A 112961-nucleotide genomic window follows, 5' to 3' on the forward strand; every position below is an offset into this window, starting at 1 on the left:
CTCCAGCAGAGGCGCTTGACGAGCTGCTGTCACGAATGAAAACACTGGGTGTTGCGACCACCGCTTGAGCCCGCCGGATGTTCCGGCTGGACCTGTGGTGACTGCCGCCTGCTTATCTTTCTGCAGGCGGGCCATGGGTTGCGGCCAGCACCCGGCATTCCCTGCGCCCTCCTCATTTGCGAGGGTCCTTCTCGGCAACACCTCGGGCGCGGCGCGCCGCGAGAGGGTGAGGTCATGTCCTTCATCGGGATGTCCTTCATCGGGATGTCGGTCGTCGCATCGCCATCGATCGGCCCGGGTCGTGTCCGGATCCGCGCGGGTCGAGCACGCGGCCCGCAGAATGCAGATCGCCCATGACGGCGCACGCGGGCGGCCAGGGGTGGACGGTCTGGATGGGTGCAGATAGGGTCGGACATCATCTGTCAGGGATCACCATGCTCAAGCTCTATGTCGCGCCGGGCACCTGCGCGCTCGCTTCACACATTGCACTCGCCGAGACCGGCGCCCACTACGTCGCCGAGAAGCTCAGCTTCAAGACCAACCAGCAGAACAGCCCGGACTATCTCGCGATCAATCCCAAAGGGCGCGTGCCGGCGCTGGTGACGGAGCAGGGCGTTCTGACCGAGACGCCGGCGATGCTCGCCTATATCGCGCAGCGCTTTCCGGAAGCGCGGCTTGCGCCGCTCGACGACGTCTTCGCCTTTGCCGAGGTGCAGTCGTTCAACAGCTATCTCTGCTCGACGGTCCACATCGCCCACGCGCACAAGATGAGGGGCTATCGCTGGGCCACCGAAGAGTCCTCCTTCGCCGACATGAAGAAGAAGGTGCCGGAGACGATGAGCGCCTGCTTCGCGCTGATCGAGCAGAAGATGCTGCGCGGCCCGTGGGTGATGGGCGAGCAGTACACGATCTGCGATCCCTATCTGTTCACGATCGCGCAATGGCTCGAAGGCGACGGCGTCGACATCAACGCCTTCCCGAAGGTCGCCGCCCATTTTGGCCGCATGTCCGGGCGGCCGGCCGTCAAGAAGGCGCTGGCCGAGCTGGCGGGCTGACGGCCATCCTCGAGGCCATGGCGTCGGAACAGCGTCCGCCAGCACGGCGCATCGGAGAGCGGAAAAAATAGCAGCGCGGAGCCGGAACCCAGCTCCGGCCATCGACGTTGCAGGAAGCCGTGGCGCGCCTGCGACCGATCTCCTTTTCTGGGACCCCTTGATGTTGCCGGCTGCCGTTTCAGATGACCGTTTGCGCGCGACCGGCACCGAGGGCATCCGCGAGAGACTGAAGGCGGCAACGGCCTCGGCGCACCGCGCGCTGGATGAGGGGCTCGTTCATTTCGATCTCACCACGACGGCTCATTACCGCCGGTTCCTGCAGGCCAGCGCAGCCGCTCTGCTGCCGTTGGAGGCGGCGCTCGATCAGGCCGGGGTGGATGATCTGATCGAGGACTGGCCGCAGCGCCGACGATCGCAGGCGATCGCCAGCGATCTCGCGGATTTCGGTGCCCTGCCGGTTCCGATGGACCTTCCCGCACCCTCGCTCGACCGTGCGGGCGTATTCGGCACGCTCTACGTGCTGGAAGGATCGCGGCTCGGAGCAGCCTATCTGCTGCGCATGGTCGCGGCCTCCGCCGATCCGCGGGTGAGACGCGCGACGCGCTATCTCGGTCATGGCGCGGGGCAGGGCTTGTGGCGCAGCTTCCTGTCGCAACTCGCGCAAGAGAGGACGACAGCCGATGATGAAGTCAGGATGATCGTGAGTGCGGGCGCAGCGTTCGCGATGTTTGCGAAGGCAATGGCAGCAGCATGAACGAGCCGGTCAACCTCACCAATTGCGATCGCGAGCCGATCCATGTTCCCGGGAGCGTCCAGCCGTTTGGCTTCCTGCTGGCGCTGGTGTCGGACTTCACCATCTGCATGGCTTCGGAGAACGCGCCGGACTTTCTCGGCGGCGACATCGGTTGGCTGCTGCAGCGGCCGCTCGACGCCGTGCTCTCGGAAGCCGCCGTGACGGCGATCCGTGCCCGGGTCGACTATCTCAGCGGTCCGGACGCGGTCGAGCGTGTGTTCGGCGTCGATCTTCAGGGCCGGGGCCGGCTGTTCGACCTCGCCATCCACTTTTCCGGTGCGTATCTCGTCGTCGAGGCCGAGCCGAGCCTGATCGAGCCCGGCGTCAATTCCGGCGAATTGGTCCGGCTGATGCTCGGCCGCATCCGCAAGACGACGGGGATGATGGACCTGGCGCAGGAGGCGGCGCGCCAGCTCAAGCTGCTGACCGGCTTCGACAGGGTGATGGTGTATCGGTTTCATCCCGACGGCTCGGGTGAGGTGATCGCCGAGGTCGCGGGCTCCGGCCTGGAGCCGTTCCTCGGGCTGCATTATCCGGCCTCGGACATTCCCAAGCAGGCGCGGCAGCTCTATCAGCGCAACTGGCTGCGGATCATCGCCGACATCAACGCCGCGCCGGCGCCGCTGCTGTCGACGCCTGCGCACAATGCCGGCCTGCTCGACCTGTCGATGAGCGTGCTGCGCGCGGTCTCGCCGGTCCATATCGAATATCTCCGCAACATGGGCGTCGGCGCGTCGATGTCGGTCTCGATCCTGCGCGAAGGCAAGCTCTGGGGCCTGTTCGCTTGTCATCACTATGCGCCGCATCACCTGTCGTTCGAGAAGCGCACCGCGGCCGAGCTGTTCGGCCAGATGTACTCCTGGCTGCTCGAGGCCCGCGAGCGGGAGGCCGACGTCGCCTATGAGACGCGCGCGCATCAGATCCAGGAGCGTCTGATCGAGCGTGCGGCTCTGCACGCCCACAGCAAGCGAGCGATCCTCGACTTCGTTGCCGACTATCGGCAGATGATCGAATGCGACGGCATTGCCGTGTGGTCCGATGACGAGATCACGCTCGACGGCGAGACGCCGTCCGAAGAGCACGTGCTGGACCTGATCGGCTTCATCAACCGGACCTCGCCGGGACGCATCTGCGCCAGTGCCGAGATCGCCAAGGTCTATGCCGCCGGCGAGGCGTTCCGCGATCGTGCCGCCGGATTTCTCGCCGTTCCGATCTCGCGGACGCCGCGCGACTGCCTGATCTTCTTCCGGCGCGAAGTGCTGCGCTCGGTCAACTGGGCGGGCGATCCCAACAAGACCTACGCCGAAGGCCCGCTCGGGCCGCGCCTCACGCCACGCAAGAGCTTCGAGCTTTGGCAGCAGACGGTGGCCGGCCAGTCGAAGCCATGGTCAGCGGCGGATCTGCGCATCGCCGAGAGCCTGCGCATCACCCTGCTGGAGGTGATCCTGCAACTGTCGGAGCTCGCCGCGCGCGAGCGCCGCGGCGCCCAGGAGCGGCAGGAGCTCATGATCGCCGAGCTCAATCACCGCGTTCGCAACATCCTCAGTCTCGTGCGCGGCCTGGTCGCGCAGAGCAAGGAGACCTCGACCTCGGTCGAGGACTTCGCCGCGCTGCTCGGCGGCCGCATCCAGGCTCTGGCGCGTGCCCACGACCAGATCACCAATCTCAACTGGGCGCCGGTTGCGCTGCGCGCGCTCTTGGAGTCGGAGGCGGGCGCCTATCTCGGCTCGCGGGCCGCGCGGGTGCGGATGGAAGGGCCGGACGTCGCGCTCGACCCCAAGGCGTTCGGGACGCTCGCGCTCGTCGTGCATGAGATGATGACGAACTCGGCGAAATACGGCGCGCTGGCCGACTCCACCGGGCAGGTTCAGGTGGCGTGGCGACTGGATCCCGGCGCAAGCCTCGTCATCGACTGGAAGGAGAGCGGCGGACCTCCGGTGCAGCCGCCGACGCGGCGCGGCTTCGGCACCACCATCATCGAGCGGTCGGTGCCATTCGATCTCAAGGGCGACGCCGAGATTCGCTTCGATCTGCTCGGCGTTCAGGCCCGCTTCATGATTCCCGCCAATTTCGTCCAGCTGATTCCGGCGCCGACCGGCGCGGTCCCACGTCCCGAGCAGAAGCAGGAGCCGACGCCGCGTCTCTCAGGCGCCGCGCTGATCGTCGAGGACAATTTGATCATCGCGATGGGCGCCGAAGTGATTCTGCTCGAGCTCGGTGCGCGGCAAGTCGACACGGCGGCTTCGGTCGGTCAGGCGCTGAAGGCGATCGAGCGCGCGGTGCCGGGCTTCGCGCTGCTCGACATCAACCTCGGCGCGGAGAGCAGCCTGCCGGTCGGGCACCGGCTGAAGGAGCTCGGCGTGCCCTTCATGTTCGCCACCGGCTATGGCGAGCGCGCGCCGATTCCGCCCGAGCTGTCCGACGCGCCGATCATTCAGAAGCCGTACACGCGCGAGCTGGTCGAGAAGGCGTTGACGAAGATGATGAAGTGAGCGGGGCGCGGCGTGTGGTCGATGTGCGCGTCATGTTCGCAACGGCCATGGCGAGTGTACGTCGATGACGCGGCGAGTTTGTCCGACGCCGTCGTACACGCGTGGGACCGTCGAGAGTCATTGACTTAGATCAAGTGAGGCGCCCGCGCATCAATGTCTGGACTACGCCTTGCGGTGATTGGCATTCAGGATTTCAGTCTTGGGTTTTCTCACATCCGCGTGTTGTCTCGAATGGCACAGCACGCGTATCGTCGTCGTATCAACGCGAATTCCCACTGTTGCTGCGACAAAACAGCCCAAAAATATTAAAACGCATCCAAAGGACACCGCTGTTCTAACATTGTTTCGACAAATGGAACCTCCGCAGCCTTATTCCGAACGAAGTCATCGCCGAAACGGCGCGCGGGGGCGCGTTGAATCGTCGGAGGTGTGATGACGAATCGAACGACGAGTTTGTTGCCGCGCGTTGCTGTCGCCGTGCTGGCGGGAGTGGCTGCGGCGACAATCGAGTTTACACCGGCATCGGCTGCTGACGAATGCCTTGCAAAGCCTGCGGGAACGCCGGCGGGGAAGCACTGGTTCTATCGCATCGATCGCGCGACGAAGAAGCAGTGCTGGTATCTGCGCGACGACGATCGCGAGGCGAAGGGCGCGTCGCTCGTCACGCGCAAGCTCGCCTCGCAGAAGGAACGTGCTCAGCTCTCGTCGACCGCGGCCAATGCACGTGCCGAGATCCAATCGTCGTCCAAGGACGCCGCCGATGAGGTGAAGGTCGTGTCCTCGACACCGACCGCCGCGCCGTCTGTGCCGGCGACGTCTGCGTTTCCGTCGGTTGCCGCATTTCCGGCCGCGCCAGCGCCCGTCGCGTCAGCGCCGGCGGCGCCCGACCCGGTCGGTGCGGCCGTGAACGAATCTGCTGTTGCGACGCGTTGGCCCGACCAGTCCGGCACGCGGCCGGCAGCGGCGGAGCCCGCCGCGCCCCGCGCGTCCTCCTACACGCTCGCGGCCGCCAGTGACACGAGCGCCGCGGAAGCGGCTGCTCCCGCGACGCCGGCGCTGGCCGCTGCGGATGCGTCGCCGGCCGTGACGCTCGGCATGTCCGGGGATGATGCGTCCAGGACGCGGATGTTTGCTTTCCTCGGCGCAGTCGCGATTGCGGGCTTCTCGATTAGCGTGCTGTTTGCGCGCGCCCGGGGCAGGCGGCAGCTTCGCATCGAGCCGGTGGCCGCCCGGCGCGTCACGCGTTGGCCGGCGGAGCCCGAGCTCGATCGCATGCACCTGCCGCCGGTGGACAGCTACTATCCGGCCCTGGCGGGACGCAGGGGTAAATCGTCGCAGTCCACCGCGCAGGTCTCGGTCGTGCCGCGCGACGACGTTCGCTACGACGAGCAGTACGAGGTCGAAGACCTGCTGGCGCGCTATTCCGGACAGGAGCGCCGGAATTCGTGAGCGTCAGGCGGCGGACATCTCGGAGCGGATCTCGGCGCGCAACTCGTCGATCAGCCTGAGGCCGCCCTTGGTCTCGACGTGCCAGAAGGTCCAGCCGTTACAGGCCGGCAGACCTTGCGCCACCGCGCCTATGCGGTGGATCGAACCGACCTTGTCACCCAGCATGATGGCCCCATCGGCGCGCACCAGCGCGCCGTGGCGGCGCTTGGAGTCGACGAGCTTGGTGCCGGGCGCGATCATGCCGCGCTCGATCAGCTCCGAGAAGGCGACGCGCGGCGCTTCGCGCGCCGTCATGAACGGTGCGAGCGTTGCCTCCGGCAGCGGCTCGATCGCGGCGATGCGCCGCTCTGCCGCTTTCGCATAGACCTTGTCGCGCTCGAAGCCGATGTAGCGACGGCCGAGGCGTTTTGCCACGGCCCCCGTGGTGCCGGTGCCGTTGAACGGATCGATCACCAGATCGCCGGGTTTCGAGGATGACAGCAGCACCCGCGCCAGCAGGCCTTCCGGCTTCTGCGTCGGATGGATCTTCTTGCCGTCGCCGTCCTTCAGCCGTTCCTCGCCCGTGCACAGCGGAATCAGCCAGTCCGAGCGCGCCTGGACGTCCTCGTTGGCGGCCTTCAGCACTTCGTAGTTGAACGTGTAGCCCTTCGCCTTCTCGTCCCGCGCGGCCCAGATCATCGTCTCATGCGCGTTGGTGAAGCGGCGGCCGCGGAAGTTCGGCATCGGGTTGGACTTGCGCCAGACGATGTCGTTGAGGATCCAGAAGCCGAGATCCTGCATGATCGCGCCGACGCGGAAGATGTTGTGATAGGAGCCGATCACCCAGATCGTTGCGCTCGGCTTCATCAGGCGGCGCGCGGCGAGCAGCCAGGCGCGCGTGAAGTCGTCATAGGCGGAGAACGAGGAGAACTTGTCCCAATCGTCGTCGACCGCATCGACCTGCGATTCGTCGGGACGCTTGAGCTCGCCCTTGAGCTGCAGATTGTAGGGAGGATCTGCAAACACCAGGTCGACCGATGCGCCTGGCAGTTTCGACATCTCGGCGACGCAGTCGCCGACGATGATTCGTTGCTCTTCGAGGGTCTGAAATTTAGTGCGGGGCGCCCTTGCAGACGCCCCGCGACGCGACTCTACCATGACTCAAGAACTCTGACTCAGGCGACGCTGTCGGCGACGCGGGACCTAACAACCGACTGCCCACACATTGACCCGGCAAAGTAAAAATGGACTTAACCCGGAAAATTATTCGCATCGATGCGCACGCTTTCATCACGCGCACCAGCGACGAATTCCGTTCGTCGATGCACGATGGTCTCTGCGCAAGACGCCGATTGCGATGGGTTTTTCGCGCCGGTCGCGCGCGAGCGCAGCCGATCGAGGTTCGGCGCGGGCCGGTTTTTTTGGCGGCGCTAGGCAAAATTTGCCGGCCGGGTTATTGATTAACACAGTGGAAATTTTACCTGTTTGCCGCGTTAGGCATTTCGCGCAGAGCCGCGCAAGAATCGTGAGGAAAGGCCGCCCATGCGTTACGATGATTTCCGTCGCAGCGACGACATCGACGACCGTCGCGACGAAGGCGGCGGGATGGGCGGTGGTATGGGTCTGCCGATCGGCGGCGGCGGGCTGGGCATCGGCACCATCATCGTGCTCGGCCTGATCGGCTATGCCTTCGGCATCGATCCGCGCATCCTGATCGGCGGCGCCGAGATGCTGAGCCATGGCGGCGCGCCGACCCAGCAGGCGGACCGGCGCTCGCCGGGCCGGACGGGCGCACCCAAGGACGAGATGGGCGACATGATCTCCGGCGTGCTCGGCGAGATCGACGACCGCTGGAGCGAGATCTTCCAGGCCAGCGGCCAGAATTATACCGGGCCCAAGATCGTGCTGTTTCGCAACAGCACCAATGGCGGCCGCTGCGGCATGGCGCAGTCTGCGATGGGACCGTTCTACTGTCCGCCGGACCGGCAGATCTTCCTCGACACCAACTTCTTCCGCGAGGTCGAGACGCGCTTCCGGGGCTGCTCGGGCAGCGCCTGCAAGTTCACCGCGGCCTACATCATTGCGCACGAGGCCGGGCACCACATCCAGAACCTGCTCGGCATCCTGCCGCGCGTGACGCGGATGCAGCAGCAGTCGGACAACAAGGCCGAAGCCAACGCGCTGCAGGTCAAGGTCGAGCTGCAGGCCGACTGCCTGTCCGGGGTCTGGGTCAATCGCGAGGCCAAGAAGCGCCCGGGCTTCCTCGAGGAGGGCGACATCGACGCCGCGCTGACGACGGCCTCGGCGATCGGCGACGACACCTTGCAGCGGAAGGCGACCGGACGCGTGGTGCCGGATTCGTTCACCCATGGCTCCGCCGCGCAGCGCAAGCGCTGGTTCATGATCGGCTACCAGCAGGGCACGGTGCAGGCCTGCAATACGTTCAGCGCCAGTTCGCTGTAGGGAGACGCGATGATGGCGATCGACGAGAGCAAGAGCTTCATTCCCCTCAACATCGCCGTGCTGACGGTGTCCGACACGCGTTCGCTTGCCGACGACAAGTCCGGCACCACCCTGAGTGACCGCCTGACCGCTGCCGGCCATAGGCTCGCGGCGCGCGAGATCGTCACCGACGACGTCGAGAAGATTCGCGCGGTCGTGAAGTCGTGGATTGCCGATCCCGGCGTCGACGTCGTCATCACCACCGGCGGCACCGGCTTCACCGGCCGCGACGTCACGCCGGAAGCGATCGAGCCGCTGTTCGAGAAGCGCATGGACGGCTTCTCGATTGCTTTCCACATGCTGAGCCACGCCAAGATCGGGACGTCGACGATCCAGAGCCGGGCCACGGCCGGCGTCGCCGGCGCGACCTACATCTTCTGCCTGCCGGGATCACCGGGCGCCTGCCGCGACGGCTGGGACGGCATCCTCGCCGCCCAGCTCGACTACCGTACGCGACCCTGCAACTTCGTCGAGATCATGCCGCGGCTCGACGAGCATCTGCGCCGGCCCAAGGCGCAGGGCGCGACGGCGTAGGGCCCCGGCACGACGACGCGCCGCGCGTCCATCGCACGTCTCACTTCGTTGGTACGATCTCGAAAGCGCCGCCGCCTTCGATTGCCGCGCCAATGAGGCCGCCCATCATGCTGGCGGCGAAATTCTGTCCGCGCGGTCCCACGACCATTCGATAGGTCTTGCCGGGCACGGCGGTGAAACGAATGTTCGACGAGCCCGGCGAGGACCATGTCGATACGGCGATCGTCGTGGCGCCCGGCGCAATCGGGCCGCTGTAGCTCTCGCCGCGGCCAAGGCTCGCCACCTTGGCGCCGTTGATCTCGATCGCCGCGGGCGCCGCCAGATAGAGGAAATCGGCCGTGCGCGTAATCGCGACCGTTGCGCGTCCTTTGGGCGCGGCGTGAGCCGCCGTCCCAGCCGCGACCCCCAACAAGCCTGCCAGCGCGGCAAGCGCCGCAAGCTTCGATCGCACCATCGATTCCATCACTGCTGATACCCGCCCCGTTTGGCGGGATACTACCGACGCGCGGGAACTTCGCAATCGGCATGCGCAACGTGTTGTGGGGGTGATCTCGGCCTACCGGCGGTTGCTGCAACCCGGGCGGCGCGCGCTACAGCTCGAGCCGCCATGTCTCGCCCGTCAGCGGGACGCCGAACATGGCGTGCGGCTCCTCGGCGATCTTGCGAAACCCGGCGCGGGCATAGATGTCGCGCGCGGCGGTGAGAATGCTTTGCGTCCACAGCTCGATCGTCCTGTAGTTCTTCTCGCGGGCGAAGCGGATGCATTGTTCGGTCAGGGCCCGGCCGACGCCGAGACCGCGGGCCTTCTTCTCGACCAGCAGCAGCCGCAGCTTGGCGGCCTCGTCGCTGCCCTTGACCAGGAAGATCGAGCCGACAGGCTCACCCGCAAGCTCGGCGATCCAGCAGTGCTCGCGCGCAGGGTCGTAGCTTCTGATGAACTGCGCGCCGATCTCGGCGACCAACGCCTCGAACGAGACGTCCCAGCCATATTCCTCGGCGTAGACGGCGCCGTGCCGTGAAACCACCCAGCCGATGTCACCCGGGCGATGGCTGCGCAGCAGCACCGGGGAGCGGCCCAGCTGCTGCGGCTCCAGGGCGGTCTCGATCGTCGTCATTGCACCGACCAGCCGGTCGCGCACGGATGGCGCCAGCGGCGCCAGCATGGCCGCGATCTCCTTCTGCGAGCTGCGGTCGAGCCTGGCATAGGCCTGTCGTCCCTTGGCGGTGAGCCCGAGCTGCTGCTGTCTGCGATCGGTCGGCAATGGCGTGCGGGTGATCAGGCCCTGCTCGTCGAAGCTCTGGACGATGCGGCTGAGATAGCCGGCATCGAGGCCGAGCGAGAGACCGATCTCCTTGGCGGAGATGGCGTCGTACTGCGCCAGCTCATAGAGCACACGCGCTTCGGCCAGCGAGAACGGACTGTCGAGCAGATGCTGGTCCAGCGCGCCGAGCTTCCTCGTGTAGAAGCGGTTGAACGCGCGAACGGCGGCGACCTGGCCGTCGGATGGGGCAGGAATCATGTGGCACCTCCAATACTTGCCATTGTCAATCAATTGATTGACTTTGGCAAGTATCGTCCCGATGCTAGACCATGACAATCCGGCTGCGCAGCATGGTCCGCGAGGAGCGGCCGAGCTGACGCAACAGGCGCGTCTCGGCACGCTTTCGATCGGGCTGGTAGCCGCCGACCTGCCGGTAATGATCGCGGGCGATCAGCAGGCCCTGGTCGCCGAGCGGTCCGACCAGGGCCCGAGCGACCGATCGCATCCGCTCGCGCAGACTGATCGCAGCGTAAGGAGACCTGGCGTAACGGAAAACGCCGGCGCGGGGCTGGCCGGCGGCGGCGACGCTCTGGACGAACTGCCTGGTTTCGTCGATCCAGCCGGGATCGAGCATCGCGCCAGCGGGCAGAAACATCAGCCAGGGCGCCCGCGCGTTCGCGGCCCCTGCCGCGAGCGCTGCGGCCTGGGAGCCCTCGAACTTCATGAAGTGGCAGCCGGCGACGTCCGCGACACGCTCGATCACGCTGGAATCGGGCGAGCGATCGACCAGCAGCACCTCGGTGACGACACCGGCCGCGGCGCCTGGCACCAGCGCGGACAGGGTGGCCACGGCGGTCTGCTCGACACCTTCGGTCGGGATGATCACGCTCAGCATGAACCTGGCATCGTTATCTGTCGCGCCTCCAGCATGACTGTTATCATCTTGTCATAGCCAAATCAGCCCGCTGCGCTGCGGAATTTTGCAGCACGTAGCGGGTCGCGCACGTTCGGGCAACGCCGAACGATTGCTATTTCAAGGTGCTGCGTTGCTGGAGCTCGCGCTTGGCTGGTTCAGTCGCCCGCCTGTGTCGGCGTGGTGCCGCCGGCGCTGTTCGGCCAGACCCAGTCGCGGATCGCCGGCATGTCCTCGCCATGCGCCCGGATGTAGCGGGTATGCTCGATCAGCGCATCGCGAAATTTCTGCTTCACATGGGCCGCGGACACGCTGAGGCCGGGCACGCGTTCGATCGCCTCGATGGCGAGGTGGAAACGGTCGAGCTCGTTGAGCACGACCATGTCGAACGGCGTCGTCGTGGTGCCTTCCTCGATGAAGCCGCGCACATGCATGCCGGCATGGTTGGTGCGGCTGTAGGTGAGGCGATGGATCAGATACGGATAGCCGTGATAGGCGAATATCACTGGCTTGTTGGCGGTGAACAGGCTGTCGAAGTCGCGGTCGCTGAGGCCATGCGGATGGTCCTGCTTCGGCTGCAGGGTCATGAGATCGACGACGTTGACGACGCGGATCTTCAGGTCGGGCAATTCCTTGCGCAGGAGGTCGACGGCTGCGAGCGTTTCCAGGGTCGGGACGTCTCCGGCGCAGGCCATCACCACGTCGGGCTCTTCGTCGGCGGGCTCGGTGCCGGCCCAAGACCAGATGCCGATGCCGGCGTCGCAATGCGTGGCGGCGTCCTGCATCGACAGCCATTGCGGCGCGGGCTGCTTGCCGGCGACGATGACGTTGATGCGGTCGTAGGTGCGCAGGCAATGGTCGGCGATCCACAACAGCGTGTTGGCGTCCGGTGGGAAGTAGATGCGGACGATATCCGCCTTCTTGTTGGCGACGAGGTCGACGAAGCCGGGATCCTGATGGCTGAAGCCGTTATGGTCCTGCCGCCAGACATGCGAGGTCAAGAGATAGTTCAGCGACGCGATCGGGCGCCGCCACGGCAGCTCGCGTGACACCTTCAGCCATTTGGCATGCTGGTTGAACATCGAATCGATGATGTGGATGAAGGCCTCGTAGCAGGAGAACAGGCCATGGCGGCCGGTGAGCAGATAGCCTTCGAGCCAGCCCTGGCAGAGATGCTCGCTCAGCACCTCCATGACGCGGCCGTCATGCGCCAGATGGATGTCATAGGGCTCGATGCCCTCCATCCACACGCGCTCGGTGACCTCGAACACCGCATCGAGCCGGTTCGACGCCGTTTCGTCGGGACCCATGATGCGGAAGTTTCGGGTCTTCGCATTCAGCGTGATCACGTCGCGCAGGAACTTGCCGAGCTCGCGCGTCGCTTCAGCGATGGTCTGGCCTGGTGAGGACACCTCGATCGCGAAAGCTTGATAGTCCGGCAGCTTGAGCTCGCGCTTGAGCAGACCGCCATTGGCATGCGGATTGGCGCCCATGCGTCGCTGCCCTTTCGGCGCCAGCGCCTGCAATTCCGGCCTGAGACGGCCATGGGCGTCGAACAGCGTCTCCGGCTCGTAGCTCTTCAGCCAGGCTTCGAGCAGCGCGAGATGCTCCGGCTTGCTGCGGGGGTTGGCAATCGGCACCTGATGGGCGCGCCAGAAGCCTTCGACCTTGAGGCCGTCGACCTCCTTCGGCCCGGTCCAGCCCTTCGGGCTGCGCAACACGATCATCGGCCAGCGCGGCCGTTGGATCGTTGCATCCGGCTGACGCGCATTCTGCTGGATGGAGCGGATGCTCGCGAGCGCAACATCGAGCGCGTCCGCCATCTGCCGATGCATCGCCTTCGGCTCCGCGCCTTCGACGAACAGCGGCTCGTATCCGTAACCTTCAAACAGGCATTTGATCTCGGCATCGCCCATGCGGCCGAGCACGGTGGGATTGGCGATCTTGTAGCCGTTGAGATGCAGGATCGGCAGCACCGCGCCGTCATGGGCCGGGTTCAGGAACTTGTTCGAATGCCAGGACGCGGCGAGAGGGCCGGTCTCGGCCTCGCCGTCGCCGACCACGCAAGCCACGATCAAATCGGGATTGTCGAACGCCGCACCATAGGCGTGGACCAGCGCGTAGCCGAGTTCACCGCCTTCATGGATCGAGCCCGGCGTTTCAGGCGCGGCATGGCTCGGGATGCCGCCGGGGAAGGAGAACTGCCGGAACAGTTTGCGCAGGCCATCGGCATCGCGCGTGATCTCCGGATAGATCTCGCTGTAGGTGCCTTCGAGATAGGTGTTGGCGACCATGCCCGGACCGCCATGGCCGGGGCCGCAGATGTAGATGACGCTGAGATCCTGCGCCTCGATGGCGCGGTTGAGATGGGCATAGATGAAGTTCAGGCCGGGCGTCGTCCCCCAGTGGCCGAGCAGGCGCGGCTTGATGTGCTCCGGTTTCAGCGGCTCGTGCAGCAGCGGATTGTCCAGCAGATAGATCTGCCCCACCGAGAGATAATTCGCCGCCCGCCAGTAGCGATCGAGCAGGTCAAGATCGTCGGCCGGGGTGGTCTGTTGGGGAGAAGTGATCTGCATGGGACCTCGCTTGCCTTCCGCTTCGCGCCTGCGGGATACTGTATGAGAGTAACGCCGCACCGTCCTGTTCCAGCGCACCTGCAGGATAGAACGGGAATGTGATGGCTGGCCTTGCGCCCGTGCAGAGCATGCGTGCGCTTTTGTTCTATTTTGTTCTTGTAATGTTCTGTTTGCGTGCTATGTCTTGGCCATGAGCCGAGCATCTTCACATGCCCTCAAGCGCCCGCCGGTCCCGGTGCCCTCCGAGCCGGCGGGCGCGCCTTCGTCAGGTCCTGGGAAGGACTTTCCCGAACTTGCGGTCGCCATCGAACGGGGCCGGCGCCGCGGCCGGGGTGCCCAATCCAACGCGAGCGGCCGCTACGAGGCGGAGGCCCGCGTTGTCTTCGATGATGGCTGGCAGAGCCTCGAGGAGCTGCCGCCGTTCAAGACGACGGTCGCGACCGACACCTCGCGCAAGGTCATCACCCGCAACGACTCGCCGGACATCGGTTTCGATCGCTCGATCAATCCGTATCGGGGCTGCGAGCACGGCTGTGTCTACTGCTTCGCGCGGCCGACCCATGCGTTTCTCGGGCTGTCGCCTGGTCTCGACTTCGAATCCAAGCTGTTCGTGAAGCCGGATGCGCCCGCGCTTCTGGAGAAGGAGCTCGCGGCCAGCGGCTACGATCCGCGGATGATCGCGATCGGCACCAACACCGATCCCTATCAGCCGATCGAGCGCGAGCGGAAGATCATGCGCGGCATCCTCGAGGTGCTGGAAAAGGTTGGCCATCCCGTCGGGATCGTCACGAAGTCGGCGCTGGTGATGCGTGATGCCGACATCCTGGCGCGGATGGCCAAGAAGAACCTGGCGAAGGTCGCGATCTCCGTGACCACGCTGGATCCGAAGCTGGCGCGCACGATGGAGCCGCGGGCCTCGACGCCGTCGAAGCGGCTGGAGGCGCTGCAGGCGCTGTCCAAGGCCGGCATTCCGACCACGGTGATGGTGGCGCCGGTGATCCCGGCGCTCAACGACAGCGAGATCGAGCGCATTCTCGATGCCGCCGCCCATGCCGGCGTCAAGGAAGCGGCCTATGTGCTGCTGCGGCTGCCGCTGGAGGTGCGCGACCTGTTCCGGGAATGGCTACTCGAGCATTATCCCGACCGCTACCGCCACGTCTTCACCCTGATCCGCGACATGCGCGGCGGCCGCGATTACGACTCGCAATGGGGCACGCGAATGAAGGGGACAGGCCCGATGGCCTGGATGATCGGCCGCCGCTTCGAGATCGCCTGCGAGAAGCTCGGGCTGAACAAGCGTCGGACCAAGCTGACGACCGATCATTTCGTGCGGCCGAAGGGCGGCGGCCAGCAGCTCAGCCTGTTCTGAAGCGTGCGGAGAGTAGGTGGAGAGTAAGTGATGAGCGCACAAGCGAGCGTTCCGCGGCTCACCGTCATCACACTCGGTGTGTCCGAGATGCGGCGGAGCATCGCCTTCTATACATTGCTCGGCTTCGTCCGAAAATTCCGCGCGACCGGCGAGGCCGTGGCATTCTTCGAGACCGGCGGGACGGTGCTGGCGATGTACCCGTGGGGTGCGCTCGCCGATGACGCGGGCGTGCCAGACGCACCGCGTCCACAGGCGTTCCGAGGCGTGACGCTGGCATGGAACTGCCGCTCGGAGGCTGAGGTCGATGCGGCGCTTGCGTCGGCGGTGGAGAAAGGTGCGATGCTGCTGAAACCGGCGCAACGGACCGACTATGGCGGTTACAGCGGCTATTTCTCCGATCCGGACGGTCATGTCTGGGAAGTGGTGATCGCGCCGGGGATTGATGTCGGCGAGGATGATCGAGTGCATCTGCCGGCGTAGTCCGTTGCCGACAGGGGGGGATAGCGGGGAATTGAGGCCCGTTCGGGTTGCGCTGCCGCCAGCCGTTTCGCACCATGGCGGCCATGATTCGCGATCAGTCAAAGAAGCCGGGCAGGGCGAAAGCAGCGAGCTGCGCCGTGGCGAAGAGCGCCCCTGCAAAGGCCGCGACCAAGCCTGCTGCCCCGGGGGCCGCCGGCAAGTCGGGCGCCAAGCTCGGCAAGGGCGTCATCGCGGTGGCGCCGCCGAGCTTCCGGCGTGAGCGCGCGCTGTTGAAGCAGGGCGTCTGGCCGGTCGCGGGCTGCGACGAGGCGGGACGGGGGCCGCTGGCCGGTCCGGTGGTCGCTGCGGCCGTGATTCTCGATCCTGCGCGCATCCCCAGGGGTCTCGATGATTCCAAGCGCCTGAGCGCGGAGCAGCGCGAGGCGCTGTTCGACAAGATCTGCAAGACGTCGGCGTTTGCGGTGGCCGTCGCATCGCCGGCGCGAATCGATCGCGACAACATCCTGCGTGCCTCGCTCTGGGCGCTGTCGCGCGCCGTGAGGGCGCTGCCCGAGGCGCCGAAGCACGTCTTCGTCGACGGCCGCGACCGCATCGACGTCGATTGCGGCTGCGAGGCGGTGATTGGCGGCGATGGTCTGGTGATGTCGATTGCGGCCGCCTCGATCGTCGCCAAGGTCACGCGCGACCGGCTGATGTGCGCGCTGGCGCAGGATTGCCCGGGTTACGGCTTCGAGCAGCACAAGGGCTATGCTGTGCCGGAGCATCTCGCCGCATTGGACCGGCTCGGCCCCTCGGTGCATCATCGCAGCCTGTTCGCGCCTGTCGTCGCCGCCCGGCGCAAGCATCAGCCGTGGACCGATGTGCCGGAGCCGGATCTTTTCGCGGAGGTGACTGTGGTGACATCCACCGAAATCTCGCTCGAGGTCTGATGCAGGTTGCCTCGCGGGCCCCGCGGTCTTAATAGTTTTTGTCAGCCAGCCAGCACGAAGTGTCACCCCTCGCAGCAGGGGCGGTGTTGTGCGCCCCGATCGTGCGGTATCGATTGCGGGCGTCGGACAGCGAGGCTGCTGCGGATGAGCGACGGTCCTGCCGGCCTCCTCGACGTCCTCAGCGATTCAGCCAAGCGATCCAGCCGTTCATGCGTTTCACGTCACTGGTTGTCGAACTGATCCGCGCAAGGCCGCGGCTGGTCGTCGTCATCGTGGTGCTGTGCCAGGCCCTGATGTGGCTCGGCGTGGCCATGCTGTTCTATCGCAGTCCACCCGGCCAGCTTGCCACCACCATCGCGTTCGGACGCGAGTACCAGGTCGGCACCGATCTCGGCCCGCCACTGTCGTTCTGGCTGTCGGACATCGCCTATCGCCTCGCCGGCAACCACCTGTTCGGCGTCTACGTGCTGGCCGTGCTGTGCTCGGCCCTGGGTCTGTGGGTGATGTATCTCCTGGCGGGGGCGATCGTCGGCGGCCAGCAGGCGGTGCTCGCCGTGCTGCTGACCATGACCATCACCGCGTTCGGTGCACCCACGCTGGAATTCGGTCCGGAGGTGCTGGCGCGTCCGCTCTGGGCGCTGCTGCTGCTCCATAGCTGGCGGATTCTCGGCGAGGGCCGGCGCAACGCCTGGTTTGCCTGGTCGATCGAGGCCGGCCTGCTGCTGCTGACCACCTCGGCCGCGGCGGGCCTGCTGCTGCTGATCGCCGGCTTCGTGGTCTCCACCGCGCAGGGCCGCCGGGTGCTGCGCTCGTTCGATCCGCTGTTCGCGCTGCTGGTGGTGCTGGCGCTGGCGCTGCCCTACCTCATCTTCGTGCTGCGCGCCGACAGCGTCGGGCTGCCGGCGCTGCCCGTTCTCGCCGAGCTCTCGGTGCGCGCTTGGCATTGGCTCGCCTTGGCTGGCGGGGCGCTGCTGGCGATCTCGGCCATGGTGCTGCTGGTGCTGCTCGACGCCAGCTGGATCAGCCGCAGCGAGACCGACGCCCCGATCATCTACCGCCGTTCGGTCCCGCCGCTCGCCCGCGACTTCGTCTATTGCTTCGCGATCGCACCGGCCCTGGCGGGCAGCCTGATCTCCGGCCTGTTCGGTCTGCCCACGGTGTTCGGCGGCGTCGCCGTCACCTTGACGATGGTCGGCCTCGCGCTGGTGGTCGCGTCCGGCGATCTGATCTATCTGCGCCGCCAGCGGCTGTTGCGCACGGTGTGGGCGGCTGCGGTCGCTGCGCCCGCGGTTTTCGTTGCCGGCAGCGCCGTGATTCAGCCCGTGATCGGCGAGGGCGAGGTCGCGACGTCGATGCCGGCCCGCGACATCGCCCGCTTCTTCGTCGAGAGTTTTGAGCGCCGTACCAACCAGCGGCTGCAGGCGGTCGCCGGCGATCCGCAACTCGCCAGCCTGGTCGCGCTCGGTCGCCGCCGCGCGCATCTGTTCCTCGATGCCACCCCGCAGCGGACACCCTGGGTCACGCCGGCGAAATTCGCCGAGAGCGGCGGCGTCGTGGTGTGGCGCGCCTCCGACACGGTCGGCACCCCACCGCCTGACATCGCCCAGCGCTTTCCGGGGCTGGTGCCGGAGGTGCCGCGCAGCTTCGACTGGCTGATCAACGGCCGCCAGCCGGTGCTGCGCATCGGCTGGGCCATCGTACGGCCGAGGGGGCCTTAGCGCTTTCCATGCGAGCCGTCATTGCGAGGAGCGAAAGCGACGAAGCAATCCAGGGCTGCGCGCGTGACTCTGGATTGCTTCGCTGCGCCGCTGCGCTCGCAATGACGGAAGCGAATTGGGTCCTCAGACCGCTATCACCGTCGCGATTGCGCGCAGATCCTGCCAGGACAGCCGCTTGTAGGACGGCGAGCGCAACAGATAGGCCGGATGGAAGGTCGCGATCGCGCGGATCGTCCGCTTGCCGGTGTCGTAGTCGCGCCATTTGCCGCGCACGCGCATGATGCCCTCGGTCGTACCGAGCAGCGACTGGGTCGAGGGATTGCCGAGCGTCACCAGCACATCGGGATCGACCAGCTCGATCTGGCGGCGAATGAACGGCAGGCAGATCTGCGTCTCCTGCGGCGTTGGCGTACGGTTGCCGGGCGGGCGCCAGGGAATGACATTGGCGATGTAGACCTTGCTGCGGTCGAGCCCGATCGCGCCGATCATGCGGTCGAGCAGCTTGCCGGAGCGGCCGACGAATGGCAGGCCCTCGATGTCCTCGTCGCGGCCGGGCGCCTCGCCGACCAGCATGATGCGCGCCTGCGGATTGCCGTCGGCGAACACCAGCCGCGACGCCGTCTGCTTCAGCGCGCAGCCGTCGAAAGTCTCCAGGAGCTCGCGCAGCGCCTCCAGGGTCGGCGCCGTCCGCGCCGCCTCGCGGGCCGAGGCGACGGCCGCTTCCGGCGGAGGCGGCGGTTCTCCGCGCGGCGGAATGATCGCCGGCACGGCCGGCCGGCCGGGCTGCGCCGGCGTCTGACGGGCGACGGGGGCCGCGGCGGGGAACGAAACCGCCTCGGGCTCGACCAGCCGGTTGATCGGCTCGTCGGCCAAGGCGCAATCGACCCCGGCCTCCAGATAGAAGGCGAGCAGTTGCCGGACGTCGGGGAGGGGCTCGGGGGTCATCATGATCGATCGCCGCGGCAGTGTACGCTGCCTCGGCGCATGGCGGAATGCATTTCGGTGGTTGTCCTGCCCCGAAAAATCGGAAACAAGAGTTTGGAATAACCCAAAAAGGGACGGAACGCCCTAGTGTTCCGGCGCCAGCCGTCGCTCCCCCTCCGGACCAGTCTTCAGCGAACGGTCAACGCCTTCAGGAACCCTAGTTAAGTCATTGTTGCCATTGCAGCTCCGGGTTTGACCTTTGCACGCGCCAGGGGGCGGCAGAGGTCGGGTCCCCTGCACCGGCCGGGCCTGAGATCGAGAGAGATGAGCACCGAAGAATTACCTCCGCGCGAATCCATGGAGTTCGACGTCGTCATCGTCGGCGCCGGCCCCTCGGGCCTGTCCGCCGCGATCCGGCTGAAGCAGCTCAATGCCGACCTCAACATCGTCGTGGTCGAGAAGGGCTCCGAGGTCGGCGCGCACATTCTGTCCGGTGCGGTGATCGATCCGGCGGCGCTCGACAAGCTCATCCCCGACTGGCGCTCGGACGACGATTGCCCGCTGAAGACCCAGGTCAAGGTCGACAAGTTCTTCTGGATGACCGAGAGCAGCGCGATCTCGCTGCCGGGCTTCGCGATGCCGCCGCTGATGGACAACCATCACTGCTATATCGGTTCGCTCGGCAATGTCTGCCGTTGGCTGTCGCGCAAGGCCGAGGCGCTCGGCGTCGAGATCTATCCGGGCTTCGCGGCCACCGAGGTGCTCTATGACGAGCAGGGCGCGGTGCGCGGCATCGCCACCGGCGACATGGGCATCGGCAAGGACGGCAAGCCGAAATCCTCGTTCACGCGCGGCATGGAGCTGCTCGGCAAGTACACGCTGTTCGCGGAAGGCGCGCGCGGCAGCCTGTCCAAGCAGCTGATCGCGAAATTCGCATTGGACGCCAAGAGCGAGCCGGCGAAATTCGGCATCGGCCTCAAGGAAGTCTGGCAGATCGATCCTGCCAAGCACCAGAAGGGGCTGATCCAGCATTCCTTCGGCTGGCCGCTCGACATGAAGACCGGCGGCGGCTCGTTCCTGTATCACTACGACGACAATCTCGTCGCAGTCGGTTTCGTCGTCCACCTGAACTACGACGATCCCTATCTGTCGCCGTTCGAGGAATTCCAGCGCTTCAAGACGCACCCGTCGATCCGCGGCGTGTTCGAAGGCGGCAAGCGCCTCGCCTACGGCGCACGCGCCATCACCGAAGGCGGCTATCAGTCGGTGCCGCGGCTGTCGTTCGCCGGCGGCGCGCTGATCGGCTGCGCCGCGGGCTTCGTCAACGTGCCGCGCATCAAGGGCGTGCACAACGCGATGGGCAGCGCGATGCTCGCGGCCGAGCACGTCAATGCCGCGCTCGCATCCGGCCGCGCCAATGACGAGCTGGTCAGTTACGAGAACGCCTGGCGCGGCTCGCCGGTCGGCGAGGATCTGTTCAAGGTCCGCAACGTCAAGCCGCTATGGTCGAAGTTCGGCACGGTCCTCGGCGTCGCGCTCGGCGGCTTCGACATGTGGTGCAATACGCTCGGTTTCTCGCTGTTCGGCACCCAGTCGCACGTCAAGCCCGATCGCGCCACGCTCGATCCCGCCAAGGCGCACCAGCCGAAGCCGGCGATGAAGCCGGACGGCAAGTTGACCTTCGACCGGCTGTCCTCGGTGTTCCTGTCGAACACCAATCACGAGGAAGACCAGCCGGTGCATCTGAAGGTCGCCGACATGGCGCTGCAGAAGAGCTCCGAGCACGACGTCTTTGCCGGGCCGTCCAACCGCTATTGCCCGGCGGGCGTCTACGAATGGGTCGAGGAGGGCACCAGCCCGCGCTTCGTGATCAACGCGCAGAACTGCGTCCACTGCAAGACCTGCGACGTCAAGGATCCCAACGGCAACATCACCTGGGTTCCTCCGGAAGGCGGCGGTGGGCCGAACTACGAGGCGATGTAGCCTCGCATAACGCACGATTGCGTGAGTCGGCTGCTCCCGGGAGGGCAGCCGGCCACGATACGGCCATACTGGCGCGGTTTGACGCGGGTCACCTTCGCCAAAGGGGCTCCCGGCTGACCCGAATATCCTGCAAATCCTTGCGGTTGGCCGCCAAACGCGGCATTGTCGGCGCCTTGAAGAGCTGCCGATCGGGGTCCTGTCCGTACCGATCCGTCATTTCCAACAACCAGAGCGCACCGTGATGTTGTCAATTCGCAATCGCTGGACCGCAATTGCCGTTTCTGCCTTGCTGCTCCCCGGTGCCGTCCTGGCCCAGACGCCGGATCATCCTGCGGATAACGCCGCGAAGTTTCCGACCAGCGTCGATCTGAAGTCGCTCACCACCTCGGGCAGCTATCTGGCGGCCCGCCACGCCAGCGTCGAGCGCGACGCGGCCTCGGCGGCGGCGTTCTACCGCTCGGCGCTACGCAGCGACCCGAAGAACAACGAGCTGCTCGACCGCGCCTTCATCTCCTCGGTCGCCGATGGCGACATCGACGAGGCCGTGAAGCTGGCCGAGCGCGTGCTCACGATCGACAAGGCGAACCGCATCGCGCGCCTCGTGGTTGGCGTGCAGGACATCAAGCAGAAGAAATACACAGCCGCCCAGACCAACATCAACCAGTCGGTGCGCGGGCCGATCACCGATCTCGTCGCCACCTTGCTGTCGGCGTGGGCCGCGGCCGGTGCGGGCGATTCGAAGACCGCCGTCGCCAATATCGACAAGCTGACTGGTCCCGAATGGTATCCGCTGTTCAAGGACCTCCATGCCGGCATGATCCTGGAGCTGGCCGGCAAGGAGAAGGACGCCGGCACGCGGTTCGAGCGCGCCTACAAGCTCGACGATTCGATGCTGCGCATCACCGAGGCCTATGCGCATTGGCTGTCGCGCAACAAGGATGCGGCCGCCGCGACCGCGATCTATGAAGCCTTCGACAAGAAGCTCGCGCGCCATCCGCTGGTGCAGGAGGGCCTGCGCGAGACCAAGGCCGGCAAGAAGCTGCCGTCGCTGGTCGATTCGGCGCAGGCCGGCGCCGCCGAGGCGCTGTACGGCATCGGCGCCACTTTGAGCCGCCGCGGCGGCGAGGATCTGGCGCTGGTCTATCTGCAGCTCGCGCTGCATCTGCAGCCGAATCATCCGCTGGCGCTGCTGTCGCTCGCCGATCTCTACGAGACCGTGAAGAAGCCGCAGATGGCGATCAAGGTCTATGAGCGGGTGCCGGCGAGCTCGCCGTTGAAGCGCAATGCGCAGATCCAGCTCGCCACCGATCTCGACAGCGCCGACCGCAGCGACGAGGCGATCAAGATCCTCAAGGACGTCATTGCGCAGGATCCGAAGGATCTCGAGGCGATCATGGCGCTCGGCAACATCGAGCGCGGCCGCAAGAAGTTCGCCGATTGCGCCAAGACCTATTCGCTCGGCGTCGATTCGCTGCCGGTGAACAATGAAAAGGCCAACAGCGTCTATTACTACTACCGCGGCATCTGCCTGGAGCGCTCCAAGCAGTGGCCGAAGGCTGAGGCCGACATGCGCAAGGCCCTCGAGCTGCAGCCTGACCAGCCGCATGTGCTGAACTATCTCGGCTATTCCTGGATCGACCAGGGCATCAATCTCGACGAAGGCATGAAGATGATCAAGCGTGCCGTCGAGCAGCGGCCGGACGATGGCTACATCGTCGACTCGCTCGGCTGGGCCTATTACCGCATCGGCAATTACGAGGAGGCGGTCAAGAACCTCGAGCGCGCGATCGACCTCAAGCCTGAGGATCCGACCATCAACGACCATCTCGGCGACGCCTATTGGCGCATCGGCCGCAAGCTGGAAGCCAAGTTCCAGTGGGCCCATGCCCGCGACCTGAAGCCCGAGGCCGAGGAGCTGCCGAAGATCGAGGCCAAGATCCAGAACGGCCTGACTGATGATCCGGCACCCGCTGCGGCCAGCAACGACACCAAGGATACGCCGTCCGACGCCAAGAAGGACGACGGCAAGGGCGGCTAGGTCGTCCTGATTACGATGTGAGAGCCATCACGGGCTCCTCGGCTTGCCGGGGAGCCCGGATGATTTTGATGAAGGGTGTGGCGGTTGCCGGCCACGTTCGCTTCGGCCTCGGGCCGCGGCGAGTTGGCATCTGAGCTCCACCACCGAACATGCTGGGGGCATTGCGCCGATGTTGGCGTCCACGGTCACCGGCGCGCTGCAGGAGCAGGGGCGCGCCAAGGTCAATCTGACCCTGCGGGTCGTCGGCCGCCGGGTCGACGGCTATCATGATCTCGAAAGCGTCGTCGCGTTCGCCGACTGCGCGGACCAGCTCGCGCTGGTGCCGGGGCCGGAGCTGAGGCTGACCACGACTGGACCTCTGGCAGAGGCCTGTGGCGAGACCACGGACAATCTGGTGCTGAAGGCGGCGCGTCTGCTGGCGGAGGCCGTTCCCGGGCTGAAGCTCGGCGCGTTCACGCTGGAGAAGGTGCTGCCGGTCGCCGCCGGCATCGGCGGCGGCTCGGCGGATGCCGCAGCGGCGCTGCGGTTGCTGGCGAAGCTGAACGGCCTGTCGCTGGACGACCCGCGCCTCACTGCGGTTGCCTTGAAAACCGGCGCCGACGTGCCGGTTTGCGTGCCCTCGCGCGCCTGCACCATGACCGGCGTCGGCGAGAACCTGCAGCCGCTTGCGCTTCCCGTCCTGCCCTGCGTGATGATCAATCCGCGGGTGCCGGTCGCGACCAAGGACGTGTTCCAGGCGCTCGGCCTGAAGCCTGGCGAGCTGCTGGTCGGCGTGACCGATGTCCTCACGGCGCCGTCCTGGCCGCAGGCCGGCGCGTCGGTCGGAGACTGGGTCGCTGCACTCGATCAGGTGAAGAACGATCTGGAGCCGCCCGCCCTGAAGGTGCAGTCGATCATCGGCACGGTGCTCGACGCGCTGCGCGCGAGTTCAGGCGTCCTGCTCGCTCGCATGTCCGGCTCCGGCGCGACCTGCTTTGCGATCTATGGCAACGTCGCGGATGCAAGGGCCGCCGGCGCTGCGATTGCAGCCGCGCACCCGGAGTGGTGGGTGCATGCGGGGACGCTGAGCTAGTTTGCTGGCTCGGCCCTCATTGCGAGCGAAGCATCGAGACTCTTTGCTGCGGCCCTGGATCGCGTCGTCGCTACGCTCCTCGCGATGCCGGCGCGCTGATGATTCGTAGGGTGGGCAAAGGCGCAGCCTGGCTGCAGCCCGGCACAAGGTCGTGGCGGCGCCGTGCCCACCGTCTGACCGCGGGGCACGACGCCCGATGGTGGGCACGGCGCCATTGCAGCGTGATTTGTCGCATCAGCTGGGCAGGGCGCCTTTGCCCACCCTACAGAACTTGCTTGGGTGACGGTCTCTCGGCAGACGGACGAACTAATGCGATCGCGCCAGGCAGAACGCCACCACCTGCTCCAGCGCCGCCTTCATCGGTGACGCCGGGAACAGCGCCAGCGCGTCGACGGCCATGGCGCCGTAGTGATGCGCGCGGCTGATCGTGTCCTCCAGGGCACGGTGCTTGTTCATCAGCCCGATCGCATGGTCGAGATCGTGATCGCTGATCTCGCCGCGCTCCAGCGCCTTGATCCAGAAGGCACGCTCGCTGTCGCTGCCGCGGCGGAACGCGAGCACCACCGGCAGCGTGATCTTGCCCTCGCGGAAATCGTCGCCGACATTCTTGCCGAGCTTGGCGGCCTTGCCGCCATAGTCGAGCACGTCGTCGACGAGCTGGAAGGCGATGCCGAGATTCATGCCGAAAGACCGGGATGCGGCCTGCTCGGCCTTGGGACGGTCGGCGAGCACCGGGCCGACCTCACAGGCGGCAGCGAACAGTTCCGCCGTCTTGCCGCGGATCACGGCGAGATATTCGTCCTCGGTGGTTGCGGTGTTCTTGGCGGCGGCAAGCTGCATCACCTCGCCTTCGGCAATCGTGGCTGCGGCGGCCGAGAGAATGTCGAGCGCGCGCAGCGAGCCGACCTCGACCATCATGCGGAACGCCTGGCCGAGCAGGAAGTCGCCGACCAGCACGCTGGCCTCGTTGCCCCACAGCATGCGCGCCGACAATTTGCCGCGGCGCATTTCGCTCTCGTCAACCACGTCGTCATGGAGCAGCGTCGCCGTATGCATGAACTCGACGGCCGCGGCGAGCTTGACGTGACCATCGCCGGTGTAGTCGGTGAGATGAGCCATCGCCAGCGTCAGCATCGGCCGCAGCCGCTTGCCGCCGGAGGAGATCAGGTGGTTTGCGACCTCCGGGATCATCGTGACGTCCGAGCCGGTGCGCGACAAAATCGTAGCGTTGACCCGTTCCATGTCGGCTGCGACCAGCGCGACCAGCCCATCGATGGAGGCTCCCGATGGACTCTCGAAAGGTACGATAACCGCCACTCTGGTCTCCGATTTTGCTATGCTCGAAACGACAATAGAAACTGCGGCCGCAGGCGGCAAGGGCAGACACGGAACCTTGACCCGAGCCTTCTTGCCCAACCCTTCTTGACCCAAGCCCGCATGGAGACATAACGATTGAAGGAATTGGTTCGGACCAATGATATCGTGCTGGTTTCGGCGATAGGGGCGCTGCTCGACGGCGCCGACATCCATCACCTCGTGCTCGATCAGAACATGAGCGTCATCGAAGGCTCGCTCGGCATCCTGCCGCGCAGGATCCTCGTGCATGAGGACGACTATCTCCAGGCCCGGCGACTTCTCACCGACGCCGGTCTGGCGCATGAACTGCGCCCTGATGAGTGACGCTGTCGACATTTCCGAGGATGCCGTGCTCGGCGGCCAATTGCGGCTGCGGCAGCCCACGACGGGCCATCGCGCCGGCCACGATGCAATCCTGCTGGCGGCGGCGACGGCCGCGCGTTCGGGCGATCGCGTGGTCGATCTCGGTGCCGGCGTGGGGACGGCCGGGCTGGCCTTGGCCCGGCGCGTCGGCGGTCTCAGCTTGACGCTGGTCGAGCGCGAGCCGGATCTGGCGTGCCTCGCGCGCGACAACGCACGCGCCAATGCCTTGCCGGCGGAGGTCGTGGTGCTGGACGTCGCCGCGGCCGCGGCCGCTTTCACTGCCGCAGGGCTCGGGCCCGACAGTGTCGACGTCGTGCTGATGAATCCGCCATTCCACGATGCCGCGCGCCACCGCGCCTCGCCCGACGCCGCGCGCGCGACCGCGCACATGGCAACGGCGACGACGTTGGAGATCTGGACGCATGCCGCGCGGCGGATGCTGAAATCCGGTGGCGTGCTGACCTTGATCTGGCGGGCCGATGGTTTGAGCGAGGTTGTCGCGGCGCTGGCGCGCGGCTTCGGCAGTCTCGCGATTCAACCGGTTCACGGCCAAGCGGGGCAGCCGGCGATCCGTATCCTGGTCAGGGCCGTTAAGGGAGGGCGGGCGCCGACCCAGATTCTCGCCGGAGTGGTGCTGAATGAGGCGGCAGGCGTGCCGAATGACGAGGCCGTGCGTGTGCTGTCGGGGCAGGGGGCGCTGGCTTTGAGCACCCCCTGAACGGTTGATCGTGGTCGGGCGTTATTGCGTCTGAGCTTCGGACTGGCGTTCGGTTACCGTCGTGAAACGGATCGCAGTCAATAGAGTACCGATCAGCAGCATCAACAGGTAGACCTTCATGTATTCCTCCGCCGCACTCTGCACCTTGGCTCGCCGTGCGATTGCCCAGGAGATTGCAAGGCTCGTTCCAGCCCTTTGAATGGCAGCGGCGCGATAAAAAGTGGTTAATCCGAGGTAACAGGATGGTGGACAATTTGACACAACCCAGCGATGCAGCCGGACTCTTCGATCGCCTGAAGACGCTGCTTCCGGCGCGGCTGCGCGGCGTACCGGTGGTGCCGGTCGTCCGCCTGTCCGGCGTGATCGGCGCAGTGACGCCGCTGCGGCCGGGGCTGACGCTTGCGGGCGTCGCCAAGGTGCTGGAGCGCGCCTTCTCCATGCGCAACGCCAAGGCCGTGGCGCTGGTGATCAATTCGCCCGGCGGCTCGCCGGTGCAGTCGCGCCAGATCTATCTGCGCATCCGCCAGCTCGCCGCGGAGAAGAAGCTGCCGGTGCTCGTGTTCGTCGAGGATGTCGCGGCCTCCGGCGGCTACATGATCGCCTGCGCCGGCGACGAGATCTTCTGCGATCCGTCCTCGATCCTCGGTTCGATCGGCGTGGTCGGCGGCTCGTTCGGGCTGCAGGACCTGATCAAGAAGATCGGCATCGAGCGCCGGCTGTATACCGCCGGCGAGCACAAGGCGATGCTCGATCCGTTCCTGCCGGAGAATCCCGACGACGTGGCGCGGCTGAAGAAGATCCAGCGCGAGATCCACGCGCTGTTCATCTCGCTGGTCAAGGAAAGCCGCGCGACCCGGCTGAAGGGCGCCGACGATGTGTTGTTCACCGGCGAGTACTGGGCCGGCGACAGCGCCGTCACGCTGGGGCTGGCGGACGCCATCGGCGACCTGCGCGCGGTGCTGCGCACCCGCTTCGGTGACAAGGTCGCAACGCCTGTCGTGGCGCCGGCGGCCGGCCTGTTGTCGGGTCTGCTCGGCCGCCGCGCCGCGGGCGCCGGCAGCTTGGGATTCGGCTGGACGGGGCTGGCCGAGGAGCTGATCTCGGCGGCCGAAACCCGGGCGATCTGGGCCCGTTTCGGGTTCTAGAGCTGGAGGCCGCGCCATTTCGCCCCTCGCAATCCTGATTGCGGGGGGAACCGGGATCGGCGACAATGGGAATCGGGGTGGCTCTGTTCATGAACGAGGATCGACCAATGCCGCCGTTCGTTGCTTTCGCGGGTATGCTGGGCGGGCTTGCCGTGGTTCGCTGGGCCTACAAGGCCGCTCAGAAGATCAACCGGGAGCTCGAAGAGGCGCGACTGTCGCGCGTCGCCGAGGCCGCGCAGACAGCCGAGATCAAGACTCTGCGCCGCGATCCCGTCACGGGCGCCTACCGGCCGGGCTGACGCGAGCCGCTGATCTTCGAACGACGGCACGTCGCCGCCGTTCGGAGATCCTATTGCCTTGATTCCTGATGTCCCCGCCGATACGGTCCGCGCGCTTTTCCGACGCCTGCGAAAGACCGATACCGACGATGGACTCGCTACCTCCGCACATGCGCCCCGAACGTTCGTTCCAGGGCTTCATCCTGGCCCTGCAGCGGTTCTGGGCCGAGCAGGGCTGCGTGATCCTGCAGCCCTACGACATGGAGATGGGCGCCGGCACCTTCCACCCGGCGACGACCCTGCGCGCGCTTGGGCCGAAGTCGTGGAATGCCGCCTATGTGCAGCCGTCGCGGCGGCCGAAGGACGGCCGCTACGGCGAGAATCCGAACCGGATGCAGCACTACTACCAGTTCCAGGTGATCATGAAGCCGTCGCCGCCGAACCTTCAGGAGCTGTACCTGAAGTCGCTCGGCGCCATCGGCATCGACGCCGCCGTGCACGACATCCGCTTCGTCGAGGACGACTGGGAGAGCCCGACGCTCGGCGCCTGGGGTCTCGGCTGGGAGTGCTGGTGCGACGGCATGGAGGTGTCGCAGTTCACCTATTTCCAGCAGGTCGCGGGCTTCGAATGCGCGCCGGTCGCCGGCGAGCTCACCTATGGCCTCGAGCGCCTGGCGATGTACGTGCAGGGCGTCGACCGCGTCTACGACCTCAACTTCAACGGCCGCGACGGCGACGCCAAGGTCACCTATGGCGACGTCTTCCTGCAGGCCGAGCGGGAATATTCGCGGCACAATTTCGAGCATGCCGACACCGACATGCTGTTCGAGCAGTTCAAGATGGCCGAGGGCGCCTGCCGCAAATATCTCGATGCCGGCTGGCGCGATGGCAATCGTCGGGAGCATCAGATGGCGCTGCCGGCCTACGACCAGTGCATCAAGGCCAGCCACGTGTTCAACCTGCTCGATGCGCGCGGCGTGATCTCCGTCACCGAGCGCCAGAGCTACATCCTGCGCGTCCGCGAGCTCGCCAAAGCCTGCGGCGAAGCCTGGCTGCATACGGAGGCGGGCGGGGCGGGGGCGGCGTCAGCCGGTTGAGCGCGAAGGCTGACCCTTCACCCTCCCCTGGAGGGGGAGGGTCGGCACGCGATCGAGCGAAGCGAGATGCGTGCCGGGGTGGGGTGATCTCTCGGCTGGAACACTGTTGATGATGGATAGACTGTCACCCCACCCCGATTGCTCATGCATTCGCATGAGCAATCGACCCTCCCCCTCCAGGGGAGGGTGGCCCTGGGGCCGGGAGGGGCGCCAGGACATGACCACCCTCCCCTGGAGGGGGAGGGTCGATCGCACGCGAAGCGGGCGAGCGGGGTGAGGTGAAGGTGCCAGATGGGCAAACGGCCGATCAGCGATTTCAAACGCCGAACCGCGAAACGACTGCGCGAAAACACCACGGCCGCCGAAGACATACTGTGGCGTTACCTACGTCGCCTCAACATCGAAGGGACTCACTTCAGACGACAGGTCGTCATCGGTCCCTATGTTGCGGATTTTGCCTGTCTGGCCCGTCGTCTCGTCATCGAGGTGGATGGGTCGCAGCACGGAGAAGATGCGAACAGCCAGCGCGACGAGGCCCGGACGTGCTGGCTCAACTCGGAAGGCTATCGCGTTTTGCGATTTTGGAACAACGACGTTATGACCAGGACTGAGGCGGTGCTCGAAGCCATTCACACGGAGATCGCGGTCACCTCGCCCCACCTGCCTACGGCAGGCGACCCTCCCCCTCCAGGGGAGCGTGGTTCTTCGTGCAGAGAGACTTGAGACATGCCCGACCTCCTTCTCGAACTGTTCTCCGAAGAAATCCCTGCGCGCATGCAGGCCAAGGCGGCGGAGGATCTGCGCCGCATGGTCACCGACAAGCTGGTCGCCGAGGGCCTCGTCTATGAGGGCGCCAAGGCGTTCGCGACGCCGCGGCGGCTGGCGCTGACCGTGCACGGCATCCCAGCGCGACAGGCTGATCTCAAGGAGGAGCGGAAGGGCCCGCGCGTCGGCGGCGCCGATGCGGCGATCCAGGGGTTTCTCAAGGCCACCGGACTGTCCTCGATCGAGGAGGCGACGATCCAGCGCGATCCGAAGAAGGGCGACTTCTACGTCGCCCTGATCGAGAAGCCCGGCCGCGCCACGCTCGACGTGCTCGCCGAGATGCTGCCGGTGATCATCAGAACGTTCCCCTGGCCGAAATCGATGCGCTGGGGCAAGCGCTCGGAAAGGCCCGGCGCGTTGAACTGGGTGCGGCCGCTGCATACGATCACCGCCACGTTCGGCCTTGAGACCGAGGAGCCGGACGTCATCGGCTTCGCCGTCGACGGCATCGAGGCGGGACAGACCACCTACGGCCATCGCTTCATGGCGCCCGCGCCAATCTCGGTGAGGCGTTTCGAGGACTATGAGGCCAAGCTGCTCGACGCCAAGGTCGTGCTCGATCCTGACCGCCGCAAGGACACCATCGTCACCGACGCCAAGCAGCTTGCGTTTGCGCAAGGGTTCGAGCTGGTCGAGGACCCCGTGCTGCTCGACGAAGTCGCGGGCCTGGTCGAATGGCCGGTGGTGCTGATGGGCTCGTTCGATCCGGAGTATCTGAAGGTCCCCGGCGAGGTGATCCGCGCCACCATCCGCAACAACCAGAAATGCTTCGTGGTGCGCGATCCCAAGACCGGCGGGCTGGCGCCAAAGTTCATCCTGACCGCGAACATCGAGGCGACCGACGGCGGCAAGACCATCATCGCCGGCAACGAGCGCGTCATCCGCGCCCGGCTGTCGGACGCGAAGTTCTTCTACGAGACGGACCTGAAGACGAAGCTCGAGGACCGGCTGCCGAAGTTCGAGCAGATCGTGTTCCACGAGAAGCTCGGCACCCAGGCGGCGCGCATCGCCCGCATCGAGACGCTTGCTGCCGAGATCGCGCCGCTGGTCGGCGCGGATGCGGCGAAGACCGCGCGCGCCGCGAAGCTCGCCAAGGCCGACCTGTTGACCGAAGTGGTCGGCGAGTTTCCGGAAGTGCAGGGCCTGATGGGCAAGTACTACGCGCTAGCCCAGGGCGAGGATGCGTCCGTCGCCGCCGCCTGCGAGGAGCACTACAAGCCGCAGGGGCCGGGTGATCGCGTGCCGACGGATCCGGTGAGTGTCGCCGTGGCGCTTGCCGACAAGCTCGACACGCTGGTCGGCTTTTGGGCTATCGACGAAAAGCCGACGGGCTCGAAGGACCCGTATGCGTTGCGCCGCGCGGCGTTGGGTGTGATCAGGATAATTCTGGAAAATGAAATTCGCATCAAATTGTCTGATCGGCTCCTATCGTGGATGGGACAACTGGTGAGAGACGTGTATCAAAGCCTGTATTCCAACGATGGCAGGATTCCTGGCGACGTCATTGGCCGACTTGTTGACGACTGGACTAAAGGCTCTGATCTCTCGAAGGGAGAAACGTTTTTTTCGGAATGGACTCGCAAGCTTGCGATCGAGAATCCGGGCTTTTTCCCTGTGCTACTTGATCGCTCACATGGTTTGCTCTCCTTCTTCGCCGACCGCCTCAAGGTGCAACTGCGCGAGCAGGGCGCGCGGCATGATCTCGTCGACGCGGTGTTCGCGCTCGGCGGCCAGGATGATCTCTTGATGGTCGTGCGCCGCGTCGAGGCGCTCGGCAAATTCCTCGAGACCGACGACGGCAAGAACCTGCTCGCGGGCACCAAGCGCGCCAGCAACATCCTCGCGATCGAGGAGAAGAAGGACAAGCGCAAGTTCGATGGCGCGCCGGACGCTGCACTCTACAAGCTCGACGAGGAGAAGGCGCTGGCGAAGGCGATCGGCGAGGTCGCGGCGGACGCCGGCGCTGCCGTCGCCAAGGAGGACTTTGCCGCCGCGATGCACGCGATGGCGAAGCTGCGGCCGGCGGTCGATGCCTTCTTCGACAAGGTGAAGGTCAACGACGACGACGCTGATATCCGCGAGAACCGGCTCAAGCTGTTGAACGAAATCCGCAGCGCGACGCGTACGGTGGCCGACTTCTCAAAGATCGAGGGCTGATCGCCCTATAGCAACGTAGGGTGGGCAAAGGCGCTGCCGTGCTATCCCCACGTCCCCCGATCGCAATGGCGCCGTGCCCACCGTCTCGCAGCGGAGTTGCTGCCGAATGGTGGGCACGCTGCCGCCTTCGGCGGCCGCTTTGCCCATCCTACAAGTTACGCGCCAATAAAAATTAGCCCTACCCGGCGGGGGGAACCGGGCAGGGCCTTTTACATCTGGCCGCTTGCGGGGGCGTTGGCGACCAAATGCAGCTCTATAACTATTCAACGACCTGAATGATCCGCCGCGATCGCGGTTCGACTAGGACAGTTTCGCCGTTGACCACGGTGTAGCGATAAGGTGTCGCACCGAAGCGCTGCGGAACGTCGTAATATGTAACACCGGACTCTGGCAGCACGGTGCCAACAACGACGCGATCGGGGATCACATAGTTGGGAACACGCTCGCGCACGACATATTCGCGAAACTCCGGCCGTCGCTCGACCGTGATGACTGGAGCGTCCTCCTCGACCACGACGCTGCGCCCGACGCCCGTCGTGTAGGATTGCGCCTGTGCGGCCGCCGGTATCACGAGTGCGGCCACGAGGGCAGCAAGGGTGAGATGGGTTCGCATGGGACGGGACTCCTGAGCTGTTGATCGCTGAGAGAGACCGGCGCGTGCCGGCACCTGCTTCCCAATGCCGGCAACAGGTCATCGTTCCGCGCGGGGCCACGTGGAACCGGCGGCATTTTTGCGGCAGATTCAGCGGTGGGGGAACCGGAACTCGTGCCGTGCGTCTCCTATTCCGCCACGATGGGCCAGGATAAAGTCCGGCCAAATCGAATCGCCCCAGCCTCGTCCTTCAATCATTCAGAGCTTGTCGATGACCCTGACCGTTGCCCATATCTCGCCGATCATGTCCGTGATCGCCGGCGTCCTGATCCTGATCATGCCGCGCCTGCTGAACCTGATCGTCGCGATCTTCCTCATCCTGAACGGCCTGATCGGCATGGGCCTGCTGAAGTGGCTCCACTTCTAGTCCCCAGGTTCTAGTCCCAAGGTCGGGAACCCCCGAGCTTGCGCCGCGGCGCCCAAAGTGGTGTAAGGCGCGCGATTTCTCCTCCCATTTGCGGATCGAAGCACCTCATGGCCAAAGCGGTAGCGAAGTCTAAGAAAGTTACAGCGAAATCAAAGCCTTCCAAGCCGGGCAAGGCCAAGACCGCAGCACTCGCTCCACCGCGCAAGGCGCTCAAGACGGCGTCGAAGCCCGTCGCCAAGGCCCCGGCCAAGGTCGCGCCCAGGTCGGCACCGAAAGCGCCAGTGAAAACCGCTCCGAAGAAGCCGGCCAAGACGGCTGCCAAGCCGGTCGCCAAGGCTGTGAAGGCGTCGGCTGCGAAGGCCCCGGCCAAGAGCGCGGTCACCGCGATCAAGCCGAACAAGTGGGTCTACACCTTCGGTGACGGCAAGGCCGAAGGCAAAGCCGGCCTGCGCGACCTGCTCGGCGGCAAGGGCGCCAATCTGGCCGAGATGGCCAATCTCGGCCTGCCGGTGCCTCCGGGCTTCACCATTCCGACCTCGGTCTGCACCTACTTCTACGCCAACGACAAGACCTATCCGAAAGAGCTGCAGTCGCAGGTCGACAAGGCGCTCGACTACATCGGCAAATTGACCGGCAAGAAGTTCGGCGATCCGGAGAACCCGCTGCTGGTCTCGGTGCGCTCCGGCGCCCGCGCCTCGATGCCGGGCATGATGGACACCGTGCTCAATCTCGGTCTCAACGACCAGACGGTGGAAGCGCTGGCACAGCTGTCCGGCGATCGCCGCTTCGCCTTCGACAGCTATCGCCGCTTCATCACGATGTATTCGGATGTCGTGCTCGGCTTCGAGCACCATCATTTCGAGGACATCCTCGACAGCTTCAAGGACACCCAGGGCTATCAGCTCGACACCGACCTGAGCTCCGAGGACTGGGAGATGCTGGTCGGCAAGTACAAGGACGCGGTCGCGCACGAGACCGGCAAGGACTTCCCGCAGGACCCGCACGACCAGTTGTGGGGCGCGATCGGCGCCGTCTTCTCATCCTGGATGAACACGCGCGCGGTGACCTATCGCAAGCTGCATGACATTCCGGAATCCTGGGGCACCGCCGTCAACGTCCAGGCCATGGTGTTCGGCAACATGGGCGACACCTCGGCCACCGGCGTCGCCTTCACGCGCAATCCCTCGACCGGCGAGAGCAAGCTCTACGGCGAGTTCCTGATCAACGCGCAGGGCGAGGACGTCGTCGCCGGCATCCGCACCCCGCAGGACATCACCGAGGACGCGCGTCGGGAGTCCGGCTCGGACAGGCCGTCGATGGAAGTCGCGATGCCCGACGCCTTCCACGAGCTGACCCGCATCTACACGCTGCTCGAGAAGCACTACCGTGACATGCAGGACATGGAGTTCACGGTCGAGCGCGGCAAGCTGTGGATGCTGCAGACCCGCAGCGGCAAGCGCACCGCCAAGGCGGCGCTGCGCATCGCGGTCGAGCTCGCAAATGAGGGCCTGATCTCGCAGAGTGACGCCGTGCTCCGCGTCGATCCGGCCTCGCTCGATCAGCTCCTGCATCCGACCATCGATCCCTCCGCCAAGCGCGACGTGGTCGCCACCGGCCTGCCGGCCTCGCCGGGCGCGGCATCCGGCGAGATCGTGTTCTCCTCGGACGAGGCCACCAAGCTGCAGGCCGACGGTCGCAAGGTGATCCTGGTCCGCATCGAGACCTCGCCGGAGGACATCCACGGCATGCACGCCGCCGAGGGCATCCTCACCACCCGCGGCGGCATGACCTCGCACGCCGCCGTCGTCGCGCGCGGCATGGGCAAGCCCTGCGTGTCCGGCTGCGGCACCATCCGCGTCGATTACGGCCGCGGCACGATGAGCATCGGCTCCCGCACCTTCAAGACCGGCGACGTCATCACCATCGACGGCTCCGTTGGCCAGGTGCTGGCCGGCCGCATGCCGATGATCGAGCCGGAGCTGTCCGGCGAGTTCGGCACCCTGATGGGCTGGGCGGATGCCGTGCGTGAGACCGGCGTGCGCGTCAATGCCGACACGCCGGAGGATGCGCGCACCGCGATCAAGTTCGGCGCCGAGGGCATCGGCCTGTGCCGCACCGAGCACATGTTCTTCGAGGAGACGCGCATCCGCACGGTGCGCGAGATGATTCTCTCCGAGGATGAGCAGGAGCGTCGCGCCGCGCTCGCCAAGCTGCTGCCGATGCAGCGCGCCGACTTCGTCGAGCTGTTCGAGATCATGAAGGGCCTGCCGGTCACGATCCGCCTGCTCGATCCGCCGCTGCACGAGTTCCTGCCGCACACCCAGGCCGAGGTCGAGGAAGTCGCCCGCGCGATGAACACCGATCCGCGGCGCCTGGCCGACCGCGCCCGCGAGCTGTCGGAGTTCAACCCGATGCTCGGCTTCCGCGGCTGTCGTCTCGCCATCGCCTATCCGGAGATCGCCGAGATGCAGGCGCGCGCGATCTTCGAGGCGGCGGTCGAGGCCGAGAAGCGCACCGGCGAGGCCGTCGGCCTCGAGGTCATGGTGCCGCTGATCGCCACCAAGGCGGAGTTCGACCTGGTCAAGGCGCGCATCGACGCGATGGCGCAGGCCGTGATCCGCGAGACCGGCGCCAAGCTGGAGTACCAGGTCGGCACCATGATCGAGCTGCCGCGCGCTGCGCTGATGGCCGGCCAGATCGCGGAGGCCGCCGAGTTCTTCTCGTTCGGCACCAACGACCTGACGCAGACGACCTACGGCATCAGCCGCGACGACGCCGGCAGCTTCCTCGGCGCCTACGTCGCCAAGGGCATTCTCGAGATCGATCCGTTCATCTCGATCGACCGCGAGGGCGTCGGCGAACTGGTCAAGATCGGCGTCGAGCGCGGCCGCGCCACGCGACCCAACCTCAAGGTCGGCATCTGCGGCGAGCATGGCGGCGATCCCGCCTCGGTCGCGTTCTGCCACAAGGTCGGCATGAACTACGTGTCGTGCTCGCCCTACCGCGTGCCGATCGCGCGCCTCGCCGCCGCGCAATCCGCGCTCGGCAAGGAGATCGCGAGCCAGGCCTGATCCTGCTGCGATCGATCTAATCCTGATGAAGGCCGGCACATGTTGCCGGCCTTTTTCATTGGTGAGGGTTCGTCGCGATGCGGCGCGCACGTGACGCAAGGTGCACTTCTTCTCCACCACCGCCGTCATTCCGGGGGCGCTCCGGAATGACGAGTGGAGAGAGCGAACGTCACAGGCCGATGGAACACTCCGCCTCATGATGTGCAGATGATTTTCATTCACCGCATCTGTTGACTGAATGTTCACCCGTTCTCGTCGGTGCGCTGTTTACCAAGCATCTCGATCGCTCGGCGCTCTGCAACTTCCCCGCTTGCCTGTTTCACAATTGCAACGCGGATTAACTCCTCGGCAACCTAAACCCGATACGAAGAGAGAAGATCGAATTGCACGGAAGCACTGTTGTTCGGTCGATCCAGTAAGCGTTGCGTTGAGCGTATCGATGTTAGTTCTGCGTCCCGATCCGAAGGGCGCGCGATTTGCGTCCTTCGGACTCGGTCTCTGCGTCTTCGCTCTGATGCCGACAGAGACCGGGTATCAAGACATCGCTTCTCTGCTCGCCCGCCAGCCGGGCGTCGCCGAACGCTGGCAGAAGCGTGTGTTCTCGGCTGCGGCCTCCATTCAGCTCGCCACCTATAGTTTCGGTCGTCCGATCGGAACCTCGGCGCCGCAGGCGGTGAGCATCCGCCTCGCAAGCCTCGATGGGCGCGATCTCGACATCACCGGATCGACGCCGCGCAATCCGGCGCTGCAGGTTCCGCCACGCTATCAGGCCTCCGACTTCCCCAAGGTCGATCGCACGCTGAAGGGCGATCGTCTCGTCGTGCGCCCCCCGACGCCGTCGGCGCAGCCGACCGAATCGGCCGCGCCCGTCGAGCCTGCGCCCTCCGAGCCCGCACCCACGCCATCGACGCAACCGGATTCGAATTCCTCGGTGTTCGGCGCCAAGACGACGGAAGCGCCGGCGCAGGCGCCACTCCCGCAGCGTTCTGCACTCGATCCCGAATTGCAGGAGGCGCTGAGCGCGCCGCCGCTCGTGCAGTACGACGCGGCGAAGTCCGAGATCCAGCCATCGGGCGAGCTGAAGCCTGCAGCCGACCAAATTCTGGCAGATGGCGCCGTCAGCTATGACGGCCTCAACATCAAGACGTCCAATCTCTATTTCGGCACGTCGTCGTTGGGCGTTGCCGCCGGAACCATGGAGACATGGCTGCCGGGCGAGGCGCCGCTGATCGTGATGCCGGATCCGGACCTCAAGCCGATGGCGGTGCTGTCACATCCGGCCGACGATGCCGCCAAGGCCGGCGAGAGCATCGCGCCGAAAGGCGAGGTCAACACCGACAATCAGCGCGACAGGACTCCGGCCGAACGGTTGAGCCTCACGGACGAGAAGGCGCGCTTCAAGTCCGAGAAGTGCCTTGCCGAAGCGATCTATTTCGAATCCCGCGGCGAGGCGGTGCGCGGCCAGATGGCCGTGGCGCAGGTCGTGCTGAACCGGGCGTTCTCCGGCTATTATCCGACGACGGTGTGCGGCGTCGTCTACCAGAACAAATACCGCCACTTCGCCTGCCAGTTCACCTTCGCCTGCGACAACAATCCGGATGTGATCCGCGAGCCCGAGATGTGGGATCGCGCCAAGAAGATCGCGAAGGCCATGCTGGACGGGCTGATCTGGCTGCCGGAGGTGGGCAAGTCGACCCACTATCATGCCTATTGGGTGCGGCCGTCCTGGGTCGCCGAGATGAAGCGCATGTACAAGTTCGGCGTTCACACCTTCTACCGGCCGAAGAAATGGGGCGACGGCAGCGACGCGCCGAGCTGGGGCACGCCGCAGCAGACCGCGGCCATTTCGGCCGAGCTCACCGAGGCCGCCAAGAGCGAGGCCGAGAGCAATCCGAACTGGACGCGGCGCTAATCATCTAGCGACGCGTCGCATTCCACTCGAGAAAGCGGCGATACAACTCGGTCTGGCGCGCCTGGTCCGGCGGCGTTGCGGCCGCCGGCTTTGCCGTGACAGGAATGCGCGGGGACGGTGCGGCGGCCGCGACCGGCTTCGACGGTTTAACGGTGGCCGTAGTGGCCGCCGGAATCCGTGTCGTCCCATCGAGCCATTCCTGCGCGGCCCGGAACCTGGTCCAGCCGGCGACCGGCGCGCGCGGCGCCATCTCCTGCCATTTCGGATGGAAGGGAGGCCGCTGCAGCTGCGACATGCGCGAGAACAGCGACTCGACCAGCAGCGACAGCCGGCGATCGCGGTCGCTTCCCGGCTGCCAATTATACGACGCCAGGATTGCCTCTGCTGCGATCGTTTCCACCGACTCGGAATTGGAGATCAGGTTGGGGTAGTCGTCCGCGGTGAGCTTGGATGGAAGGTAATCCTCGCGCAAGGTCTTGTCGTAGCCGACCGGGACGAGATGCAGATTGGCATCCGTGATCTGGCTGAGCCAGGGCACCGGCTTGCCGTCGACCGCAATCATCGCGTCGATCTCCCCCTTGCGCAACATTTCGAGCGCGATGCGTGGCTCGATATAGAGCAGATGCGGCTTGATCTCGAGCCGCTCGAACACGTTGATCGCGGTCACGAAGGTGCTGCCGTCCGGCAGGTCGACCGCAACGGTCTTGCCGTCGAGCTCCCGCATGGTGCGGATCGATCGCGGTGCCAGAACATGCATTTCCTCGTTGAACATCTTGGTGACGTAGACGAGCTGATTGCGGATGTTGCTCGCGAAGTCCTTGCGTTCGAGATAGGACAGCGTGTCCTTGCGCACGATTCCCACGTCGACGCCCTTGAGCATGAGGATGTCGGCCACCGCCTGAACCGAGCCGCTGCCGAGGACCGGCATGACCCGCAGGTTGATGCCGTCATTGAGGACCGAGGCGACGTCGGCGCCCATCTGGGAATAGGTGCTGCCATACGAGCCCGTCATCAGGCTCACTGTATTGGCGTTGAGCTGGCTCGCGAGGTCCCGCTTGGCCGACGCATAGCGGAAGATCGCCTTGAAGGAATCGCTGACCGCACCCGGGTCGATTCCGCTGCGCACCGGCCCGAACCGTTCCCAATGGCCATCGACGAAACGCTTCATCTGCATCTGCTCGATCGGCGCGTGGTCGCTGGCGCTGGTATTGGCGACGATCCCGGGAATCAACATGGGAATTGGCGTCCCCTTCAAGGAACGCGCCTGCCTCATGATGTTGTCGCGAGAGAAGTCGTCGCCGCAATTGCGCAGGACCGCAACCATCAGGTTGGCAAGCGCGTAGCCCACGATTCCCAAGCTGTTGTTCTTGCTGATTGCAGGCGCGTAGCGATCCATGAACGCGGACCACTCGGCGAAGCCGGGATCGCCGCCCTGCACACCGCCCTCGTACAGGATGGTGGCGGAAAGCAGTCCTTCCGCGTTCTGCAGGCCTGCAGGCTGCAGCACGGTGGCAACCGAATCCGAAACCGTGGGGATGATGTGCTCGGGTCTCCAGCCGAGCTCGGCGAGGCGGCGGATCGCGAGCACCGTGAATTTCGGGGTGCTGACGTCGACCAGGATGTTGGCTCCGGCGGTCTTCAGCTTCGCGATCTGCTGATTGATGTCGGCATCGGTGACCGCGTAAGCCGCTTCCGCGACGATCGGCAGCTTGCCGCCGAGCCCGTCCTTCAAACCCTTCAGATAGTCCTTGCCGAACTCGTCGTCTTGATAAAGCACACCGATGCGCGTGCCACCGGCATGTTGCTCGAGCAGATATTGCGCGTGAATATGAGCTTCAATCTGGTAGCTGGGTTGCGCTCCCATGGTCCAAGGATAGTCGCGAGGCTGATCCCAGATCGAGGCGCCGGAGCCGACGAACAATTGCGGTATCTTGTTCGCGTTGAGATAAGGCCGCACCGCCGCGCTGGTCGCTGTTCCAACGCTCGCAAAGATGACGTCGACCTTGTCTTCCTCCACCAGCCGTCGTGTCAGCTCCACCGTCTTCTGCGGATTATAGCCGTCGTCATAGGAGATGTAGGTGATCTTGCGGCCCCTGATCCCGCCCTCGTCATTCACCTTCTGGAAATAGGCGGAGATGACCTTGCTCACGCTGCCGTAGGCGGCCGCCGGCCCGCTGTAGGGCGTCGTATTGCCGATCCGGATCTCGCCCTCGGCAGCATGCGCCAGGCCTGGCACGGCGGCAAGCACGAGGAGCAACGCCACGGTCGGAGAACCCGGCGCGCCAAGCAGCCGAGGACCACGGGGCGCCGACGACAAGGCCGGTTGCAACAGACGATCAAACATTCCCATCATGGACCTCATCACGCAACACAACACTTTGCGGGGACGCGCGTCGCCCGCACGACACCATCGACCAGGATCCGGCGGTCCGCGCCCCGCCGCAATTCCTGCGCAGCGACCGGCGTGAGACCGCGCTGGATCACCCGGTTTCGAAGCTCGGGTCACTCGAGCCGCCGTCGAGCCTCGAGTGACCCGAGTTCGGCGGCTCTCGCGTACCAGGCGCGGGCCTTGGCCGGATCGGGCGCGACGCCAACGGCTTTCAGGTTGGACAAGATCGCGGGGTCATAGGTGCCGGCCAGCGTCAGTGATGCTTCGGCGTCCGCTTCCGCGACATGCGCCAGGATCAGGCGGGCACTCGCAACGTCGCCCGCGCCGATGAGATCGCGTCCGCGCTTCAGCATTTCGCTGATCTCGTTCTTGGTCAGCGCAGACGCGGCCGCCGGTGCAGGGCTCCTGGTCGCGATGGTCCGAGATGCTTTCGGCGGAATTGACTGCGGGGTCTCGCCTCCGCCCGGAGCCGGCTTGACGATCGGGACCGACGCCACGATCGAATCGGCCCGTCCGATCGTGTGCGCCGCGGCGTCCAGCGATGCTTGGCCGTCATCGGATTTCGATTTCCCCGCTGTCCCGAAGTTTCGGGGAGACGATGAAGCGGTCGCTTCAGACTTCGTAACTGTTTCAATGTTCGGAGCCTGCATGATGCGCACCGCAAAGAACGCGAGGCACGCAAGCGCGGCCACTGCGGCACCGAACCGGAAAACAGAATCGAATTCGAGCCGTTCGGGCGGAGGTGGAGGCATCACGACGGGATCGAGTGAAGGGATCTGCCAGGATCGGTCCGCTTCTGCTGGCGCCATTGGCATCGGCGCATCGTCAACCGCTGAAGCGGTTTGCCACCACGGCCGGGAGAGATCGGTGGCCGCATCCTCATCAGGCGCAGACGTCGCATGCGCGAGGCTGTTGGACAAAGCGGCAGGCTTTGCCGGGCGCCAACGTTCGCTCTGCGCATCACCCACGGTGATCCGCGATCCGCTACTCCGCAATAAGGAACTCATCCTCAACTACTCCTGCGGACACGCGCCATCGCGTCGCCCCGCAACACTCCCTGGACCGTTTGGCGCCTTTCTGCTCGGCGACTCGGCTTCCAAACCGGCGGCGAGACCGATGACCGAATCTATGGCCATGCCAAGCGGTGAATCGGCGATCTGGCAGCCGTGAATTCCCATTTCCTCGTCAGCAGGACGGACAAAACGCGCGCTACTACTTGAGCACCGCTAAATTTCGACCATCTCTTTTTCTTATTTGTACAGGTTCTGCGGTTCTTTTGCCGAAATCATGGCGAACCTGTCCAGCCATTTAGTTGGTGCTGGTAAATGCCGTCGGCGCCGGGGCGCACGAGATAATGCGGCGGCGTCTGGCCGAGAACGATCTGAAGCCATGGCGCAGGAGCATGTGGCGTATCCCCACAGATCGATGCGAATTAGTCGCGCGCGTAGAGGATGTGCTCGATCCGTGCGGCGATTCGCATCAGCGTCAGCCGGTGATCTGCTTCGACGAAAGGCCTCGTCCAACTCATTGGCGAGGGCCGCTCAGATCGTGCGCGTGATGACTACGAGCACCAGCGCAACGGTACGGCCGATTTGTTCGTCCAGCGCCCGCGGATCAATGGATGCACGCGGCCGACACGGCACGCACTAATTACATCGTGCCTGCTCCCAAATACCGGCGAGGCAGCAAATAACAACGAGTCGTGATATCTGTATTGGGCGACGATGGCTGCTTCGTCATGAGCACCGTCATTCCGGGACAAGGCCGCAGGCCCTGAACCCGGAATGACGGTGATCACGAATGACGGTGAAAACGCGACTGCCGAGCTCCGTCGTGACGCAGTCGGATCAGCTCTTGCTACGCGCTCAACGGCCGCGACTGCCGCGCCGTCGGCCGTGCCGCGAGCTCGTCGGCGATCTCGCGGGCAGCGGCCAGTGTGGTCATCGTCCGCTGCGCGAAGCTCGGATTCTCGGCCGGGCAATCGGCGCGGCAATGCGCGCCGCGGCTCTCGCGCCGGCTCCAGGCCGCGGTGGCGATCAGCAGCGCGGCGCTCGCCATGTTGCGCAGCCTCGGGCTGCCGGCGTCGCGCTCCATCCTGGCAATCGCGGCGATGGCCTCCGCCAGCCGCTCCTCGTCGCGAATGACGCCGAGCTGCGCCGTCATCGTCTCGCGCAGCGAGCTCGCCGCAGCGCCGGCACAGGGGCCGGCCGGATCGGCGAACGCAATGTCCTGTAGCGTGGAGGGCGCGGTGAACGTCCGGCCGGAGATATCCTCGGCGATCCGCTGGGCGAACACCAGCGCGGCGAGCAGCGCGTTGCCGGCGATGTGGTTGGCGCCGTCCGTTGCCGTCGCGGCGACTTCACCCGCCGCCCAAAGCCCCTCGATCGAGCTGCGGCCCTGCGCGTCGACCGCGATCCCGCCCATGTGGAAATGCGCCGCCGGCGCCACCGGAATCGGCTGCCGGGTGGGATCGAGCCCCGCGGCGGTACAGGCCCGGTGCAGCATCGGATAGCGTTCGGCGACGTCGTCATCGAGCACGTCGCGTGCGTCGAGAAAGGCGCCGCGTCCGGCGATGATCTCGGCCATCACGCCGCGCGCCACCGTGTCGCGCGGGGCAAGATCGACCAGCGGATGGCGCGGCAGCATGAAGCGCTGGCCGCGCCGGTTGACCAGGATGGCGCCGGCGCCGCGCAGGCTCTCGCTCACAACCGGCGCCGGATCGTGACCGGTCATCATCGCGGTCGGATGAAACTGAACGAACTCCGGATCGGCAATGACCGCGCCGGCGCGCGCAGCGATGGCGAGGCCGATGCCGGTGGCGTGCGGCGGATTGGTGGTCGTGGCGAACAGACGGCCGATGCCGCCGGTGGCCAGCACGATTGCCGGCGCCGCGATCAGCACCGGCGCGGCCGCATCGTCGTCGGTCGGCCGCAGTTGCAGGCCACGCACCGCGCCGTCTTCCGTCAGCAGCGCGTCGGCGACATGGCCCTCGATGATGCGGATCGAGGGCGTTGCGCGCACGGCTTGAGACAGCGCGGTGATGATCGCCTGTCCGGTGAAGTCTCCGCGAACGCTGAGAATCCGTCGCGCGGTGTGCGCAGCCGCACGAGACGTCGCCAGCCTGCCGCTGTGATCACGATCGAAAGCCACGCCGAGGCGGACCAGGTCCTCGATTGCAGCCGAAGCGTCGCGCGCGAGCGCCAGCGCAGCCGTCGCGTCGACCAGGCCGCCACCGGCAGCGATCATGTCGGCGGCATGGCTATCGGGGCTGTCGCCGGATGAAACCGCTGCCGCGATGTCGGCCTGCATCGTCGCGCCGAACGAGGCCTCACCCAATGCGGTCGCGGAGATCAGCGTGACCGGCTGCGGTGCGAGCTTCAGCGCGCAGAACAGTCCGGCAACTCCGGCACCAACGATCACGACGCGGCCGGATGTCTCGATCTGATCGTGGTCCATGTGATGTCCAAATTCCACATTCCGTGCGCATGTGTACCGCGGTACCTGTTAGTTCTTCTTCAGAGACTTCCTTCGCTGTTTATCGGTGTTTGGCGACAAATAGCGGCTGTTCTGAAGGTCACTCTCGCACAGGATGAATCGTCGTTTGCGACTCGCGCATCAGGACGTTTCGCGCCGGGACAAGGACGCATGAGCGAGTTCCGCCGCGGGAACTCGCTTCGGATGACACGTGCTCATGGCTGGCCGCCGCATCGAAATTTTTCATGGCTGGGTTCCGCTTTTGAGCTTGGGAGTTCAATGCAGATGCATTAATCGGAAGGGCGCGGCGGACAGCGACCGCAGCAGGGGAGGACACGGATGTCGGTACAGGCAGGCGATCTCGGCACGGCCTCCCGCAGCCAGAGCTGGCGGACGCCGGTCGTCATCATCGTGTGCGGCTGCGCGATTGCGCTGCTGAGCTTCGGTCCGCGCTCCAGCCTCGGCTTCTTCGTGCAGCCGATGAGCCGTGAATTCGCCTGGGGACGCGACGTGTTCGCGCTTGCGGTGGCGGTGCAGAACCTGTTGTGGGGGCTCGGTCAGCCGCTCGCCGGCGCGATCGCCGATCGTTTCGGCGTGATGCGCGTGATCTGTGTCGGCGCGCTGCTCTATGCCGGCGGCCTGCTGATGATGCGCTATTCCAGCTCGCCTCTGTCGCTGAACATCGGCGCCGGCGTGCTGGTCGGCTTCGGCCTGTCAGGCTGCTCGTTCAATCTCATCCTGTCGGCGTTCAGCAAGCTGCTGCCGCCGGAGCGCCGCGGCATCGCGCTCGGCGCCGGCACGGCGGCCGGCTCGCTCGGCCAGTTCCTGTTCGCTCCCTTCGGCGTCGCGCTGATCGACCAGTTCGGCTGGCAGAGCGCGCTGATGGTGTTCGCAACGCTGATGCTGTTCATCGTGCCGCTGTCGCTCGCCGTGGCGACGCCGCCGGCGGCCGAGGCCAAGCCGTCGGAGGCCGAGCAGCAGTCGTTCACGACCGCGCTGATGGAGGCGTTCGGCCACCGCTCCTACGTGCTGCTGGTGCTCGGCTTCTTCACCTGCGGCTTCCAGCTCGCCTTCATCACCGTGCACCTGCCGGCGTTCCTGGTCGATCGTGGCCTGTCGGCGCAGGTTGGCGGCTGGGTGATCGCGGCGATCGGCCTGTTCAACATCATCGGCTCGCTCAGTGTCGGCTGGCTGCAGAGCCGGCTGCCGAAGCGCTACATCCTGTCCTTCATCTATTTCACCCGTGCGCTGGCGACGCTCGCCTTCATCTCGTTCCCGGTCACGGCGGCCTCCGCGATCGCCTTCGGCGCGGTCTCCGGGCTCGCCTGGCTCTCCACGGTGCCGCCGACCTCGTCGCTGGTCGCGATCATGTTCGGCACCCGCTGGCTCGCCACGCTCTACGGCTTCGCCTTCGTCAGCCACCAGGTCGGCGGCTTCCTCGGCGTCTGGCTCGGCGGCATCGTGTTCGAGCGCTACGGTTCCTATACGCCGATCTGGTGGCTCTCGATCCTGTTCGGCGTGCTGTCGGCGCTGATCAACCTGCCGATCGTCGAGAAGCCGGTCGCGCGTGCCGTTCCCGCGACCTGAGTTGCGCGGCCGACCCGATCGGCTAAACATGGCGTGAGACAAAGAAAGCGCAGGGAGTGCCGCTGTGGGAACGTTCAAGGCGATCCGGATCGACAAGGCGGACAAGGGAACGACCGCGACGCTGACGCAGTTCGATGAAGCCGAGCTGATGGACGGCGACGTCACGGTCAAGGTCGAGTGGTCGGCGCTGAACTACAAGGACGGGCTGGCGCTGACCGGCAAGGCGCCGGTGGTCCGGCGCTTCCCGATGATCGCGGGGATCGATTTTGCCGGCACGGTCGAGCAGTCCAGCCATCCCGCCTGGAAGCCGGGCGATGCCGTGATCTGTACCGGCTGGGGCATGGGCGAGACCCATCTCGGCGCCTATGCCGAGAAGGCGCGGGTCAAGGGCGATTGGCTCGTCGGCCTGCCACAGGGCCTGTCGGCCCGGGATGCCATGGCCATCGGCACCGCCGGCTTCACGGCGATGCTGGCCGTGCTGGCCCTGGAGAAGCACGGGCTGACGCCGGCCAGCGGGGCGGTGGTGGTGACGGGCGCGGCCGGCGGCGTCGGCTCGGTGGCGACGGCGGTGCTCGCCAAGCTCGGCTACCACGTGATCGCCTCGACCGGCCGCCTGGCCGAAGCCGACTATCTCAAGTCGCTCGGTGCCGCCGAAATCATCGACCGCAACGAGCTGTCCGGGCCGGCCAAGCCGCTGGCGAAGGAGCGCTGGGCGGGCGGCATCGACAGCGTCGGCTCGCATACGCTCGCCAACCTGCTGGCGATGACCCAATATGGCGGTGCCATCGCCGCCTGTGGCCTCGCTGCCGGCATGGATTTGCCATCGTCGGTGGCGCCGTTCATTTTGCGCGGCGTATGCCTCCTCGGCATCGATTCGGTGATGTGCCCGCTGCCGGCGCGCAAGGCGGCCTGGCAGCGCCTCGCCACTGATTTGGATCGCGCAAAACTAGCTGAAATCACTCACGAAATTTCCTTGGACCAAGTGGCGTCGCTGGGGCTGCAGATTCTCGCGGGCCAGGTCCGCGGCCGTACGGTGGTAAGAATATCCTGAGGATGTTCAGACTTTTCAAACCATGCTGCTCCATTGTTGCCATGGTTGGTATGGTAAGCATGGGGTAAAGATACCGCCTTACCCGCTGCGTTGGGTTAAGTGGGAGTTTGATGCATGCTCGCGCGTATATTGCTGGGGACCGTGACTGCCGGTGCCGTGATTGCTCCTGCGGTTGCGGGTTCGATGACAGCCGACGAGGCCCGCAAATTCGTCGCCGGAAAGGTGTTCGCCTTCACCTGCGTCGACGGCACCCGTGGCGCGGGCCGCATCCTCGACGACATGGGCGCGGCGGGCGCGGTGCAGTTCTCCGGCTCTGGCCCGGTGCGTCATATCCGCCTGCCCGGCAACACCCTGCAGATTCGCGGCCAGAACGTTTGCGCTGCCATCAAGGGCATGCCGTTCGAGCCGTGCTTCAACCTCGACAAGAAGGACGACCGCAGCTTCCGCGGCTCGGTCTCCGGGCTCGGCGCCTTCGCCTATTGCGACTTCCAGCATCAGGGCGGAGCCACCATGCTGATGGCGCGCGCCGTGGCGCGGCCGCGCGCCGCGCGCGCTGCTGTTCCCGCTGCCGACGGCTTGCACACCGAAGTGGCGGCGCGGGTCGAGACCCCGCGGGTGGAGCGCAGCAAGGTAGAACCCCTGAAGGCGGATCCTGCGAAGGCCGCCAAGGCCGAAAACGCCAAGGCCGAAAACGCGAAGACCGAAATTACCAGATCCGATAACGCGAAGTCGGATGCGGCGCCGGAGCTGCGTCGCTCGACCGATTAGTTGTTAGTTCACCGATTATTGAAAAACCAGTCCCCTATTAACATAGAGCAATATTTTAAGCTGACCGCACGTTAGTGGTCATTGCGCCGTAGTCGTACGGAATCTTAAATTCATGCCTCGGTAGTGACTCGTGTGCAGTTTGCAACCAGGGGGGTGGCCCACGAGAAAGGGTCGTTATGTCGCTTTATTTCTTCCGAATCAGCCAGGGCCGCTATTCTGGCGCTGCTGATCAGCCTTATGAATTCGCCAACCGGGAAACCGCCTGGAACGAGCTGACGGCTGTCTGCTCCGACCTGATCGGTGGCATCTCGAAGTCGTTGCAGCAGGGGGCCGAGTGGCAGATGGAGCTGCTCGACGAAGCCAAGCAGCCAGTGTTCCGGATCCGCCTGATGTCCGAAGCGGTCGGCTGAGTTCCAACTGTCCGGGTGATTGCGCCGCTGGCCATCGGATTCGAGGTCCGGTGCGCCGTGGCGCCAGTCCGCTGAGGGCGTGTTCTCCGTCCGTCACACTTCTCGCGCTCAGACGGCGTTTGTGATGTTGCCGAACGCAGTTCGTGGTTTTGCTTCCACACGATCCGTCAACGGTATCGGGAGATCCGGTGCCTCGGGCGCCGGTTCAGGAGCACCGCGCCGTCCCTGAGGGCCATCATTTTACGCGCATTGTCAGTAATCTTACGGTTCCAAGCATTAACCTCCGATAAGCCTGTTTCGCGCCCAATGAGGTCGTCAGAGACGACATGCGGGTTCGGAATTTTCGGAGCCCTCTGATCCTCTGACCTCGACCGCGCAGCGCAGCGCAGACCTGGATGTTCGGGCCGTCTCTGGCGCTGGCAGAACGCGGCCGAACCACGCAGTCAGCTGGGGTCCTCCGTGTCAACAATGTCCATTCGTACGAAGATCATTTCGGTCATCGCCTTCATGCTCGTCACCATGTGCGGGCTCGGCGTGCTCGCCGTCACCAGCATGCAGTCGATCAACGTCAACACGGTCGACATCGCCACCAACTGGTTGCCAAGCGTGCGCGCGATCGGCGAGCTGCGCGCCGACATCAACCTGCTGCGCATCGCCTTGCGCGCGCATGTGATGTCGGAGACGGCCGAGGCCAAGCAGGCCGCGGAGAAGCGCGTCAACGGAATCCTTGAGACGATCAACAAGGACCGCAAGACCTACGAGCCGATGATCACCTCGGCCGAGGAACGCGCGATCTACAACAACTGGGTGCAGTCCTGGGAGAAGTACGTCGTCGCCGTCAAGCAGGTGATGGATGAATCCAACAAGAGCGTCGGAAAGATTCCGCGCGAGGCCACCGAAATGCTGGAAAAGTCGGCCGCGGCGATCGCGCGCGACGCCGACAAGTATTTCATCCAGGACATCGAGTTCAACAACAAGGGCGCCGACAACGCGACGCGGCAGGCTGCCGAGAGCTTCTCGCGCGCGATCTGGCTCGTGGTTTCGATCATTGCCGCCGCCGTCATCGCCGGCATCGCCGTCGGATTCTATCTCGTGCAGAACGTCTCGTCCGGCATCGCGTCGATCATCAAGCCGATGCAGGAGCTCGCCAAGGGCGATCTCGGCGCGGAAGTCACGCATCGCGGCGAGCCGAACGAGATCGGCGCCATGGCCGATACGCTGCAGGTGTTCAAGGAGGCGCTGATCGCCAAGAAGGAGGCCGACGAGCTCGCGGCCCACGATGCCGAGGTCAAGATCGAACGCGGCCGGCGCGTCGACAATATCACCCGCCAGTTCGAGGCGACCATCGGCGAGATCGTGCAGACGGTGTCGTCGGCCTCGACCGAGCTCGAGCATTCCGCCGGCGCGCTGTCATCCACCGCGACGCGTTCGCAGGAGATCTCGACTGCGGTTGCGGCTGCTTCGGAGGAGGCTTCGACCAACGTGCAGTCAGTCGCGTCCGCGACGGAGGAGCTATCGTCGTCGATCACCGAGATCAGCCGCCAGGTGCAGGAATCGGCCCGCATGGCCACCGAGGCCGTCGACCAGGCGCGCATGACCAACGATCGCGTGAGCGAGCTGAGCAAGGCCGCGGCGCGGATCGGCGACGTCGTCGAACTGATCAACACGATCGCCGGCCAGACCAATCTGCTGGCGCTGAATGCGACCATCGAGGCCGCTCGTGCCGGCGAGGCCGGCCGCGGCTTCGCGGTCGTCGCCTCCGAAGTGAAGGCGCTGGCCGAGCAGACCGCCAAGGCGACCGACGAGATCGGCCAGCAGGTGTCCGGCATCCAGGCGGCGACACAGGAATCGGTCGGCGCCATCCGGGCGATCTCCACGACCATCGAGCGGCTGTCGGAAATCTCGTCGGCGATCGCGGCGGCCGTGGAAGAGCAGGGTGCCGCCACGCAGGAGATTTCGCGCAACGTCCAGCAGGCATCGGAGGGCACGCAGCAGGTTTCTGTGAACGTCGTCGACGTGCAGCGCGGCGCGACGGAAACCGGAACGGCCTCCACGCACGTGCTGGCCGCGGCGCAATCGCTGGCCTCGGACAGCGACCGGCTGAAGCGTGAGGTGGCGTCGTTCCTGGAGTCGGTGCGCGCGGCCTAATCCGACATGGCGCTACGCCGCCGGCTGAGCCGGCGGCGCCTGCTGCTGCCGTCGGAACAGCACCTTCTGGTACAGCCAGCCGATCGCGACCAGCACCAGCCCGAGCCCGATGAATGACAGAGCGCGCCACACGCCGGTCAGCGCCGACATGTCGATCAGGAAGGCCTTCAGGATCGTCAGCGCGATCACGATGGCGGACGCCAGACGGGCGCGTTGCGACTGCACGATGATTCCGATCCCGAGCAGCACCACGCCGAAGGCGAGCCAGGCGATCGAATAGGTGTACTGCTCGGCCGCGCTGGTCGGCCCTGCCGTCAGATCGGGGCCGTGATAGATCCGGCGGATCTCGAGGCTGACATAGGACAGCGCCAGGATCAGTGCGCCCGCGGCCAGCGTATTGCCATAGGCCGGCGGACGGCGGCCTGCGACCGCGTAGGACAACAGCAGCATCAGCACCGCCGGGAACGCATAGGCCAGGATCAGGATGTTGAGCAGGCCGCCCTTGATCGCGACATCCGAGATCATCGGGTTTTCGAACAGCAGCAGGCCGAGCACGGTGGCGCCGCCGGCGAAGCCGGTCAGGATCACGGCGCTGATGTTGTGCACGATGCTGCCGCTGCGCTCCCGCAGCCGCTCCAGCCCGATCGCCAGCGCCAGGGCCACGCAGACGTCGAGCCCCACTTCGGCGAGCGACGGCACCGCCAGCATGTCGCCGTCATTGACGGCGTGGCGGATCTCCAGGAAGGCGAGCAGGGTCGTGAACAGGATGGCGGCGGCCTCCACCGCGCGCAGCGGCGCGTCGTCGCCATGGCGGCGCATCAGATAGCTCGCGCCCCAGAACGACGCCGCCGGCACGCCATAGCCCCACAGCAGCCAGTTGACGATCGGCGTGGTGCCGACATCGGCGCCGACGATGCGCGGATCGTAGCCGATGCGCAGCACGACGAGCCCGGCAAAGACCGCCGCCAGCGTGCGCAGGAACGGGATCGGCCGGCTCTCGAAGATCCAGGCGGTGCCGAGCGACATCAGCGCCAGCGCGATCGTCAGCCAGCCTTTCTCCAGCGCGAAGGTCAGCGCCAGCGCCAGCGCGGCCAGCGTGCCGGTCGCGAACAATGCGATCGAGGCACTGAGGCCCGGACGCTCCTCGCGCCGGGTCAGCGCCTCGGTGGCGACGGCAAACGCGGCGGCGAGCACGACGGCGACGATCGCGAACGGAATCGAGCGGTCGAGATGGGCGATGCGCGCATAGAGCGCGACAAGAAGCGCCAGCGGCGTGAACACGCCGGCCGCCGACCACACCACCGGCACGACCGCGTTGTGCGAGCGGCCCTGCGCCAGGAAGCCGGCGCCGCCGAAGCCCAGCGCGAAGATCGCCGCCGTCACCAGATGCGACGTGACCGACGCGCCGAGCGGGTTCGGCCCCATCCCGGGCAGCGCGCCGCCGGGCAGCACCAGCAGGTCCGGATTGTCGCGCAGCGCCCATTCGGCGAACACGAGGAACACGGTCGCAGCGGCGGCGGCCACCGCGCCGACGGCGCTCGGCGCGCGCCAGGCGACCGCGAGCGTCGCCGCGACCAGCACCGTGAAGCCGATCAGCGCCAGGCCGTCATGGAAGCTCGCCAGCACGACCAGCATGGCGCCGAGCAGATAAACCGCCAGGCCGACGGATGAGATCGGCTCGACCTCGTCGTTCTCGGCGGCGGGTCCGAACATGAAGCCGCAGACCACGATCAGCGCGGCCAGCGCGAAACCAACAGCGACGTGGAAGACATGCGGCGCCACCGTCTCGACGCCCGCGTCGAGTCCGGGCAAGGTCCACAGGAACGACAGCCCGATCGTGGTCATCGCGAGCCAGCGCCACAGCCGCACGCGTGCCAGCGCGAACGCGGCGGCGGTGACGATGGCAAGGTAGATGTAGAGCGCCCAGTAGTTCGGCTCGCCAGTCGACACCAGCACCGGCGTCGTGAATGCGGCGACGAGGCCGAGCCCGGCCAGCGCCGGGCCGTGCAGCAGCGCCGCCGCCAGCGTGCCCAGCGCGACGATGCCGAGCAGCACGAAGGCGATCGCGGGCGGCAGGAACTCATACAGCGCGTAGGCCGCGTAGATCGTGGCGAAGGCGACCGCCGTGCCGGCCGCGGTCAGGATCGCCGGAATGTTGGCGATCGGCAGCGCTGCGATCTGCGAGATGCTCTCCTTGCGCCGGGTCCATTCGCCGGCCGCAAGCAGCGCGGCGGCGAACAGCGCGCCGAGCGCGACGCGCACCTCGGGGCCGACGAGGCCGGCCTCGATCGAATAGCGCACCATGAAGAAGCCGCCGAGCGCCAAGGTCAGCCCGCCGATCCACACCACCCAGCGGGTGCCGATGCGCTCCTCGAAGCCGGCCGCAGGCTGCGGCACGGGTGGCGGGGACGCGAGCGGCGGCGGCTGTTCGGCCGCGTCGTCGCTCGCCATTGCCGCGGGCTGGAGAGCAGGCTCGGTCAGCTCCGGCAATGGCGGCGGCATTGGCGGGGCTTCAGCGGGCTCCTGAAGCGGGCTTAGCGGCGGCGCGACCACCGGCGCAGCCGCGATCGGGCGTGCCGCCTCGAGCTTGGCCAGCCGGGCCTGGAGCTCGGCCAGGCGATCGGAAATCCGGCGCGCGAAGGCGAGCGCCGCGAACGCGACCAGCAGCGCGATCCAATCCAGGGGCCAATCGAACATCACGCGGGGATTCCTCAATCGATGGCGCCGGTGGGCGTCAGGGGTGGAACGCGCCGGCCTGCGGGTGGACCGCTGGCGCAGCGAATCGGCCGACGGCCCGCGGCGGGTCACCCGATGGCCGTCGTTCCCTCTGTGTCAAACCGCGGAACAAAAGTTCAAGGCGCGCCGGTACGCGGCTCGGCCGCGTCGCAACTCAGTCCAGATCGATCCGGAACGGCGCGCTGTCGACCATCATGGCGCCGGGCCCGATCGCGTCCAGCGCGCGCACCATGCGCCCCTGGCGGCCCAGTGCCCTGTCGGCCAGGCTGACGATCAGCCGGTTCGGCGAGGCGATCGGCGAGGCCTGGCGGATCGCCCAGGCGATATCGAGCTCGTCGCGATTGGGGTTGAGCGCGCAGGCCGTGGCGAAGGCGCTTGCGGTGGAGCGGCTGATGCCGGCATAGCAGTGGATCACCAGCGGCGCCGCACGATCCCAGCCGCGCACGAATTCCAGCACCTGGGCGACGTGATCCTCGCTCGGCGCCATGAAGCCCGGAAGCTGCTCGGTGATGTCGTCGACCGAGACCCGCAGATGGTTTTCGGGGCGGATCGTCTCCGGCCGCTTCACCTGCTCGACATTGGCCATGATGGTCAGCACGTGGCTGGCGCCGGTCAGGCGCACGGTCTCGGGCAGGGCGGCGAGTGAGCAGACGTGGATCATGGCGAGCCTTTGGAGGCCCGATTATACGAATGGGGGCACAAGGGCAAAAGCGGGATTTGGATGTCTGCTGTCGGGCTGGCGCATATATGCGCCGACAGCCCTCAGCGCGTGTTCTTGAGCTGCCGCAGCTCCTGGCGAACCAGATGGGCCTTGCCTTCGATCTCCGCGTTCAGCCGCTCGAGATGGTCGAGGAGCCGCTCACGGTTCTGGGGGGCGATCTCGACCGGTTTCTCGGACCAGGGCCGGCGCACGAACAGGGCCACAATGGCGACGGCCAAGGCGGTCAGAAGCGGAAAGCTCAGGGCAACGAGCTGGTGCATGGTCATCGAAGACCTCCCAGGATCCACTGACCCAGCAAATGTATGAGCACTCCGGTGATAATGCAAACGACGCCCGACCCGTAGATCAAGCCCGCGGGGGTGCTGGGCGGCAGCACCCCATAGACGAACTGGGCAAGCGGCACGAACGTTCCAGCGGTGACGATGGCCGTCGCCAGCGTGTTGACCCAGTTGGCCGCCAGCTTCAGCCGTTCGTTGCGGCGCTCGTCCGGCGTCAGCGGCATCTCAGCACGACCCCAGCACCGCGTGGAAACGGGTCAGGAACTGCTTCTCGGCCTTGGCCGCGCTCCAGGGCGTCAAATAGTCCGCCACGGTGGCATCCGGCAGGCCGGGGTCGCGACCGAACAGCTTCTTCGCCTCGCTTTCCGAGAAGCCGGCCAGCCGGGTCGCCTCCAGAAAAGCGGCGCCGCGGTCGGCCGCCTTGATCTGGCGCTCGATCTCCGGAGCAATCTCGGCCGGCAGGCCGAAGCGGATGTGGATCGCCCCGAGCAGCCGCTTCTCGACGCTCTTGTAGCCGTCGCCGAGCACCGCCTTGAATGGCGAGATCATGTCGCCGATGACGTATTCCGGCGCATCGTGCAGCAGCGCGGCGAGCCGCAGCTTCGCATCGATGTTCGGTTTGCGCGCGCGCATCACCGTCTCGACCAGCAGCGTGTGCTGCGCGACCGAGAAGATGTGCGCACCGGTGGTCTGGCCATTCCAGCGCGCGACACGCGCGAGCCCGTGGGCGATGTCGGCGATCTCGACATCGAGCGGCGAGGGATCGATGAGGTTGAGCCGCCGGCCGGACAGCATGCGCTGCCAGACGCGGTCGTGCCCGCTCGGGGCCTTGTCAGTCGTCATTTGGGAGGCTTGAGGCGTGGGGTGCGGCGCTTGCCGCTGCAGGTCTCGTGGCAGAAGCAGGTGACGAGATGGTCGTTGACCATCCCGGTCGCCTGCATGAAGGCGTAGACGATCGTGGGACCGACGAACTTGAAGCCGCGCGAGGCCAGCTCCTTGGAAATCTTGATCGACAGCGGTGTCGAGGCCGGCACGCTCGCGGTGGTCTTGAACTGATTGACCTTGGGCGCCCCGTCCATGAAGTTCCACAGCAGCTTCGAGAAGCCGGGACCCTTGTCCTGGATGTCGAGCCAGGATTTCGCGCTGAGAATCGTCCCTTCGATCTTGGCGCGGTTGCGCACGATGCCGGCATCGTTCATCAGCGCGTGAATCTTCTTGTCGGTGTAACCAGCGATCTTCTCCGGCTGGAAATCGTCGAAGGCGCGGCGGAAATTGTCACGCTTGCGCAGGATCGTGATCCACGACAGCCCGGCCTGGAAGCCGTCGAGGATCAGCTTCTCGAACAGCGCGCGGTCGTCATATTCCGGCACGCCCCACTCGGTGTCGTGATAGGCGACATAGAGCGGATCGCTGCCCGGCCAGGGGCAGCGCGTCAGGCCATCGGGATGGACGACAGCAGCGCGACCCATGAGACCGGCTCAGGCGACCGTCTGCTTCGGCGCGCCCTGCAGCGCGTCGGGATCAGCGATGCGTAGAACGAGGCCGCCGGCGGTAAGCGGCGTTCCCGCCTCCAACGCCTCGGCGGCGCGGTCGATGCGCAGCAGCGCCATGCCCTTCTGCGCGGCGGCCGAGCCCATGGTGCCGACGGACTTGTCGCCGGCCAGAATCGGCGTGCCCGGCTCGGGACTCGGCCCGTCGAGCAGCACCTTCGCCGCGCGCGTGCGCGTGGTGCCGCGATGATGCATGCGGCTCACCACCTCCTGGCCGACATAGCAACCCTTGCCGACATCGACGCCGTGAAGCCGGTCCATGTTGGTCTCGTGCGGGAAGGCATCGCCATACGTGAAGTCGAGCCCGCCGCGCGGCACGCTGCAGTCGATACGATGCGCCTCATAGGCGTCGGTCTCGACGATCTCGGCCCCGAGCCGTGCGGCGATCTCCGCGAGCGCCTCCTGCGGCGCAATGACGCGCGCGCCGAGGCGCTCATGACGCGGATCGGCGAAGCTCGGCTCCGGCGTGGCGCCGATGGCGCCATCCCAGACCGCGATCACGCCGAGCTCTCCGGAGCGATTGCTGACCGCGACCTTGGCCCTGAGCTTGTAGAGGTTGAGCTTGTCGGTGAGCGCCTGCGCCAGCGCGCGCGGACAGTCGAGCAGGAAGCGCTCGCCGGCGTCGGTCGCCGGCACCTGCGCCACCAGGAAATCAACGATGATCTTGCCCTGCGGCGTCAGCAGCGCGCCGAACCGGGCATCGCCGGGCGTGAGCTTGGTGACGTCGGTGGTGAAGAGACCGTTGAGGAACTTGCGTGCATCGTCGCCGCTGACCTGGACCACGCCCCGGTCGTCGAGAAACGTCGCCTTCATCCGAAAAACCTCTTGCGACAGGCCGCACTGAAACGTAAGCCGCCCAGGCATAAACCACAAGGCTGAAACGCCGCCGCGCGGTGGCTTCATTCTAAAGATCGAGACTCGCGTGCCACCGGAGGCCAGCAAATGGGCAGGCGCGCAGCATGATCGATCTGTCTTGGGGCGGTCAGGAGAATGAAATCCTATGAGGGCTTCATGAGCGCGCGCTTCGACGTCATTCTGAAATCCGGCACCGTGGTCAATCAGGACGGCGAGGGCGTCCGCGACATCGGCATTTCAGGCGGACGTATTGTCGAGATCGGCGATCTCGGCACAGCCTCGGCCGCCGAGATCATCGACTGCAAGGGCCTGCACGTGCTGCCCGGCGTGATCGACACCCAGGTGCATTTCCGCGAGCCTGGTCTCACTCACAAGGAGGACCTCGAAACCGGCTCGCGCAGCGCCGTGATGGGCGGCGTCACCGCCGTGTTCGAGATGCCCAACACCAATCCGCTGACGGTGACCGAAGAGGCGTTCGCCGCCAAGGTCGCTGCCGGCCGCCATCGCATGCATTGCGATTTCGCCTTCTTCATCGGCGGCACCCGCGAGAATGTCGAGCAGCTTCCGGTGTTGGAGCGCGCCGAGGGCTGCGCCGGCGTAAAGGTGTTCGTCGGCTCCTCCACCGGCTCGCTGCTGGTCGAGGACGACGACAGCCTGCGCCGCATCTTCCAGGTGATCCGCCGCCGTGCCGCGTTCCACGCCGAGGACGAGTACCGCCTCAACGAGCGCAAGGACCTGCGCGTCGAGAACGATCCGCGCTCACACCCGGTGTGGCGCGACGAAGAGGCGGCGCTGCGCGCCACGCAACGTCTCGTCACCCTCGCGCACGAGACCGGCAAGCGCATCCACGTGCTGCACATCTCCACCAAGGAGGAGATCGTGTATCTGCGCGACCACAAGGACGTCGCCACCGTCGAGGCGACGCCGCATCATCTCACCTTGGCGGCGCCGGAGTGCTACGAGCGGCTCGGCACCTACGCGCAGATGAATCCGCCGGTGCGATCAGTCGATCATCGCGACGTCATCTGGTGGGGCGTCCACCAGGGCATCGTCGACATCCTCGGCTCCGACCACGCGCCGCACACCGCGGAGGAGAAGTCCAAGACCTATCCGGCCTCGCCCTCCGGCATGACCGGCGTGCAGACGCTGGTGCCGATCATGCTCGACCACGTCAACGCCGGTCGGCTGTCGCTGCAACGTTTCGTCGACCTCACCAGCGCCGGCCCCGCCCGCATCTACAACATCGCCCGCAAGGGCCGCATCGCCGCCGGCTACGACGCCGACCTCACCATCGTGGACCTGAAGCGCAGCGAGACCATCACCAACGAATGGGTCGCCTCGAAAGCCGGCTGGACGCCGTATGATGGCCTACGCGTCACCGGCTGGCCGGTCGGCACGTTCGTCCGCGGCCAGCGCGTGATGTGGCAGGGCGAGCTGCTGACGCCAGCGACCGGCGAGCCGGTACGCTTCATGGAGACGCTGCGGCCGTAACGGCGCTGCGCGTTAGTTTGCTCCGTCATTGCGAGCGCAGCGACGCAATCCAGAGTCCTTGCGCGGCCCTGGATTGCTTCGTCGCTCTGCTCCTCGCAATGACGCGGAGCGGGCATCACGCCCGGCCGTCGTTCACGCGAACAGCTTGTCGATGTCGTCCTGGGAAATCGCCACGCCGGGCCGCTTCGGGCCCTCCAGCAAGTCTGGGACGCTCGAGGGGGCAGCAAGCTCGGTGGCCAGCCGCGCCAGCTCCTCTTTTCCCCAGATGCGGACGAGCTTGTTGATGTGGTCCTCCATGAACTGCAGCGACTTGACCACCCGCGTGATCCGCTGCCCTGTGAGGTCCTGGAACGCGCACGCCTCGAACACCTTGTTCGTGCTGTCGACGATCTCGTCGCTGACCGCCGCGGCCGTCGGGTCTTTGACGCTCTGCAACTTCGCGACGCTGGCGCCGATCGCCTCCATGCTTTCGAGGATCGCGTTCCCGGCCACCTCCGTATTCTCGACGATCGCGTCGAGGGTGTCGGTCATCGTCGCGAAACTGCCCTTGCCGTCGCCTTGAAGAGCGGCGAGTTCGCGCCGCATGCTGCTAATCTGGCCGAACATCTCGACCAGGTACGTTTTCAGCAACCTCTCTTCTTCCGGCGCAATCATCAGAAATCCCCGACTTTTCCTTAACGTTTCCTTACCAATTCTTCACGCGGCAGTTGCGAACCCCGGCCTGCTCTTCTGTGAAGGCATTTCGGATTTCGCTTCGGCGGTGACCGGCTCGCGACGCGGCTATCGAGATTTCGCGTAAGCTCGAAACGGCACTGTGGTCAGGTAGGTGAAGATCAGCGACCCATTTTTGCCCGTTTTCGTTAAGGGCGCATGTTCATTCACGTCAAAGCCTTCAAATTGCTTTGTGAAGAGTTTCCGAGCGACATGGCTGCCGAGGGGGCCGTTGGGCAGTTCTCGGTCTGCTGTCGGTTTCCGCGACGCCGGGACGGCCTTTGGAGCCTGGATGTCCGAGCGGGCGTCACGACAGGAGGCAGGCGGCGGCGGCCGGCCAAGACGAATGCGAATGTCCGCTGCCAGGGACGACGCGGACGTGGGGGAGAAATTCCAGTACGCCGCCTCTTGACCCAGAGCTCTCTACTGACCGCGATCGTCGATCGACTTGCGTTTTGCCGAGCAACATTTTTGCCGGCACCCGATGGTTCCGCTCTCGGGGACGACCTGACGTCTGCAATCCCAGGAATCGCTAGGCCGCCTGTGACCCCCGATCATCGTTCGGTTCGCGGCCAGGCGCACCGCATCGGCGAGGCGCTGACGAAGCCGGATATTTCGACTATCCTGCCATCCGGACCATCAAGGCGGGGCAGGACGGGGTCCAGGAGGGGACATCGATGAGCACAGTAAGAAGCGCGCTGGCCCAGAAGAGTGGCGCCCTGATCCATGTTCGTTCCGACGACATGGTCGTCGAAGCCTTGCGCCAGATGCGCGACAACCGGGTCCGGTCGGTGCTCGTCATCGACGACGGCGCGCTGGTCGGCATCGTGACGCAGGGGGACTGCGCCATCAAAGTGCTGCTGCCCGGGCTCGACGCCAAGCAGACGCCGGTGGGTCAGGTGATGACGGGCAACCCGGTGACGGTCAAGCCGGATCACCGGCTGGACAGTTGCATGGCGATGATGGCTCAACGTGGCTTTCGCCATCTGCCGGTGCTGGACGCGGGCAAGGTCGTGGGCGTGATCTCGGTCGGAGACGTCGTCAAGAACATCATCCGGGACTTGGAGCACAACGTGGACGACCTGATGGGCTACATCATGAAGGACGGCCCCGGGGGCTGACGGACGAACGTGGTGCCGTCGCTCTCCGCCGATATCTGCTTGTGACCCATCTCGGACCTTTCCGCCCGGCCCCGCGACGTCCGCTGTCGGGGTGCACCGGAAGTTAACGACCGTGGAAGCGCAGGGGCCGCTTGTGACCCGAGGCCGACGTTGTTCGCGGTGCATGGTCAGCCCAGGAATGTGGTCAGGTCTGACGCGCTAATGCCTTCTCTCGCCCCGCGCGTCGTTGCCATTCTGATGAAGAACTAGATGGGAGATCTGCCCGGCGTCCGTCGAGAAAAACTCCAACTGGGCGTCAACGACTTTCGCGAAGAACTTGCTCTGCGACTCGGGAAATAGCCGGATTTTGCGTTGATTGGTCGCTTGCGACATCAGTTGCCCATTCTCCAGAGTGATGGTGATCGAGAACGTCGGCGTAAAGTCATAGACGCCAGTGTATGTCGCGAGAATAGCGGGATCGACCTCTACGCTCGTGCGGACGATCGGATGAAAATCCGGCCAGCCGTAGACCGAAGCGATGCTGCGCAAGATCTCGGTCGCTAGTAGCTGGCCGCCTTGCGCGTTGGTCATGATGACCGCTCCATCGCCACTATGCTGATAGGCGACGAGCACCGCTTCGAAACCCTCGTCGATACCACCGTGCGAAAAGAAGGGATTTTCCTGCGAGCCCCCGATCGGAAAACCCAAACCGTGATTGCCTTGACCGGCAACGAGCATCTGCTTGGTCATCTCAGTCGAAAGCACTCGATTTGAATCGCCCAGCAGCGAACGCTGAATCTCGATCGCGTATCGCGCGAGGTCAGTCGGCGTCGTCCAAAGTCCTGCAGCCGCCATTTCCGGATAGATGTGGGACCCGCCCTCTACAGGAGCGCCGTTTGCCTTGTAGGGCGTCGCAGCGCTGGAGCGCAGTTCCACCGGCAGCGGCTGTTCGTAGGTACTGCGGGTCATGCCGATAGGCGCAAGCACTGTGTCATGCATGAGCTTAGGGAACGGTTGATGCGAGACGTCGAGCAGCAACTGCTGCATCACCGTGTAGCCACCGCCGGAGTATTTCCAACGGCTTCCCGGAGCAGCCTCCAGGCGAACGGGGGCGGTGTTGGCTGGCTTCTCTCCATCTAGGACTTGGACGAGCGAGGGAATCGGAGCACCCGCCGAGTAGCCCGGGAATCCGTGCACCGTGAGCCCGGCAGTGTGACTGAGTAACTCACGCAGCGTAACCACGGCGCCTGGCGCAGCTGCGCTTGCGGGGATCTTCCACGAGGTCAGTGCCTGATTGACGTCCGAGTCGAGCGCCAGCTTGCCTTGCTCGATGAGATGAAGCGCAGCCATCGCCGCGACCGGCTTGCTGATGCTACCGGCCTGGAACAGGGTATCGGCCGTCACGGGGCCGCCCCCGAGTTGTGCGACGCCAAATCCCTGCGCCCATTCGACGGCGCCATTATGGATCACCGCAATGCTGACGCCCGGCACTCGATCAGCGGCCATGCGGTCCGGGAGCCTTTGACAAATGTGAGGATCGTCCTTCTCCACCACCTTCGTCCTGAGGCACGCGCAGACATCATCGATTCGACGCTGGATTTCGGGCGAGATCATCCCCTGAGCCTCAATCTTTTCTGATCGCCACAACAGTACGCCGAGACACAGTAGAGCGGTCAGCAAGCAAAACCGTATCACAATCATCGGTTGATACCTCTAGGCAGCCGACGTTAACGTAGCTCGATCCCTCAACACGAGACAAATGTCCGCTTGTGGCCCTGGCTGTGTGAAAAGGCCCATAACGGATCTGGTCGCCGGCTCGCGTGAAGGTCTGCTTCTGATGCTCAACCGGAAGCAGGTGCCCGGCAACAGGGCTCCGACGGGGCTGTATCTTGTTGTCTTCTTAGGGTTGAGAAAACCGGTTCGCGCTATTCGCCTGTGACCTTCAAGACGGTAGGGTTGGCCCCAAGGATAGTGTCTGGTGTACTTCATCGCCTTTATGATCGTGGTCGTCTTGACTGCCGTGGTGTCGCTTCGTCGATCCATGGCTCTATCACGGAACGCTCGGGGGGCTGGCCCGGCCCAGCGGCTGGCAGCGCGGCGGCGGGCGCTTTGGCCTGTATTCTGCGCGGCAATTCTTGAGTTTGGGTTGATTGGACTTAGTCATGTTCAAGACAACCAGGAGCTTGGTCCCTCCGTGACGATCGATCTCATGGCGCTTACGGCCGCTTTTATCGGCGGCTGGTTTCTTGGCGTCATCGGCGGAATGGATTGGGACTGAAGCGCCGCAAGAAACGCAAAGCAAAAGAGCCCGTCGGGCGAATCAGTCGCGCGATCTTGTTTGTAACGCCGTCGTTCGGGTTCGCCGCAACTACACGAAACGCCTGTGCCGAAACGGCAATTTTGCGCATTGTCTCAACGTGATCGCGCCCGCAGCACCTTCCGGGCGAAAGATTTCACTTTCGTTTTTCCAGAATACGTGTCTATCCTCCACCCATCCCGCCTCAACGAGAGGGGCGTACGCGCGGTCGTCACGAGACGCGAGGCGGGCAGGCGGTGGACGTGTCGGGTTGCAGCGTGGCTTTGGCTGCGCGGACGAACAATCCCGATGCGGACGTTAAGTCGCGTGGTCCTGGCCTCCCGATGCCGAGGTCAAGCCTGAGCGTGATGCGAGAGCATCGGCGCAGGCGATGGGGGCAATCAAGCCGGTCCCCAGGGAGAGCGCGAAAGAAGCGTTAAAACCATCGCGCAGGGAAGGCTGGGCTCATCCGGCTGCACCTGTGGTTCCTGCCCCGTGCACTTTTGTTCGCACGGGGGCCATGGGCGTCAGCCGACGCCCAGCCTTCCCTGCGCCCTCGATTGAATGAGGGCCGAACGTCGGTCATCGCTCGGACGCATCGCGCCGCGAGGACGATGAGGCGTGTCTCGATGCTGTTTGAGATGTGGAGACGGATCTCGGCACCGATGGGCGCTCTTCGTTTTGGCTCCGTCATTGCGCTCGCAATGACGCGGAGTTTGTCGACGTAGTTGTCGTAGCCTGAATGAGCGCAGCGATATCCGGGTTCAACGAGGCTGCGGATGAGACCCCGGATGTCGCTGCGCTCATCCGGGCTACCCGCGAGGAGCGGGAGAACCTACTGCGTTGCGCGCGACAGCGAGAACTCGCCGTTGCGGACGCGCTCCGGCAGGCCTTCGACGAAGGTTGCGACCGCGTCCTCGCCATAGGTGGTGACGAGTTCGGCCAGCGCCGCGAACAGGCTGGCCTGCGCCAGGCAGTCGCCGTCGACGCCGTCGTGGCGCGCTTCCGCCCAGGCTTCGTTGAGGTAGCTGAGCGCGGCCTGCTTCTGCTCGTGGTCGGGCAGGACGGCGGGGAGGGCGCTGAAAGTGACGGGAAAGCTCATTGAATTCAGTCTGGCGGGGCCGCGAGGCGCGTTGAATTCCGAACGCGGACGCGCCGGACCAGTGAGGTTTACCACGCAGGCGGCGGACGCCTAGGCCAGTTCTTTAGGAAAGGTTAACAAGGTTAACGCAAACGTGGATAACGCCCGCGCGCCGTCAACCATGGGCCATCAGTTGGCGTAGCGCGCCGTGAGGTCGCGCGAGATCTTCGAGCCCTCGTCGATGTAGCGGCGGATCGCCACCATCGCCGCCGGCGTGCAGGTCCGGTAGGTCTGCTGAAAGCCGTTATAGCCGCGGTTGAAGCCGGCAATCATGCGGGCGCGGCGTTCGCCCGACGGCGTCTCGGCATCGATCAGAGCCTGCATCTGGTTGCGCCATTTGGCGCCTTCATTGCTGCCGCAGATGCCGCGGAGGTAATGCAGGGTTCCGAGGATCTCGGCCAGCCGCTGCAGATCGCCATCGAACGGCGCCGCCGCATCCTGTGCGCGCGCGGGCACAATGGCGCAGGCGGCAACGAGCATGAGGACGGCCAGGAGGCGCTTGGGGATCATGGGGAACACCGACGTCATATGCCTTTGCCGGACGGCGGACGCAAGGCGCCTACACCAGGGTCCGTGCGGCGGCGATGATCTCCGGCAGTCCGTCAGTCAGCGTGAGGCCCTCGAGCGCATCGGGGAGGCGCCACTGAAAGTCGTCCAGTTCCGGGTTGAGCCGGGGCTCTCCGGCCTGCCAGCGGGCCGCAAAGGGAAGGATCACATAGTGGCCGCCGCTGCCCTGGGCCGGCAGGACCTCGCGCCATCCGGCCAGCCCGACAATTGCGATCGAGAGTGCGGTTTCCTCCATGACCTCGCGCGCGACGGCCTCGTGCAGGGTTTCGCCGAGCTCCACCCGGCCGCCGGGCAGCGTGTAGACGCCCTTGGCGGGGGAACGCGCCCGGCGCACCAGCAGGAGCTTGCCGTCGCGGAAGATGGCGGCGCTGACGGCGAGTTGGGGGTGGCGGGGCGGCGTCGGGGCGGTCATGCCAATGGCTCCAGGCGTGGTCTGCACCGTAGCGTGAAGACTGCCGGGCCGGCAGCCCGTGCTGCTCAGAAGCTTGCCATGATGGCGTCGACGGCGTCGACCTCGTCGACCGGGTCGGGGTCGACCTCGATGTCGCCATTGATGATGCCGCCGGCCTGCGTCACCAGCGGCTTGACCCACGCCGCGGCCTGCTCGGCGAGCTTGGCCTTGGTGGCGTCCTGCTTGGCAGCGCGCATCGCGCTGCCGACCGCGAGCAGGATGTCGGTCATGGTCTTCGTGAGATGATCGAACTTGTCGCGAATCGCCGGATCGGCCTGCTCATAGGCCTCGATGACGAGATCGCGGGCCTTGAAATTGGTGTGCGTGAAATGTTCTGGATAGGTCAGCGGCGACCACGCCAGAAAATCCTCGGCGCATTCCGGAATATCGGGAATCATTTCGAGCAGCATCACGGCTTCGTTGAAATGATTCAGATAGTCGGTGGCGAGCCCGGTGCGCGGATTGATGTTGGCGGCGCGCAGCATCGCGGCCCGCGCCGGGTCAATGGCGCTGCCCGCCGGTCGTTGGGTCGTGCGATCGGTAGGCACGGAATGGGTCGCCGCTGCGGTCATCCGCTGCAGTGTTGGCAACCCAAGTTAAAAGGTGCTGAACACACGACGATTTGAGTGAGATTATGTGTGGACGCTTCGTGATCACTTCACCGCCCGCGGCTCTCAGGCAGATTTTCGGCTACGAGGAACAGCCGAACTTTCCGCCGCGGCACAATATTGCTCCGACGCAGCCGATTCCCGTAGTTCTTCTGGATCAGGACATCAGGCATTTTCGGCTCATGCGCTGGGGATTCATTCCGGCCTGGGTCAAGGATCCCCGTAATTTCACGCTGCTGATCAATGCGCGTTCGGAGTCCGTACGCGAGAAGCCGGCGTTCAAGAATGCGATCCGGCGGCGCCGCGTGCTAGTGCCCGCTGATGGATATTACGAGTGGCAGGTGATCGATGGTCGCAAGCGGCCGTTCTTCATCCATCGCAGTGACGGCGCGCCGCTCGGTTTCGCGGCCCTCGCCGAGACCTGGATGGGGCCGAACGGCGAGGAGGTCGATACGGTGGCGATCGTCACCGCGGCCGCGAGCCGCGATCTCGCCACGCTGCATCATCGTGTTCCCGTGACGATCAGGCCGGATGATTTCGCGCTGTGGCTCGACTGCCGCTCCGATGATCCTGACGAGGCCATGCGGCTGCTGATCCCGCCTCGCGAGGGCGAGTTCGCGTGGTACGAGGTCTCCACGCGCGTCAATGCGGTGGCCAACGACGATGAGCAGCTGTTGCTGCCGATGACCGCGGAGATGCGCGCCGCCGAGGACGCGCAGCGCAAGCCGGCGAAGAAGGTTGCATCTCGTAAAGTTTCGCCTGCGGCTGCGGATGACGGGCAGGGGAGTTTGTTCTGAGGCGGGATATATCGACAGAGAAGATCGTCATCCCCGCGAAAGCGGGGATCCAGTACGCCGTGGCCTCTCGTGCCGAAACGGCTGCCGGTGGAAGACTGGGTCCCCCGCCTTCGCGGAGGACGACAGAGAAGCAAGACCCGCGACCGAGCGTTGGCCGCGCTCAGCCAAAGATCCTCAGCGCGGCGTGCTGCAGCAGCATGATGGTCTTGGCGTCCTGGATGCGGCCGTCGGCGATCATCGCCAGCGCGTCGTCGATCGAGAGTTCCAGCACCTCGATCTCCTCGCCCTCATGCGCGAGCCCGCCGCCGGCGCTGACGCGCATGCGAGGCTCGTATTCGGCGACGAAGAAATGGATCTTCTCGGTGACGACGCCCGGGCTCATGAACGCCTCGAACACGAACTTGACGTCGTGCAGCCGGAACCCGGTCTCCTCCTCGGCTTCGAGCCGGATGCGCTCCTCCGGCGAGGCATCGTCGAGCAGGCCGGCGGCGGCCTCGATCAGGAGATCGTCGTAGCCATTGAGGAAGGCGGGATAGCGGAACTGCTTGACCAGGATGACGCTGCGCTGCGCGAGGTTGTAGGGGAGGATCGCCGCGGCGTTGCCGCGCTCGAACACGTCGCGGCTCTGCATCTGCCACGTGCCGTCGTCGCGCCGCCACTCGAACTTCGTCGAGGTCAGCGTCCCGTAATGGTCGGAGAGCACGCGCGTCTCGTGGACGCGGATGCGGTCGGAGATGCTCATCGCTCGCCTCTATTTCATTCCGGGCGTCGGCGGGCGCCCGTCGAGCCATTTCGAGAACACGACGCTGTCCTGCACGGCATAGTCGAGCGCCTGGTAGAACGCCTGCACCGCGGTGTTGTCGCCGCGCACCATCAGCATCAGCTTGGCGACGCCGCGTGCGCGCAGCCAGTCCTCGGCCGCGGCCATGATGGCGCGGCCATGGTTGTGGCCGCGATGCTCGGGATCGACGCTGACGTAGTAGACCCAGCCGCGATGGCCGTCATGGCCGACCATGACGGAGGCTGCGATCGCGCCGCCGCTGCGGCCGACCAGGACGGTCGCATTGTCGCCGCGGCGGGCGAGCGCGATGTCGGCGGCCGGATCGTTCCACGGCCGCGTCAGGCCGCAGCGCTGCCACAGCGCGATGATGGCTGGCACGTCGGCATCGGTGATGTCGGAAACCGCGAGAGCAGGGGCACTGTCCATGGGAGCGTCGAAAGCCTAGAGCACCTTGCCGGGATTCATGATCCCGAGCGGATCGAATTGCGCCTTGATCGCGCGCATCAGCGAAATCGCGGTCGGGTCCTTCACGTCGGGCAGCTCGTCGCGCTTGAGCACGCCGATGCCGTGCTCGGCCGAGATCGAGCCGCCCATGCGCAGCACGATCTCGAACACGACAGCATTCACCTCGTGCCAGCGGGCGAGATAGTCGGCCGTGTTGGCGCCGATCGGCTGGCTGACATTGTAGTGGATATTGCCGTCGCCGAGATGACCGAACGGCACCGGCCGCGCACCGGGCATCAGCTTCACGACGGCGGCGTTGGCTTCCGCGATGAACGCCGGCACCGCCGCAACGGGCACCGAGATGTCGTGCTTGATCGAGCCGCCCTCCGGCTTCTGCGCCGCCGAGATGTCCTCGCGCAGCTTCCAGAACGCCATGCGCTGGGCGAGGCTGCCGGCGATCGCGGCGTCGTCGACGATGCCCTCCTCGAGACCCTTTTCCAGGATCGTCTCCAGCGTGGCGCGGGCATCGTCGCGCGACGACGACAATTCCATCAGCACGAACCAGGGATGGGCGCCCGACAGCGGCGCGCGGTTGCCGGCGGCGTGGCGGATCGAGAAGTCGAGCGCGATCGCGGCAATCAGCTCGAAGCTCGTCAGGTTGCCGGCGGCCTCGCGTTGCGCGATCGCCAAGAGCTTCAACGCGTCATCCGGCGACTTCAGGCCGACGAACGCGGTTTCGACCGCGCGCGGCTTCGGAAACAACTTCAGGCTCGCCGCGGTGATGATGCCGAGCGTGCCCTCGGCGCCGATGAAGAGATTGCGCAGATCGTAGCCGGTGTTGTCCTTCTTCAATTTCGACAGCGCATTGAGCACGCGCCCGTCGGCCAGCACCACCTCGACCCCCAACGCCATCTCGCGCGCCACGCCATAGGCCAGCGCGGCGGTGCCGCCGGCGTTGGTCGAGAGATTGCCGCCGATGGTGCAACTGCCCTCGGCGCCGAGCGACAGCGGAAACAGCCGGTCGACCTCGGCGGCCTTCTGCTGCGCGACCTGCAGCACGACACCGGCCTCGGCGATCATGGTGTTGGAGGCGGTGTCGACCTCGCGGATCTTGTCCATGCGCTTCAGCGACACCACCACCTCGCCATTGTGCGGCGTCTGTCCGCCGACGAGACCGGTGTTGCCGCCCTGCGGCACCAGCGCGATGCGGTGCTGACTGGCAAGCTTGCAGATTGCCGCGACCTCGGCGGTCGAGCCCGGGCGCAGCACCAGCGGCGAGCGGCCGTGGAACAGGTTGCGCTCCTCGGTGACGTAGGGGGCGACGTCGGTCTCCGCCGTCAGCGCCTGGCGCTCGCCGACGATGGCGGCGAATTGCGCGATCAAATCGGGCGGCAGCGGCGGCAGGGCAGGCTGGCTGATGTTCATGGTCAGTCGCTTCCAGTGTTATCTCGGCGCGGCGGCGCGGCGCAGCCGGTCGTTGATGGCCTCGCCCAGTCCGTCGTTCGGGATCGGCATCACCGCGATGCTGCGCGCACCCCTGGCATCGAGGCTGCGAAGATAGCCGAAAAGATGCATCGCCGCCTCCGCTGGATCGCCCAAGGGCGAGAGGTTCAGGATCGCGGCGGCTTGGTCGGCCCCGGGCAAGGTCACCGGACCGAAGGCGAGCAGCGCCTCGCCGGCCGCGACCTCGCTGGCGTCGAGGCGGACGGCGGCGCGCGGCGCATAGTGGGAGGCCAGCATGCCCGGCGCCAGCGGCTGCTCGGACGTATTGGTCTCTGCGGCGGGCCGCGCCAGCGCACGGCCGAGCACCGCCTCGATCGCCTCGCTGGGAACCCCGCCCGGGCGCAGCAAGGTCGGCTCGTCGAAGCAGCCGACGATGGTCGATTCGACACCGACCTCGACCGGCCCGCCGTCCAGGATCAGGTCGATTCGTCCCGAGAGATCTGCCGCCACATGAGCCGCGGTGGTCGGCGACACGTGGCCGGAGATGTTGGCGGAGGGCGCCACCACGGCGCCGGCGAACGCCGCGAGCAGCGCTCGCGCGATCGGATGCGAGGGAATGCGGATCGCGACCGTGTCGAGACCGGCCGTCGCGAGATCTGCGACCGTGCAGCCCGCGGCCTGCGGCACCACCAAAGTCAGCGGTCCCGGCCAGAACGCGGCGGCCAGACGCTCGGCGGTGGCATCGAAGCGGCCGATGCGCTGCGCCGCCGCGATATCGGCGACATGGGCGATCAACGGATTGAAGGCGGGCCGGCCCTTGGCCTGATAGAGGCGGGCGATGGCCGCGGCATTGGCCGCATCGGCGCCGAGGCCGTAGACGGTCTCGGTCGGGAACGCGACCAGTCCGCCGCGGGCGAACGTCGCCGCGGCTTGCGCGATTCCAGCCGCGTCGGCGGGCAGGATCCTGGTCTCGATCGCTTGCATGTCTGGGGCGGGCATCGATGGTACGGGACGGCAGTGGCTTCCGCGCTCGGCTATAGCGGGCGCGGACGTTCGAATGAAGCGCGCAAATCGCCTGTCGCATTGCGCTCGCGCCATGGCCGCCGGACAAAGCCCCACGGCCTCAAGCGGTTAACCCCTCTGCCGACGATCAGCGATTTCGATGCGATTTCCTGCCTTGTGTCCTTGCGAAGACGGAAACCCAACGCTATAAGCCGGCTTCCCAAGTCGGAGCGTGGCTCAGCCCGGTAGAGCACTGCGTTCGGGACGCAGGGGTCGCAGGTTCGAATCCTGCCGCTCCGACCATTTCTTGGCGTGACAACTCACGCTTTTCCCGATGTCACCTTGCGCCTGCTACGCTGGTCCAGCGTAGCTCGATGAAGCGAGGTGTTCCCGACATGACAGCGCGATCTCCACGCACGGCGCCGCTTGCGGGACGAACCGGAACGGCCTGGCGGCACGCCAATGTCGGCCGGTTGCTCAACAATGCGGTGCGCCGGTTCGAATCCCGGGTTCTCCAGCTGATGGCGGAGAGCGGTCACGGCGAAACGCGGATCGCTCATGTCAGCCTCACGCGAAATCTCGACGTCGAGGGCACGCGGCTGACCGAGCTCGCGCGGCGGGCCTCGATGAGCAAGCAGGCGATGGGCGAACTGGTCGATCAATGCGCCGAGCTGGGACTGGTGTCGCGCGAAGCCGATCCGAGCGACCGGCGCGCGCGCCTCGTCCGCTTCACGCCGGCCGGACTGAAATGGCTGGAGGCGTTTGGCGATGCCGTCGATGTGGCCGAAGCCGAGATGCGCAAGGAGCTCGGCAAGGCGGCGATGGACGCGATCGTGCAGGGATTGCAGGCCTACGGCGCCCGCTTCGATACGCTCAGCGACGTCAGATAGTCAGGTTGCTTGACTATTTTGCGGGGCGCGGTAGCCTTCCTCCATTGCGAGGAGAAGCGCCGTGATCGAACGTCTGAGCGCCTCGGTGCTGATCGCGGGTGGCGGGCCGTGCGGGCTGATGCTGGCCAACGAGCTTGGCCGCCGCGGCGTGTCCGCAATCCTGGTCGACGAGAAGCCGGGAACGGCCTTCAACCCGCAGGCCAACGCGACGCAGGCGCGGACGATGGAGCATTTCCGCCGGCTCGGCTTCGCCGACGAGGTCCGGCGCGCCGGCCTGCCCGCGGACTACCCGACCGACGTCGCCTATTTCACGCGCTACACGGCGCATGAGCTGGCACGTTTTCAATTGCCGTCCGCAGCACGCGCGACGGAACTGGTGAAGGGTCTGTCCGGCTCATGGAGCGCGGCCGAGCTGCCGCATCGGGTGTCGCAGAAGTTCGTCGAGGCGATCCTGCGCCGGCACGCAGCGCGGCTTGCAGGCATTCAGCTGCACTACGGGCATCGGTTGATCGGCTACGTCGCCGATGACGGCGGCATTGCCGCCGACGTCGAGCGTGTCAGCGACGGTGCGCGCTGCGAGGTCGCGGCTGATTTCCTGATCGGCGCCGACGGTCCGCGCTCCCGGGTGCGACAAACGCTCGGGATCTCCTATGGCGGAACGACGGGAATAGAGCGCGATTTCATGGGCGGCCGCATGCTCGCGGTCTATCTCCGCTCGCCGGAGTTCTACGCCAGCATCCCCCATGCGCGGGCCTGGATGTATGTCTGCTTCAATCGTGACCGTCGCGCCTTCACGGCCGCGGTGAACGGCCGCGACGAGTTTGCCTTCCACACCCAGCTGCGGCCGGGCGAGGACGAACGCGCGATCACTGCCGAGGACGCAAGGACAGCGTTCCAGCGTGCCTGCGGTGCGCCCATTCCCTGCGAGGTGCTGTCGCACCTCACCTGGACCGCGGGTCATGCGCTGGTCGCCGAGAGCATGCAGCGCGGCCGGGTCTTGCTTGGCGGTGATGCGGCGCATCTGTTCACGCCGACCGGCGGACTCGGCTACAACACCGCGATCGAGGACGCGGTCAATCTGGGCTGGAAGCTCGCGAGCGTCGTCAAGGGAACGAGCCCCGTCTCGCTGCTCGACAGCTACGAGGCCGAGCGCCGTCCGGTGGCGCTGCGCAACACCGACTACGCGCGCCGATTTGCGGATTCGCTCGGCCTGTTTGCCGCGGTGCCCGAGATCGAGGACGCGACAGCGGCCGGCGACGAGGCTCGGCGCATCGCCAGCGCCTATCTCGATCGGCATGCGCGCGCCGAGTTCAACATCCCCGGCATCACCTTCGGCGGCCGCTACGACGGCTCACCGATCATCGTCCCCGATGGCACTCGACCGCCGCCGGATGCGGCCAACGTCTACGTGCCGAGCGCTTGTCCCGGCGGCCGCGCGCCGCATGCCTGGCTGGAGCACGGTATCTCGCTGTACGACCGCTTCGGCTTCGAATGGACGCTGCTGCGTTGTGAGGGCAGCGACCTCGATGAGGATCAACTCCGTGAGGCCATGGGGCCGCTGCGTGCCGACGTCGAGATCGTCACCTTGCCGCGGGCCTTGCGTGATCTCTACGAGGCCGACCTCGCGTTGATCCGTCCCGATCAGATCGTGGCCTGGCGCGGGAGCGCTGCGCAGGCCGGCATGCTTGGCAGCGTGCTGGCTCGGGCACTCGGAGGGGATGCACGCACTCCCTGAGCTCTCGGTCGTGCGGGGCGAAATGGACCCGCGGCGGCGCGCCGCCGATCGGCTTCTACGCCCTCACGATCAGAACCTCTTGGACATCCGGCGCGTCATCGACACCAACGTCATCGGCAGGGTTGAGCTGAGGAGCACGTCGGCGCTGCGCGTTCGGCATTGGGGCGCCGTCTGCCCAAGCATTGCCCGACCTTCGTCCGGCTGCTAGCGTTCTCCCGTGAGGCACGGGCGAACGAAGCGACGATGACCGACGTGATGACCGAATCGGAAAAGGCGCAGCAGATCGTGGCTGCGCTGAGGGCGGCGGAGGCGAGCCCGCCGGAAGCGGCCCTGCAGACGTTGAACGGCCTGATGGGCCTGGTCCGCAGCCCGAGCGCGGAGCAGCCGCTCGAGGTGGAGGAGGCGCGCTCGGCGGCCTTCATGTCGATCTGTGAGGTCGGCAAGGCGCTGCATCGCGGGCAGCCGACGGAGGCGCTGTGGCCGGCGGCGCTGTCGGCCGGCGAGCGCTGGCTGGCGCTCGCCAAGTGAGCAACGACAAGTGAGCAAGGACGAGTGAGCCAGAACCAGCCCGGCGCGGGCCGCATGAGTTGGCGTGCAATGGCGCCAGGCGATCTTGCTGATGTCGATGGGATCGCGGCCCGCCTGCACCCGAACTATCCCGAGGACAGGCGTGTTTTCGCGGAGCGCCTGCGTCTCCACCCCGATGGATGCCGCGTGCTGCTCGCGGCTGGCGCCGGGATCGCCGGCTATGTGCTCAGCCATCCCTGGCAGCTCGGCCGGCCGCCGGCCTTGAACGTGCTGATCGGAAGCATTCCGTCGCCCGCATCGACCTACTACATCCACGATCTCGCCTTGCTGCCCGAGGCCCGCGGCAGCGGCTCGGCGACAGTGATCGTTGAGGAGCTGATCCGACACGCGCGTGCGCTCGGCCTGACGTCGCTGTCGCTGATCGCCGTCAACGGCTCGACGCAATTCTGGGAGAGGCAAGGATTTGCAGTCGACAAGGCAGCCGCCGCCACCGATCCGACCGGCAGCTATGGCGGCGACGCGAACCTGATGATTCTGCGGCTCGCCTGAATTGCACGCTTCTTTCGCGGCGGCGGTGCCATGCGAAGCGGCCCGACGATGGGCCGGGCCACTTGCGGTTCATGACGTGCTCTATTCCGGCATCGACATCGGCCGGCGCCACATGTCGCGCCGCCGGCTGAAGCGGTTGGCGTGCAGCATCCATCCGGTGACAGGCTTGCCGTCGCGGTGACGGCCACCGCTCTCCGCGGCCGCCCAGGCTGCGACGGCGCCGAGCAGCAGCGCGGTGGCAACCGAGAACGCCAGGATGGCGGTGCCGGCGCGCGTGCGCGAGATCGCGCTCTTGGCTTGCGCGATCACGCTGTCCACCCGCCGCTCGGCATCGGGAGCAGCGAGACCGGTCGTGCCGCTGACCATCTGCACGAGATAGCCGCGATCCTCCGGGCTGACGCCATTGTGGCTCGACGCCGTGAGCAGGATGCGTCCGGCTTCGCTGCGCGCGGGTGCGAGATCCGGGCTGGGCGCCGGCCGCGGCGCGCGGAACAGATGGTCGAGCTCATAGCTCAGGACCGACGGCTCATTGGCCGTCGCCGGCGCAGTGAGCGGATTGGTCCGTGTCGCCGTGGACGCGCCGAGCACGGCCAGGGTGGCGCCGAGCACGACCGCCAGCGCCCAGGCTGCGACGCCGTGCAGACCGTCGCGCTTTTCGATCTCTTCGCTTTCGGCAAGCCCGTGCGGCGCGCGCAGGCGGCCCGCCATGTAGCCGCCGCAGCCGAAGCTGATCAGCGCCTGCAGCACCAGATACAGTCCTGACAGGAGCCAGAGCGCCACCGAGGCGTCGCGCCATGTCGGCGCAGTGGAGCTGACACCGAGGCCGACCGACATGGCAAAGCCGATCAGGATCGAAGAGACCGCAGCGGCGGTGATGGCTCCTGCAACGACCGGCGTCCATTGCAGGGTCCAGCTATCGGCCGTCGCGCTTGCAACGGGTGACGTGACGACCGGCGCGGTTTCCATGGCCATGATGCCGTCTCAGCGCAGGCCGAAGAACGACAGAACGGCCATGATGACCACGATCAACCCCACGAGATAAATCAGTCCGTCCATGATGGTCCTCATCCGGTTCGACATTGGTCGCCGTATAAGCGACAGCGAGGCGCAATGTTCCGCGCACGGAGCGGCGGAGGAGGAGAGGACGCGCGGCTGCCGGCCTCAGATGGGAGTTGCCGCAACAGCTAACGGATCATGGTGCCATTGCGCGACGCAATAGAGCAGGGCCAGGGGGCGTGGCGGCCAGAGATGTCGCCGCCAGCCATGTTTCAATCGCAGCCAACTTCCGATCGCAGCCATGTCTCGATCGATGGCGCTGCCCGTCCACCGCGCGAGAGGCTGATGCAATGACCCGCGCTCAATAGCGTCGGTCGTAGCCGCGCTGCCGGGCATAGGCGTAGGTGGGGTTGATACCGCAGCCGGCATCGGTGCCGGAGGCCGCAGCCAGGCACTGGCGATAGGTGGAGAATTGGCAGTTGCCCGGATAGCCCCAGATCCTGCCTTGCAGGCAGTAGCGGTCCTGCGCGGCGGAGGCGGGCGAGATCGCGGCGAAGCCCGCGAGGACGGCGGTGGCAGACAGCGAAGCAAACAGCAGGCGGCGCATGCGTTTATCCTTGCGTTGAAAGGTACCGTTGCAACGCGACGGTGCGCAGGCCCGTTCCTCACGCGCAACATTAACTGTTGTGTCGGCGTCGCAGCTTCGCGTTCACCGACGAACGAAAATATCTGCATGTTGGCGCTTGCCCGAGTTGGCCTCTTGAAGATCTGAGGCAGCCCCACCGTCGCGGAGCTCGGCAACGCGCGTCATGGCGTGATGCCGGAACATTCGTCCACCGCCCCGGTTGCTTTTTTCGCCGCTAGTGATGGACCGATCCCATGTTTCGCCGATCCAGGACGTCAGACGCCGCCCATCGCGACTCCCCAAGCGTTTTCGCGAGCAGCCCGCGCGCACCTGGCACCGGCGGGATGCTGGCTCTGCTCGGGTTCGCGTTCCTGATCCACTATTTCGATCAGCGGCCCGAACAGGCCGGGCGCACGGGACGCGCGAGCAGGGTCGACGATGGACACGGCCGGTTGGCGCGTTTGCCCTCGGAGATTCCCGCGCGCAGCTGGAAGGACGTCTTGTTCCGGGTCTACGAGAACGTCACCGAGCACAGGATCGTTGCGCTCGCCGCAGGCATGACATTCTACACCCTGCTGGCGATCTTTCCGGCGCTGGCCGCGCTGGTGGCAATCTACGGCCTGTTTTCCGATCCGGCCAGGATCACCGGACATCTGGAGCAGTTGCAGGGCGTGATGCCGGGCGGCGCCATCGACATCGCGCGCGACCAGTTGACGCGCGTCTCCGCCAACGGCACTCAGGCGCTCGGCATCACTTTCCTGGTCAGCCTCGCGATCTCGCTATGGAGCGCCAATGCCGCGATGAAGTCGCTATTCGATACGCTCAACGTCGTCTATCGCGAGCCGGAGAGGCGTGGCTTCATCAAGCTGAACGCGATTTCGCTGCTGTTCACCGGAGGCGCGATCCTGTTCGCGCTGCTCGCGATCGGAGCCGTCGTCGTGCTCCCGGTGCTGCTGAACTATCTCGGCATGTCCGAGGCCGGCGACCTGGTGTTGCGGATCGGCCGCTGGCCGGTCATCTTCATCTGCGTCGCGCTCGGACTGGCTCTGATCTACCGCTACGGGCCGGACCGCGAGGAGCCGAAATGGCGCTGGATCAGCTGGGGCGGCGCGCTGGCAGCGGTGCTGTGGCTCGCAGGCTCGGCGCTGTTCTCCTGGTATGCGGCCAATTTCGGCAGCTTCAACGCGACCTATGGCTCGCTCGGCGCCGCCATCGGCTTCATGACCTGGATCTGGATCTCCGCCATCGTGATCCTGATCGGCGCCGAGCTCGATGCCGAATTGGAGCATCAGACTCTGCGTGACACCATCACCGGCACCGCGGGACGTCCGCATCCTGTCGAAGCCGTATCGCATCGATGAGCCGGCGGCCGCGCTCGACGCGGTGAAGATGGAAAACGTCTGGTCGCAGGCGCACATCTCCTGAGGAATACCTGATCGATGCAGGTTGGGTGGACGGAGCCAGTTGATCATCTATCATTTCAGGATGGCGCCGGGTGATCCGCACCGCCGTCCGCCCGCTCGCTCCTGTGCGACCATATCGAGGGCGCCAACCAGCATCTCCGTCACCACGACGTCAGCCTGGTCGTCGACGCGGGCGATATCTGCTGCACGTTCCAGGTCCGCTCCCGCGGCGGCGATCCGCTGATCGGCGCCTACAGCGATCCCGACCTGACGCGCCCAAGGGCCAACGAGATGGGCTGCGGCAATCTTTCCGACCGGGTGCGCCTGCAAAATGAATATGACGGGAGCGGCGGTCCGCCCTGTCAGTGCGGATCGCCGGATCCTTCCGCCCGCGATCTCTGGATGCAGCATCGTACGCTTCACCTTTGATGTTGGGGCGCCGCAGCGCAGCTTCCGCGCGGCGTCATTGTATGTCTGACATCATGCCACAACGGTAGAACTACGGAAAAACCGGATTTCTCAACGCGCTTTAACGAGAGTGGAACAAGTTGCATCAATCTTTGCGCAGACATGTCGTCGGTCGCATGGGCAACCGTCACCGTCGCCGATCATCTGAAAACGTACTCATCATCTGGAGGTCACCTTGTTGTTTCGATCGAATAGCCGCTCGGACGCCGAAGCGCAGCTTGCAGCAATCAGTCGTGCGATGGCCGTGATCGAATTCCAGCTTGATGGCACGATCATCACCGCCAACCAGAACTTCCTGAACGCGGTCGGGTATCAGTTGCAGGAAATCCAGGGCAGGAACCACAGCATGCTCGTGGATCCTTCGGAGCGCGACAGTGCCGCCTACCGCGAGTTCTGGGCCGCACTGCGCCAGGGCGAGTTCAAGGCTGCCGAGTTCAAGCGGATCGGCAAGGGCGGTCGCGAAGTCTGGATCGAGGCGTCCTACAATCCCGTCCTCGACAGCGCCGGCAAGCCGGTGAAGGTCGTCAAGTTCGCGACCGACGTCACCGAGAAGAAGCTGCGCAGCATGGCCGACGGCTCCAAGCTTGCCGCCATCGATCGCGCGCAGGCCATGATCGAGTTCAAGCTCGACGGCACCATCGTCAGTGCCAACAAGAATTTCCTCGATGCGCTGGGCTACCGCCTCGACGAGATCCAGGGCAAGCATCACAGCATGTTCGTCGAACCCGCGCTGCGCGACAGCCCGGCCTACCGCGAGTTCTGGGCTGCGCTCAATCGCGGCGAATACCAGGGCGGCGAATACAAGCGCATCGGCAAGGGCGGCAAGGAAGTTTGGATCCTCGCCACCTACAATCCGGTGCTCGATGCGACGGGCAGGCCGATCGGGGTCGTCAAGTTCGCGACCGATGTCACCGCGCAGAAGCTGAAGAACGCCGACCTCGCCGGGCAGATCGAGGCCATCGGCAAGTCCCAGGCGGTGATCGAGTTCAACATGGACGGCACGATCATCACCGCGAACGACAACTTCCTTCGCGCGCTCGGCTACACCCTGGCCGAGATCCAGGGCAAGCATCACAGCATGTTCGTCGAAGCGTCCGAGCGGGAGAGCGCTGCCTATCGCGATTTCTGGACGAGCCTGAACCGCGGCCAGTACCAGTCGGCCGAGTACAAGCGCATCGGCAAGGGCGGCAGGGAAGTCTATATCCAGGCCTCCTACAATCCGATCCTCGACCTCAACGGCAAGCCGTTCAAGGTGGTCAAATATGCGACCGACGTCACCCGGCAGGTCTTCGTTCGCATGGGCAACGAGCGCGTGCGGGCCATGATGGAATCGGTGGCGGCGGGCGCAGAGGAACTCAACGCGTCCGTGCGCGAGATTTCCGAAGCGATGACGAAGTCGCGCGAGACCGCCATGGGCGCGGTGGACCGGGTCACCGCAGCCGACGCGCAGGCGCAGCGGCTCTCCGATGCGGCTCAGTCGATGAGCGGCATCGTCGAGATGATCCACAACATCACCGGCCAGATCAATCTGCTGGCGCTGAATGCCACCATCGAGTCCGCCAGGGCCGGCGAAGCGGGCAGGGGCTTTGCCGTCGTTGCATCCGAGGTCAAGAACCTGGCCACCCAGGCGAAGACCGCCACCGACAAGATCGCGACGGAGATCGACAGTCTCAACAATATCTCCGGGGGCGTCGTCACGTCTCTCGGCTCGATCAAGCAGGCGATCCAGAACGTCAGCGAGTATGTGACGTCGACGGCCGCCGCCGTCGAGGAGCAGAGCACCGTCACGAGCGAGATGTCGTCCAGCATGGCGCGTGCCGCGGCCGAAGCTCAGGCTCTGGCCGAGCGCGCCGCGGCTTGAGGCCGGATCGATAAGCGCCGACGCGCGGCGGCCTGTCAACCCGGGCCGCCGCGCGGTTGCAGGCGATGCCGCCGGCCGGCGCGTCATGCGCCTGTCGCCCCTTTGCCGAATTCCACCACTCTCACCGGGGTGATCCGTGGCCGATATCCTCGCATTTCCCACCCGGGCCTCGTTGCGGATCGTCGGCGCGAAGGCTGCGCGATGCGGTGGCAACCAGCGAGGTCGGACGGCTGCGGTGCGAATTGGAGCTTTGGCGAAGCGCGGTCGCCAATCTGGATCGGTGCATCAGGTCGGATCCGGCCCTCGCATCCCTTGCGGCCGAGTGCGACAAGATCCGCGACCTGATCTCCGTCACCGCGGCCAAGCTTGATACATTGCTGTAGAGCCGGCCGCCCCAGGAGTTGCGAGGAATCGTGGTCAGGCCGGGATCGGCTGCTCCGGGCAGTTCGTCAGGCGAGCCGGCGTGCCCACGGCGGTGCAGCCCGACGGCACATCGGTGGTGACGACGGCACCGGCGCCGATCTTGGCAAAATCACCGATCGCGACGTCGCCCAGCACGGTCGCGCCCGAGGAGAGCAGCACGCCGCGGCCGATCCGCGGGGCGCGGCCGGGCAGCGCGTCGTGTCGTCCGATCGTAACGTTCTGCAGAATGGTGACGTCGTGGCCGATGCTGCTGTGGGCGCCAATGACGATGCCGGTGGCATGATCGAGAAACACCGAGGTGCCGAGCCGCGCCGAGGGGTGGATGCTCACCTGCAGGGATGTTGAAGAGTCCGCCTGCAGCAGTAGCGCCAGGTCGGGCTGCCCGTTGCCCCAGAGCCAGTGCGCGACGCGATAGGCCTGCAACGCGATGTAGCCTTTGTAGTTCAGCAGCGGCGGCAGCAGCGCTGTCGTCGCTGGATCCTGCGTCGCGATCGCGCCGAGGTCGCGACCCGCCGCCTCGACGAGCTCAGGCGCGGCGGCATACGCCTCGCGCGCGACCGCGGCAAATCGGGCGCGCGCGGCATCGCCGCTGCCGAGGCGGATGCCGATCTGCTGCGCGACGGCACTGCCGAGATCAGAATGGTCGAGGATTGCAGCCGACAGGGCGCGGCTGAACACGGGATCGGCCGCGGCGATGCGCCGGGCCTCGTGCTGGATCGACGGCCAGAGCTCGGGACTGGATGGGTGTGTGTCGGCCATGGCAAAGCCTGCTCGATAACAGGTGACGGCGGCAATATAGCCTGACCTGCGCGTTGCAGAAACCTGGACGACGCCTCGCGGGCGTTGTCAGCCGATGTGGCCGGCGACAATCCCTGCCGAAGGTCGCAGCCCGTTCAGTTCTGCGCCGTCCGCGCCGCCGCAGCGGCGACGCCCGCACCGATCAGAAGGGTGCCGCCCGCCTTGTTGAAGATGCTGATCACCTTCGCGCTCCCTACGAGCGCGCGGGCGCGCGAGGCGATCAGCGCATAGCCGACGGCATTGGCGAAGGCGAGCACGATGAAGGTCGATTCGAACACGACCATCTGCGTGAGGAAGCTGCCGTTCGGACTGAGGAACTGCGGCAAGAACGCGACGAAGAAGGTGATGCTCTTCGGGTTCAGCGCCGTGACGATCCAGGCGTGACCGAGCATCTTCAGCGCCGAGGTCCTGTCGGTCCGCGGCACGGCGTTCAGCGCGCCGCCGGCCTGCCACAGCTTGATCCCGAGCCAGACGAGATAGGCCGCGCCGATCCATTTCAGCACGGTGAACAGCAGCGCCGAGGTCGCCAGCAACGCACCGACGCCCAGCATGGACAAGGTCATGGCGGTGAAGTCGCCCAGCGCGACGCCGACGGCCGTCGGCAGCGCGGTTCGCCACCCCTGGCCCAGCGCATAGGAGACCACCAGCAGAACCGTCGGCCCCGGGATCACCAGGAGGATGATGGACGTTCCCGCAAATGCGAACCAAGTCTCGATCGTCATGCTGATCGTCTCTCGCGAGGACATATGCGAGGTTGGTATATCGAGGCGGATAGGACCGCAATGATCTTTGTTGCGAGAGCCACTTCGCAGTTCTCCTCGACGATCACAATCCGTCTTCCAACGCAAGACGTGTCATGGACGACCTTCGGTCGCTGCGGCGCTCCAAAAAACGCTTTCGCTTTTCCAGAAAATGTGCTCTACTGCGTCCATCCTGCTTCGCCACGAGGGGCGTATCGCGATCGTCACGACACGTGAGGCGGGGAGGCGATGGCCGCTTGTCTGCCGCAGCGTGCTTGCACGCGGACGAACGGCAGCTGGCGGACGTGAAGTCGTGTGGTCCTGGCGCCGCGACGCTGGCGCCAAGCTTTCGGGCGATGATCCCGAGGGCGACGGTGGCTAAAGAGCCGTACACCGGGGAGATCACGGTATAAGCGTGAAGACCATCGCGCGGGGAATGCCGGGATGTCTCGGCTGAACCTGTGGTTCCTGCCGCCTGCATTTTTTTCGCAGGCGGGCCATGGGGGCGGCCAGCTCCCGGCATTCCCTGCGCCCTCGTGTTTCGCGAGGGCTCATCGATCCCATCAGCCCGGGCGCGCTGCGTCGCGGGATCTCGCCGATGCGCGCCAGAAGGCTCAGCCTGCGCGCGCGCGAGGCAGAACGAGCGGGAGGACGCCCCATGAGCCGACGAGCGACCTTCCCAGTGGCCGTTTGCCCAGCGCCCGGGTGCTCGCGCCGCAGCCGGATTTGATCTACACGGGGGCGTTTATGATGGACCATTCATGACGTCTCGCGCGCACCGGCGCGGGGGACAATCCGGAGTTGCATATGTCGCCCAGCCAAGCATCGCCCCTGACCCTCGTTGCGGAAGCGGCCGAGATCCTGACCTCGCTCGGCGTTGCGCCGGAGCGGCTGCGCGGTGGGACGCGCGCCGCGCGTTCGCCCGTGACCGGCGAGGTGTTGGCCCATGTGCACGACGACACCAGGGCGGATGCGACCGCGGTGATCGCGCGCGCCCATGCCGCGTTCTTGCAGTGGCGCCTCGTGCCCGCGCCGAAGCGTGGCGAGCTGGTGCGGCTGTTGGGCGAGGAGCTGCGCGCCCACAAGGCTGCGCTCGGTCGCCTGGTCTCGATCGAGGCCGGCAAGATCGTCTCCGAGGGGCTCGGCGAGGTCCAGGAGATGATCGACATCTGCGACTTCGCCGTCGGCCTGTCGCGCCAGCTCTATGGGCTGACCATCGCGACCGAGCGCGCCGAGCATCGCATGATGGAGACCTGGCATCCCCTCGGCGTCACCGGCGTGATCTCCGCCTTCAACTTCCCGGTGGCGGTGTGGGCCTGGAACGCGGCGATTGCGCTGGTGTGCGGCAACAGCGTCGTCTGGAAGCCGTCGGAGAAGACGCCGCTGACCGCGCTCGCGACCGACGCGCTGCTGGTGCGCGCGCTGCAACGTTATCGCCGCGAGGGCGGTGAGGCGCCGGAGGGGCTTGCCGGCCTGCTGCTCGGCGGCCGCACGGTCGGCGAGATGCTGGTCGACGATGCCAGGGTGCCGCTGGTGTCGGCGACCGGCTCGACCGCCATGGGCCGCGTCGTCGGCGCCTGCCTTGCCGGCCGCTTTGCCCGCGCCATCCTCGAGCTCGGCGGCAACAATGCCGCGATCGTCACGCCGACGGCCGATCTCGGTCTGACCCTGCGCGCCGTGGCGTTCGCCGCGATGGGCACCGCGGGCCAGCGCTGCACCAGCCTGCGCCGCCTGTTCGTGCATGCCGACGTCTACGCCCAGCTCGTGCCACGGCTGAAGCAGGCCTACGCCTCGGTGGCGATCGGCAATCCGCTGGAGCAGGGCACCCTGATCGGCCCGCTGATCGATCGCGGCGCCTACGACGCCATGCAGGACGCGCTGAGCGCCGCGCGCGATCACGGTGGCCGCGTGTTCGGCGGCGAGCGCGTCGCCGTCGGCGGCTTCGAGCAGGCCTATTACGTCCGGCCGGCGCTGGTCGAGATCGAAGCGCAATCAGGCCCGGTGGAGCGCGAGACCTTTGCGCCGATCCTCTACGTGATGCCGTATCGTGATCTCGATGCCGCGATCGAGCTGCACAACGCCGTGCCGCAGGGCCTGTCGTCGTCGATCTTCACCAATGATCTGCGCGAGGCCGAATTGTTCGTGTCCTCGCGCGGCTCCGATTGCGGCATCGCCAACGTCAATATCGGTCCCTCGGGCGCCGAGATCGGCGGCGCGTTCGGCGGCGAGAAGGAGACCGGCGGCGGCCGCGAGTCCGGCTCGGATTCATGGAAGGCCTATATGCGCCGGGCCACCAACACCGTGAACTACGGCCGCAGCCTGCCACTGGCGCAGGGCGTCAAGTTCGACGTCGGCTGATCGATGCGATGGGCCTTCCTCATCGGCGGAACCGCTTCGATGGGTCGTGCGTTGCGCGCTGAGAAGGAGATGCACCATGGCAACGAAGAAGAAGGCCTCGACCGCAAAGTCAGCGCGCGGACGCAAGCAGGATCGCGCCCGCGTCGCGGGTGGACAGGACTACGAAGTCCGCTACGAAGCCAAGAAAAGCGGCCGCTCGTCGTCCGCGGTGAAGAAGGCGGTCAAGAAGGTCGGCAACAGCCGGAAGAAAGTCGAGCGCAAGCTTACGCGCCAGTGACGTCAATGTTGCTTCGGCCGCTCCGGCGGCCGAAGCGATCCCCTCGCCCAGCGGAGCGCCTTGGGCGAGTGCAGCGGATCGGGCCCATCGCAGGTCGGGCAAGTAAGCTCGCGGCGCCCGCCCTTGCCCTCGCGCACCGCGAGCGCGCGACCGCAGGTCGGGCATGGCTTGCGCAGCAGCCACGGGACCGGATGATTCGGCATGATGGCGTCTCCCGCTGGAGGCCTCAGGCTAGGGCATCTTGGGGTAGCTGCGGAATCACTTATTTGAATCGCGGCGGATCTTCCGGCTCTCCGTGCCGTGAACAATCAGGGCAGGTGTCGCCGGTCGCGGCCAGGACGTCCTCGATCGCCGCGACCGCTTCCGAGCTACGCAAGCCGCGTGGCGGATCGTCGCGTGCGATGCGAAGCGCAAGAGACAGCGCATGCGGATCGCCGCGCTCGCGCATCCAGCCGTGCTGTTCGCATTCGACGATCGCGCCGGCCTCGCGCAGGGTGGCGACCGCCCAGCGCTCGAGACGCTGGCTCTTGGAATGGTGTGTGACGGCAGTCTGCATCGGCCACGCTCTCCCGCCGGGAGAATCCATGAATCGGCGGGTGTTTCCAGGCCCATCCTGCAGGGCAGGGATTCCAAAATGGAGGGGCTGGCTTGCCGCGGATTGTTCGGCGGTCCGGCTTGAGATTGCCGCGGGCTGGGGCCATCCTTGACGGAGTACGCGTGAAACGGATGCAGACCGGAATGCAGATCAAGGCCAACGAGGATTTGCTGCTCATCATCGATGTGCAGAACGATTTTTGTCCCGGCGGCGCGCTCGCCGTGGCCGACGGGGATGCCGTTGTGCCGGTGATCAACCGGCTGAGCGGGAAGTTCGATCACATCGTCCTGACCCAGGACTGGCACCCGGAGGGACACAGCTCGTTCGCCTCGAGCCACCCGGGAAAGACGCCGTTCGAGTCCGTCACGATGCCCTACGGGCCGCAGACCTTGTGGCCGGACCATTGCATCCAGGGCACGCCGGGCGCGGCCTTCCATGCCGATCTTGCGACCGACAAGGCGCAGCTCATCATCCGCAAGGGCTTTCGTGCCGCGATCGATTCCTACTCGGCGTTCTTCGAGAACGACAAGACCACGCCCACCGGCCTCGCCGGCTATCTGCGCGAGCGCGGCCTGAAGCGGGTTTTTCTCGTCGGTCTCGCCACCGATTTCTGCGTGCACTATTCGGCGGTCGATGCGCGGCGGCTCGGCTTCGCGGCCATCGTCGTCGACAACGGCTGCCGGGGCATTGACCTCGGCGGCTCGATGGCGGCGGCCAAGGCGCAAGGCGCGGAGGCCGGGGTCGAGCGGATCGCCGAGCTGGCGTGATGACAATGGACTACGCCGCCGCGCCGATGGTCGGCTCGGCGATGGCGCCGGCGACGCGAACACGGACGCGCAGCGCGTTGCCGGGGAGGTAGGCGATGGGCATGTCCTCGACGTCGACCGTCTTGAGCGTATCGGGGGCGGCGCCGGCTTGCACGGCGCGTGCCTCGGCGATGCCGCGCGCGGCGGCGATGGCCTCGTCGCGGGTCAGGTCGCGGAAGACCTGGTCGGCCTCGCCGGAGACCTGGGCGATGGCGGCGCCGACCGCATTGGCGCAGTCGCCATGGTCGACGCGGACGATGTTGGAGATGCCGGCGAGGCGCTCCGGCACCAGGAAGGCACCGCCGCCGACCGCGAGCAGCGGCACGTCGCCGGCCTCGGTCTTCATGCGGTCGATGTCGCCCTCGAGCTTGCGGTGGGCGTCGGCGAGCGCGGCGTCGATCAGGCCTTTCGGCAGATGCGCGACGCGCGATCTGTCGCCGATGTCGATCAGCCCCGCGGCGACCGCGATGTCGGTCGCGGTCAGACGGTCGCCGCCAAATACCAGCGCGTCGGATGTCAGCCGGTATCCGACGCTGAGCGGGCCGACGCGGACCGGATCCTGCTCGACATGGCTGCCGCCACCGAGCCCGATCGAGAGCAAATCGGGCATGCGAAACAGCGTGCGGACGCCGCCGACCTCGACGACGGCGTTGGCCTCGCGCGGAAAACCGTGGCGCAGCTGGCCGATGTCGCTGGTGGTGCCGCCGACGTCGACCACCATGGCGTCGTCGAGGCCGGAGAGATACGCGGCACCACGCATCGAGTTGGTGGCGCCGGAGGCGAAGCTCATGACCGGGAAGGCGGTCGCGATCTCCGCCTGCATCACGGTGCCGTCGTTCTGCGTCAGGAACAGCGGCGCATCGATGCCGGACTCCGCGATCGCCTTGCGGAAGGCGGCGACCGTCGTGACCGCGAGGTCGTGGAGCGCGGCATTGAGCAGGGCGGCGTTCTCGCGCTCCAGCAGTCCGATGCGGCCGAGGTCGTGCGACAGGGTGACGGCGACCTCGGGGCAGATCTCGGCGAGGATCTCGCGCGCAGTGTTTTCGCAGCTCGGGTCGAGCGGCGAGAACGACGAGGCGACCGCGACCGCGCGCAGGCCCTTGGCCTTGATCGCGTGCGCGGCGGCCCTTAGTCCGGCCGTGTCGAGCGGCATGAAGGGGCGGCCATCATAATCGTGGCCGCCTTCGAGCATGAAGGTCTCGGCGCTGACCAGCGCGGCGAGATCGGCCGGCCAGTCGCAGAACGGCGGCAGCGAGGCGGAGGCGGGCATCCCGATTCGGATGGCGCCGATCCTCTGCAGGTGCCGCCGCTGCACCACCGCATTGATGAAATGCGTGGTGCCGATCACGACCGCGTCGACCGGCACGGCCGCCGCGGGATTTTCTCGCAGCGCCTTGAGCGCGGCGAGAATGCCGGAGGTGACGTCGGCGGTGGTTGCGCTCTTGACGGAGTGGACGACCTCGTCGTCGGCAATCAGGACGGCGTCGGTGTTGGTGCCACCGACGTCAATGCCAATCCGCTTCATTCTCAGGGAGCTCCAGGGGTCGCAAACAGCGACCGGAAATCGAGGTCATAACCGAAGGCGCGGGGGCCGACGAATTCGAGCCCGCGCGGGCTGGTCAGCACGGCGGGCGCTGGCAGCGCGATTACGGTGACGCGCTGGCCGTAGCGCACCGTCTCGGTGCCGATGCCGTGGCCATTGACGCTGTCGAGCACGCAGATCAGGTCTGGCGACATCGCGATGGCTTCGCCATCGCGCCAGGCCACGATCCATTCGTTCTGGAACGACAGTTTGAGCCGGGTGCCGCGATCGTCGTCGCTGCCTTCGACGACGGCGCTGCCGCGCAGAAAGCCCTCGGTGGTACGGCGCTCGACGTCGACGATCTTGCCGCTGAACAGCCGCTGGCCGCCCTCGCAATCGAGGATCGCCGCGATCGGATCCTGGTGGCTCCGGTTCGCAGCCTCGACCGCACGGCCGATCGCAATCGCCTTGGTGGTGGTGAAATGGATGCCCCAGTCCTTGACCTCGCGGCCCGTGCGCGGCGCCTTGCTGGTCGAGGCGATCGAGCCCATCTCGACGCAGATCTTGCGGCTGGCGCGCTCCATCCACTTCCAGCTCGGCACCTTGGTCACGACGGCCTCGATGCCGCGCGGATCGTAGAGCGTGCAGGGATAGGGCTTGAGGTCGCCGATCGCGACCGACGTCATCTGCGCCTCAGGAAAGGCGCGGCCCATGCAGTCGGCGTCGACCACGGGGATGTTCAGATGCGCCGCCGCCATCAGCGCCTGCATGCCGTTGCCGCCGCCGATCTCGACCGACATCACGGCGCGAAATGTGATGCCGTTGATCTCCTCCTGCATGCGCACCGCACGCGCGATGCTGCGGCTGTCGGCCAGCCGTTCCTGCCCGACCAAGGGGGCGCCCATGTTGGAGACAACGGCGACCCAGTCGTCGTCTGCGAGGTCGAGCGGCGACATCATCTGCACGCGATGTCCTTCCGCATAGAGCCGGCGCAGGTTGAGCAGGCCGAGATAGGGACTGCCGCCACCGCCGGTGCCGAGGATCCAGGCGCCGACCGCGAGCGCCTCGATGTCGTCGATGCTGATCGTCTTCATGACGGCTGCGCTCACGGCACGAGCTCTTCGACGCTGCTCTGTGACTGCAGCGCACGGTACTGCTGCGGGAATAAGAATCTAACGTTCACAATATCAATCCTCGAGAATGACGAGATCGGCCGGACGCCAGTCGAGCGTGACCGTTTGACCGGGCGCGTGGAGCGGACCAGCTCCGGAATTCGGCTGTTGCGCCAGCACGTGCTGTCCGCTCTCCAGGGCGATGCGGTACAGCACCGCGCCGCCGAGGAAATTGGTGCTCTCGACGGTGCCGCGCACGGACATGCCCGTCCGCTTGGCATCGGCCACCTCGGCTGGCGACACCGATATCTTCTCCGGCCGCAGCGCGACCGACAGAACCTCGCCCTCGGCTGCTGCGACCGTGTCCGCCAGGGCCAGCACCAGACCGTTGCCGACGGCTATGCCGACGCCATTGTCCAAGGTCACGCGCTGGCCGCGAAAAATGTTGGTGTCGCCGATAAAATCCGCGACGAAACGCGTTCGCGGCTGATCGTAGATCTCGACCGGGGTACCGATCTGCTCGATGCGGCCGGCGTTCATGACCGCGATACGGTCCGACATTGCCAGCGCCTCTTCCTGGTCGTGGGTGACGAACACGAGGGTGAGGCCGAGCGTCTTCTGCAGCTGCTTGAGTTCGAACTGCATTTGCTGGCGCAGTTTCTTGTCGAGCGCGCCGAGCGGCTCGTCGCAGAGCAGCACGCGCGGCGAGATGACGATGGCGCGGGCGAGCGCGACGCGCTGCTGCTGTCCGCCGGACAGTTGCGCCGGCCTGCGGTTCTCCAGGCCTCCGAGTTCAACCATCGCCAGCGCTGCCTTCACCTTCGCGGCAATCGTCGCCTTGTCGATCTTGCGCATGCGCAGGCCGAAGGCGACGTTCTCGGCCACGGTCCGGTGCGGAAACAGGGCGTAGTTCTGGAACACCATCGCCATGTCGCGCTTGTGCGCCGGCACATGGGTGATGTCGGCGCCGTCGAGGCGGATCTCGCCGGCGCTTGGGCTGTCGAAGCCGGCGATCATGCGCAGGGTGGTGGTCTTGCCGCAGCCGGACGGGCCGAGCAGCGAAAAGAACTCGCCAGGCCTGATGTTCACGGCAACCGCATCGAGTGCGCGTACGCCGCCGTCATAGATCTTGCTGACCGCGGCGATCTCGATGGCAGCGCTCATGCGCGGAAGATCCGGTTGACCCGGCTGTCGATCTCGTCTTTTCGTGCATTGTACCACTTCCAGTCGACCTGGATCAGCTTGCTGACCTTCTCCGGCGTCGTCAGCAGCTTGGCGTCATACTTGGCGTCGAGCTTGACCTTCTTGTTGGCCGGCGAATACCACACCGTCTCGGCGAGGCGCTTTTGGACCTCGGGGCGCAGCATGTAGTTGATATAGGCGTTGGCGAGCTCCTTCACCTTGCTGCCGGGCGTGATGCTCAGCACTTGCTCGAGCGACGGCACGCCCTCGTTCGGCGTGACGAAGTCGACCGGCTGGTTCTGACCGTCGTAACGATAGATGCCGGAATCATGCAGGATGCCGAGGCCGACCTCACCGGACAGGATCAGCTTCTCCATCGCGCCGGTGAAGTCGACCAGCTTGATCGGCTTCAGCTTCTCCAGCGCTCCATAGGCGGCGTCGAGGTCGGTCTGGCCCTTGCCATACAGCGCGCCGCACATCATCACGAACGCCTGTCCCAGGCTATTGGCTGGGATCACATAGCCGCCGCGCGCGCCATTGAATTTCGCATCCCAGTAGTCTTTCCACGACGTGACGCTCCCATAGCCCTTGTCGGTGCGCATGCCGAGACCGATGGCGCTGGTGAAGATGCAGACGCCGACGATCTTGTCGCTGACGGCGTAAGGGTAGACGTCGGCAACGTTCGGAACCAGCTTGGGGTCGACCTTGGGCTCGACGAGACCCATCTCCACGGCCGCCCACTGCTCGTTGGAGTTGGTGTGCAGCACGTCGTAGACCGGGGCCGAGCGTGAGCTCGCCTGCAGTTTTGGCAGGAACGGCAGCGCGGTGTCGGTCTTGAGCTTGCACTTGAACTCGCTCTCGAAGGCCGGGCCGATCTCGGCCTTCATCACGTCACCCCATTTGCCACCCCAGCCGGTGACGTTGAGAACGGGCTCATCCGCACGCGCGACATAGGGAGCAGCGACAACGCCGGCGCCGAGCGACGCAGCCGCGGTCAGCAGGCGGCGGCGGCTCAGAGGAAAACGACGCGATGAGGCGGTCATGTCCGGGATCTCCCTTAGAGTTTGACGTAGGAGCGAAGACCTACGGTGCGGTCGAGCGCGATGACGACGATGAAGGCGAGCAGGATCGAGACCACCGAGGCCGCGCCGATGGTGCCGTCGAGATCGAACTTCAGATAGTTGAACAGCGTGATCGGCAAGGTCTCGCTACCCGGCGCGACCAGGAACAGCGACACCGGAAACTGGTCGAACGAGACGATGAAAGCAAAGATCGCGCCTGCTAGAACGCCGGGCTTCACCAGCGGCAGAGTGATCTCGAAGAAGGCCCGGGTGGGGCTGGCGCCGAGATTTTGCGCGGCTTCCTCCAGCCTGACATCGAAATTATGCAACACCGCGAGCGTGGTGCGCACGACGTAGGGAATCGTCACGAGCGTATGGCCCGCGACGAGGCCCCACAAGGGACGCCCGACATCGAGCAGCACGTAGGACTGGAACAGTGCAAGACCGGTCAGGATCGCGGGCAGCATCAGCGGCGACAGCATGGTCGCCACGATCAGCCGCGAGCCTGGCAGGTTGCCGCGGGCGATCGCCAGCGCGGCCGACGCGCCAAGCACGGTGGCCGCGGCCGTGGTCATGGCCGCAACTTCGATGCTGAAGAGCAGCGCGTGCATGAAGTCGCGCGAGGCGAAAAACTTCTCGAACCAGCGCAAGGAGGCGCCGACTGGCGGAAACTGGATGAAAGGCGTGGGGTTCAGAGCGAACACGATCACGATCGCGATCGGCGCCAGCAGGAAGGCGAGGATGCCGGTATTGGCGGTGAGATAGAGCCTGCGACCCCACCGGAGCGGCCGCGTCTTGCTGCGAAGGGCAGGTGTGGCCGCCAGATCGATCGGCGCAGCAAGCGGCGGCCGCGATCCTGGAGCAAGGCTCGTCATATTGGCCCTCATTGCAGCTCGCGCTGGCCCGAAACGAGGCCGAGCACGTGATTATACGCGACAACGAGCGAGAGCGAAATGATGAGCAGCACCATGCCGAGCGCAGCCGCGAATCCGACGTTGAAGTTCGCGGAGATCTGCTGGTAGATCAGGATCGGCAGGGTCATGATCTGGAAGCCGCCGAGCAGGATCGGCGTGACGTAGGCGCTGATCGCGAGCGCGAAGACGAGCAGCGAACCGGCGAGGATGCCGGGCAGGCTGAGCGGCAGGGTGATTTCGAGAAAAGCGCGCCACGGGCTGGCGCCGAGATTCTCCGCCGCCTGCTCCAGCCGTTCGTCGATGCGGCCGATCACGCCAGTCAGCGTCAGCACCATGAAAGGCACATAGATGTGGACGAGGCCGATGATGATGCCGGTCTCATTGTACATCAGCTGCAACGGCCTGGTGATCAGCCCGAGCGAGGTCAGGATCTGGTTGATGACACCCTTGTCGGACAGCAGCGTCATCCAGGCGAAGGTGCGCACCACGATGCCGGTCAGCATCGGCGCCAGCACGGCCATCAGCAGCAGCGCATGGCCGGTGCGGCTCTTGATCCGCGCCATCCAATGCGCGAGCGGGTAGCCGATCACGAGCGCGGCCAGGGTCGTCCAGAGGCCGATCCGGATCGTGGTCCAGATCACCTCGAGATAGTAGCCGTCATCGCCCATGCGGGCATAGTGCTTGGCGGTGAGGGCGACGTTCGGCATGACCACGGGGTTGCCGGTCAGGACGCTCATCAGCGCCATCAATCCGATCGGCAGGAAGAAGAACAGCGCGAACAGCAACGCGCTCGGCAGGATCAACAGCGCCATGCTGTTGACGCGCGGCGCGCTGCTGCTCGTCATCAGGAGGCCAGTCCGGCCAGTTGCTCGATGGTCTGGCCGAGCGGATCGCCGGTCATGCGCCGCAGCTTGGCTGCCATTGCGCCGAGCTCGCGGCGGACGTTGGCGCGCTCGATCTCGGTGGTCGCCTGCACCGAATAGGAGACGGCGATGCCGATCAGCTCACCGCTCTCGCCGCTCGCCAGCGCAAAGCCCTGCGAGCCGACGCCCTCGATGGCCTCGTCGGCGGCGTCCGAGATGCCGGTCCGGCGGATCTCGTTCAGCCGCGCCATCAGCTCGGTGAAGTTCTGCGGCGAGTTGGCCGGGACCTTCGGGTAGTCGAGCGGCACCCGCGCCCGGATCTCCTGGTCTGACAGACGCGCCAGCATGGCGCGGCCGTTCGAGGTGATGATTGCCGGCGTGCGCTGGCCGGGCGGGTTGACGACGCGCAGCGGATTGGAGCCGGGCACGATCCGCAGCACCACCTGCTGATAGCCGTCGAGCACGGCGATGTAGCCGGTGTGGCCAGTGCGCGCGCAGACATCGCGCAGTTCGCCCTCGGCGGTGGCGATCAGGTCGTCATGGGCACGGTGAAGCCGCCCGAGCTCGAAGGTCAGCAGGCCCGGGCGGTAGCGTCGGCTATGCGGGTCCTGCTCGAGCAGGCCGCAATCGCGCAGCGAGCGGAGCAGACGTGAGGTCGAGCTTTTCGGCTTGCCGGTCAGGACCTGGACGTCGGCAAAGGAGAGGTCGGGTCGCGCGGTCGAAAAGCAGCGCAGGATGTCGATGGCGTTGGTCAGGGCGCTCATGATGATACCGTTTGTTCCATTTTTTGGAACATAGTCTCAAATTCTAGAAGCGGCAGGGCGACTGCCGCAAGGCGAAATTACTGGCAAGGAGGTGCCCGAATGCGCGTCAGGGTGGTGGTCGGGGCGCCGGGCGCTGAAGGAGCATGCTCGGCCTCACTGCGCCACGGCGGACCTGATGCGACCGAGGGCGGCGTCAACGCCCGTCCAGGCCGGCTTGTCCGGGGCAAATTGCTGACGGAGATAGGCGACGAGTTCGGCGAGCTGGACGTCGCTGAGATGCTCCTTGAACGCCGGCATGTAGCCGAGGTCGGACGAGGCCGGCTTCATGATCCCGTGCAGGATCACCTGGATCAGATTGTCGGGTGTGGCGCTGTGCAGGTTGCTGTTCAGCGCCAGCGAGGGGCGGCTGCCGAACATTGGCAGGCCGCCGACCTCATGACAGACCGCGCAGGCGCCGAGATAGAGCCGTGCCGCCGGAGACGGCGTCGAGGTCACCTTGGTGCGCGCTTCCAATTCCGCGGCCATCGCCTCCAGCTTCGCTGCCTCGGGCGAGGGCGTCTGGAACGAGGCGAGATAGATCGCCATGGCCCGAATGTCGGCATCGGGCAGCGTCGCGAGATCCTTGACGATCGGTGCCATCGGACCGGCGGCCACGCCATGGAAGCGCGACTGACCGGAGCGGAGGTAAGTGTAGAGTTCGTCCTCGGTCCACGGGATCGGGGCACTCGAGAGCGAGGTCAGTGCCGGGGCTTCCCAGCCATCGGCGAAGCCGCCAGCGAGATATGCGTTGCGTTGCTCGGCGCCGAGCGCGTTGCGCGGCGAGTGACAGGCGCTGCAATGGCCGAGGCTTTCGACGAGATAGAAGCCGCGATTCCAATGCTCTGATCGTGTTGGATCACGCCTGAACGGCTGCGTGTCGTGAAACAGTGCATTCCACCCGGCGACCAGCGGCCGCAGGTTGAACGGGAAGCGCAGCGCGTTGTCCGGCGCCTGCTGTCGGACCGGTGCCTGTGCCATCAGGTAGGCGTACAGCGCCTGCAGGTCGGCATCATCGGTTCGTGCGAAATGCGTGTAGGGGAACGCCGGATAGAGCTGCCGGCCGTCGCGATGCACGCCCTCGCGCATCGCGCGCTCGAAGGCGGGATAGGACCAGGCGCCGATCCCGGTCTCGACGTCGGGCGTGATATTGGTGCTGAACAGCGTGCCGAACGGCGTCTCCAGCGCACGGCCGCCGGCATTGATCAGGCCGCTGTCCGCGGTGTGGCAGACTGCGCAATTGCCGAGCGCCGCGAGCGCCTCCCCGCGCGCGACCGTCGCAGCGGAATAGACCGAGGGATCGGGGCGGGGGATCGGCGCGATGGCGCGCCAGGGCAGCACGGCTGCCGCGACGCCGATCGCCGCGGCGCAGGCCGCGACGGCGGTGGCGATCACGCCGCCCCGCTTGGCAAAGGGCTTGAGCCACGTGGTCGCCGGTCTTTCGGGGGCGGGCAGCGACTGCGGCGCCGGCGTCTCCACCCGTTCGCCGCGCAGTCCTTTCAGGATGCGCTCCGGCGTGAATGGCGGCTCGCGGAAGCGGACGCCGGTGGCGTCGTAGATCGCATTGGCGATCGCGGCGGCGCTTGGCACGGACGCTGACTCGCCGACGCCGAGCGGCGGCTGATCCGGTCGCGGCAGCATCAGCACGTCGATCTCAGGCACGTCGGGGAAGGTGATGATCGGATAGGCGCCCCATTCCCGCGCCGCGACCTTGCCGCGCGTGAAGGGAATCTCCTCCATCAGCGCCCGGCTGGTGGATTGGATGACGTTGCCTTCGATCTGGTGGCGTACCCCGTCCGGATTGATCATCAGGCCGGAGTCCTGGCCTGCGATCACCCGCGTGACGCTGACATCGCCGGTCGTCGTATTCACGGCGACATCGGCGATCCAGGCCGACCATGCCGCGCCGTAGCCGGGAAACTTGCTGTGGACGTAGAGCGCGTAGGCGAAGCCGCGGCCATGGACGACGCCGTTCTCGGGCGTCTTCTCTTCCCGCACGGGGCGCGGCGTCCAGCCGGCGCGTTCGGCCACGGCGTTCACGAGATCACGCGCGCGCTCGTCTTTCAGATAGCGCAGCCGGTATTCGATCGGGTCGACGCCGGCCTCCGCAGCGAGCTCGTCGATATAGGACTCGTGCGCGAAGGTATTGGGCAGCGCCGAGACGCCGCGGATCCAGGAGGCGCGCACGATCGGCGGCATGTCATGCGCTGTGATGCGCATATGGTCGTAATCATAAGGCGGAATCGCGGTGCGGTCGCCCATCTCGAACACGGCGGGCTCCGGCGCGATGCGGCCGGTGAGCAGCAAGGCCAGCGTCGGCGCGCCGTTCGAGGGATAGCGCGTGGCGAATTCATAGGCCGCAACCGAACCGTCGGCATTGAGGCCGCCATTGACGTCCATCAGCTGCGCGGTGCCTTTGGGCTCCCACAGATGCTCCTGCTCGCGCGTCAGCTGCACGCGCACCGGGCGGCCGACCGCACGCGCCAGCAGCAGCGCATCGGCCGTGACATCGTCGGCGCAGTTGCGGCCATAGCAGCCGGCGGCCTCCAGCCGGACCAGCTCGATGTGATCCTCTGGACAGTCGATCAGCATGGCGAGATCGCCGCGCAGGATGTGCGGATTCTGCGTGCCGGAATAAATGCGGATCTGCCCGTCGCGATAGTCGGCGACAGCGCAGGACGGCCCGATCGAGCCGTGCATCTGATAGGGCCAGAGATAGGTCCTCCGCATCGGCTTGGCGGCGTCGGCGATGGCGGCGTCGACATTGCCCTTGTCGAGCAGCCGGCGCGGAGCGGACGGATTGGCTCGCAGCGCGTTCTCGACATCGTCGAGATCGCGCAAGGTCGGCACCGGCCTCCAATTCACCTCGAGGCGCTCGGCAGCCAGGATCGCGTTCTCCTCGCGCTCGGCGACGACGCCGATGAAATCGCCGATGACGACGACGTCGACCAGACCCGGGATGTCGCGCACCGAGTCTCTGTCGACGTCAAGCAGGCTGGTGCCGATGAACGGTCCGGCATCGACGCCGGCATAGGGTGGGCGCACGACGCGGCCGTGCAGCATGCCGGGCACGCGCACGTCATGTACGTAGATGAGCTCGCCGGTCGCCTTCGCCGGCAGATCGACGCGCGGCACCGAGCGGCCGACGACCTGATAGTCGTTCACCGACTTGACGATGATATCGTCGGCGAGCGCGAGGCTGATCGTCTCATCGCCGATCAGTTCGCCATAGCTGAGGACGCGGTTGTTGGGCCCGCGGATCAGCCCGTCCTCGACCGTCAAATCCTGAACGTCGAGGCCGAGCTGCGTGGCCGCTCGCGCCAAGAGGAAGGCGCGCGCCTGCGCCGCCGCCTTGCGCAGGGGTACGGCGGTGATCTGAATTGTCTCGCTGGCGATGGTCGCGCCCTGGTTCGGCACGACCGCGGTGTCACCGAGCACGACCACGACGCGGGCGAAGGAGACGTCGAGCTCTTCTGCAACGATCTGTCCCAGCGCGGTGCGGATGCCGGTGCCGAGATCGACATGGCCGTTGAAGGCCGAGACCTCGCCTGCCGCCGTGATCCGGATGAAGGTTTCGAACCGGCCATTGTTGCCGGCCATGGGACGCTCGACGACCAGCCAGCCGCGAGGCATGTCTTCGTCCTTGGTGAGGCGATCGTTCATCAGTCCAGCGCCTCGAGCGTGTGGCCGGCCGCCCGCATCGCCGCGCGGAGGATCTCGACATGGGCGCCGCAGCGGCAGAGATTGTAGCGCAGCGCCTGCTTGATCTCATCGCGCGACGGATCGGGCTTGATCGCCAGCAGTGCCTTGGTCGTCATGATCATGCCGTTGAGACAATAGCCGCATTGCGCAGCCTGCTCGGCGATGAAGGCCTGTTGCACCGGATCGGGCGCCTCGCGCGAGCCCAGCCCTTCCAGCGTGGTGACATCGCGGCCGATGCAGCCTTCCACCGGAATGACGCAGGATCGGGCGGCGCGGCCGTCGATCAGCACGGTGCAGGCGCCACATTCCCCCAGGCCGCAGCCGTATTTCGGACCGTTCAGGGCGAGGTCGTTGCGCAGCACATGAAGCAGGGGCGTGCTGGGCGCGGCGGCGACGTCGTGCACCCGTCCGTTCACGGTCAGCCGAATCGTTGCTGGCGTCATGCCCTTCTGTCGTCCGCTATGCTATCGTTAACGAGGATGCGATGGCGATCGCTCCGAGCGTATCGTTTGTGTACTAACATGCAAGTGCCACGTTTTGCGCTGCAGCGTATGCACGATTTGTCGTCATTGTGCAGGGCAAACTGATCGTTTATCCGGCAATCGTGCTTTTCGTTCGCGGTGGCGCTTGACAGCCGACGGAGGGGCGCGACATCATTCGTATACGAACGAATTGCCGCGGCGTGTGGACGTTTGCCGCCAGCTCCGCTTCAAGATAGGCTTCTCTGCATGGTGACCGAAACGGCGAGCGACGGTGCCGCGGACAAGATCCGCTGCGATGCCTGTCCGGTGATGTGCTACATCAAGCCGGGCGCGGCAGGTGCCTGCGACCGTTATGCCAATCAGGACGGTGTGCTGGTGCGCGTCGATCCGCATATCCTGCTGGAGCGCACGGTGTCGCATGGCGGCAAGCTGGTGCCGTTCCAGGCGAGCGGCGACTGGGACGGCAAGATCGTGCATCAGCCCGAGCTGTTCGTTACCGCGATCGGCGCCGGCACCACCTATCCGGACTACAAGCCGGCGCCGTTCATTGTGTCGTCGGTGGTCGATGGCGTCGACATGGTCACGGTCGTGACCGAGGGCATCTTCAGCTATTGCGGCGTCAAGGTGAAGATCGACACCGACCGCTATCTCGGACCGGAAGCGGCGACGGTGCGCGTCGACGGCGAGGCGGTCGGTCACGTCACGACCAGCGAATACGGCTCGCAGATGCTGTCGCTCGGCGGCGTGCATCATCTCACCGGCGGCTCCAAGAAGGAGGGGCGTGTCACCTGTGACGCGCTGATGGACCTCAGCAACCGCAAAGCCGTGGAACTCGTGGTCGACGGGGGCTCCAGCGTGATCGTGCAGGCGGGGCAGCCCCCGATCGTCAACGGCGTCAAGGAAGAGCGCATGCGCGTCGGCTGCGGCTCGGCCACGATCGGCATGTTCGCCAAGCAATGGCAGGGCAAGGTCGACGAGGTCGTCGTGGTTGATGATCACATCACCGGCGTTCTGTCGGAGCACCAGGCCGGCAAGCTGCTCGACATTCCTGCGACCGGCATCAAGATGAAGGGACGCCGCTCGACGCCGGGCCGCTACTTCCAGGTGGCGCAGCCCGGAACCGGCTGGGGCGGCACCGACATCTCCGATCCGCTGTCGATCCTCGGGCCGTTCGATCCCAAGACGGCGAAGCCGGGAACGACGCTGCTGATGGTGTCCACGACGGGCGAGCATGCCGGATACTACGTGCTCGACGAGTCGCTCAGGCCGGTGCAGCGCGAGATGCCGCCGGAGCTGCAGTTCTCGGTCGAGCGCATCCAGGAGAACTGCGAGCCGGCGCTGTGCACCGTGCTGTTCATGGCCGGTGCCGGCGGCTCGCTGCGCGCTGGCGTCACCGACAATCCGGTGCGGCTGACGCGCTCGGTCAAGGATACGCTGACGCGGGTGACGAGCGGCGGTGCGCCGGTCTATGTCTGGCCGGGCGGCGGCATCACCTATATGGTCGACGTGACCCAGATGCCGGCCGGCGCCTTCGGCTATGTGCCGACGCCGGCGATCGTCGCGCCGATCGAGTTCACGCTGAGGCTATCGGACTATGCGGCGCTCGGCGGGCACATGGACTACGTCCAGCCGCTCGCTTCGCTCAAGGATGTCAGCAAGGACATCCGCCAACTGCCGTGGCCGAGGCCGGGCGCATGAGCCGGCGGCCACAGATCGCCTTGTTGCCCGACCGGCGGCTGCATCTGCAGGACGGCCCGATCGATCTGATCATCGGCGCAGATGCGGCCGATGGCGATATTGGTGCGGCCTATCGTGCGGCGGCCGAGCGTTTTACGGGGCTGCTCGACGAGCTGTGTGTGGAACTGTCCGTGCTGCGCAGAGGGGCCGATCAGGATCGCTGCCCGTTGAAGGGCGTCGTCGCGCAGCGGATGCATGCCGCCGTGGTGCCGTTTGCGCGCGAGATGTTCATCACGCCGATGGCGGCTGTCGCGGGTAGTGTCGCCGAGGAGATTCTCGGCGCAATGCGCGGCGCGGCGAAGCTGACGCGGGCTTATGTCAACAATGGCGGTGACATCGCACTCCATCTGCGGGATGCCGCCACGTTCAGCGTCGGGCTGATGGACCGTCCCGACGGCGCGGGCGTGATGCGGAGGATGACGCTTCGTGCTGCCGACGCGATCGGCGGTGTCGCCACATCGGGCCGCCACGGTCGCAGCTTCTCGCTGGGCATTGCCGATGCGGTGACGGTGCTCGCGCGTAGCGCGGCGCAGGCCGATGCGGCTGCGACGGTGATCGGCAACGCGGTCGACCTTCCGGGTCATCCGGCCGTGCTTCGCCGACCTGCGTGCGAGCTGCAACCGGAGAGCGATCTCGGTGACCGCCTCGTCACATGCGAGGTCGGAGAGCTCCGTGATGTCGAGGTTGCCGAAGCGCTGGCCGCGGGCGAGCATCGTGGGCAGTCGCTGCTGTCGGCTGGTCTGATCGAAGGCGCTGTTCTGCAGCTCCGCGGCAACATTCGCGTTGTCGGCCCGCGCGCGGTCGAGATCGTCCGTCGGCCGCAGTTGCGGGCGGCGGCGGCGTGAGGTTTGATGCATGATGTGCCAGAATACGAAGGGTCGACGATGAGCGCCGTCATCAGGAAGATCGTGACCGTGGTCGAGGAAGTCCATCAGGAGATGGGCCGGTCCGTCTCGCCGCCGACGCGGCGGGCTGCGGCAGTGGCGGTGATCGAGAATCCGTTTGCCGGCCGCTATGTCGAGGACCTGTCGCCGCTGATTGCGATCGGCGAGGAGCTGGGCGAGATGCTGGCCAAGCGCGCCGTGGCCGCGCTCGGCATTGAAGGACCGGCCGCGCACAGCTACGGCAAGGCGGCCGCCGTCGGCAGCGACGGCGAGCTGGAGCATGCGGCCGCGATCCTGCATCCAAAGATGGGGGCGCCGGTGCGCAAGGTGCTCGGCAAGGGCGCGGCGCTGATCCCCTCGTCGAAGAAGCGCGGCGGCGTCGGCTGCACGCTCGACATTCCGCTCGGCCATAAAGATGCGGCCTTCGTGCGCAGTCATTTCGACGGCATGGAGGTGCAGATCAACGACGCGCCACGCGCCAATGAGATCATGGTCGCGCTCGCGGTCACCGACAGCGGCCGTCCGCTGCCGCGCGTCGGCGGGCTCACGGTCGCCGAGATCAAGGGCGAGGACGGTCTACGGTAATTCGACTCAACATGGAGGCTGAAGGGATGCGACGGAGAACGATGCTTGCGGCAGGCCTGGGCCTTGCCGTCGCGGGACTGACGGGCGCGGCGCGCGCCGAGGACGTCATCAAGATCGGTGAGATCAACAGCTATTCGCTGCTGCCGGCGTTCACCGAGCCTTATCGCAAGGGCTGGCAGCTCGCGGTCGAGGAGGTCAATGCAGCCGGCGGCATCAACGGCAAGAAGCTCGTCGTCGTCTCCAAGGACGACAGCGGCAAGCCGGCCGATGCGCAGACCGCAGCCAACGAACTGGTGTCGAGCGAGAACGTCGCGATGCTCGCCGGTACGTTCCTGTCGAACATTGGCCTCGCCGTCAGCGACTTCGCCAACCAGAAGAAAGTGTTCTTCCTGGCGGCCGAGCCGCTGACCGACGCCATCACCTGGGCGAAGGGCAACAAATACACCTTCCGCCTGCGCCCGTCGAACTACATGCAGGCGGCGATGCTGGTGGAGGAGGCTGCCAAGCTTCCCGCCAAGCGATGGGCCACCATTGCGCCGAACTACGAATACGGCCAGTCGGCCGTCGCGGTGTTCAAGAAGCTCTTGTCGGAGAAACGGCCCGACATCCAGTGGGTGGACGAGCAGTGGCCGCCGCAGGGCAAGATCGACGCCGGTCCGGTGGTGCAGGCCGTCGCCGCCGCCAATCCGGAGGCGATCCTCAACGTCACCTTCGGCGCCGATCTCGTGAAGCTGGTCCGCGAAGGCAACACCCGCGGCCTGTTCAAGGACCGCAAGGTCGTCAGCTTCCTGACCGGCGAGCCGGAATATCTCGATCCGCTCAAGGAGGAGACGCCCGAGGGCTGGATCGTCACCGGCTATCCCTGGTACTCGATCAAGACGCCCGAGCACGACGCGTTCCTGAAGGCGTATCAGGCCAAGTACAACGACTATCCGCGGCTCGGCTCGATCGTCGGCTACCAGACCATCAAGTCGGCGGCCGCCATTCTCGCCAAGGCCGGCTCGACCGATACCGACAAGCTGATCGCCGCGGCCGAGGGACTGTCCGTGCCGTCGCCCTTCGGTGAAATCACGTTCCGTAAGATCGACCACCAGTCGACGCTCGGCGCTTACGTCGGCAAGACCGCGCTGAAGGACGGCAAGGGCATCATGGTCGACACCGTCTACCGCAAGGGCTCGGACTATCTGCCTGGTGACGCGGAAGTCGGCAAGCTCCGGCCGAAGGACTGATCCACACGATCCTGCTTCTCCCTCTCCCGCAGGGGGAGAGCGGGCGGGGTGAGGGAATACGACGCCTGATCTACAGGTTCGGGCCGAGATCCCTCACCCCACGCTTGCTCGTCAGCTCTCTGAAGGAGCGCCCGAGCGCAAATGCGGCTCATCGATTCGACGATCTCCTCACGCGGACCGCCCATGGCCTTCTACTTCGTCCAGTTCCTGACCGGCCTTGCCAGTGCAGCCTCGCTGTTTCTGGTGGCGTCGGGACTGTCGATCATCTTCGGCGTCACCCGCATCGTGAATTTCGCCCATGGCGCGTTCTACATGCTCGGCGCCTATGTGGCCTTTTCGCTCACCGAGCGGCTGTCCGGTCCGCTCGGCTTCTGGGGCGGCATCATCGTGGCGGCGCTCGCGGTCGCCGCCATCGGCGTGCTCGTCGAGGTCGTGCTGCTGCGCCGGATCTATCACGCGCCGGAGCTGTTCCAGTTGCTCGCGACCTTCGGCTTGACCCTGATGGTCGAAGATCTCGTGGTGCTGATCTGGGGACCGGATGATCTGGTCGGCCGCCGCGCGCCGGGATTGAAAGGTGCGGTCGACTTCTTCGGTCAGAACATCCCGAGCTACGACCTGTTCCTGATCGCGCTCGGTCCGATCGTGCTCGGTGTGCTCTGGTTGCTGTTCCAGCGCACTCGCTGGGGCATCCTGGTGCGCGCGGCGACGCAGGACCGCGACATGGTCGCGGCGCTCGGGGTCAACCAGAAGTGGCTGTTCACCTCGGTGTTTGCCGTCGGCGTCTTCCTCGCCGCGCTCGGCGGCGCGCTGCAGATCCCGCGCGACGCGGTCCATCACGCGATGGATCTGCGCATCATCGTCGAGGTGTTCGTGGTCGTCGTGATCGGCGGCCTCGGCAGCATCCTCGGCGCCTTCGTCGCCGCCGTGCTGGTGTCGGAGCTCAATGCCTTCGGCATTCTCATCTTCCCCACGATCTCGCTGATCCTCGTGTTCCTGGTGATGGCCGTCGTGCTGGTCGTGCGGCCTTGGGGCCTGTTTGGCAAGAAGGAGGCGCCGGCGCGGCGCACACCCGGTCTCACCGTCATTCCCTGGCGTCCGCTGAGCTCGGTCGAGCGGCTGGCGTCTCTCGTCGCGCTGGCGCTGGCGGCGATGCTGCCCTTCATCGCCGGCAACTACGCGCTGACCGTCGGCGCCGAGATCGCGATCTTCGTGATCTTCGCGGCGTCGCTGCATTTCCTGATGGCGGTCGGCGGCCTCGCCTCGTTCGGTCACGCCGCCTATTTCGGCCTCGGCGCTTACGGCGTCGCCTTCCTCGCGAAGATGGCGGGGCTGCCGATGATCGCCTGCCTCTTGCTGGGGCCGCTGCTCGGCGCGCTTGGTGCGGCCGTGTTCGGCGCCTTCGCCGTCCAGCTTTCGGGCGTTTATTTCGCGATGCTTACCTTGGCCTTTGCGCAAATCGTGTGGTCGATCGCGTTCCAATGGGTCGCGGTCACCGGCGGTGACAACGGCATTCTCGGTCTCTGGCCGGAGAAATGGGCCGCGTCGCCGTCGCATTTCTACTGGCTCGCGCTCGGCGTCTCCGCGTTGGTCGTCAGCGTGCTGCGTCTGATCACCTTCTCGCCGTTCGGCTACGCCTTGCGCGGAATGCGCGACTCTCCGCTGCGCAGCGAGTCGATCGGCATCAACGGCAAGCGTATCCAGTGGACGGCGTTCATCATCGCCGGCACGACGGCCGGCCTCGGCGGTGCGCTGTTCGCCTATCTCAAGGGCAGCGTCTTTCCGGACAACATGGGCATCTCGCTGTCGGTCGATGCCCTGGTCATGGTGCTGCTGGGCGGCGTCGAGACGGTGCCCGGCGCGATCTTCGGCGCCATCGTCTACAAGGCGCTCAACATCTGGCTGGTCAGCCAGACCGACTGGTCGAAGCTCGTGCTCGGCATCTTCATCGTGCTGATCGTGGTGGTGTTCCCGAAAGGCATCGTGGGCGTGGTCGAAACCGTCATGCATCGGCGCCGCGCAGCGGCCCCCAAGGGGACTTCGCTGTCGGCCAAGATGGAGGGCGCACAATGAGTCTCGGCGTGTCGCTGCTCTCCGTCGAAGGCCTGTCGAAATCCTATGGCGGCATTCACGCCGTCCGCAACGTGTCGTTCACGCTGCAGGCCGGCGAGATCCTCGCGCTGATCGGTCCGAACGGCGCCGGCAAGAGCACCTGCTTCGACATGCTCAACGGCCAGAACGTGCCGGACAGCGGCCGCATCACCGTGATGGGGCAGGAGACCACGGGGCGCAAGCCGCGCGAAGTCTGGCGGCTCGGAGTCGGGCGGACCTTCCAGATCACCGCGACCTATCCGACCATGACGGTGCGTGAGAACATCCAGGTCGCGCTGGTCTCGCATCATCGCCGCCTGTTCGATTTCTGGAGCCCGATGCTTGCCATCGAGCGGGACGAAGCAGATCGCCTGCTCGATCTCGTCGGCATGGCCGGCTATGCCGAGCGTCCCTGCGGCGAGCTCGCCTATGGCGACCTCAAGCGGCTGGAGCTCGCGATCGCGCTCGCCAACCAGCCGAAGCTGCTGCTCATGGACGAGCCGACCGCCGGCATGGCGCCGCGCGAGCGCGTCGAGCTGATGCGGCTGACCGCCGGAATTGCGCGTGAGCAGTCGATCGGCGTCCTTTTCACGGAGCACGACATGGACGTGGTGTTCGAGCATGCGGACCGCATTCTCGTGCTCAATCGTGGCAGCCTCATTGCCGAGGGATCGCCAGCCGAGGTGCGGGCCAATCGCGAGGTGCAGGCGATCTATCTCGGGGAAGGCCTGCTGTATGATGCCGATCATCGCGAGGGAGCTCCGGCATGAAGCTGTCCGTCGCCAATCTCAACAGCCACTACGGTCCTGCGCATATCCTGTTCGACATCGGCCTCGAGGTCGGCGAGGGCGAGGTGGTGGCGCTGCTCGGGCGCAACGGCGCCGGCAAATCGACAACCTTCCGCTCGATCGTCGGCCTGGTCGAGCTGCGCGAGGGCCAGATCATGTTCGAGGGCAAGGACATCTCGTCCGCGCCGACCCATGAGATCGTCCGCGCCGGCCTCGGCTATGTTCCGGAAGAGCGCAGAATCTTCACCGAGCTGACGGTGGAGGAGAATCTCGAGGTCGGGCGCCAGAAGCCGCGGCCCAATGCCCCGCAATGGACCCGCGAGAAGTTGTATCAGCTGTTTCCCAATCTCGGCGAGATGAAGAGCCGCCCGGGCGGCCGCATGAGCGGTGGTGAGCAGCAGATGCTGACCATCGCCCGCACGCTGATGGGCAATCCGTCGCTGGTCCTGCTCGATGAGCCCTCGGAAGGCCTGTCGCCGAAGATCGTGGAGCAGATGGTCGATGCGATCCTGACCATGAAGAAGGAAGGCGTCTCGCTGGTCGTCTCCGAGCAGAACCTGCATTTCGCGAAGCTGATCTCTGACCGCGCCTACATCATCGAGCGCGGTCGCATCTGCTTCTCCGGCACCATGGCCGAGCTCGACGCGCGGCCCGACATCCGCGACGCGCATCTGTCGATCTGAGGCGAGGAAAGATATGGCCAAGAGCGCCCCGCTGAAGCGATCGACAAAAGCGGCGACCAAGACGACGCCGAAGCCACAGGCCAAGCAAGCCGCGAAGGCTGCGCCAAAGCCGGCCCGGACGGCCTATGTGCTGGACGACCAGATCGGCTTCATCCTGCGGCAGGTATGGCAGCGCCACACCATGATCTTCGCGCGCGATATCGGCAGCAACCTGACGCCGACGCAATGGGCGGCGCTGTCGAAGCTGGTCGAGACCGGACCGTGCTCTCAGAACCAGCTCGGACGGTTCACGGCGATGGATGTCGCGACCATCAAGGGCGTGATCGATCGGCTGACGGCGCGCGGTCTCACTGAAACCAGCCCGGACCCGCAGGATGGTCGCAGGCTGTTAGTCAGCCTGACCCGCGCCGGCCAGCAGCTCGCGGAGAAGACCGCACCGCTCGCGCTGGCGATCTCCAAGGAGACACTGGCGCCGCTCGATGCGAAGGAACGCGAGACGCTGCTGGGGTTGTTGAACAGGCTGCGGTAGTCGCCACGAGCGCAGGTCGTGTGGGGTGGGCAAAGACGCATTCGCGTAGCGAATACGTCGTGCCCACCATCCATGCTGCGACGAAGACGCTGGGTGCGTCGCACACGGCGCTGGCGCGTCGCGCGCGCCTTTGCCCAACCTTGCTACGCAATCTTCATCAAACTCACGGCGTCATTGCGAGGCGCCCTTGCGCCGAAGCAATCCAGAGCTTCACATGCGGCCCTGGATTGCTTCGCTGCGCTCGCAATGACGGCGGAGAAAGCCGGTCGATCCTACTTCGCCACGATCTCCGGGATCTTCGTGGCCGGCGGCGTGTTCCGGCTGCGCTGGGTGCGGACGATGCCGTCGATGATGGTCATGCCGATGCCCGGGAGGTCGCCGAGCTGGACGCTGTCGAGCAGCGTCTTGGCCGGCGAGTGCTGCGCCTTGTCCATGATGACGAAATCGGCGGAGCGGCCGATTTCGATCAGGCCGCAGTCGAGCTCGCGCATCCGCGCGGTGTTGCCGGTGGCGAAGCAGAACGCGATCTCGGCCGGCACGTCGCCGAGCGAGGACAGCAGCGACACCATGCGCAGGATGCCGAGCGGCTGCACGCCGGAGCCGGCCGGCGCGTCGGTGCCGAGGATGACGCGGTTGAGCTCGTTCATCTCGCGCGCGGTGCGCAAGGTGAACAGCGCCGAGCGCTCATTGCCGTTGTGCACGAGCTCGAGCCCGGCCTTGCAGCCCTCGCAGATGCAGCGGATCTGGTCGTCGGGCAGGGCGGTGTGGCCGCCATTGATGTGCCCGATGACGTCGGTGCCGGCCTCCAGCACCACGTCCTTGTCGATCAGGCCCGAGCCGGGGATCGACGGACCGCCGGTGTGGATGGTGCTCTGGATGCCGTATTTGCGTGCCCAGCCGACCATCTTGCGTGCGGTGGGGCCATCCTTGACGCCGCCGAGACCGACCTCGCCGAGCAGCTTGACGCCGGCCGCGGCGAGCTCCTTGAAATCGTCCTCGACCATCTCGCATTCGATCACGGGCGCGCCGGCATGCACCTTCACGCCGCCGGGCCGCAGCGTCCAAAACGCGCGCTGCGCGAAGATCGCCATCGCCTTCAGGCCGACGACGTCGCGCGGACGGCCGGGCATGTGCACCTCGCCGGCGGAGATCATCGTAGTGACGCCGCCATGCAGATAGGAGTCGATCCAGTTGGTCTGGTTCTGCCGCGGCGTCCAGTCGCCGGCGACGGGATGGACGTGGCTGTCGATCAGGCCCGGCGCCACCGTCGTGCCATGGGCATCGACGATCGTGGTCGCACCTTCGGTGTCGACGTCCTTGAAGCGGCCGATTCCCGTGATCTTGCCGTTCTCGGCGACGATCGTGTCGGCATCCAGGATGGGCCGTTCCAGTGCGCCGGACAGCATCAGGCCGATGTTGCGGATGACCAGCTTGCTGGGACCGGTTGCTTGCGGCGCGTCATGGGCCATCGGGATATCCTTCTCTCCTGGCAAAGCATTTGCGGCAGTTTGCGCCTGCACGCGGCGCAGCATCAAGCCGGTTTCGGTCATTCGTACACGAATGATCGGGGCCGGCAAGCTGCGGCCTGCACGAAGATTTGGCGCGGGTTGCCTACCCTTCAGACACAGCGCGGGCCCTATGAGTGCGGCTTCGGTCGCGTGTTCGACATTCCCGTCCCCTGTGCTTGTGGCGGTGGTCTACGCGCTGGTGATGAACCGCACCCCTGGACGTTGCTGCCGCAATCCGGCATCACCTCGTGCGATTCTTTTGCGACGTCGGTGACGGCAATGAGCGACGACCTTCACACGATCAGCGCGGGCGGCATCACTGCCGCGGTCAAGGCTGATGGCGCCGAGCTGTGCTCGTTGAAGACGGGCGGGGGCCTGGAGTTGCTCTGGCAGGCCGGAGCCGTCTGGCCGCGCCATGCGCCATGGTTGTTTCCGATCGTCGGCCGACTCAAGAATGACCACCTCCACCACCGCGGCCAGACCTATCCGATGACGCAGCACGGCTTCGCCCGCGACCTCCGATTCACTTGGCTGGAGCCCGGGGCCGAGTCATGCGTGTTGCAGCTGACCGACAACGAGACGACGCGGGCGCGCTATCCGTTCGCCTTCCGTCTCACGGTGAGCTACCGGATCACCGCTGATGCGCTGGACGTGGCGGTCGAGATCGCCAACCCCGGCGCGGAGGTTCTGCCCGCCTCGTTCGGATGCCATCCCGCCTTCAACTGGCCGCTGCTCCCCGGCCAGCCGAAGGAGAGCTATCGGCTGATTTTTGCAGAGCCGGAGCCGGCGCCGATCCGCCGTCTGACTGGCGGTTTGCTGCGCGAGCGGCCGGAGCCCTCACCGATCGAGGGGCGCGTTCTCCCGTTGAGCGAACGTCTGTTCGACGACGATGCCGTGATCCTCGATCAGCCGGCCAGCCGTTCGGTTCGCCTCGTCGGAACCACAGGACCGGCGCTTGAGTTAACTTGGGATCATTTTCGTCAGCTTGGAATCTGGTCGAAGCCCGGCGGCGTGCCGTTCCTGTGCATCGAGCCGTGGCGCGGTTTCGCCAGTCCGCTCGATTTCGACGGCGAGTTTGCGGCCAAGCCCGGCGTCATGCACATCGCCCCGGACTCTGCAGAGGCGCTGCGATGCCGCATCCGGGTCGACGGATTGCTATGACTGATGCTCGCAGCGCCCATTTGCGTGCACAGCGGTAACTGTGACTCGCAGTTTTGGGCCTGGAAATGACGGCGCCGTGACCTACATCAGAGACGAGCGCGGAACTTTGGCTATGATGCGTCGAACGACCGGCGGTTGGTGGGCGCTTTCTCCGAACTGATAACGGTCGATCACCGAACATGATATGCGGCGTGATGTCAGGCGCTCTTAGCTGGCTCTTGCAGCCGGGCAGCGCTGCGAGTTCGCCATCGGCCGGCGTGCAGAGATCTCGCGGCGGGGCGCGTAAGTGGCGTTACGCGGGGAACGGGAGGATGGGATGGTGTTGAGAGCTGTTATCGGCACGATTACATGCGCCGTGTTGCTCACGGCGAGCGATGCTGTGGCGGGGGCCTATCGGCCGGGTGACTTCCTCAAGCTTGATCTGTCGAAGGCCGTGTTGTCGCCGGAGCCGCTCGGCCCCGAGGCGCATTTCGAACCTGTGCCTATCGAAGCCAAATCAGATCGACCTGCGGTCGCCGTCCGTTCCGCGATCGACCCGGACGAGCGCTCCGCCATCCCGCGCGCCGTCGCCACCCGGCGCGCTCAAGGCACCAGGACGGCCGAGCGGCCCCGCGGCGCCGCTCGCACCAAGCTCGTCCATCGGCGCGGCAATCCGCTGGACGCGCAGGCGATGGATACGCGCATCCAGACCTGGCCGTGCCGGCCCGGCAGCGGCGGCATCTGCAACTGGCGCTGAGCAGACAGGCTCGGCGTGCGCCTGCACGCCGGAACCGACCTCCCGACATCTTGATTGAGGTGGATGCCGGCTCGCTTGAACTCCCAAGCGGAGCGAAGGCAAGCTGAGCGCTTCCCGCCAAGGTCTTGATGTTTCGAGGCTGCCGCCGGCGTTCGCTGGCGAGTGGTTCGCGCGATTCCAGGAGAATTCATGAACGCCATCGACACCCAGGGTATTCGTCTGCCCAAGCTCGGGCTCGGCACCTTTCGCATGCAGGGCACCGTCTGCCGCGAGGCCGTCGAGAGCGCGCTCGCGCTCGGGTACCGCCACATCGATACTGCCGAGATGTACGCCAACGAGGACGCGATCGGTGCTGCACTTGCGGCAACAAATCTGCCGCGCGCCGAATTGCACGTCACCACCAAGGTCTGGCCGGAGAACCTCGCGCCGGACGCGATCCGTCGCGCATTCGACACGAGTCTGAGGAAGCTCAGACTGGAGTTCGTCGACCTCTATCTCATCCACTGGCCGGCCAAGGGAATGGACCTGCCGGCTGCGCTGGAGACACTGTTGAAGCTGAAGGAGGAGGGGCGCACGCGCGCGGTCGGCGTCGCCAATTTCACCGTCGCGCTGCTGAAGCAGGCGGTCGAGGAGATTCGGGCGCCAGTGGCGTGCAATCAGGTCGAGTATCACGTGATGCTCGATCAGTCGAAGCTGATGGCTTACATGGCGAGCCGGTCAATTCCCCTGGTGGCCTATTGCCCGCTGGCGCAGGGACGCGCCGCCGCCGACGAGACGCTGGGGGCCATCGGCAGGAAGCATGGCGCCAGCGCCGCCCAGGTCGCGCTGAAATGGCTGTTGGACCAGGATGGGGTGGCGGCAATCCCCAAGGCAGCGCGCCCGGAAAGTCAGCGGGCGAACTGGGATGCGATGAAGCTTCAACTCGATGATGAGGATCGTGCCACCATCGCGTCCCTCCCGAAGGACAAGCGCTTCGTCAATCCGGCCTTTGCGCCGGACTGGGATCGCTGACGACCGTGCCATCGGGCCGGGGTGAATGGACCACAGAAAATGGCCCCTTGCGGGGCCATTGCTGCGTCGAAGTCCGCGGATCAGTCGCGCTTGATGATCACGGTGCGGTCATGATGGCGGTGGAGCGGCCGGACATAGCGGTGAGGCCGGTACTCACGATGCATGCGGTATTCGGCGTGGGAGCGATCCCAGCCGTGGTGGTAGTGATGGCCGCCACGCTTGATGACCACCGTCTCGGCGTTGGCGATCGACGGTGCCGCGAGAGCGACGACTGCAAGGGAAGCGAGCGCGAGAGCGATTTTCTTCATGTTGTCCTCCAGAATGAAAGTGCGGGATCAACTTGAAGTGTGAAAGAACGTTCCGCAGGACCTTCCACGAAGTTGCTGAATACACGTTCAGATTTGGTCTTCACGCTTGCGGGCGAGCTGCGTCTCGAGCCTGCCGCGTCAGTCGCACTTCCTGAGCGCTGGCGTCGGCTTGCCGTTGGCGACGAAGCGCGCCTCGCGAATGGTATAGCTGCCGTCCTCGCCACGATTGAACACCGAGCGGATGCCGCCGTCCGTCGTCTTGATGATCCCATTCTCGCGCGTCTGGCGCGCCCTCGACAGGACGATCGAGAGGACCAGAGTCTGGTCGGGTTCGATCCGCGCGGTGGCGACCTCATTGACGTCGGAGGGATCATGGTCGCGGCGATAGACCAGGCTGCCGTCCGGCGAGATCTCGTAGGAGATGATGGCGCCGCGGCCTCTGACCGGAGGCGCACTGCAATCAGCAGCCCAGGTTCCGATCAGGCCCCACGCACGTGCCACCTCGGCCGTATCGTCCGCCGAGGCGGCCGGCGCAAAGGATGATACGAGCAGGAGGATTGCGAGCAGGCGTTGGGAGATCGAGGTCATGGGGTCTCGCAGGAATGTCGTCCGTCCATCTTAATGCACCGCGTCAACGGCGCAATGTCGGACCTGCGAGATAGGCCCGAAGCGTCGATCTTCCGGTGCGGGTCTTGCCGGAGCCGCCGACAAGGCGCATGCTATCGGCAACTACAAATAAGATGTGGGGGAGGCCGAGCATGTCCGCGCTGTCGCGCCGTCATTTCCTGTTGTCTTCCGGAGCGGCCGCCATGGCTGCGGTGTCGGGCCCGGCTCACGCGGCGATGGGGCCGGCCGACAAGTTCGACCTTCTCATCAAGGGCGGCGACGTCATCGATCCCAGCCAGGCCCTGCGCGGCCGGCGCGACATCGGGATCCGCTGGGGCGTGGTCGAGGCCCTCGAACCGGACATTCCGGTCGAGCGTGCGCTGCGGTCGATCGACGCTGCCGGCCGGCTGGTGATGCCGGGCCTCATCGACCTCCACAGCCACGTCTATCCCTATGGCTCGGCGATCGGGATTCCGCCGGACGAGCTCGTGCAATTCCAGGGCACCACGACGGTCGTCTCGGCCGGCGATGCCGGGGTGAACAATCTGGCGGCGCTGCGCCGCTTCATCGCCGCCCAGTCGCGCGCCCGCATCTACGCCTTCGTGCATATCGCCAACAATGGTCTGTCGGCATTTCCGGTCGCGGAGCTCTATAACATCGACAACGCCCAGGTGGATGCCTGCGCCATGGCGCTGGCCGAGAACCCGGACTTTCTGCTCGGCGTCAAGGTGCGGATGTCGGAGAACGTGATCTTCAAGCATGGGCTCGAGCCGCTGAAGCGCGGCATCAAGGCCTGCGAGTTGTGCGGCTGGCCGGCGCGGATGATGGTGCATATCGGTGGCGTCGAGACCGGTGAGTTGATGTCGCAGATCCTGGACCTGCTGCGCCCCGGCGACATCCTGACCCATGCCTATTCCGGCGCGCCGAACATGGGCGGCACCTTCACCAACATCGTCCAGGACGGCAAGCTGCTGCCCGCGGCGCTCGCCGCCAAGCAGCGCGGCGTGCTGTTCGATGTCGGCCATGGCGGCGGCAGCTTCGATTTCACCGTGGCCGAGGTCGCGATCCCCGGCGGCTGCGGCCCGGACACCATCTCCTCCGACATCCACGTGTTCTCCGGCAATAGCCCGGGCATGCCGTTCCTGCCCAACGTGATGGCGAAATTCATGGCGATGGGACTCTCGCTGGAGCAGGTGGTGAGCATGGCGACCTCGGCGCCGGCCAAGATCATCAACCGTGCGCCGAAGATCGGCAGCTTGCAGGTCGGCGCGCCGGCCGACGTCGCAATCATGGACCTGGTCGAGGGTCCCGTCAGCTTCGTCGATACCCGCGGCAACAAGCGCGAGGGCAAGCTGCAGCTCAAGCCGGTGCAGACGGTGATCAATGGCGTGCCGTTCGGACGGCCCTACCAGTCGCCATTTTCGGTGCGATGAGCAGCGCGCGATCACTCGATCGCGCGCGTCCGCTCCACATTGGACGAGCGCAGTGGCACGCCGAACTCCTCCCGGCAGACGTCGGCGAGCACCGCGATGCCCTCGCGGATGTCCTGATGCGAGGGGCTGGCGAAGCACAGCCGCAGGCGGCTCCGCGCATGCGCGGCGTCGGTGGACCATTCCGGTCCCGGATTGATCGACACGCCGCGCTTGAGCGCGGCCTGTGACAGCTTCATCGCGTCAACCTGGTCCGGCAGCTTGAGCCAGAGGAAGATTCCGCCCTTCGGCGCCTCGAACTCGGCGGCGGTGCCGAACTCGGCGTTGAGCGCCTCGATCAGGGTGTCCAGCTTGGCGCGCAGGCCCCGCACCAGCTGCGGCACGTGGGTCGCGAAATGCGGCCTGCAATATTCCGCAAGCACCATCTGTTCCAGCGCGCCCGAGCCGGCATCGGTCTTGAGGGACAGCAGCACCGACATGATCTCCCAAGGGGCGACCAGGAAGCCGACCCGCAACGCGGGCGCGACCGACTTCGAGAACGACCCGAGATGGATCACCCCGCCATGGTCGGACATGCCGTGGATCGCGCGGGGCCGTTTGCCATCCCAGATCAGGTCGGCGTAGCAGTCGTCCTCGAACACCGGCACACCATAGGCGCGCGACAGCCATAGCAGCTCGGCCCGGCGGCTTTCCGGCATGATGGTGCCGGTCGGGTTCTGCACCGTCGGAATGGTATAGATGTATTTCGGCCGGATGCCGCGATCCCTTAGATCGGCCAGCACCGTCGCCAGCGCATCCGTTCGCATGCCGTCGCGGTCGAGCGGGATGCCGATGACCTTGACGCCCAGTCGCGCCAGCCGCGTCAGCGTGCCCTGGTAATTGTCCTGCTCGACCAGCACGGTGTCGCCGCGCGTGAGCAGCGCCTGGTTGACGAGGTCTAGGCCCTGCAGCGAGCCCGAGAGGATCATGATGTCGTCGGCGCGCGCCGACATGCCGGCGTCCCGCGTCAGCTTGGCGGCAAGGAAGTCCCGTAGTGGCCGGTAGCCTTGAGGCCCATGCGCGAGGCCGTAGGTGGCCAGCGCGCGTCCCTCGCGGGCGAGGACGGCGTCGGCGGCCGCGCGCAAGCCCTCCACGGGCACGGCATCGGCGTCGTTGTTGCCGCCGACGAAGCTGTATTTTGCGAGTCCCGTCCAGCGCGCGGCCGGTGCGGGCAGGCCGGGGCTGAGGAGGGGTGCAAAATCGAATGCGGCCATGAGGCGCGGCTCCCTTGTTCTCGATTTGAGGCGACTTTAAACAGATACCAGGGCGCTTGTCCTCGCAGGGCAGGTCCTTTTCCCGGGGGAAGGCGACCTTCGAACGGCGGTTCCACCGCTCTGGCGCGCGCCTGCGATCCCGGCTAAAGCAGCCCGGAAAAGCAGCGAGACTTGCAATGGCCGACTCGATCCAGGAAGTTCTGTACGCCTTCGCCAAGGGTGAGATGGTCGTCGTGACCGATGACGACGACCGCGAGGGCGAGGGCGATCTCATCGTCGCCGCCTCGCTCTGCACGCCCGACAAGATGGCGTTCATCATTCGCCATACCTCCGGCATCGTCTGCGCGCCGATCACGGCCGACGACGCGCGGCGGCTGCGGCTCGACCCGATGGTCGCGCACAATGATTCCAACCACACCACGGCCTTCACCGTCTCGATCGACTACAAGCCGGACGGTGGCACCGGCATCTCGGCCGAAGAGCGCGCTTCCTGCTGTCGTGCGCTCGCCAACCCGAATGCCGGCGCCGCTGATTTCGCGCGCCCCGGCCACATCTTCCCATTGATCGCGCGTGACGGCGGCGTGCTGCTGCGCTCCGGCCACACCGAGGCGGCGGTCGATCTCTGCAAGCTCGCGGGGCTGCCGCCGGTCGGCGTCATCTCCGAGTTGATGAACGACGACGGCACGGTGATGAAGGGCGAGCAGGTCGTTCGTTTCGCCGTGGCCCACAATCTCAAGCACGTCACCATCGCCGATCTGATCTCGTACCGGCAGGCGCGCGAGAAGCTGATCGAGCGGGTGTCGACCTTCACGACCGACAGTCCGATCGGGCCGCTGCAGGGCTTCGCCTACCGCTCGCCGTTCGATCCGATCACCCACGCCGCGTTCGTCTACAACGGCATCGGCGACGGCAAGAACGTGCTGACGC

At 66.0% G+C, this 112961-nt stretch carries 102 protein-coding genes and 1 tRNA gene (1 of these 103 running past the window's edge); 55 read left to right on the top strand and 48 right to left on the bottom strand.

Annotated elements, in window-relative coordinates; all coding sequences use genetic code 11:
• Positions 1 to 434 precede the first annotated feature (434 nt).
• From QX039_RS07590 to QX039_RS07605, 4 genes are all read left to right on the top strand, one after another.
• Complete coding sequence (locus QX039_RS07590) at positions 435 to 1055, top strand: glutathione S-transferase family protein (protein ID WP_315740180.1); 621 nt, start codon at positions 435 to 437, stop codon at positions 1053 to 1055.
• Between the two features lie 160 nt (positions 1056 to 1215).
• Complete coding sequence (locus tag QX039_RS07595; RefSeq protein WP_315739942.1) at positions 1216 to 1809, top strand: biliverdin-producing heme oxygenase; 594 nt, start codon at positions 1216 to 1218, stop codon at positions 1807 to 1809.
• Positions 1806 to 4340: an HWE histidine kinase domain-containing protein gene (locus QX039_RS07600; RefSeq protein WP_315739943.1), complete on the top strand. Its 2535-nt coding sequence runs from the start codon at positions 1806 to 1808 to the stop codon at positions 4338 to 4340. The genes QX039_RS07595 and QX039_RS07600 overlap by 4 nt, the downstream gene beginning before the upstream one ends.
• Before the next feature lie 432 nt (positions 4341 to 4772).
• Positions 4773 to 5789: a hypothetical protein gene (locus tag QX039_RS07605; RefSeq protein ID WP_315739944.1), complete on the top strand. Its 1017-nt coding sequence runs from the start codon at positions 4773 to 4775 to the stop codon at positions 5787 to 5789.
• Between the two features lie 3 nt (positions 5790 to 5792).
• On the opposite strand, the gene QX039_RS07610 is transcribed toward QX039_RS07605, so the two are convergent.
• Positions 5793 to 6926, bottom strand: coding sequence for a site-specific DNA-methyltransferase (locus QX039_RS07610; protein ID WP_315739945.1), 1134 nt, complete (start codon positions 6924 to 6926; stop codon positions 5793 to 5795).
• A 384-nt stretch (positions 6927 to 7310) separates the two neighbouring features.
• Here QX039_RS07610 and QX039_RS07615 point away from each other — a divergent pair, with 384 nt between their 5' ends.
• Together QX039_RS07615 and moaB are read left to right on the top strand one after the other, a co-directional pair.
• Positions 7311 to 8231 carry a neutral zinc metallopeptidase gene (locus tag QX039_RS07615; RefSeq protein WP_315739946.1) on the top strand — a complete coding sequence of 307 codons (921 nt, stop codon included), beginning with the start codon at positions 7311 to 7313 and terminating at the stop codon, positions 8229 to 8231.
• A 9-nt stretch (positions 8232 to 8240) separates the two neighbouring features.
• The gene (moaB, locus tag QX039_RS07620; RefSeq protein WP_315739947.1) at positions 8241 to 8804 is read left to right on the top strand and encodes a molybdenum cofactor biosynthesis protein B; all 564 of its coding nucleotides are present in this window, start codon (positions 8241 to 8243) and stop codon (positions 8802 to 8804) included.
• Positions 8805 to 8844: 40 nt separating this feature from the next.
• Here moaB and QX039_RS07625 read toward each other — a convergent pair whose 3' ends face one another.
• From QX039_RS07625 to QX039_RS07640, 4 genes are all read right to left on the bottom strand, one after another.
• Positions 8845 to 9258, bottom strand: a complete 414-nt coding sequence (locus QX039_RS07625; RefSeq protein ID WP_315739948.1) for a hypothetical protein — start codon at positions 9256 to 9258, stop codon at positions 8845 to 8847.
• Positions 9259 to 9394: 136 nt separating this feature from the next.
• Entirely contained in the window at positions 9395 to 10324 is a 930-nt protein-coding gene (locus QX039_RS07630) for a helix-turn-helix domain-containing GNAT family N-acetyltransferase (protein WP_315739949.1), read from the bottom strand.
• 64 nt (positions 10325 to 10388) lie between these two features.
• Positions 10389 to 10961, bottom strand: coding sequence for a glycosyl transferase (locus tag QX039_RS07635; RefSeq protein ID WP_315739950.1), 573 nt, complete (start codon positions 10959 to 10961; stop codon positions 10389 to 10391).
• Positions 10962 to 11137: 176 nt separating this feature from the next.
• The gene (locus QX039_RS07640; protein ID WP_315739951.1) at positions 11138 to 13555 is read right to left on the bottom strand and encodes a phosphoketolase family protein; all 2418 of its coding nucleotides are present in this window, start codon (positions 13553 to 13555) and stop codon (positions 11138 to 11140) included.
• A 190-nt stretch (positions 13556 to 13745) separates the two neighbouring features.
• Between QX039_RS07640 and QX039_RS07645 the strand changes: the two genes are divergently transcribed.
• The 4 genes from QX039_RS07645 to QX039_RS07660 all read left to right on the top strand — a co-directional run bounded on the left by QX039_RS07645 (position 13746) and on the right by QX039_RS07660 (position 18051).
• Positions 13746 to 14924, top strand: coding sequence for a PA0069 family radical SAM protein (locus tag QX039_RS07645; RefSeq protein WP_315773972.1), 1179 nt, complete (start codon positions 13746 to 13748; stop codon positions 14922 to 14924).
• A 30-nt stretch (positions 14925 to 14954) separates the two neighbouring features.
• Positions 14955 to 15404 carry a VOC family protein gene (locus tag QX039_RS07650; RefSeq protein WP_315773971.1) on the top strand — a complete coding sequence of 150 codons (450 nt, stop codon included), beginning with the start codon at positions 14955 to 14957 and terminating at the stop codon, positions 15402 to 15404.
• Positions 15405 to 15478: 74 nt separating this feature from the next.
• Positions 15479 to 16333: a ribonuclease HII gene (locus QX039_RS07655; protein WP_315773969.1), complete on the top strand. Its 855-nt coding sequence runs from the start codon at positions 15479 to 15481 to the stop codon at positions 16331 to 16333.
• 209 nt (positions 16334 to 16542) lie between these two features.
• Positions 16543 to 18051, top strand: coding sequence for a glycosyltransferase family 39 protein (locus tag QX039_RS07660; RefSeq protein ID WP_315739955.1), 1509 nt, complete (start codon positions 16543 to 16545; stop codon positions 18049 to 18051).
• Positions 18052 to 18174: 123 nt separating this feature from the next.
• Here the strand turns inward: QX039_RS07660 and QX039_RS07665 are convergent, their stop codons facing one another.
• Positions 18175 to 18996, bottom strand: coding sequence for a uracil-DNA glycosylase (locus QX039_RS07665; RefSeq protein ID WP_315773976.1), 822 nt, complete (start codon positions 18994 to 18996; stop codon positions 18175 to 18177).
• Positions 18997 to 19299: 303 nt separating this feature from the next.
• Here QX039_RS07665 and QX039_RS07670 point away from each other — a divergent pair, with 303 nt between their 5' ends.
• The 3 genes from QX039_RS07670 to QX039_RS07680 all read left to right on the top strand — a co-directional run bounded on the left by QX039_RS07670 (position 19300) and on the right by QX039_RS07680 (position 24068).
• Positions 19300 to 20958, top strand: coding sequence for an electron transfer flavoprotein-ubiquinone oxidoreductase (locus QX039_RS07670; protein ID WP_315773967.1), 1659 nt, complete (start codon positions 19300 to 19302; stop codon positions 20956 to 20958).
• A 241-nt stretch (positions 20959 to 21199) separates the two neighbouring features.
• Positions 21200 to 22996: a tetratricopeptide repeat protein gene (locus QX039_RS07675; RefSeq protein WP_315773965.1), complete on the top strand. Its 1797-nt coding sequence runs from the start codon at positions 21200 to 21202 to the stop codon at positions 22994 to 22996.
• 169 nt (positions 22997 to 23165) lie between these two features.
• On the top strand, positions 23166 to 24068 hold the full coding sequence (locus QX039_RS07680) for a 4-(cytidine 5'-diphospho)-2-C-methyl-D-erythritol kinase (protein WP_315773963.1): 903 nt from the start codon (positions 23166 to 23168) through the stop codon (positions 24066 to 24068).
• Between the two features lie 306 nt (positions 24069 to 24374).
• Here QX039_RS07680 and QX039_RS07685 read toward each other — a convergent pair whose 3' ends face one another.
• Positions 24375 to 25385 (bottom strand): polyprenyl synthetase family protein, encoded by a 1011-nt coding sequence (locus QX039_RS07685; RefSeq protein ID WP_315739959.1) that lies wholly within the window; start codon positions 25383 to 25385, stop codon positions 24375 to 24377.
• A 135-nt stretch (positions 25386 to 25520) separates the two neighbouring features.
• Between QX039_RS07685 and QX039_RS07690 the strand changes: the two genes are divergently transcribed.
• The 7 genes from QX039_RS07690 (at position 25521) to glyS (ending at position 32007) form a co-directional block, all read left to right on the top strand.
• Positions 25521 to 25748 carry a DUF2007 domain-containing protein gene (locus tag QX039_RS07690; RefSeq protein WP_315773961.1) on the top strand — a complete coding sequence of 76 codons (228 nt, stop codon included), beginning with the start codon at positions 25521 to 25523 and terminating at the stop codon, positions 25746 to 25748.
• Positions 25741 to 26505 (top strand): tRNA1(Val) (adenine(37)-N6)-methyltransferase, encoded by a 765-nt coding sequence (locus tag QX039_RS07695; protein ID WP_315773959.1) that lies wholly within the window; start codon positions 25741 to 25743, stop codon positions 26503 to 26505. The genes QX039_RS07690 and QX039_RS07695 overlap by 8 nt, the downstream gene beginning before the upstream one ends.
• Positions 26506 to 26747: 242 nt before the next feature.
• Positions 26748 to 27650, top strand: a complete 903-nt coding sequence (locus tag QX039_RS07700; RefSeq protein ID WP_315773957.1) for a S49 family peptidase — start codon at positions 26748 to 26750, stop codon at positions 27648 to 27650.
• 107 nt (positions 27651 to 27757) lie between these two features.
• Complete coding sequence (locus tag QX039_RS07705) at positions 27758 to 27949, top strand: hypothetical protein (RefSeq protein ID WP_315739963.1); 192 nt, start codon at positions 27758 to 27760, stop codon at positions 27947 to 27949.
• A 128-nt stretch (positions 27950 to 28077) separates the two neighbouring features.
• Positions 28078 to 29025 carry a glycine--tRNA ligase subunit alpha gene (locus tag QX039_RS07710; RefSeq protein WP_315773955.1) on the top strand — a complete coding sequence of 316 codons (948 nt, stop codon included), beginning with the start codon at positions 28078 to 28080 and terminating at the stop codon, positions 29023 to 29025.
• 291 nt (positions 29026 to 29316) lie between these two features.
• Complete coding sequence (locus QX039_RS07715) at positions 29317 to 29748, top strand: endonuclease domain-containing protein (protein ID WP_315773954.1); 432 nt, start codon at positions 29317 to 29319, stop codon at positions 29746 to 29748.
• Between the two features lie 3 nt (positions 29749 to 29751).
• Positions 29752 to 32007, top strand: coding sequence for a glycine--tRNA ligase subunit beta (glyS, locus tag QX039_RS07720; RefSeq protein WP_315773953.1), 2256 nt, complete (start codon positions 29752 to 29754; stop codon positions 32005 to 32007).
• 259 nt (positions 32008 to 32266) lie between these two features.
• Here the strand turns inward: glyS and QX039_RS07725 are convergent, their stop codons facing one another.
• Positions 32267 to 32620 carry a DUF1236 domain-containing protein gene (locus QX039_RS07725; RefSeq protein ID WP_315717233.1) on the bottom strand — a complete coding sequence of 118 codons (354 nt, stop codon included), beginning with the start codon at positions 32618 to 32620 and terminating at the stop codon, positions 32267 to 32269.
• Between the two features lie 250 nt (positions 32621 to 32870).
• Between QX039_RS07725 and QX039_RS07730 the strand changes: the two genes are divergently transcribed.
• The 3 genes from QX039_RS07730 to QX039_RS07740 all read left to right on the top strand — a co-directional run bounded on the left by QX039_RS07730 (position 32871) and on the right by QX039_RS07740 (position 38009).
• Positions 32871 to 33026 carry a DUF3096 domain-containing protein gene (locus QX039_RS07730; protein WP_012042558.1) on the top strand — a complete coding sequence of 52 codons (156 nt, stop codon included), beginning with the start codon at positions 32871 to 32873 and terminating at the stop codon, positions 33024 to 33026.
• A gap of 107 nt (positions 33027 to 33133) precedes the next feature.
• Positions 33134 to 36097: a pyruvate, phosphate dikinase gene (gene ppdK, locus QX039_RS07735; protein WP_315773951.1), complete on the top strand. Its 2964-nt coding sequence runs from the start codon at positions 33134 to 33136 to the stop codon at positions 36095 to 36097.
• 439 nt (positions 36098 to 36536) lie between these two features.
• Complete coding sequence (locus tag QX039_RS07740) at positions 36537 to 38009, top strand: cell wall hydrolase (protein ID WP_315773949.1); 1473 nt, start codon at positions 36537 to 36539, stop codon at positions 38007 to 38009.
• A gap of 4 nt (positions 38010 to 38013) precedes the next feature.
• On the opposite strand, the gene QX039_RS07745 is transcribed toward QX039_RS07740, so the two are convergent.
• The 3 genes from QX039_RS07745 to QX039_RS07755 form a co-directional block, all read right to left on the bottom strand.
• Positions 38014 to 40359, bottom strand: a complete 2346-nt coding sequence (locus QX039_RS07745; protein ID WP_315739969.1) for an ABC transporter substrate-binding protein — start codon at positions 40357 to 40359, stop codon at positions 38014 to 38016.
• Positions 40360 to 40511: 152 nt separating this feature from the next.
• Positions 40512 to 41405: a hypothetical protein gene (locus QX039_RS07750; RefSeq protein WP_315739970.1), complete on the bottom strand. Its 894-nt coding sequence runs from the start codon at positions 41403 to 41405 to the stop codon at positions 40512 to 40514.
• Positions 41406 to 42255: 850 nt separating this feature from the next.
• Positions 42256 to 43854, bottom strand: coding sequence for an L-aspartate oxidase (locus QX039_RS07755; RefSeq protein WP_315739971.1), 1599 nt, complete (start codon positions 43852 to 43854; stop codon positions 42256 to 42258).
• A gap of 357 nt (positions 43855 to 44211) precedes the next feature.
• Here QX039_RS07755 and QX039_RS07760 point away from each other — a divergent pair, with 357 nt between their 5' ends.
• The 5 genes from QX039_RS07760 to QX039_RS07780 all read left to right on the top strand — a co-directional run bounded on the left by QX039_RS07760 (position 44212) and on the right by QX039_RS07780 (position 49836).
• Complete coding sequence (locus QX039_RS07760) at positions 44212 to 45459, top strand: MFS transporter (RefSeq protein WP_315739972.1); 1248 nt, start codon at positions 44212 to 44214, stop codon at positions 45457 to 45459.
• 64 nt (positions 45460 to 45523) lie between these two features.
• Positions 45524 to 46510: an MDR family oxidoreductase gene (locus QX039_RS07765; protein ID WP_315739973.1), complete on the top strand. Its 987-nt coding sequence runs from the start codon at positions 45524 to 45526 to the stop codon at positions 46508 to 46510.
• A gap of 114 nt (positions 46511 to 46624) precedes the next feature.
• Positions 46625 to 47278: a hypothetical protein gene (locus QX039_RS07770; protein ID WP_315739974.1), complete on the top strand. Its 654-nt coding sequence runs from the start codon at positions 46625 to 46627 to the stop codon at positions 47276 to 47278.
• Between the two features lie 176 nt (positions 47279 to 47454).
• Positions 47455 to 47688, top strand: coding sequence for a DUF6894 family protein (locus QX039_RS07775; RefSeq protein WP_315739975.1), 234 nt, complete (start codon positions 47455 to 47457; stop codon positions 47686 to 47688).
• A 459-nt stretch (positions 47689 to 48147) separates the two neighbouring features.
• A complete protein-coding gene (locus QX039_RS07780; protein WP_315739976.1) occupies positions 48148 to 49836 on the top strand; it encodes a methyl-accepting chemotaxis protein in 1689 nt (562 codons plus the stop codon).
• A 12-nt stretch (positions 49837 to 49848) separates the two neighbouring features.
• On the opposite strand, the gene QX039_RS07785 is transcribed toward QX039_RS07780, so the two are convergent.
• The 7 genes from QX039_RS07785 to QX039_RS07815 all read right to left on the bottom strand — a co-directional run bounded on the left by QX039_RS07785 (position 49849) and on the right by QX039_RS07815 (position 55934).
• Complete coding sequence (locus QX039_RS07785; protein ID WP_315773947.1) at positions 49849 to 52533, bottom strand: DUF2339 domain-containing protein; 2685 nt, start codon at positions 52531 to 52533, stop codon at positions 49849 to 49851.
• A 193-nt stretch (positions 52534 to 52726) separates the two neighbouring features.
• A complete protein-coding gene (locus QX039_RS07790) occupies positions 52727 to 53233 on the bottom strand; it encodes a tyrosine phosphatase family protein (protein ID WP_315739978.1) in 507 nt (168 codons plus the stop codon).
• A gap of 101 nt (positions 53234 to 53334) precedes the next feature.
• On the bottom strand, positions 53335 to 53559 hold the full coding sequence (locus QX039_RS07795; RefSeq protein ID WP_315773945.1) for a hypothetical protein: 225 nt from the start codon (positions 53557 to 53559) through the stop codon (positions 53335 to 53337).
• Positions 53556 to 53795: a hypothetical protein gene (locus QX039_RS07800; RefSeq protein ID WP_315717219.1), complete on the bottom strand. Its 240-nt coding sequence runs from the start codon at positions 53793 to 53795 to the stop codon at positions 53556 to 53558. The genes QX039_RS07795 and QX039_RS07800 overlap by 4 nt, the downstream gene beginning before the upstream one ends.
• A gap of 1 nt (position 53796) precedes the next feature.
• On the bottom strand, positions 53797 to 54414 hold the full coding sequence (locus QX039_RS07805) for an HD family hydrolase (RefSeq protein ID WP_315773942.1): 618 nt from the start codon (positions 54412 to 54414) through the stop codon (positions 53797 to 53799).
• Positions 54411 to 55040 (bottom strand): DNA-3-methyladenine glycosylase I, encoded by a 630-nt coding sequence (locus QX039_RS07810; RefSeq protein ID WP_315773940.1) that lies wholly within the window; start codon positions 55038 to 55040, stop codon positions 54411 to 54413. Before QX039_RS07810 ends, QX039_RS07805 begins: the two co-directional genes overlap by 4 nt.
• Positions 55041 to 55049: 9 nt before the next feature.
• Entirely contained in the window at positions 55050 to 55934 is an 885-nt protein-coding gene (locus QX039_RS07815; RefSeq protein WP_315773938.1) for a folate-binding protein, read from the bottom strand.
• Positions 55935 to 56132: 198 nt separating this feature from the next.
• On the opposite strand from QX039_RS07815, the gene QX039_RS07820 reads away from it, so the two are divergent.
• Positions 56133 to 57467 (top strand): dihydroorotase, encoded by a 1335-nt coding sequence (locus QX039_RS07820; RefSeq protein WP_315773974.1) that lies wholly within the window; start codon positions 56133 to 56135, stop codon positions 57465 to 57467.
• Between the two features lie 132 nt (positions 57468 to 57599).
• Here QX039_RS07820 and QX039_RS07825 read toward each other — a convergent pair whose 3' ends face one another.
• Complete coding sequence (locus QX039_RS07825; RefSeq protein ID WP_315739983.1) at positions 57600 to 58121, bottom strand: protein phosphatase CheZ; 522 nt, start codon at positions 58119 to 58121, stop codon at positions 57600 to 57602.
• 734 nt (positions 58122 to 58855) lie between these two features.
• On the opposite strand from QX039_RS07825, the gene QX039_RS07830 reads away from it, so the two are divergent.
• On the top strand, positions 58856 to 59299 hold the full coding sequence (locus QX039_RS07830) for a CBS domain-containing protein (protein WP_315739984.1): 444 nt from the start codon (positions 58856 to 58858) through the stop codon (positions 59297 to 59299).
• A 198-nt stretch (positions 59300 to 59497) separates the two neighbouring features.
• On the opposite strand, the gene QX039_RS07835 is transcribed toward QX039_RS07830, so the two are convergent.
• Positions 59498 to 60892: a serine hydrolase gene (locus QX039_RS07835; protein ID WP_315773936.1), complete on the bottom strand. Its 1395-nt coding sequence runs from the start codon at positions 60890 to 60892 to the stop codon at positions 59498 to 59500.
• 364 nt (positions 60893 to 61256) lie between these two features.
• On the opposite strand from QX039_RS07835, the gene QX039_RS07840 reads away from it, so the two are divergent.
• Complete coding sequence (locus tag QX039_RS07840; protein ID WP_315739986.1) at positions 61257 to 61556, top strand: hypothetical protein; 300 nt, start codon at positions 61257 to 61259, stop codon at positions 61554 to 61556.
• Between the two features lie 853 nt (positions 61557 to 62409).
• On the opposite strand, the gene QX039_RS07845 is transcribed toward QX039_RS07840, so the two are convergent.
• From QX039_RS07845 to QX039_RS07860, 4 genes are all read right to left on the bottom strand, one after another.
• Positions 62410 to 62676, bottom strand: coding sequence for a hypothetical protein (locus QX039_RS07845; RefSeq protein WP_315717207.1), 267 nt, complete (start codon positions 62674 to 62676; stop codon positions 62410 to 62412).
• Between the two features lie 168 nt (positions 62677 to 62844).
• Positions 62845 to 63243 (bottom strand): TIGR02301 family protein, encoded by a 399-nt coding sequence (locus tag QX039_RS07850; RefSeq protein ID WP_315717206.1) that lies wholly within the window; start codon positions 63241 to 63243, stop codon positions 62845 to 62847.
• A gap of 31 nt (positions 63244 to 63274) precedes the next feature.
• A complete protein-coding gene (locus tag QX039_RS07855) occupies positions 63275 to 63694 on the bottom strand; it encodes an NUDIX hydrolase (RefSeq protein WP_315739987.1) in 420 nt (139 codons plus the stop codon).
• A 65-nt stretch (positions 63695 to 63759) separates the two neighbouring features.
• Positions 63760 to 64281, bottom strand: a complete 522-nt coding sequence (locus QX039_RS07860) for a hypothetical protein (RefSeq protein ID WP_315717204.1) — start codon at positions 64279 to 64281, stop codon at positions 63760 to 63762.
• 86 nt (positions 64282 to 64367) lie between these two features.
• On the opposite strand from QX039_RS07860, the gene QX039_RS07865 reads away from it, so the two are divergent.
• On the top strand, positions 64368 to 65138 hold the full coding sequence (locus QX039_RS07865; RefSeq protein ID WP_315773933.1) for an SOS response-associated peptidase: 771 nt from the start codon (positions 64368 to 64370) through the stop codon (positions 65136 to 65138).
• 160 nt (positions 65139 to 65298) lie between these two features.
• On the opposite strand, the gene QX039_RS07870 is transcribed toward QX039_RS07865, so the two are convergent.
• Genes QX039_RS07870 through QX039_RS07885 form a run of 4 tightly spaced genes read right to left on the bottom strand, consistent with a single transcriptional unit; the run spans position 65299 to position 68805 of the window.
• The gene (locus QX039_RS07870; protein WP_315739989.1) at positions 65299 to 65880 is read right to left on the bottom strand and encodes an NUDIX domain-containing protein; all 582 of its coding nucleotides are present in this window, start codon (positions 65878 to 65880) and stop codon (positions 65299 to 65301) included.
• 9 nt (positions 65881 to 65889) lie between these two features.
• Positions 65890 to 66345 carry a GNAT family acetyltransferase gene (locus QX039_RS07875; protein ID WP_315739990.1) on the bottom strand — a complete coding sequence of 152 codons (456 nt, stop codon included), beginning with the start codon at positions 66343 to 66345 and terminating at the stop codon, positions 65890 to 65892.
• Between the two features lie 15 nt (positions 66346 to 66360).
• Positions 66361 to 67788, bottom strand: coding sequence for an FAD-binding oxidoreductase (locus QX039_RS07880; protein WP_315739991.1), 1428 nt, complete (start codon positions 67786 to 67788; stop codon positions 66361 to 66363).
• An 18-nt stretch (positions 67789 to 67806) separates the two neighbouring features.
• Complete coding sequence (locus QX039_RS07885; RefSeq protein ID WP_315739992.1) at positions 67807 to 68805, bottom strand: L-threonylcarbamoyladenylate synthase; 999 nt, start codon at positions 68803 to 68805, stop codon at positions 67807 to 67809.
• A 229-nt stretch (positions 68806 to 69034) separates the two neighbouring features.
• Here QX039_RS07885 and QX039_RS07890 point away from each other — a divergent pair.
• The 5 genes from QX039_RS07890 (at position 69035) to QX039_RS07910 (ending at position 72510) form a co-directional block, all read left to right on the top strand.
• Positions 69035 to 69111, top strand: a tRNA-Pro gene (locus QX039_RS07890).
• Between the two features lie 92 nt (positions 69112 to 69203).
• Positions 69204 to 69698, top strand: a complete 495-nt coding sequence (locus QX039_RS07895) for a MarR family winged helix-turn-helix transcriptional regulator (RefSeq protein WP_315740169.1) — start codon at positions 69204 to 69206, stop codon at positions 69696 to 69698.
• A 61-nt stretch (positions 69699 to 69759) separates the two neighbouring features.
• Entirely contained in the window at positions 69760 to 71433 is a 1674-nt protein-coding gene (locus tag QX039_RS07900) for an FAD-dependent oxidoreductase (RefSeq protein WP_315740170.1), read from the top strand.
• 255 nt (positions 71434 to 71688) lie between these two features.
• Complete coding sequence (locus tag QX039_RS07905; RefSeq protein WP_315740183.1) at positions 71689 to 71961, top strand: hypothetical protein; 273 nt, start codon at positions 71689 to 71691, stop codon at positions 71959 to 71961.
• A gap of 54 nt (positions 71962 to 72015) precedes the next feature.
• Positions 72016 to 72510 carry a GNAT family N-acetyltransferase gene (locus QX039_RS07910; protein ID WP_315740171.1) on the top strand — a complete coding sequence of 165 codons (495 nt, stop codon included), beginning with the start codon at positions 72016 to 72018 and terminating at the stop codon, positions 72508 to 72510.
• A gap of 81 nt (positions 72511 to 72591) precedes the next feature.
• On the opposite strand, the gene QX039_RS07915 is transcribed toward QX039_RS07910, so the two are convergent.
• The gene (locus QX039_RS07915) at positions 72592 to 73482 is read right to left on the bottom strand and encodes a hypothetical protein (protein ID WP_315773931.1); all 891 of its coding nucleotides are present in this window, start codon (positions 73480 to 73482) and stop codon (positions 72592 to 72594) included.
• 385 nt (positions 73483 to 73867) lie between these two features.
• The gene (locus QX039_RS07920; protein ID WP_315773929.1) at positions 73868 to 74113 is read right to left on the bottom strand and encodes a DUF3551 domain-containing protein; all 246 of its coding nucleotides are present in this window, start codon (positions 74111 to 74113) and stop codon (positions 73868 to 73870) included.
• Between the two features lie 362 nt (positions 74114 to 74475).
• Here QX039_RS07920 and QX039_RS07925 point away from each other — a divergent pair, with 362 nt between their 5' ends.
• The gene (locus QX039_RS07925; RefSeq protein ID WP_316219510.1) at positions 74476 to 75492 is read left to right on the top strand and encodes a YihY/virulence factor BrkB family protein; all 1017 of its coding nucleotides are present in this window, start codon (positions 74476 to 74478) and stop codon (positions 75490 to 75492) included.
• A gap of 114 nt (positions 75493 to 75606) precedes the next feature.
• On the opposite strand, the gene QX039_RS07930 is transcribed toward QX039_RS07925, so the two are convergent.
• Entirely contained in the window at positions 75607 to 75945 is a 339-nt protein-coding gene (locus QX039_RS07930) for a hypothetical protein (protein WP_315774202.1), read from the bottom strand.
• Positions 75946 to 76240: 295 nt separating this feature from the next.
• Between QX039_RS07930 and QX039_RS07935 the strand changes: the two genes are divergently transcribed.
• A complete protein-coding gene (locus tag QX039_RS07935; RefSeq protein ID WP_315774200.1) occupies positions 76241 to 77863 on the top strand; it encodes a PAS domain-containing methyl-accepting chemotaxis protein in 1623 nt (540 codons plus the stop codon).
• A gap of 417 nt (positions 77864 to 78280) precedes the next feature.
• Here the strand turns inward: QX039_RS07935 and QX039_RS07940 are convergent, their stop codons facing one another.
• Together QX039_RS07940 and QX039_RS07945 are read right to left on the bottom strand one after the other, a co-directional pair.
• Positions 78281 to 79045, bottom strand: coding sequence for a serine O-acetyltransferase (locus QX039_RS07940; protein WP_315774199.1), 765 nt, complete (start codon positions 79043 to 79045; stop codon positions 78281 to 78283).
• 134 nt (positions 79046 to 79179) lie between these two features.
• Positions 79180 to 79806, bottom strand: coding sequence for a LysE family translocator (locus QX039_RS07945; RefSeq protein ID WP_315774197.1), 627 nt, complete (start codon positions 79804 to 79806; stop codon positions 79180 to 79182).
• Positions 79807 to 80631: 825 nt separating this feature from the next.
• Between QX039_RS07945 and QX039_RS07950 the strand changes: the two genes are divergently transcribed.
• Together QX039_RS07950 and QX039_RS07955 are read left to right on the top strand one after the other, a co-directional pair.
• Positions 80632 to 82182: an aldehyde dehydrogenase family protein gene (locus QX039_RS07950; RefSeq protein ID WP_315774195.1), complete on the top strand. Its 1551-nt coding sequence runs from the start codon at positions 80632 to 80634 to the stop codon at positions 82180 to 82182.
• Positions 82183 to 82258: 76 nt separating this feature from the next.
• Positions 82259 to 82459: a DUF3606 domain-containing protein gene (locus QX039_RS07955; protein WP_315774193.1), complete on the top strand. Its 201-nt coding sequence runs from the start codon at positions 82259 to 82261 to the stop codon at positions 82457 to 82459.
• Between the two features lie 2 nt (positions 82460 to 82461).
• Here the strand turns inward: QX039_RS07955 and QX039_RS07960 are convergent, their stop codons facing one another.
• Both QX039_RS07960 and QX039_RS07965 read right to left on the bottom strand, forming a co-directional pair.
• A complete protein-coding gene (locus QX039_RS07960) occupies positions 82462 to 82662 on the bottom strand; it encodes a hypothetical protein (RefSeq protein WP_315740927.1) in 201 nt (66 codons plus the stop codon).
• A gap of 59 nt (positions 82663 to 82721) precedes the next feature.
• Entirely contained in the window at positions 82722 to 83015 is a 294-nt protein-coding gene (locus QX039_RS07965) for a hypothetical protein (RefSeq protein WP_315774192.1), read from the bottom strand.
• A gap of 170 nt (positions 83016 to 83185) precedes the next feature.
• Here QX039_RS07965 and pncA point away from each other — a divergent pair, with 170 nt between their 5' ends.
• Complete coding sequence (pncA, locus tag QX039_RS07970; RefSeq protein ID WP_315740934.1) at positions 83186 to 83821, top strand: bifunctional nicotinamidase/pyrazinamidase; 636 nt, start codon at positions 83186 to 83188, stop codon at positions 83819 to 83821.
• 10 nt (positions 83822 to 83831) lie between these two features.
• Here pncA and QX039_RS07975 read toward each other — a convergent pair whose 3' ends face one another.
• The 9 genes from QX039_RS07975 to QX039_RS08015 all read right to left on the bottom strand — a co-directional run bounded on the left by QX039_RS07975 (position 83832) and on the right by QX039_RS08015 (position 95459).
• The gene (locus tag QX039_RS07975) at positions 83832 to 85385 is read right to left on the bottom strand and encodes a hydantoinase/oxoprolinase family protein (RefSeq protein WP_315774190.1); all 1554 of its coding nucleotides are present in this window, start codon (positions 85383 to 85385) and stop codon (positions 83832 to 83834) included.
• Between the two features lie 2 nt (positions 85386 to 85387).
• The gene (locus QX039_RS07980) at positions 85388 to 86491 is read right to left on the bottom strand and encodes a DUF917 domain-containing protein (protein WP_315774189.1); all 1104 of its coding nucleotides are present in this window, start codon (positions 86489 to 86491) and stop codon (positions 85388 to 85390) included.
• 78 nt (positions 86492 to 86569) lie between these two features.
• Entirely contained in the window at positions 86570 to 87658 is a 1089-nt protein-coding gene (locus QX039_RS07985; RefSeq protein WP_315774187.1) for an ABC transporter ATP-binding protein, read from the bottom strand.
• Positions 87655 to 88719: an extracellular solute-binding protein gene (locus QX039_RS07990; protein ID WP_315774185.1), complete on the bottom strand. Its 1065-nt coding sequence runs from the start codon at positions 88717 to 88719 to the stop codon at positions 87655 to 87657. The genes QX039_RS07985 and QX039_RS07990 overlap by 4 nt, the downstream gene beginning before the upstream one ends.
• 14 nt (positions 88720 to 88733) lie before the next feature.
• Entirely contained in the window at positions 88734 to 89612 is an 879-nt protein-coding gene (locus QX039_RS07995) for an ABC transporter permease (protein ID WP_315740921.1), read from the bottom strand.
• A gap of 8 nt (positions 89613 to 89620) precedes the next feature.
• On the bottom strand, positions 89621 to 90496 hold the full coding sequence (locus QX039_RS08000) for an ABC transporter permease (protein ID WP_315740920.1): 876 nt from the start codon (positions 90494 to 90496) through the stop codon (positions 89621 to 89623).
• On the bottom strand, positions 90496 to 91278 hold the full coding sequence (locus QX039_RS08005; RefSeq protein ID WP_315740919.1) for an IclR family transcriptional regulator: 783 nt from the start codon (positions 91276 to 91278) through the stop codon (positions 90496 to 90498). Before QX039_RS08005 ends, QX039_RS08000 begins: the two co-directional genes overlap by 1 nt.
• A gap of 153 nt (positions 91279 to 91431) precedes the next feature.
• Positions 91432 to 94977, bottom strand: coding sequence for a molybdopterin cofactor-binding domain-containing protein (locus tag QX039_RS08010; protein WP_409998921.1), 3546 nt, complete (start codon positions 94975 to 94977; stop codon positions 91432 to 91434).
• Positions 94977 to 95459 (bottom strand): (2Fe-2S)-binding protein, encoded by a 483-nt coding sequence (locus QX039_RS08015; RefSeq protein WP_315740918.1) that lies wholly within the window; start codon positions 95457 to 95459, stop codon positions 94977 to 94979. The genes QX039_RS08010 and QX039_RS08015 overlap by 1 nt, the downstream gene beginning before the upstream one ends.
• A gap of 285 nt (positions 95460 to 95744) precedes the next feature.
• Between QX039_RS08015 and QX039_RS08020 the strand changes: the two genes are divergently transcribed.
• The 8 genes from QX039_RS08020 to QX039_RS08055 all read left to right on the top strand — a co-directional run bounded on the left by QX039_RS08020 (position 95745) and on the right by QX039_RS08055 (position 104021).
• Positions 95745 to 97196 carry a 6-hydroxynicotinate reductase gene (locus tag QX039_RS08020; RefSeq protein WP_315740917.1) on the top strand — a complete coding sequence of 484 codons (1452 nt, stop codon included), beginning with the start codon at positions 95745 to 95747 and terminating at the stop codon, positions 97194 to 97196.
• A complete protein-coding gene (locus tag QX039_RS08025; RefSeq protein ID WP_315740916.1) occupies positions 97193 to 98080 on the top strand; it encodes a UPF0280 family protein in 888 nt (295 codons plus the stop codon). The genes QX039_RS08020 and QX039_RS08025 overlap by 4 nt, the downstream gene beginning before the upstream one ends.
• Positions 98081 to 98119: 39 nt before the next feature.
• Positions 98120 to 98704 carry an amino acid synthesis family protein gene (locus QX039_RS08030; protein WP_315715503.1) on the top strand — a complete coding sequence of 195 codons (585 nt, stop codon included), beginning with the start codon at positions 98120 to 98122 and terminating at the stop codon, positions 98702 to 98704.
• A gap of 26 nt (positions 98705 to 98730) precedes the next feature.
• Complete coding sequence (locus QX039_RS08035; RefSeq protein WP_315740915.1) at positions 98731 to 99933, top strand: ABC transporter substrate-binding protein; 1203 nt, start codon at positions 98731 to 98733, stop codon at positions 99931 to 99933.
• Positions 99934 to 100116: 183 nt separating this feature from the next.
• Complete coding sequence (locus tag QX039_RS08040; protein WP_315740914.1) at positions 100117 to 102003, top strand: ABC transporter permease; 1887 nt, start codon at positions 100117 to 100119, stop codon at positions 102001 to 102003.
• The gene (locus tag QX039_RS08045) at positions 102000 to 102791 is read left to right on the top strand and encodes an ABC transporter ATP-binding protein (protein ID WP_315740913.1); all 792 of its coding nucleotides are present in this window, start codon (positions 102000 to 102002) and stop codon (positions 102789 to 102791) included. Before QX039_RS08040 ends, QX039_RS08045 begins: the two co-directional genes overlap by 4 nt.
• Positions 102788 to 103492: an ABC transporter ATP-binding protein gene (locus QX039_RS08050; protein ID WP_315740912.1), complete on the top strand. Its 705-nt coding sequence runs from the start codon at positions 102788 to 102790 to the stop codon at positions 103490 to 103492. The genes QX039_RS08045 and QX039_RS08050 overlap by 4 nt, the downstream gene beginning before the upstream one ends.
• A 13-nt stretch (positions 103493 to 103505) precedes the next feature.
• Positions 103506 to 104021, top strand: coding sequence for a MarR family winged helix-turn-helix transcriptional regulator (locus QX039_RS08055; protein WP_315740911.1), 516 nt, complete (start codon positions 103506 to 103508; stop codon positions 104019 to 104021).
• A 272-nt stretch (positions 104022 to 104293) separates the two neighbouring features.
• Here the strand turns inward: QX039_RS08055 and QX039_RS08060 are convergent, their stop codons facing one another.
• Complete coding sequence (locus QX039_RS08060) at positions 104294 to 105490, bottom strand: amidohydrolase family protein (RefSeq protein WP_315740910.1); 1197 nt, start codon at positions 105488 to 105490, stop codon at positions 104294 to 104296.
• Between the two features lie 318 nt (positions 105491 to 105808).
• Between QX039_RS08060 and QX039_RS08065 the strand changes: the two genes are divergently transcribed.
• From QX039_RS08065 to QX039_RS08075, 3 genes are all read left to right on the top strand, one after another.
• A complete protein-coding gene (locus tag QX039_RS08065) occupies positions 105809 to 106690 on the top strand; it encodes an aldose 1-epimerase family protein (protein ID WP_315740932.1) in 882 nt (293 codons plus the stop codon).
• A 316-nt stretch (positions 106691 to 107006) separates the two neighbouring features.
• Entirely contained in the window at positions 107007 to 107426 is a 420-nt protein-coding gene (locus tag QX039_RS08070; protein WP_315740909.1) for a hypothetical protein, read from the top strand.
• A gap of 189 nt (positions 107427 to 107615) precedes the next feature.
• Entirely contained in the window at positions 107616 to 108437 is an 822-nt protein-coding gene (locus QX039_RS08075; RefSeq protein WP_315758056.1) for an aldo/keto reductase, read from the top strand.
• An 80-nt stretch (positions 108438 to 108517) separates the two neighbouring features.
• Here the strand turns inward: QX039_RS08075 and QX039_RS08080 are convergent, their stop codons facing one another.
• Positions 108518 to 108745 carry a hypothetical protein gene (locus tag QX039_RS08080; protein ID WP_315758055.1) on the bottom strand — a complete coding sequence of 76 codons (228 nt, stop codon included), beginning with the start codon at positions 108743 to 108745 and terminating at the stop codon, positions 108518 to 108520.
• 138 nt (positions 108746 to 108883) lie between these two features.
• Complete coding sequence (locus tag QX039_RS08085; RefSeq protein ID WP_315774183.1) at positions 108884 to 109333, bottom strand: hypothetical protein; 450 nt, start codon at positions 109331 to 109333, stop codon at positions 108884 to 108886.
• A gap of 170 nt (positions 109334 to 109503) precedes the next feature.
• On the opposite strand from QX039_RS08085, the gene QX039_RS08090 reads away from it, so the two are divergent.
• The gene (locus QX039_RS08090; protein WP_315774182.1) at positions 109504 to 110784 is read left to right on the top strand and encodes an amidohydrolase/deacetylase family metallohydrolase; all 1281 of its coding nucleotides are present in this window, start codon (positions 109504 to 109506) and stop codon (positions 110782 to 110784) included.
• Positions 110785 to 110795: 11 nt separating this feature from the next.
• On the opposite strand, the gene QX039_RS08095 is transcribed toward QX039_RS08090, so the two are convergent.
• Positions 110796 to 112034 (bottom strand): PLP-dependent aminotransferase family protein, encoded by a 1239-nt coding sequence (locus QX039_RS08095; RefSeq protein WP_315774181.1) that lies wholly within the window; start codon positions 112032 to 112034, stop codon positions 110796 to 110798.
• A gap of 176 nt (positions 112035 to 112210) precedes the next feature.
• Here QX039_RS08095 and ribB point away from each other — a divergent pair, with 176 nt between their 5' ends.
• Positions 112211 to 112961, top strand: the 5' portion of a protein-coding gene (gene ribB / locus QX039_RS08100) for a 3,4-dihydroxy-2-butanone-4-phosphate synthase (protein ID WP_315774180.1). The gene runs 326 nt beyond the window's last position; only the first 751 of its 1077 coding nucleotides appear in the window; its start codon is at positions 112211 to 112213; its stop codon lies beyond the right edge, outside the window.

This window comes from Bradyrhizobium sp. SZCCHNR1043, from assembly GCF_032489675.1.
Classification (GTDB): domain Bacteria; phylum Pseudomonadota; class Alphaproteobacteria; order Rhizobiales; family Xanthobacteraceae; genus Bradyrhizobium.

What these genes read in the sequence shown, in the direction of transcription:
- QX039_RS07770 (WP_315739974.1), top strand. Translation starts at nt 46,625, where the DNA reads ATGCTCGCGCGTATATTGCTGGGGACCGTGACTGCCGGTGCCGTGATT.
- QX039_RS07730 (WP_012042558.1), top strand. Translation starts at nt 32,871, where the DNA reads ATGACCCTGACCGTTGCCCATATCTCGCCGATCATGTCCGTGATCGCC.
- QX039_RS07975 (WP_315774190.1), bottom strand. Translation starts at nt 85,385, where the DNA reads ATGAAGCGGATTGGCATTGACGTCGGTGGCACCAACACCGACGCCGTC.
- QX039_RS07800 (WP_315717219.1), bottom strand. Translation starts at nt 53,795, where the DNA reads ATGCCGCTGACGCCGGACGAGCGCCGCAACGAACGGCTGAAGCTGGCG.
- QX039_RS08070 (WP_315740909.1), top strand. Translation starts at nt 107,007, where the DNA reads ATGGTGTTGAGAGCTGTTATCGGCACGATTACATGCGCCGTGTTGCTC.
- QX039_RS07645 (WP_315773972.1), top strand. Translation starts at nt 13,746, where the DNA reads ATGAGCCGAGCATCTTCACATGCCCTCAAGCGCCCGCCGGTCCCGGTG.
- QX039_RS07930 (WP_315774202.1), bottom strand. Translation starts at nt 75,945, where the DNA reads ATGCTGCATCCAGAGATCGCGGGCGGAAGGATCCGGCGATCCGCACTG.
- glyS (WP_315773953.1), top strand. Translation starts at nt 29,752, where the DNA reads ATGCCCGACCTCCTTCTCGAACTGTTCTCCGAAGAAATCCCTGCGCGC.
- QX039_RS07895 (WP_315740169.1), top strand. Translation starts at nt 69,204, where the DNA reads ATGACAGCGCGATCTCCACGCACGGCGCCGCTTGCGGGACGAACCGGA.
- QX039_RS07880 (WP_315739991.1), bottom strand. Translation starts at nt 67,788, where the DNA reads ATGAACATCAGCCAGCCTGCCCTGCCGCCGCTGCCGCCCGATTTGATC.
- QX039_RS07665 (WP_315773976.1), bottom strand. Translation starts at nt 18,996, where the DNA reads ATGACCCCCGAGCCCCTCCCCGACGTCCGGCAACTGCTCGCCTTCTAT.
- QX039_RS08045 (WP_315740913.1), top strand. Translation starts at nt 102,000, where the DNA reads ATGAGTCTCGGCGTGTCGCTGCTCTCCGTCGAAGGCCTGTCGAAATCC.
- QX039_RS07935 (WP_315774200.1), top strand. Translation starts at nt 76,241, where the DNA reads ATGGCCGTGATCGAATTCCAGCTTGATGGCACGATCATCACCGCCAAC.
- QX039_RS08080 (WP_315758055.1), bottom strand. Translation starts at nt 108,745, where the DNA reads ATGAAGAAAATCGCTCTCGCGCTCGCTTCCCTTGCAGTCGTCGCTCTC.
- QX039_RS07625 (WP_315739948.1), bottom strand. Translation starts at nt 9,258, where the DNA reads ATGGTGCGATCGAAGCTTGCGGCGCTTGCCGCGCTGGCAGGCTTGTTG.
- QX039_RS08020 (WP_315740917.1), top strand. Translation starts at nt 95,745, where the DNA reads ATGGTGACCGAAACGGCGAGCGACGGTGCCGCGGACAAGATCCGCTGC.
- QX039_RS07760 (WP_315739972.1), top strand. Translation starts at nt 44,212, where the DNA reads ATGTCGGTACAGGCAGGCGATCTCGGCACGGCCTCCCGCAGCCAGAGC.
- QX039_RS08010 (WP_409998921.1), bottom strand. Translation starts at nt 94,977, where the DNA reads ATGAACGATCGCCTCACCAAGGACGAAGACATGCCTCGCGGCTGGCTG.
- QX039_RS07985 (WP_315774187.1), bottom strand. Translation starts at nt 87,658, where the DNA reads ATGAGCGCTGCCATCGAGATCGCCGCGGTCAGCAAGATCTATGACGGC.
- QX039_RS07785 (WP_315773947.1), bottom strand. Translation starts at nt 52,533, where the DNA reads ATGTTCGATTGGCCCCTGGATTGGATCGCGCTGCTGGTCGCGTTCGCG.
- QX039_RS07600 (WP_315739943.1), top strand. Translation starts at nt 1,806, where the DNA reads ATGAACGAGCCGGTCAACCTCACCAATTGCGATCGCGAGCCGATCCAT.
- QX039_RS08000 (WP_315740920.1), bottom strand. Translation starts at nt 90,496, where the DNA reads ATGACGAGCAGCAGCGCGCCGCGCGTCAACAGCATGGCGCTGTTGATC.
- QX039_RS08055 (WP_315740911.1), top strand. Translation starts at nt 103,506, where the DNA reads ATGGCCAAGAGCGCCCCGCTGAAGCGATCGACAAAAGCGGCGACCAAG.
- QX039_RS07810 (WP_315773940.1), bottom strand. Translation starts at nt 55,040, where the DNA reads ATGGGTCGCGCTGCTGTCGTCCATCCCGATGGCCTGACGCGCTGCCCC.
- QX039_RS07605 (WP_315739944.1), top strand. Translation starts at nt 4,773, where the DNA reads ATGACGAATCGAACGACGAGTTTGTTGCCGCGCGTTGCTGTCGCCGTG.
- QX039_RS07695 (WP_315773959.1), top strand. Translation starts at nt 25,741, where the DNA reads ATGAGTGACGCTGTCGACATTTCCGAGGATGCCGTGCTCGGCGGCCAA.
- QX039_RS08005 (WP_315740919.1), bottom strand. Translation starts at nt 91,278, where the DNA reads ATGAGCGCCCTGACCAACGCCATCGACATCCTGCGCTGCTTTTCGACC.
- QX039_RS07705 (WP_315739963.1), top strand. Translation starts at nt 27,758, where the DNA reads ATGCCGCCGTTCGTTGCTTTCGCGGGTATGCTGGGCGGGCTTGCCGTG.
- QX039_RS07640 (WP_315739951.1), bottom strand. Translation starts at nt 13,555, where the DNA reads ATGCAGATCACTTCTCCCCAACAGACCACCCCGGCCGACGATCTTGAC.
- QX039_RS07795 (WP_315773945.1), bottom strand. Translation starts at nt 53,559, where the DNA reads ATGACCATGCACCAGCTCGTTGCCCTGAGCTTTCCGCTTCTGACCGCC.
- QX039_RS07960 (WP_315740927.1), bottom strand. Translation starts at nt 82,662, where the DNA reads ATGCCGAATCATCCGGTCCCGTGGCTGCTGCGCAAGCCATGCCCGACC.
- QX039_RS07955 (WP_315774193.1), top strand. Translation starts at nt 82,259, where the DNA reads ATGGCAACGAAGAAGAAGGCCTCGACCGCAAAGTCAGCGCGCGGACGC.
- QX039_RS07740 (WP_315773949.1), top strand. Translation starts at nt 36,537, where the DNA reads ATGTTAGTTCTGCGTCCCGATCCGAAGGGCGCGCGATTTGCGTCCTTC.
- QX039_RS07945 (WP_315774197.1), bottom strand. Translation starts at nt 79,806, where the DNA reads ATGACGATCGAGACTTGGTTCGCATTTGCGGGAACGTCCATCATCCTC.
- QX039_RS07670 (WP_315773967.1), top strand. Translation starts at nt 19,300, where the DNA reads ATGAGCACCGAAGAATTACCTCCGCGCGAATCCATGGAGTTCGACGTC.
- QX039_RS08040 (WP_315740914.1), top strand. Translation starts at nt 100,117, where the DNA reads ATGGCCTTCTACTTCGTCCAGTTCCTGACCGGCCTTGCCAGTGCAGCC.
- QX039_RS07595 (WP_315739942.1), top strand. Translation starts at nt 1,216, where the DNA reads ATGTTGCCGGCTGCCGTTTCAGATGACCGTTTGCGCGCGACCGGCACC.
- QX039_RS07850 (WP_315717206.1), bottom strand. Translation starts at nt 63,243, where the DNA reads ATGACGTCGGTGTTCCCCATGATCCCCAAGCGCCTCCTGGCCGTCCTC.
- QX039_RS07715 (WP_315773954.1), top strand. Translation starts at nt 29,317, where the DNA reads ATGGGCAAACGGCCGATCAGCGATTTCAAACGCCGAACCGCGAAACGA.
- QX039_RS07650 (WP_315773971.1), top strand. Translation starts at nt 14,955, where the DNA reads ATGAGCGCACAAGCGAGCGTTCCGCGGCTCACCGTCATCACACTCGGT.
- QX039_RS07990 (WP_315774185.1), bottom strand. Translation starts at nt 88,719, where the DNA reads ATGACCGCCTCATCGCGTCGTTTTCCTCTGAGCCGCCGCCGCCTGCTG.
- QX039_RS07725 (WP_315717233.1), bottom strand. Translation starts at nt 32,620, where the DNA reads ATGCGAACCCATCTCACCCTTGCTGCCCTCGTGGCCGCACTCGTGATA.
- QX039_RS08075 (WP_315758056.1), top strand. Translation starts at nt 107,616, where the DNA reads ATGAACGCCATCGACACCCAGGGTATTCGTCTGCCCAAGCTCGGGCTC.
- QX039_RS08035 (WP_315740915.1), top strand. Translation starts at nt 98,731, where the DNA reads ATGCGACGGAGAACGATGCTTGCGGCAGGCCTGGGCCTTGCCGTCGCG.
- QX039_RS07845 (WP_315717207.1), bottom strand. Translation starts at nt 62,676, where the DNA reads ATGAGCTTTCCCGTCACTTTCAGCGCCCTCCCCGCCGTCCTGCCCGAC.
- QX039_RS07700 (WP_315773957.1), top strand. Translation starts at nt 26,748, where the DNA reads ATGGTGGACAATTTGACACAACCCAGCGATGCAGCCGGACTCTTCGAT.
- QX039_RS07745 (WP_315739969.1), bottom strand. Translation starts at nt 40,359, where the DNA reads ATGGGAATGTTTGATCGTCTGTTGCAACCGGCCTTGTCGTCGGCGCCC.
- QX039_RS08065 (WP_315740932.1), top strand. Translation starts at nt 105,809, where the DNA reads ATGAGCGACGACCTTCACACGATCAGCGCGGGCGGCATCACTGCCGCG.
- QX039_RS07790 (WP_315739978.1), bottom strand. Translation starts at nt 53,233, where the DNA reads ATGATCCACGTCTGCTCACTCGCCGCCCTGCCCGAGACCGTGCGCCTG.
- QX039_RS07835 (WP_315773936.1), bottom strand. Translation starts at nt 60,892, where the DNA reads ATGATCTCGCCCGAAATCCAGCGTCGAATCGATGATGTCTGCGCGTGC.
- QX039_RS07630 (WP_315739949.1), bottom strand. Translation starts at nt 10,324, where the DNA reads ATGATTCCTGCCCCATCCGACGGCCAGGTCGCCGCCGTTCGCGCGTTC.
- QX039_RS07910 (WP_315740171.1), top strand. Translation starts at nt 72,016, where the DNA reads ATGAGTTGGCGTGCAATGGCGCCAGGCGATCTTGCTGATGTCGATGGG.
- ppdK (WP_315773951.1), top strand. Translation starts at nt 33,134, where the DNA reads ATGGCCAAAGCGGTAGCGAAGTCTAAGAAAGTTACAGCGAAATCAAAG.
- QX039_RS07965 (WP_315774192.1), bottom strand. Translation starts at nt 83,015, where the DNA reads ATGCAGACTGCCGTCACACACCATTCCAAGAGCCAGCGTCTCGAGCGC.
- QX039_RS07940 (WP_315774199.1), bottom strand. Translation starts at nt 79,045, where the DNA reads ATGGCCGACACACACCCATCCAGTCCCGAGCTCTGGCCGTCGATCCAG.
- QX039_RS07870 (WP_315739989.1), bottom strand. Translation starts at nt 65,880, where the DNA reads ATGAGCATCTCCGACCGCATCCGCGTCCACGAGACGCGCGTGCTCTCC.
- QX039_RS07590 (WP_315740180.1), top strand. Translation starts at nt 435, where the DNA reads ATGCTCAAGCTCTATGTCGCGCCGGGCACCTGCGCGCTCGCTTCACAC.
- QX039_RS07950 (WP_315774195.1), top strand. Translation starts at nt 80,632, where the DNA reads ATGTCGCCCAGCCAAGCATCGCCCCTGACCCTCGTTGCGGAAGCGGCC.
- QX039_RS08060 (WP_315740910.1), bottom strand. Translation starts at nt 105,490, where the DNA reads ATGGCCCATGACGCGCCGCAAGCAACCGGTCCCAGCAAGCTGGTCATC.
- QX039_RS07660 (WP_315739955.1), top strand. Translation starts at nt 16,543, where the DNA reads ATGCGTTTCACGTCACTGGTTGTCGAACTGATCCGCGCAAGGCCGCGG.
- QX039_RS07865 (WP_315773933.1), top strand. Translation starts at nt 64,368, where the DNA reads ATGTGTGGACGCTTCGTGATCACTTCACCGCCCGCGGCTCTCAGGCAG.
- QX039_RS08050 (WP_315740912.1), top strand. Translation starts at nt 102,788, where the DNA reads ATGAAGCTGTCCGTCGCCAATCTCAACAGCCACTACGGTCCTGCGCAT.
- QX039_RS07920 (WP_315773929.1), bottom strand. Translation starts at nt 74,113, where the DNA reads ATGCGCCGCCTGCTGTTTGCTTCGCTGTCTGCCACCGCCGTCCTCGCG.
- QX039_RS08085 (WP_315774183.1), bottom strand. Translation starts at nt 109,333, where the DNA reads ATGACCTCGATCTCCCAACGCCTGCTCGCAATCCTCCTGCTCGTATCA.
- QX039_RS07820 (WP_315773974.1), top strand. Translation starts at nt 56,133, where the DNA reads ATGAGCGCGCGCTTCGACGTCATTCTGAAATCCGGCACCGTGGTCAAT.
- QX039_RS07755 (WP_315739971.1), bottom strand. Translation starts at nt 43,854, where the DNA reads ATGGACCACGATCAGATCGAGACATCCGGCCGCGTCGTGATCGTTGGT.
- QX039_RS07635 (WP_315739950.1), bottom strand. Translation starts at nt 10,961, where the DNA reads ATGCTGAGCGTGATCATCCCGACCGAAGGTGTCGAGCAGACCGCCGTG.
- QX039_RS08095 (WP_315774181.1), bottom strand. Translation starts at nt 112,034, where the DNA reads ATGGCCGCATTCGATTTTGCACCCCTCCTCAGCCCCGGCCTGCCCGCA.
- QX039_RS07925 (WP_316219510.1), top strand. Translation starts at nt 74,476, where the DNA reads ATGCTGGCTCTGCTCGGGTTCGCGTTCCTGATCCACTATTTCGATCAG.
- QX039_RS07995 (WP_315740921.1), bottom strand. Translation starts at nt 89,612, where the DNA reads ATGACGAGCCTTGCTCCAGGATCGCGGCCGCCGCTTGCTGCGCCGATC.
- QX039_RS07855 (WP_315739987.1), bottom strand. Translation starts at nt 63,694, where the DNA reads ATGACCGCCCCGACGCCGCCCCGCCACCCCCAACTCGCCGTCAGCGCC.
- QX039_RS07750 (WP_315739970.1), bottom strand. Translation starts at nt 41,405, where the DNA reads ATGAGTTCCTTATTGCGGAGTAGCGGATCGCGGATCACCGTGGGTGAT.
- moaB (WP_315739947.1), top strand. Translation starts at nt 8,241, where the DNA reads ATGATGGCGATCGACGAGAGCAAGAGCTTCATTCCCCTCAACATCGCC.
- QX039_RS07905 (WP_315740183.1), top strand. Translation starts at nt 71,689, where the DNA reads ATGACCGAATCGGAAAAGGCGCAGCAGATCGTGGCTGCGCTGAGGGCG.
- pncA (WP_315740934.1), top strand. Translation starts at nt 83,186, where the DNA reads ATGCAGACCGGAATGCAGATCAAGGCCAACGAGGATTTGCTGCTCATC.
- QX039_RS08015 (WP_315740918.1), bottom strand. Translation starts at nt 95,459, where the DNA reads ATGACGCCAGCAACGATTCGGCTGACCGTGAACGGACGGGTGCACGAC.
- QX039_RS07815 (WP_315773938.1), bottom strand. Translation starts at nt 55,934, where the DNA reads ATGAAGGCGACGTTTCTCGACGACCGGGGCGTGGTCCAGGTCAGCGGC.
- QX039_RS07875 (WP_315739990.1), bottom strand. Translation starts at nt 66,345, where the DNA reads ATGGACAGTGCCCCTGCTCTCGCGGTTTCCGACATCACCGATGCCGAC.
- QX039_RS08030 (WP_315715503.1), top strand. Translation starts at nt 98,120, where the DNA reads ATGAGCGCCGTCATCAGGAAGATCGTGACCGTGGTCGAGGAAGTCCAT.
- QX039_RS07615 (WP_315739946.1), top strand. Translation starts at nt 7,311, where the DNA reads ATGCGTTACGATGATTTCCGTCGCAGCGACGACATCGACGACCGTCGC.
- QX039_RS07830 (WP_315739984.1), top strand. Translation starts at nt 58,856, where the DNA reads ATGAGCACAGTAAGAAGCGCGCTGGCCCAGAAGAGTGGCGCCCTGATC.
- QX039_RS07675 (WP_315773965.1), top strand. Translation starts at nt 21,200, where the DNA reads ATGTTGTCAATTCGCAATCGCTGGACCGCAATTGCCGTTTCTGCCTTG.
- QX039_RS07805 (WP_315773942.1), bottom strand. Translation starts at nt 54,414, where the DNA reads ATGACGACTGACAAGGCCCCGAGCGGGCACGACCGCGTCTGGCAGCGC.
- QX039_RS07825 (WP_315739983.1), bottom strand. Translation starts at nt 58,121, where the DNA reads ATGATTGCGCCGGAAGAAGAGAGGTTGCTGAAAACGTACCTGGTCGAG.
- QX039_RS07710 (WP_315773955.1), top strand. Translation starts at nt 28,078, where the DNA reads ATGGACTCGCTACCTCCGCACATGCGCCCCGAACGTTCGTTCCAGGGC.
- QX039_RS07885 (WP_315739992.1), bottom strand. Translation starts at nt 68,805, where the DNA reads ATGCCCGCCCCAGACATGCAAGCGATCGAGACCAGGATCCTGCCCGCC.
- QX039_RS08090 (WP_315774182.1), top strand. Translation starts at nt 109,504, where the DNA reads ATGTCCGCGCTGTCGCGCCGTCATTTCCTGTTGTCTTCCGGAGCGGCC.
- QX039_RS07655 (WP_315773969.1), top strand. Translation starts at nt 15,479, where the DNA reads ATGGCGGCCATGATTCGCGATCAGTCAAAGAAGCCGGGCAGGGCGAAA.
- QX039_RS07915 (WP_315773931.1), bottom strand. Translation starts at nt 73,482, where the DNA reads ATGGCCATGGAAACCGCGCCGGTCGTCACGTCACCCGTTGCAAGCGCG.
- QX039_RS07775 (WP_315739975.1), top strand. Translation starts at nt 47,455, where the DNA reads ATGTCGCTTTATTTCTTCCGAATCAGCCAGGGCCGCTATTCTGGCGCT.
- QX039_RS08025 (WP_315740916.1), top strand. Translation starts at nt 97,193, where the DNA reads ATGAGCCGGCGGCCACAGATCGCCTTGTTGCCCGACCGGCGGCTGCAT.
- QX039_RS07680 (WP_315773963.1), top strand. Translation starts at nt 23,166, where the DNA reads ATGTTGGCGTCCACGGTCACCGGCGCGCTGCAGGAGCAGGGGCGCGCC.
- QX039_RS07610 (WP_315739945.1), bottom strand. Translation starts at nt 6,926, where the DNA reads ATGGTAGAGTCGCGTCGCGGGGCGTCTGCAAGGGCGCCCCGCACTAAA.